Here is a 115,343-nt window from a genome sequence, read left to right as displayed (position 1 = left end):
GGACCCGTCCGGAGCTCCTGCTGGTCTTCGGCAGCTCGGTTTCAATGCTCGCCATTCTGGCGATCGTGGCATCTCTACTGGCCCGGGAACGCGAGGATGCAGCCGATACGGCGGCCCGTGCAGCGGCCAATATCGTGCAATTGATCGATGCAGACGTCCTGCATAACGCAGAACTGTACGACTCGTCCCTGCAAGGCATGATCAGCGCGTGGCAACGTCCTGACCTCAAGGACCTGTCACCTGAACTGCGACAACTTGTCCTGTTTGATCGCTCCACCGCAGCGTCATATAAGGGTGATCTGGTGTTGCTCGATAACAAGGGCGCAATACTGGCTGACTCACTGTCCGTCGTTCCCCGAAATGACAACTTTTCTGATCGCTCCTATTTCAAAGAGCACGCTGTGGATCCCTCGCTGAATCTCCACGTCAGTTCGCCGTACAAGACTCGCTGGGGCTACAAGGACTGGTGTATCAGTTTCAGCCGGCGCATGTCGGGCCCCAACGGTGAATTCGCCGGGATTGTGAGTGCGGCCATGCGCCTGGTGTATTTCAAGCACTTGTTCATGAGCCAGAACCTGGGCAGCGACAGCAGTATTAACCTGATCAATACCGCAGGCATCCTGATTGTCCGCTACCCCGATCTGGAGGGTGAAGACCTGATCGGCAAGGATTACAGCCACAGCCCCAACTTTCAGCGCATTATTCAAGAAGGCGACGGCAGTTTTGCCGCCATGTCGACGCAGTTGAACGCTCGTCGGCTGTATACGTTTTCCAGGGTCGGCAATCTGCCGCTGGTGGTCGTCATCGGCCAGTCCGAGGACGAAGTGTATGCTGTATGGCGGCGCAACGCTTGGCTGGTCGGCTCCGCCACCAGTGTGCTGTGTCTCGGCATCCTGTGGCTCACAGGGTTGCTGAGTCGCGAGTTGCGAAGACGTCACCGTGCCGAAGATGCGCTGGCCAGCCTCGCTGCGACGGACGGCTTGACCGGTCTCGACAATCGTCGTCAGCTCGACGAAGCCATGGAGACTGAATGGGCGCGGGCACAGCGCTCCGGCAAGCAGCTTTCCTTGCTGATGATCGACGTGGACCATTTCAAGGCATTCAATGAACGCCACGGCCATCAAGGCGGGGATGAGGCGTTGCGTCTGATCGCACAGACCATCTCGGATAACATTCGTCGACCGGGTGACCAGGTTGCGCGCTATGGAGGGGAGGAGTTCGTGGTTGTGCTGCCGGAAACAGAATTGCCGGGAGCCATGCTGATCGCGGAAAAAATCCGCAAGGCCGCAGAGTCACTCCCGCTGTTCATGAATGCCAAGCATCCCATCACCGTGAGCATCGGGGTCGCTTCGGATATCGTTCGCCAGGGCGACAAACTGGAGGCATTTTTCGGAGTGGCCGACAAGGCGCTGTATCAGGCCAAGGACAATGGGCGTAACCGGGTCGAGTACCGCAGTGCGGTTGCCAGAAAAGTGATCGATGAGGTTTGACGTGCCATCTTCGGGCATAAAAAAACGCCAGGCTGGCTGGCGTTTTTTCGGTTAGCGCTGACGCATCGGCTTACGCCGCAGCGCGGGCCGCGTCACGCAATGCTTTTACTTCGCGGTGGTTCTTCAGAACACCTTGGTACTGATCGTTGACCAAGGCAACCACGGTTGCATCAGCGCCTTTCTCATTCAGCTTCTCGATTGCCTTGCTGTAGGCCTTCTTGGCGACGTCTTCACCACGCTCTGCTTCCTCCAGCACAGCCAGATCATCATTGCTGGTGAACGCAGTTTTCAGCTTGACCCATGCCTGATGAATGTCAGCCGATACGCTGGAGGAATCTTCCGGCTTGCCGCCCAGTCGCTGTACATGCGCCTGCAGGTCAGTGACTGCCTTGCCAACTTCAATGGCACGACGTGCGAAGAATTCTTTTACGCTTGGAGTCTTCGCGTTCTTGGCGCTGGTTTCGAAGCCTTCTTTGCCGTCGATGCTGGTTTCGACCAAGTCATTCAGAATAGAGATCGTTTCTTTGTTGATATCAGTCATTTGATAATTTCCTAATGGCAGGTTGATACGAAAGTGTTCCATATCTAGGTAATTGCAGACACCGTGCCAGTTATTGAAATGAAAATAATGCTTTAAAATCAAATATTTACGAAATTTTCACAATTACCCGATCGTGACTTCTGCATGATCTGTCGATTGGCCTGCATGCAGAATGCACGTATCGTCGGCGCAAACGAGAACACAGGTATCGGCGATGAATCCGGACACACTCAAGCTGTTGGTCACACAGGAAATGCCGTTCGGCAAATACAAGGGTCGGCTGATCGCTGATCTACCAGGGCATTACCTTAACTGGTTCGCACGTGAAGGCTTCCCCAAAGGTGAATTGGGAAGTTTGTTGGCACTGATGCAGGAAATCGATCACAACGGCCTGAGTGGACTGTTGGACCCGTTGCGCACACGTCCGCGTCAGGCATTCAAGGACAAGGGGTAGAACACACGCGGGCAAACAAAACTTGCACGGTCCTGAAAGGAAAAAAACGGTGCCCCGGACCAGGGGGCACCGCAAAGCCATACAACCAACAACAACTTCTTTACCTGAGCCGTCCACCTGGACTGACTCTGAAATGCCTGTCGATCAGTCGAACAGGGCCAGGGCTTGGGCAGTGGCCTCCTGAATACGGCCCCAATCGCCATTCCTGACCCAGGCGTTATCGATCATCCAGGTCCCGCCAACGCACATGACGTTGGGCAGGGCCATGTAGTTCTTGAGGTTCTGTTCGTTAACGCCGCCAGTCGGGCAAAAACGCACTTCATTGAAAGGGCCGCCCAAGGCCTTGATCGCTGCGACACCACCACTGATCTCTGCCGGGAAAAGCTTGAAACGGCGATAGCCCATGGCATAACCGATCATGATTTCCGAGGCACTGCTGACGCCTGGCAGCAGGGGCAGCGGGCTGTCGACTGCGGCCTGCAGCAAGTCTTGCGTACTGCCCGGGGTAACGATGAACTGCGAACCGGCCGCTTCGGCGTCTGCCAGCATCTTGCGGTCCAGAATGGTTCCGGCGCCTACACACAACTCGGGACGCTGTTCACGCAGGGTGCGGATCGCGCTCAGGCCGAACGCCGAGCGCAAGGTAACTTCCAGTGCTGTCATGCCGCCAGCGGCCAGGGCATCGGCCAGGGGCAGCACATCCTGATCACGGGCAATGGTAATGACCGGCAGAATCTTCGCCTTGGCGCAAAGTTCGTCGATCCGGGCAATCTTGTTCGCCATGCTGATGAGCGGCTGATTATTTTCGTTCTGTGTCATGGCGACGGTTCCTTTGCTTATGGGCACCAGTAGATCTCGAGTGACGGGTTGAGAAAGGCACGCACCGGCATTTCGGCGAGGTCATCGCCCGCCAGCGCCGTGCGCAGGGTGTCGAGTTTGGCCTGACCGGACACCGACAGGATCGGCGAACGCGCCGACGCCAGCAGACGGCGGGTCAGGGTCAGACGCTGATGCGGTACGCTCGGTGCCAGCATCGGCAGGCAGCGGCGCTCGCCTTGCAGATCAAGGGCTTCTTGCAGATTCGGACTGTCGGGAAACAGCGAGGCGGTATGCCCGTCATCGCCCATGCCCAGAACAAGCACATCAATGGGCGGCAGCTCGGCCAGTGCCTGATCGGCAGCCAGCGCTGCCTCCTCGACACTGCTCGCTACGCTGTATAACCCAAGAAACCTGGCCTTCGCCGCAGGGCCCTGCAGCAGGTGACGCTGCAACAGCCCCGCATTGCTGTCGGCATGCTCGGTCGGAACGAAACGCTCATCGGCCAGACTGATGACCACTTTCGACCAGTCCAGCGGCTTTACCGCCAGACTCTGAAAAAAAGCCACCGGACTGCGGCCACCGGACACCACCAGGGTCGCTGCGCCGTTTTCACCGATTGCCTGTTGCAGACGCTCGGCTACATTGGTAGCCAGTGCATCGGCCAGTTGCTGAGGCGTGTCGAAATCACGCGCTACCAGCCCTGCCGGTAGCTGAAGGTCACATATCGCCATACCAGGATCTCCCGTCGCGAGTAATCAGAGCAATGGAGCTCATTGGCCCCCAGGTTCCGGCCGGATAAGGCTTGGGCGCATCGCCCGCTTTTTTCCAGCCAGCGATCAACTGATCGCACCATTGCCAGGCGTACTCGATTTCATCTTTGCGGACAAACAGGTTCTGATTGCCACGCATGACTTCCAGCAACAACCGCTCATAAGCGTCGGGGACACGAGCGCTGCGGTAGGTGTCGGAAAAGTTCAGTTGCAAAGGTCCGCTGCGCAACTGCATGCCTTTGTCCAGGCCCTGATCCTTGGTCATCACCTGCAAGGAAATGCCTTCGTCCGGCTGCAGGCGGATGATCAGGCGGTTGCTGATCTGCAAACGCTGTTCAGGCGCGAAGATGTAGTGCGGCGGCTCTTTGAAATGGATCACGATTTGCGACAGCTTCTGCGGCATACGCTTGCCGGTACGCAGGTAAAACGGCGTGCCCGACCAGCGCCAGTTGCGGATGTCGGCACGCAATGCGACGAAGGTCTCGGTATCGCTCTGGGTATTGGAGTTTTCCTCCTCCAGATAACCCGGCACTGCCTTGCCTTCGCTGTAGCCGGAGGTGTACTGGCCACGCACCACCTGGGTTGCCAGACGCTCGGGGGTGAACGGCGCCAGGGCCTTGAGCACCTTGACCTTCTCGTCACGAATGCTGTCGGCCGACAGGTCGCTTGGCGGGTCCATGGCAATCAGGCAAAGCAGTTGCAGCAAATGGTTCTGGATCATGTCGCGCAACTGGCCGGCCTGATCGAAATAGCCCCAACGGCCCTCGATGCCGACCTTCTCGGCCACCGTGATCTCTACGTGCGAAATATGGTTCTGGTTCCACTGGGTCTCGAACAGGCTGTTGGCGAAACGCAGGGCAATGAGGTTCTGAACCGTGTCTTTGCCCAGATAGTGGTCAATGCGATACACGCGGTTTTCCGGGAAAAACTGCGCCACGGCGTCATTGACCCGGCGCGAAGAGGCCAGGTCGTGGCCAATGGGTTTCTCCAGGACGGCGCGCGTACGCTCGGCCAGATTGACCGACGCAAGGTGCTCGCAGATCGCACCGTAGACCGAAGCGGGTGTGGCGAAATAGGCGATCAGGGTTTCGGCATTGCCGACGCGCTCGGCCAGTGCGAGGTAATCCTCAGCCTTAAGGAAATCGACATGCAGATAGCTGAGGCGGGCCAGAAACCGGCCCAGATTTTCAGGCTCGAGTTCTTTCTCGGGAATGAAGCGACGCATGGATTTTTCGATATACGCCAGATGCGACTGTTCGTCGCCTGGTTCACGCGCCAGGGCAAGAATTTTTGTGTCTTCATGCAGCAGTCCAGCGCGATCAAGCTGATAAAGAGCCGGGAACAGCTTGCGTACCGCCAGGTCTCCCAAGGCACCAAACAGGGCAAATGTGCACGGTTCAACCGTAATCAAGGGCATAATGTTGGTTCTTTTATCAAGTTAGGCTACAAATACCTTTTTTAAAGGCGTTACTCAAGGCCATATGTAGTAATAACCACAACATTCTGCCTGAAAGCATATTCCAGTGGTGATCAACACAGGCCCTCAGTACGATAGGCCACCTTTGCTACAGGCTAAAGGGCTAATAAAAGCCCAAGACAAAACCGTTGGTAAATCAGCCCCGACAAGGACTTTGAATGGACCGCGTAAGAAACCTCCTGGAGCAAATCCAGGGCCGGCTCGACGAGCTGAACAAGGCCGAGCGCAAAGTGGCCGAGGTCATCCTGCTCAACCCGCAGATGGCAACGCGGCTGAGCATTGCAGCGCTTGCCCAGGCCGCCAAGGTCAGCGAACCGACGGTCAATCGCTTTTGCCGTTCGTTCAGCGTCAGCGGCTATCCGGAATTGAAACTGCAGCTGGCCCAAAGCCTGGCCAGCGGCGCAGCCTATGTCAGCCGTGCGGTCGAAGCCGACGACAATCCCGAGGCATACACTCAGAAGATTTTCGGCAGCGCCATCGCGTCACTGGACAGCGCCTGTCAGCAGCTGGACCCTGCGCTGATCAGCAAATCTGTAGACATGCTGATCCAGGCGCGGCAGATCCACTTTTTCGGACTGGGTGCTTCAGCACCGGTGGCCCTTGATGCACAGCACAAATTCTTCCGCTTCAATCTGGCGGTCACGGCGCATGCCGATGTGCTGATGCAGCGGATGATTGCGTCGGTGGCGCACACCGGTGAGCTGTTCGTAATCATTTCCTACACTGGCCGCACCCGCGAACTGGTGGAAGTGGCCCGTATTGCGCGGGCCAACGGTGCCTCGGTGCTGGGCCTGACGGCAGCGGGCTCGCCATTGGCTCAGGCCAGTACTGTGAGCCTGAACATTCCATTGCCCGAAGACACCGATATCTATATGCCGATGACCTCAAGGATCATCCAGCTCACGGTTCTCGATGTTTTGGCCACTGGCATGACGCTGCGCCGCGGCGTCGACTTCCAGCCGCATTTGCGCAAGATCAAGGAAAGCCTGAACGATAGCCGTTATCCGATCGAGGATCAGGGCTGACAGCTCTCACGCTCTTCGCTATGCATAGGTGTGGCTATCGTTCCAAAGCTCCGCGTCGGAATGCAGTTCGTGACGCGCTGCGTCACACGGCGGTTCTGTGGTGTCAGGTAGATTGGGGTTCGACTCGGGTCGGCTTTTCGCCCCTCGGCGAGTTACTTTGATGGGGCCAAAGTAACCAAACCCCCTGGCTCCGTTTCCGGCCCGACTGCGTCGGGTTCCTTCGCCCTGTCACTGATCCGCGGGTCGCCGCAACGGGCCATCCATGGCCCGGTGCGGCTAGCTTGGCGTCCTGCCAGGCTAGCCCCGGATCAGCGCCAGCACTCAGCCGTCACTTACGTCGCACTCTGCGTCGTTTGTACCACCGAGGTTGAAAAGCATTGCGTTGACTATCGTCCCCACGCTCCCGCGTGGGGACGCAGTTCGTGACGCTTTGCGTCACACATCGGTTCTGTGGTGTCAGGGGGATCCGTGCAGAGCGCGAAGGAAGACGATGCAACTCACCCTGCCAGACTCGCCTGCAGTTTGAGCTGCACCTGTTCTCCGGGCCGCAGACTGAAGGTGTCGCCAGAGCCTGAAGCGGCTTCTACTCGGACAAAGCCTGTGGTTTCGCTTCCGCATACGCCCAATAGCGGCCTGCTGCCGGGGTGCCAGACGGCGGTGTTGGCGCTGTCGCCGGTGTCGATGTTCAGCCTGCGCTGCCAGATCGGGTCCTGGAGCTGCACGGCACCTGCGTGTTCGAATACGCGCTGGCAGGCGCCTGCCACGCGCAGTTCGCCTTGTTGCTGACAGGTTTGCCGACTCAGTTCGTCGTAACCCTGTGCGCCATCGAGCCCCTCCAGGGCAACTTCGGACACGTCACCGATCCGCCAGTAGACGTGCAGCGCATGACTGAAATGACAGGGCTCGCTGTCCTCGTGGCATGTGCTCAGACGTAACGCCATGCCCTGCCCCAACTCGGCATGCAGATCAACCTGCCAGTCCCACAGCTGCAAGCGCCAGTGCAGGTTGACACCCTCCTCACTCTCGCTGCTGTCGATCAGTTTCCAGTCCAGCAAGCGCCCCCAGCCGTGTGCCGGCCAGCCGCTCTCACCGGGATGCCGGCCATACCAAGGCCAGCAAACCGGCACACCACCACGGATCGCCCCCACCTGCGGCCACTGCGCAGCGCACCAGAGCCAGGGCTTCTGGCCGTGCGGCTGGAAATGCAGCAACTGCGCGCCTTGGCGACTGAAGACTGCCTGGCACTGTGGATGATCGATGACCAGTACATCGCGCAGCTGGTGGCGCTCCCACTCGAAAGTCGGCCTGGCACGTCGGGACCGGAAGAAACGTTGCAGAGGGTGTTCAGGCAGTTGCGCGTCGTGAGAGGTCATCGCCAATCGCGTCCCTGAAAAATAAAAGGATCAAGCCATAAAAAAACGGGCAGCCAAGCTGCCCGCAAAGCACACACGACCCTTGATCGCGTTACGCGTCAATCGATACTCAGAACTTCGACTGGATTTTGATGCCCGCTACAATCGCATCATCCACCTGGTCTACGCCGCCAGGATGCTTGATGTATTGCAGGTTGGGACGCACGGTCAGCCAATTGGTAACGTGGAAGCCGTAGTAGATTTCCGAGTTGTACTCAGTGCTCTGGACCGGCAGGTAGCCAGGGTTGTCGTAGTCGTTGATACCGCTGATCTGGTTGGCCAGGCGCACACGATCCTGCACGTCATCGTTGACGTGGATTCGGGCGATACCAACGCCGATGTCATCTTTCGGACGCGAGTCGAACGGACCTTTGTACGTCAGACCGATCTGCTGGTAGTTGTCGACGAAGTTGGTTGCCTTGTCATGTACGGTGGCGTTGGCAAAGATGTTCAGACCGCGTGACGCATCACCGTTGTGAGTTGTCAGCTGTTGCTGAGCCACAACCCACCAGCCATGCTTGCTGTCATGCGACTTGAAGGCTGCGCCGGTAGCTGCCTGCGGCTGGCCGTTGACGTCTTCGTAGACATCATCTGCGTTGGGCGTGCTTTTGTAGAAGCCGACACGGTATTCACCGGGCAACGAATTGATGGTCGGAGTCCAGACCAGCTCGACCGGCAGGATCATGCCTTTGGTGCCGCTGCCGCTGAGCTTGAAACCATTGCCGGTTTCGAGGTTGGACGGGTTCTGCTCGTACACGCCGACCTGTGCATACACTTCCGGCGTAATGTTGTACTTCACGCGCAAGGCCCACTGGCTGATTGGCCAGTTGTACCAGGTGTTCACGTAGTTACCGACCTGCGAGCCGCAGAACGACAGGTTCTGGAAGTCGCACGGGAAGCTGTTGAAGTCTTCGCCCGGTCCGAAACGACCGGCCTTGACGTCCAGTGCGCCGTCAAAATACTTCTGCTTGACCCACATCTGGGTCAGACGCCAGGTCTGGCCACGACCCCAGACTTCCTGAGAGGAACTGAGGGTACCGGCGCGAGGATCGCCGATCCGGTCATTGGAGATGTTGCGCCCGCTACGCTCGGTGATCGCCAGCTTGAACTCCGCGTCCTGCCAACCGAGAACTTTCTGCAAATCGACTTTCATGCCCAGCGCGAACTGGTCGCTGTAGCGGCCGGTCTTGTCGTCGTTGTAGCCGCCCTTCAGGTTGCTGGCCATCTCGGAAACGTATTCCAGCGAGAAGTCATAACCTTTGTCGAGCAGTTCAGTGCGTTTGCCGCCCCAGTCACCTGTCATCCAGGGCGAGTCGGCGGCGAATGGCTCGGCAGCGTGAACACTGCTCGCCAGACCCATCGCACCCAACGCCGACAGCTTGCATACAAACTGGAGCCGGGAAAGCGATTTACCTTTGTTGATCTTCTTCATCCCATCAATCCTCGTTTTATTGTTATTAGCTTTGGTAGACGTCTTGCTTCATTCACTGCTTCGTGTTCGCCGGTCGGTCGTGGCAGTGTGGCAGTCAACGACCCTGGGGCAATGCCTGGTGCTGAATCAATTTATCACTTGTGGCTCAACTGGGAGAGTTTGTTTACCTGCAGCCATCGACGGCGCTCCCAGAACCCCAAGACGCTCGCCGCTCTGAGCATCGAAAATCAGCACTCTGGACGGGTCGAATTGCAGGGTCAGGCTTTCGCCAACCTGAGGTGCAACATCCGGAGCAAGGCGACAGCAGACCTTACTCTGATTGAGCGTGACGAACACCAGCGTATCCGGCCCGGTTGGCTCGGTTACCTGGACCTCGGCACGGATGGTCGGCAGGCCGCTCGATTCAGCGCCTGCCAGCATAATCTGTTCTGGCCGGATACCAAGAATGATTTCTCGATCTTCCAAACCGACATCGGAAACACCGACCGGCAGCTCGCAACGCGCCTGACCACTGTCGAGCAGAGCAATCAACTGGCCATCCTTGCGTTGCAGACGCATCGGGATGAAGTTCATCGGCGGCGAACCGATGAAACTGGCCACGAACAAGTTGGCAGGATCGGTGTAGATCTGCTTGGGTGTTCCGAACTGCTGAACGATGCCGTCCTTCATGACCGCCACCTTGTCACCGAGCGTCATGGCCTCGATCTGATCGTGAGTCACATAGACCGTGGTGGTTTTGAGACGCTGGTGCATCAACTTCATTTCGGTACGCATCTCGACCCGCAACTTGGCGTCGAGGTTGGACAGCGGCTCATCGAAGAGGTAAATCTTCGGCCGACGAGCCAGCGCACGCCCCATCGCAACGCGCTGCTGCTGACCGCCGGACATCTGGCCCGGCTTGCGATTGAGCAGGTGCTCGATCTGCAAAAGCTTGGCAACGCGCGCCACTTCTTCATCGATTTCGGCTTGCGGCATCTTGCGAATCTTTAGCCCGAAGGCGATGTTTTCACGCACGCTCATGGTCGGGTACAGGGCGTAGGACTGGAAGACCATCGCGATGTCGCGGTCCTTGGGGCTGGTACTGCTGACGTCCTGACCGTCGATCAGGATCTCCCCGCCGCTGATGCTTTCCAGACCCGCAATGCAGTTCATCAGGGTGGATTTACCGCAGCCGGACGGACCGACCAGGATCAGAAACTCGCCATCCTTGATCGACAGGTCGATGTTCTTGAGCGTGTCCGGCAGGTTGCTGCCGTAAGTCTTGTTGACGTTGCGTAATTCGAGAGTCGCCATGATTACCCCTTGACCGCGCCGGCCGTGAGCCCACGCAGGAAATACTTGCCAGCCAGTACATACACCAGCAGTGTCGGCAGACCGGCAATCATCGCCGCCGCCATGTCAACGTTGTATTCCTTGGCACCTGTGCTGGTATTGACCAGATTGTTCAGGGCCACAGTGATCGGCTGTGACTCGCCACTGGAGAACACAACGCCGAACAGGAAATCGTTCCAGATCTGGGTGAACTGCCAGATCAGGCAGACCATCACGATGGGCGTGGACATCGGCAGAATGATGCGCCCGAAGATGGTGAAGAAACCGGCACCGTCCAGCCGTGCTGCCTTGACCAGCGCATCGGGAATGCTGACGTAGTAATTACGGAAGAATAGCGTTGTAAACGCCAGCCCGTAGACCACATGGACAAATACCAGCCCGGTGGTCGTGTTGGCCAGGCCCATCTTGCCGAGCGTGAAAGAGGCTGGCAGCAGAACGGTCTGGAACGGCAGGAAGCAACCAAACAGCAACAGACCGAAGAACAGCTGCGAGCCTTTGAAGCGCCACATCGACAGCACATAGCCGTTGAGCGCGCCGATTGCAGTGGAAATGAGCACCGCCGGAACCGTGATCTTGATCGAGTTCCAGAAGTAGCCGTCAACGATGTCCCAGGCCTTGATCCAGCCAATTGCAGTGACCACGCTCGGCCAGCTCAGCAGGTTACCGGTGCCGATGTCTTCGGGGGTCTTGAAGCTGGTGAACAGCATCACCACCAACGGCACCAGATATAGCAGGCAGGCCAGCAACAACACGGCATAGATGACAATGCGACTGAAGCTGATACCCGGTTTTCCAACATGACTAGTCATGGCGTTTGGTCCTCAGCTCGGAATACAGGTACGGCACCAGAATCGCCAGAATCGCGCCGAGCATCAGAATTGCACTGGCCGAGCCCATGCCCATCTGGCCACGGCTGAAGGTAAAGGAATACATGAACATCGCGGGCAAGTCGGATGAGTAACCCGGGCCTCCGGCCGTCATTGCGGCCACCAGATCGAAACTCTTGATGGCGATGTGCGCCAGAATCATGACCGCACTGAAAAATACCGGACGCAGGCTCGGCAGCACTACACGCCAGTAGATCATCGGGAGACTTGCGCCATCCATTTGCGCTGCACGGATGATCGACTGATCGACTCCACGCAGCCCGGCCAGAAACAGCGCCATGACAAAACCGGAGGATTGCCACACGGCAGCGATGACTAGGCAGTAGACTACTCGATCCGGATCGACCAGCCAGTCCAGGCGGAAACCTTCCCAGCCCCAGTCACGCAGCATCTTGTCCAGGCCCAGACCAGGATTGAGCAGCCACTTCCACGCCGTACCGGTGACGATCATCGACAACGCCATCGGGTACAGGTAGATGGTGCGAATCATGCCTTCACGACGGATTCGCTGGTCCAGCAAGACGGCCAGCAGAACACCGATCACCAGGCTGATGGCAATGAACATGCCGCCAAACACGGCGAGGTTCTTGCTCGCCACCCACCAGCGGTCGTTGTCCATGAGGCGCGCATATTGCGCCAGACCGACCCATTTGTAGGACGGCAGAAACGTCGAGTTGGTGAACGACAGTGCGAAGGTCCAGAGGATGTAGCCATAGAAACCGACCAACACGATGAACATGCTGGGTGCCAGCACCAGTTTTGGTAGCCAGCGTTGCAGCGCATCCATTGGCGAGGCTTTGCTGTGCGCAGCGACAGAGCTCATCGGGAGTATCCCATCAGGTGTATCGAATTCAGGCCGCAGCCGCAGGCGAAATCAACCAGGGATTTCAACACTGCGGACGACGGTTAAAGGCAGTTCAGAACGAATTACTTGGCAGATTTGATCGCAGCGGCCAGCTTTTTGGCTGTTTCTGCCGGATCAGCTTTCGGATCATTGATGTAGTTGGTTACCACATCGAAGAACGCACCCTGGACTGCCAGCGTAGTTGCCATGTTGTGCGCCATGCTTGGCTGCAGACCACCGGTCTTCGAGTCAGCCAGGAAGTCCTTCGCAGCGGTTTGCGCACACGAGTCGAAACCGTATTTGCTCATGTCGGACAGCATGTCTTCACGAACCGGGATCGAGCCTTTGTTGATGCTGAAGACCTTCTGGAAATCTTCACCCATCGCGACCTTGGCAAGGTCCTGCTGCGCGGCAGTGGTGCCCTTGTCTTTCTGCTTGAACACCGCCAGCGAGTCGATGTTATAGGTGAACGCCTTGTCGGTGCCCGGGAAGGCTACGCACTGATAATCCTTGCCGGCGACCTTCTTGGCTGCTGTCCACTCGCTCTTGGCCCAGTCACCCATGATCTGCATGCCGGCCTTGCCGTTGATCACCTTGGCAGCTTCCAGATTCCAGTCCTGGCCCTTGCCGTCGGCGTCCATGTAGGTCGCGACCTTCTTGAGTTCAGTCAGCGACTTGACCATTTCAGGACCAGTCAGCGCGCTCTCGTCCAGATCGACCAGCGCTTTCTTGTAGCCATCAGCGCCCATGACCGACAGCACAACAGCTTCGAATACCGTGCTGTCCTGCCACGGCTGACCGCCGTGCGCCAGCGGGATGAAACCGGCTTTCTTCAGCTTGTCGCCCGCAGCGTAGAATTCTTCGAGGGTGGTCGGTGCCTTGTCGATACCGGCTTTCTTGAAGACTTCGGGATTGATCCACAGCCAGTTGACGCGGTGAATGTTCACCGGCACGGCAACGTAGTCGCCATCGTACTTGACGGTATCGGAGACTTTCTTGTCCAGCAGGGAGTCCCACTTTTCAGCCTTGGCGACGTCTTTCAACGCATCGCTATCCAGCAGACCGGTAGACGCCCACTCCTGAATATCGGGGCCTTTGATCTGCGCAACGCCCGGCGGGTTGCCGGAAACCGCGCGGCTCTTGAGCACGGTCATGGCTGTGGCACCACCGCCACCTGCGACGGCACCGTCCTTCCAGACAAAACCGTCTTTTTCGACCTGGGCTTTCAGAACATCGACCGCAGCCTTTTCGCCACCCGAGGTCCACCAGTGCACCACTTCAACAGTGCCTTTGGATTCAGCGGCGGTAGCGCTCAGAGGGAACAACGAAGCGAGAGAGATGACAACGGCGAGACGTGACATGGAATTCATCGATTTGACCTTTCTTGTTGTTATGCCTGAGCAAGTCTGGTGCTTGCGCTTCGTGGGAGTCTAACCAAGCCAGAGGCAGTGACAGTAACGAAGGGATGCGCAATTGTCACAAGATAGTGACAAATGAAATCACCGGGCAATCAAGAGCCTAAAGCCACTATCAGGCCAATCATTCCGTGGTCCTGGGCAGGTACAGCGTGACTCGCAACCCACCGTCACGCAGATTCTGCAGGCTGACCTCGCCGCCATGACTGTGAGCGATGTTGCGCGCAATACCCAGACCCAGACCGTAACCCTGCTGCTGGTTACCTGCCAGACGGAAATGCGGCTCGAATACGTGTTCCAGACGTTGCTCGGGTACACCAGGCCCTTCGTCATCCACATGCAGGACGAAAGCCGCAGCGTTGTCTTCGACTTTCAAGTGAGCCCGATGGCCGTATTTGAGCGCATTGTCGATCAGATTTCCGATGCAGCGCCTCAGCGCCAGCGGCTTGCCGGGATAGGCGGCCTGAGCCTCGCCCAACTGAGTGACGCGCCCGTCGCCTTCGGCGCTGAGCCAGGGCTCGACCAGGCAATCAAGCAAAACATTGAGGTCCACCGGCTCGATGTTTTCATGAATATCGGTGTCCTTGACGCATTGCAGCGCGCCTTTGACCAGCAACTCCAACTCGTCCAGGTCGCGGCTGAATTTACGCTGCACGTGCTCGTCTTCCAGCAGCTCGACACGCAGCCGCAGACGGGTAATGGGCGTGCGCAGGTCGTGGGAGATGGCACTGAACAACTGGCCGCGCTCGGTCAGGTAGCGGCTGATCCGCGTGCGCATGGCGTTGAACGCCCGGCTGACCTCGATGACCTCACTGCCGCCGCCCTCGACCACAGGCTCGACGTCCGCCCCCAGCGACATATCCCGCGCGGCCCGCGCCAGGCGCTTGAGCGGCCGGCTCTGCCAATGCACCAGCAAACCGATAAACAACAGCAGAAATGCGCTGGTCAGAACGATGAATGAGACCTGCTGGAGGGGCAGGTCCTGCTCCTCCAGCGAGGTATAGGGTTCAGGCAGCAGCGAGGCAATGTAGAACCACTCGCCGGGTGCCATTTCGATTTGCGTAACCAGCACCGGAGGGTTCACCGGCTCAAGTGTCAACGCGTAATGCGCCCACGAGCGCGGCAACTCATCGAGCTTCAGGCCGCTATTGAAAATCCGCAATTCGTCGGGCCGCGCAAACCACACGGTGATGTCCGGGCCATTGCCCAGCCGCTGGCGCAATACGTCGCCCACCACGTCCAGCACCGCCTGTTTGCGGGGCGTAGGCTGCATGATCTGCATGTCCAGCGGATGGTCGTTGAGCGAGACGACGAAGCGCGTGCCCCCCATGCTGCGTAATTGATCCAGCACCATAGGGCGATAGGCCAGCGGCAATGAGCGAAAGTAACTGACGCTGGCTGCCATCGAGTACGCCAGGCTGCGCGCACTGGTCACCAGCCCCTCTGTCTGAGTGGCTCGCAACTGTGACAGCCAGATCACGCTGGACAGCATCTGCGCCAGCAGGACCGCCAGTAACGTCAACAGCAGCATGCGCCCCAGCAACGAGCGCGGCAGTGGCAGGCCGGTTCTTTTCGGCACTGCCGCCGGGGAGTTAATAGCCGTTGCCCGCTTGCGAGTTGACGTTCGCGGCCAGCAGATAACCGCTGCCGCGAATGGTGCGGATCAGACGCGGCGACTTGCCGGTGTCGCGCAGACGCTGGCGCAGACGACTGACTGCCATGTCGACAATCCGCTCCAGCGGCATCAGCTCACGCCCGCGCGTGGCGTTGCCGATGGTGTCGCGGTCGAGAATCTGCTGGGGGTTGTCGAGAAACAGCTTGAGCAGTGCGAAGTCGGCACCGGACAGGATCACCTCTTCGCCGTCGTTGTGAAACAGCCGGTGACTGACCATGTCCAGCCGCCACTCATCGAACAGGATCACGTCGCCACCTAGACGCTCCTGACCGAACTGGGCCCGTCGCAACAGCGCCTTGATCCGGGCCTGAAGCTCACGCGGGCTGAAGGGCTTGCCCAGGTAATCGTCGGCACCCAGCTCCAGACCGATGACCCGGTCAGCCTCGTCCGAACTGGCAGTCAGCATGATGATGGGCACGTGCGGCTGACGTGGATGTTGGCGGATCCAGCGACACAGGCTGAAACCATCTTCATCGGGCAGCATGACATCAAGGATCAGCAAGTCGCTTGGCTCTTCATTGAACGCGCGCCGAAAATCCGCGCCATCACCCACCGTGCGGACCTGAAAACCGGCGCGGCTCAGGTAAGCGTCCAGCAATTCGCGAATCTCCTGATCGTCATCCACCAGCAGGATCGATTTACTGACTGAGCTCAAGTTGAAGCGTCCTTGTTGGCTGTGAAGCTTTGTTGTTATGGGAGGTTGCTCAGATCTGCGCAGCAAACGCTTGCTGCAGAGCGACACCTGCGCCTGTAAGGCCAGGGTACTCGGCAGTCACCAGCCAGACCGGCAGGTCCTTGAAATAGTCGCTCATGACGCCCTTCTCGGCCATGGCTCGCTTGAACCCGCTGTTCATGAAGAAATCGGTGAAACGCGGTACTACGCCACCCACCATATAGACCCCGCCCAGACCTCCTAGGGTAAGGACAGTATTGCCCACCACTCTGCCGAGAAACACGCAGAACTGCTCCAGCACGGCGGCAGCGACCGGATCGCCTGACAGCGCAGCCGACGTGATCGCGGCAGGCGACTTGAGCACCGGCTCGACATCGTCCAATGCGCAACTGACCTGATACAGCAACAGCAAGCCCGCGCCGCTGAGTACGACCTCAGCGCTGACATGTTCGTGCTCGGCCATCAAACGGGTCCACAACAGCGCCTCGCGCGCCGTACCGATTGGCAGGTCAACATGCCCGCCCTCGCCCGGCAACGCCATCCAGCGACTGCCTTCAAGCCTGATCAGCGTTCCGACGCCCAGCCCTGTACCCGGCCCCACGACCACGCTTGGGCGATCAGGTTTACCGACGCCATGGCAGACCGTCAGGTACTCATCTTCGCTGAGGCGGGTCATACCCAGCGCCATGGCAGTGAAGTCGTTGATCAGCAGCAGATGTTCGACCTTCAGGTCGGCACAGAACGCCGTGCGGCTCAACTGCCAATGGCTGTTGGTGAACTGGAAGAAATCACCGTCGACCGGCCCGGCTACGGCCAGGCATACATGGCTGATATCTCCGCGCTGCAGCTCAAGGTCCTGCAGATAGACTTCGATGGCCTTTTCGGGCCCGGCGTAGTCAATGGTCGGGAATACCCGGACAGAATGCAGCGTGTCGTCTTCCCAAATGGCAAAACGTGCATTGGTACCGCCTATATCACCGACCAGGGCCAACTTCACTTAAGCGTCTCCAGACTAGAGGTAAAGGCGCTGGCACCTTGCTCTGCGGAGCTGAAGGCCATGCGCATGAATCCAAACAGCTCGCGACCACAGCCGACAGTGTTGTCGATCTGGTTGATGGCCGGCTCTCTGGCGGCCAATTCTGACGCTTCGACCAGCACTTGTAACGTGCCTTTTACGCCATCCACGCGGATCACGTCACCATCGCGCACCAGCGCCAGCGGACCACCATCGAACGCTTCCGGGCAGACATGAATGGCCGCCGGGATCTTGCCCGACGCGCCCGACATGCGTCCATCGGTGACCAACGCAACCTTGAAACCACGGTCCTGCAAAACCCCCAGAAACGGCGTCATCTTGTGCAGTTCGGGCATGCCGTTGCAGCGCGGCCCCTGGAAACGCATCACGGCGACGAAATCGCACTCCAGCTCGCCGGCCTTGAACGCATCTGCCAGCTCTTTCTGATCCTGAAAGACCTTGGCTGGCGCTTCGACAATCTGATGCTCCGGCGCCACGGCGGAGACTTTCATCACACCGCGTCCCAGATTGCCTTCCATGACCCGCAACCCCCCTTCCGGCGAGAACGGACGGGCAACCGGCCGCAAGATGTTTTCATCCAGGCTTTCGAGCGGCCCTTCACGCCAGACCAGCTTGCCGTCTTCCAGGAAGGGTTCTTTGGTGTAACGGCTCAAACCATAACCTGCCACGGTGTTGACGTTTTCGTGCAGCAGACCGGCAGCGAGCAATTCACGGATCAGGAACGACATGCCGCCCGCAGCCTGGAAGTGGTTGATATCGGCTTTGCCGTTGGGGTAGACGTGGCTGAGGGTCGGCACCACTTCAGACAGGTCGGCCATGTCCTGCCAGGTCAACTGGATTCCGGCGGCCTGGGCAATGGCCGGCATGTGCAGCGTATGGTTGGTCGAGCCGCCAGTGGCGTGCAGCGCAACGATGGAGTTGACCAGCGAGCGCTCGTCGACGATTTCGCCAATCGGCATGAAACTGCCGCTCTGCATGGTCAGACGCGTCACCTGGCGAGCCGCTTCAGCGGTCAGCGCGTCGCGCAATGGCGTGTAGGGATTGACGAACGAGGCACCGGGAAGGTGCATACCCATGACTTCCATCAACAACTGATTGGTGTTGGCCGTCCCGTAGAAGGTGCAGGTTCCCGGGCCGTGATAGGACTTCATTTCCGAGTCGAGTAACTCTTCACGGGTGGCTTTGCCTTCCGCATAACGTTGCCGTACGTCGGCTTTTTCCTTGTTGGAGATCCCTGAAACCATCGGCCCGCCAGGCACGAAGATGGTAGGCAGATGACCGAAACGCAAAGCCCCCATCATCAGACCGGGTACGATCTTGTCGCAGATACCCAGCATCATCGCGGCGTCGAACATATTGTGTGACAAAGCAACTGCCGTGGACATGGCAATCACTTCGCGGCTGGCAATGGCCAGCTCCATGCCCGGTTCTCCCTGAGTCACCCCATCGCACATGGCAGGCACGCCGCCGGCAAACTGACCGACCGAACCAATGTCACGTAAAGCCTGTTTGATCTGGGCAGGAAAGTGCTCGTAGGGCTGATGCGCCGAGAGCATTTCGTTGTAGGACGAGACGATTGCCACGTTGGCGGCGTTCATCAGACGCAGGCTTTGCTTGTCTTCCGGTCCGCAGGCAGCGACGCCGTGAGCAAAGTTGGCACATTGAAGCTTGCCGCGCATCGGGCCATCGCTCGCTGCGCCGCGAATCAATTGAAGGTAGCGCTGACGGGTATCGCGACTGCGGGCGATGAGTCGCTCGGTTACTTCAAGGACGCGGGGATGCATGTGATGAACTCCAGGCTAACGTCTAAGGTCACCCGTAAAGACGGTTCCGGTTTTCGAGCAGTGACGGTCAGGGAGTAAAACCCTGATCTCGATCAACCGGGAGGGCCTTTCAGGCTTGTAGTTGTAGATAAAACAAAATATTGCCACTAAAAAGGCTTGTTTTCTATTTCTATGAGAATAATCTTGTAATTCCAACAACAAATTCAGAAGGACGGCTGTATGACTCTTCGTATCGCAATCAACGGTTTTGGCCGCATCGGCCGCAACGTCCTACGTGCACTGTATACCCAAGGCTACCGCCAGGACCTGCAGGTCGTCGCCATCAACGATCTTGGCGACAGCGAAATCAACGCACACCTGCTGCGCTTCGACACGGTACACGGCCCTTTCAGCGGCACGGTCGAGTGCGACAAGGAAAGCCTGACCGTCAATGGTGACCGTATTTCGGTCAGTGCCATTCGCAATCCGGCCGAGTTGCCGTGGAAGGCGCAGGATATCGATGTGGTGTTCGAGTGCACCGGTCTGTTCACCAGCCGCGACAAGGCGGCCGCTCACCTTACCGCCGGTGCGCGCAAGGTCATTATCTCCGCCCCTGCCAGCGGTGCCGATGCCACCATCGTCTATGGCGTCAATCACGACACGCTGCGCCAGTCGCATCAGATCATTTCCAGCGCATCCTGCACCACCAACTGCCTGGCACCGGTTGCCCAGGTGCTGCACCGCGAACTGGGTATCGAAAACGGCCTGATGACCACCATCCATGCCTACACCAACGACCAGACGCTGATCGACGTTTACCACAGCGACCCATACCGCGCCCGTTCGGCCACCCAATCGATGATCCCGAGCAAGACCGGTGCAGCCGAAGCAGTCGGCCTGGTGCTGCCGGAACTGGCGGGCAAACTCACCGGCATGGCCGTGCGCGTACCTGTCATCAACGTTTCGCTGGTCGACCTGACCGTGACCCTGAAGCGTGAAACCACCGCCGAAGAAGTCAATGCGCTGATGAAAGAAGCCAGCCAGCATTCCAAAGTGCTGGGCTACAACACCCTGCCGCTGGTTTCCCACGACTTCAACCACAACCCGCTGTCGTCGATCTTCGACGCCAATCACACCAAGGTCAGTGGCAAGTTGCTCAAGGTCCTGTCGTGGTACGACAACGAATGGGCGTTCTCCAACCGCATGCTCGACAATTGCCTGGCACTGCATAACGCACAGTAACGCAGTGCGTAGCTTCGCGAAAAACGAGTCAGCGTCGATGCAGGCTGAGCGAGAAAACGCACACAGATAAATATTTACAGATGCAGGCTTGACCCGACCCGAAGATGAGAAGCATTATCATTTGCTCACATCTCCGGTCGGGCCTCTCTGTGTCGCAGTCACGCTTCAACGATGTCTTTCTGGCCCAGCGCCCAGTCCTGTTACGTACCCTGCATCGCATGGTCGGCAATCAAAGTGCTGCCGAGGACCTGCTTCAGGAAACCTGGCTGCGTGTCAGTCGGGCATTGACCGAACATCCTGTCGATCATCTTGAACCCTTCGTCTTTCAGACCGCTCGCAATCTGGCGCTGGACCATTTGCGCGCACGGCGCATTCATGGCCGGACCATGCTTGAAGACGTTTCTCCCGCCCGACTGGAAAGCGTCGTGGCCCAGCTGGGCTCGCCTGAAAATGCTGCGCATGCCAAGCGTCTGCTTGAAAGCCTGAGCGTCAGCCTGGGCACGTTGAGCCCGCGCCAGCAGAAAATATTTACCCTCAATCGGCTGGAGGGCCGCAGTTATCTGGAAATTGCCGAGCAATTGCAGGTTTCTGCCAGCACCGTCCAGAAAGAGCTGAAACTGATCATGGCGATCTGCGTTGGGGTCCTTTCAAGACTTGACCCGCCCTGAACCCTGCCGCACGCTGCCAGACTCTCATTGATACAGTTTCAGGATTGCCGAGGAACACCGTGGCCCCGAAGACAGAACGCCCGCACGCGATTGCGCAGGACGTGTTGAGCAATGCTGCAATGGATCAGGCGCTGAGCTGGCTGATCGAACTGGAAGACGCGGACGATACCCGGCTGGCTCGTTTTCAGGAATGGCTGAATGCCGACCCCGAACACGCACTTGCCTTCGACAAGGCCAGCGCGCTCTGGAATTCACCGCAGGTCGAGCATGCCGCCGAACGCATCGCACTGCCCCGCAAGCCATCGGTCTGGCAACGTGTCCGCCCGCACTGGAAACCGCTGGCAACTGCAGCGGTGCTACTGTTGGGACTGTTCAGCTTCAGCAATCTGCCCCTGCGCCTGCAGGCCGACCACCTGACCGTCGTGGGCGAACGCCAGCGCCTGGAACTGGCAGACGGATCGAAGGTGCTGCTCAACACCGACTCGGCCTTCTCCAGCCAAATCAGTGACCAGCAGCGTTCCGCACGCCTATATCAGGGTGAGGCCTTCTTCGACGTAACGGCCAGATCGGGACGGCCACTGGAAATCGAAGCGGGACCGGTGCGCATGAGCGCCAACAGCACCGAATTTTCCGTACGTTACCTGAACGGTGTTGCGCAAGTGCGCGTGCAGCGCGGTGCCGTCGACGTGCGCGCCACGCGCGGCGACTCCAGCGTCAGTCTGGGCGCCGGAGAAAGCGTTCGCGTCGGCCCCACAGGTTTCGGGCACCGTGAAAAGCTCGACCCGACCCAGGACTTCGCCTGGGTACAAGGCCGACTGATCTTCGACAACTGCCCGCTCAGCGAGGTACTGGCTGAACTGCGCCGTTACTATCCCGGCTGGATCATTAGCACCAATGCGCAGCTGGATCGTATTGCGGTAACCGGCAACTACCGTCTGGACAGCCCGCTTGACGTAGTGCGCTCGCTGGCGCAGATCACCTCGGCAAGCCTTCACGAAATGCCCGCACTGGTGATTCTCAACTGAAGGAAAGTTTTTTTACTCGATAGCGACTGCCCGTTCGTTTAGTTATAGCCAATGCAACTGATTCTCATTTTGAAACAGTCTGTAAACACTATGACGAGCAATACCCCAGGGAGCGCTACCGATGTCATCCACGTTCACGCCTGCCGCCCGATCGCGCGCACGGCTCACGCTTTCTTTGCTGACCCTTGCGGTGCTGGGCGCCAGCCTGCAGACGCAGACCGCCAGCGCGGCCAGTGAAAGTACCCGGCCGGCGCACCCGTCAGGCACCTACCGATTCTCGATCGGCCAGCAACCGCTGGTGTCGGCCCTGAACGAGTTCAGCCGCGTGACCGGATGGCAGGTGGGCATGCCAGCGGAGCTGGCTCAAAACGTCATCTCTCCAGGTGCCCGCGGTAACCTGAGCGCCGCACAGGCGCTGGACAACATGCTGGCTGGCACTTCGCTGAGCTACCGCAATCCGGGCAACAACACGGTAGTCCTGGAAAAGCGCACCGCGGCTGCCGGTGTCATGGCGCTCGACCAGATAACCGTCAGCGCCACGCGTCAGGCTCAGGATGTCGTCACGGTGCCGAGCACCGTCAGCGTACATTCCCGTGCAGAACTGGACCGCAGCAACGTCAACACCCTTCGCGATCTGGTTCGCTACGAGCCAGGGGTTTCGGTGGGCGGCGCAGGACAACGGGCAGGCACGACCGGCTATAACATCCGCGGCATCGATGGCAACCGGATCCTGACTCAGGTCGACGGCGTCGAGGTTCCTGACAGCTTTTTCACCGGACCTTATGCGCAGACCCATCGCAACTACGTCGACCCGGAGATCGTCAAGCGCGTGGAAATCCTCCGCGGCCCCGCGTCTGCGCTGTACGGCAGCAGCGCGATTGGTGGCGTGGTCAGCTATTACACACTGGACCCGGACGACATCATCAAGCCGGACAAGGACGTCGGCGCACGCCTGAAAACCGGCTACAGCTCGGCAGACCAAAGCTGGCTCAATTCAGCCACCGTCGCAGGGCGACAGGGCGAGTTCGACGCCTTGCTGCACCTGAGCCAGCGCAATGGTCATGAAACCGAATCGCATGGCAGCACCGGTGGCAACGGCCTGAGTCGCACCGAAGCCAACCCTCAGGACGCACGCAGTACCAACATTCTGGCCAAACTGGGCTGGAACTACGGTGACGGTTCGCGCCTGGCTCTGGCCTACGAGAAGTACAAGGACGACCGCGACAGCAATCTGAAAAGCGCAGTCGGCGGCCCGTTCACCAACGGCAGCGGGTTGGGCATGTACCAGTCGCGCGAAGGTAACGACACTATCACCCGCGAGCGCTTCGGCATCGAAAACAGCTTCGCCCTCGACAGTCTGCTGGTCGACAACGTCAAGTGGAGCCTGAACTACCAGACCGCGAAGACCGATCAGAGCACTCGGGAACGTTATTTTCCGTTCTCCCGAGACGTCATTCGTGACCGCGACACGCAATATCAGGAAAAGCAATGGGTATTCGATGCCCAGCTGGACAAGGCATTCTCGCTTGCCAGCACGGACCATGTGCTGACCTACGGCACGACGGTCAAGCAGCAGAAAGTCACCGGACTGCGCAGCGGCAGCGGGACCTGTGCGCGCGTATTCGGCTCCTGCCGCGTGGTCGGCGTAGACAGCCCGAGCGACCGGCTGGCCGCAACGAGTGATTTCCCGGACCCGACCATCACCAGCTATGCGCTGTTCGCACAGGATCAGATCCGCTGGAACGACTGGACCTTCATGCCCGGTGTACGTTACGACCACACCCGGCTCGATCCGAAGTTCACCTCGCAATTTCTCAGATCGGTCAGCTTGACCGACCCGGCTCAGGCGAACGATGAAACCCGGACCTGGCATCGTCTGTCGCCCAAGTTCGGCGTGACCTATGCGCTCAGCGACGCCTACACCTGGTACGGCCAGTATGCCGAGGGCTTCCGCACACCGTCGGCCAAGTCGCTTTACGGGCGTTTCGAAAACCCGACGGCTGGCTACGTGGTCGAACCCAACCCGAACCTGGAGCCCGAGACCAGCAAAAGTTATGAAACCGGCCTGCGCGGCCGCTTCGAATCCGGCTCGTTCGACATCGCGGTGTTCTACAACAAATACCGTGATTTCATCAACGAGGACGCCATCACTCCCGGTTACAACGAGCTCACGTTCCAGTCCAACAACATCAAGCATGCCACGCTGAAAGGGGCCGAACTCAAGGGTCGCCTCGACCTCGACAGCCTCAGCGCACCGAACGGTCTCTACAGCCAGGCATCGATTGCCTATGTGCAGGGCCGCAACAACGATACGGGCGAGCCGATCAACAGTGTCAACCCACTGACCGGTGTTATCGGCATGGGTTATGAGCAGAACGACTACGGCGGTCTGCTGAGCTGGACGCTGGTCAAGCGCAAGAATCGCGTGGACGACAGCAACTTCCACACGCCGGACGGCACCTCCAGCCAATTCAAGACACCAGGGTTCGGCATTCTGGACCTGACCGGCTACTACAAGGTCAGCGACGATGTGACCTTGAATGCAGGCCTGTACAACCTGACCGACAAAAAATACTGGCTCTGGGACGATGTGCGCGGCTACGACGGCGTGGGAGAAGCAGGTGTAACCGCGCCCGCCAACCTGGATCGTCTGACTCAGCCGGGGCGCAACTTCAGCGTCAACCTGGTGTGGGATATCTGAGCCCGAAAGCAACTGAAAGCCCGTCGCCGAATGTGTCGGCGACAGGTTTTTTACGCGTTCGGGCCTAGCCATTCGTCTATTCAACAAGCCCCTTTTTCAGCAAGGAAGAATTCCATGACTCTTGATCAGAACCGACCGACCCCGCGTTCGCAACGCCTGAATCAGATCACTCACGCACCGCATGAAACGCTCGACAAGGCGGTCAAGGCTCACGCACCGTTTGAAACCCTCGCCAGCTACGCACGTTTCGTGGTTGCTCAATACCTTTTTCAGGCGGAGCTGCAAAGCCTGTACAACGAGCCTGCGCTCCAGGCAATCATCAGCGACCTGCCGGCACGCTGCCGGGCCGCACAGGCCAGAGCGGACCTTTCGGACCTGAACGTGGACATTCCCCCATCGGTGGCTGGCGCCGTGCAAGGTTCGAGTACCGCAGAGGCACTCGGCTGGCTATTCGTCTCCGAAGGTTCCAAGCTAGGTGCCGCGTTTCTGATCAAACGCGCCGAAGCCTTGAACCTGAACCACAGCTTTGGCGCACGCCATTTGGGCGAGCCTGCGGGAGGCCGTGCTGCGGGCTGGAAAGCCTTTGTCGGCGCGCTTGATGAGCTGACACTGACCGCAGAACAGGAGGCAGAACTGGATCGGGGTGCCATCGCTGCATTCGAGCGCTTCAGCGTCCTGCTGCAGTACGCCTACGCCGATGCCCCGGTTGCAGACATGGCACAGGCATGAAAAAGCGCCCGGTGCTGTTAAGCTGGCCGGGCTCCCCGAACCTGCCTGTAGAGACCATGACGTACAAACCACCCGGCTCAAGACTTTCACGCCTTTTATACGGCATTCTCGCGTATGTCGCCCTCGGCATAGGCATTGTTGCGATCTTCATCCCCGGCCTGCCGACCACCGAGTTCATTCTGCTCGCGGCCTGGGCTGCGACACGCAGCTCGCCGCGCCTGAATGCCTGGCTGGAAAACCACCGTGTATTCGGACCGATTCTGTACAACTGGCGTAACGGCAGGCTGGTCGCCCGCAAGGCCAAGATCAGCGCCACCATCAGTATGCTCGTCTGCGCTGTGGTGATGCTGAGCCTGATCGGCCACGCCTGGTGGCTGTATCTGGCCCTTACGGGCATGGCACTGGGCAATCTATGGATATGGTCGAGGCCGGAACCCGGCAGGGACAATCGCTGAGTCAACATGCACCGGGCTGAACTGCGCAGATGCGTGCAGTGTCTGACTGAACACACTCATCACTTGATGGAGCATCTCCATGTACGAGCCAGGCCATCTGCATCTCACTCACGTGGCGTTGCAGCCTACGGATATCAGCTACGACATTCACCTGCGCTATGAAGTGAACGAAGACCCGAAAGATGGCACTTGCGTGCACTTCACCATGAAGGGTGAAATCAACGGCAAGCCGTTCGAAGAGCAATTCCAGCTGACCCGTGATCTGGCTTTCAACTTTGCTCACGATGCAAGCCGCATTGCCATAAGGCACGGCCTGCCGAGCTCGGCCTCACTGCCCATCGCCCAGCACAAGGACTACGACCGAATGTTTGCGGACATTCGCGACAAACTCCACGTCAGGTCAGGCGAGCCGGTGAAGCCGGAGCATCTGGAATAGCGCTTCGGACTTGAGCTTCAGGCTGTCATGCCCACGCTCTGCGTCCTGTCTTGAACGCACGACGCGCCACAGGTATGTGACGCAAAGTGTCACCCAAGACGTTCCCACGCTGGAGCGTGCGTAACGAGAACTGCCTGGAAAAACACTACCGTGCCCAGGCTCACCGGCGGATTTCACCAAACCCGCCGTCACAAGGCATACTTGCCGCCCCATCACTCGCGAACCTTCAACGCCTCATGCGCATCCATGTCAGCTTCATCGACCGCGTCGGTATTACCCAGGAAGTGCTGGCGATTCTGGGTGGACGCAATCTGAATCTGGATGCGGTGGAGATGGTGCCGCCCAATGTGTACATCGATGCGCCCACCCTCAGCCACCAGATGCTCGAAGAGCTCAAGGATGCGTTGTTCCGGGTGCGCGGTGTGGAAGCGATCACCGTGGTGGACATCCTTCCGGGGCAGCGCCGCCATCTGCAACTGGACGCGCTGCTTGCAGCCATGACCGACCCGGTGCTGGCACTGGACAGCGCCGGGCATGTGCTGCTGGCCAATCCTGCGCTTATCACGCTGATCGGTCGCGAACCGGAAGGCGAATCGATTGGTGAGCTGTTCAGCGACCCAAGCCTGCACGTCGTATTACTGGAAAACGGATTTCGTCTGCCGCTGCGCGAGATTACGCTGAACGGTGAAGCACTGCTGCTGGATGCCACTCCGATCACCGAAGCGGGTGCGCTGATCACCCTTTATCTGCCCAGTCGTATCGGCGAACGCTTGTCGGCGTTACATCACGATCACGCCGAAGGCTTCGATGCCCTACTCGGCGACTCTGCCGCAATCCGCACGCTCAAGGCCAGAGCGCAGCGTGTGGCAGCACTGGACGCGCCGCTGCTGATTCAGGGCGAGACCGGCACTGGCAAAGAGCTGGTAGCACGGGCTTGCCACGCCAGCAGCGCCCGCCACGGCGAACCGTTCCTGGCGCTGAACTGCGCAGCGCTCCCGGAAAACCTCGCTGAAAGCGAACTGTTCGGTTACGCCCCCGGAGCCTTTACCGGCGCTCAGCGCGGTGGCAAGCCGGGGCTGATGGAGCTGGCCAACCAGGGCACCGTGTTTCTGGATGAAATCGGCGAAATGTCGCCCTATCTGCAAGCCAAACTGTTGCGGTTTCTAAACGATGGAAGCTTCCGCCGTGTCGGTGGGGATCGGGAAGTCAGGGTCAATGTGCGTATTCTCAGCGCCACCCATCGGGATCTGGAGAAAATGGTCAGTGAAGGGACGTTTCGTGAGGACCTTTTCTACCGTCTCAACGTCCTCAATCTGCAAGTTCCGCCGCTGCGTGAACGAGGCCAGGACATCCTGTTACTGGCCCGCTACTTCATGGAGCAGGCCTGCGCCCAGATTCAGCGGCCGGTCTGCCGGCTTGCACATGGCACCTACCCTGCCCTGCTGGGCAATCGCTGGCCGGGCAATGTACGGCAATTGCAGAACGTGATTTTCCGCGCCGCTGCCATCTGCGAACACACTCAAGTGGATATAGGCGATCTGGACATTGCAGGCACTGCGGTAGCGCGTCAGAACGACAGTTCGATAGACAGCCTTGAACATGCCGTCGAAGCTTTCGAACGGGATCTGCTCGAAAAGCTCTACGCAGACTACCCGTCTACCCGTCAGCTGGCCAACCGCCTGCATACTTCGCACACGGCCATTGCGCACCGCTTGCGAAAATATGGAATTCCCGGCACGCGCTAGTGGATTGACGTCAATCATCTAAATATATTCCGAAAGCTTCATTTAATATCCGATTGGCCGATAACGATCTGGTATGGTCCACAAACCTCTTATCATCCATTTGAGTGGATGTCCGTAAGTGTGATTACGGCCGTGATGGCAGAAAGGTCAGATAGTATCGGGAAGTCATATGCCAGCCCCGCCAGTAGACCGCCCGCTCATCGACGCTCAGTCTCGCGCTGAGAAAATCGTTGAATCTCGCCGTCAGAAAACCCTGCTCAAGACTGGCGCGCTGCAGGACGCCATTTTCAACAGCGCCTATTTCTCCAGCATCGCCACTGACGAACACGGCGTTATTCAGATATTCAATGTCGGTGCCGAACGCATGCTCGGTTACCACTCGGAGGATGTGGTCGACAAAATCACGCCGGCAGACATCTCCGACCCGGCTGAGCTCATCCTTCGCGCGGCAGCACTCAGCCATGAGTTGAACACGCCCATCACGCCAGGCTTTGAGGCATTGGTATTCAAGGCTTCGCGTGGCATCGAAGATATCTACGAACTGACCTACATCCGCAAGGACGGCAGCCGTCTTTCGGCCATGGTGTCAGTCACTTCGCTGCGTGACAGCGCCGAAACCATCATCGGTTATCTGCTGATCGGTACAGATAACACCGCGCGCAAACAGGAGGAGGAAGCTCAGGCCTTGCTGGACCAGCGGTTGCGGGACCAGCAGTTCTATACCCGTTCGCTGATCGAATCGAACATCGATGCGCTGATGATGACTGACCCGCAAGGCATCATTTCCGATGTCAACAAGCAGATGATGGCGCTGACCGGGCGTACCCGGGATGAATTGATCGGCGCGCCCTGCAAGAACTTCTTTACCGATCCGGCGAGTGCCGATGCCGCTATCAAGCGCGTGCTCAGCGAACACAAGGTCAGCGACTATGAACTCACCGTGCGCGCCTACGACGGCACCGAAACCGTCGTGTCCTACAACGCTGCGACTTTTCATGACCGTGACCGCAAACTCAAGGGCGTCTTCGCCGCCGCCCGCGACGTGACCGAGCGCAAACGTTTCGAGCGTACGCTGGAAGAAAAGAACATCGAGCTGGAGCACGCCAGCCATATGAAGTCCGAATTCCTTGCCACCATGTCTCACGAGCTGCGCACGCCGCTCAACGCCGTCATCGGTTTTTCCGAGGCACTCAAGGACGGCATGGTTGGTGACATGACCGATGCCCAGCGGCGCTACATAGGCGATATCTTCAACAGCGGCCAACATCTGCTGTCGCTGATAAACGACATTCTCGACCTGTCCAAGGTCGAAGCCGGAATGATGACGCTGGAGCTTGAACCGGTCGATCTTGACGAACTGTTGAGCAACAGCCTGCTGATCGTTCGCGAGCAGGCGGCTCTGCAACGCATTCAGCTGAAACTGGAAACAGAAGCCGACTTCGGCCGTCTTGAACTGGACCGGCGCAAGACCAAGCAGATTGTCTACAACCTGCTGGCCAACGCAGTGAAATTCAGCGAACCCGGCGGCTGGGTGACGCTGGCTGTTCGTATTGTGCCGTTTGCGCAGGCAGGCCTCATCGAGGGTGACTGGCCAGTATACGGGTTCCCCCTGCCGTCCAGTGACTACGAGCAGTTTCTGGAACTGAGCGTCAGCGACTCGGGAATCGGCATCGCCCAGAGCGATATGAACAAGCTGTTCAAAGCCTTCAGCCAGATAGACAGTGGTCTGGCACGCAAATTCGAGGGCACCGGGCTGGGTCTGGCGATGGTAAAGCAACTGACCGAACTGCATGGCGGCTGCGTTGCCGTTGCCAGCGTAAAGGACCTCGGTGCGCGTTTCGTGGCCTGGCTGCCCATTCGCCCGCTTGAATCCGGAGAGGCGCAATGGCCCAGATCCTGATCATCGAAGACAATGCGGCGAACATGCGCCTGACAGAACTGTTACTGACCAGTGCCGGTCACGGCGTGCTATCGGCAGTCGATGCCGAAACCGGCTTGAAACTGGCCCGCGAGCGTCAGCCGGACCTGATTCTGATGGACATCCATCTGCCGGAAATGGACGGCCTGGCCGCGACAGCGCTGCTGAAGAAAGACGCTGTTACAGCAGCGATTCCAGTGGTTGCACTGACGGCGATGGCGATGAAGGAAGACAAGGAAAAGATCCGCCTGGCGGGCTGCAACGCTTACATCATCAAGCCGTTGCGCTACAAGGAGCTATACCGGGTCATCGACACCCTGCTGGAAAAAAATCTGCCTCAACAGCCCATTACCTGAGCATTCGATATGACCCAGAGCGCCGCAACCATCCTGATTATCGATGACGATGTCCATGTCCGAGACCTGCTGGAAGTTCTGCTGCAGAATCAGGGTTATCGGACGCTGACTGCGGAATCAGGCGAACTAGCGCTGGCAATGGTCGAACAGCAGTCGCCCGACCTGATCCTGCTGGACATCATGATGCCGGGGATGGACGGTTACGAAGTCGCCAGCCGGCTCAAGGCTGGCAAGAGCACCGCCAACATACCGATTATCATGCTCTCGGCACTGGGTGATCAGAGCGCCCGGCTGTCGGGGCTGGAAGCCGGTGCCGAGGAATACCTAAGCAAACCTGTGGACAGCGCCGAACTGTGGCTGCGCGTGCGAAACCTGCTGCGCCTCAAGGCATTCGGCGATTACCTGAAAAGCCACAGCCTGATCCTCGAAGACCAGTTGCAGCAGCGCACAATCGACCTTGAGCGCTTTCGCACAGTGATGGACGCCTCCGAAGACGCGATTTTCCTCATCAACCGCAACACCATGAGCCTGATCGAATTCAACCGCCGGGCATGCCAGTTGCTGGGCTATACCGCCGAGGAGCTGTCGCACAAGACACCCGCCGAGCTGGGCGAAACGTCCATGGAGCAGCTTGAGGTCGTGTATGACCAGATCATTGCCGGCAAAGGCCCCAGCGAACCGCTCGAAACCCAGATTCGCGACAAGAGCGGGCGCGATGTCGAAGTCGAAATTCATCGCCAGGCCTATCGCACCGGCGAGGACTGGGTCATCGTCGGCATCGTGCGCGACATCACCCGGCGCAAGGAAAGCGATCAACGCCTGCTGACCATGGCCCACTACGATACGCTGACCGGTCTGCCCAATCGTGACCTGTTTTTTACCAGCCTGCAGATGGGCTTGACCCAGGCGGCCATCAGCCGCTGGAGGCTGGCGGCGCTGACGGTCAATCTGGACGGTTTCAAGAACATCAATGAAACCTGGGGGCATGTGCTGGGTGACGAGGTGCTTCTGGAAGTGAGCCACCGCCTGTCGGAGTGCCTTAACGCCAGCGACACCCTCGGCCGTGTGGATGGCGATCAATTTGCACTGATCCTGATGCTTCGTGATGGCCAGGCCGATACCCGTCAGACGCTGGACCGCATACGTAACGCATTGCGGTTGCCCTTTGAGATCGAGGGCCAGAGCATTGTCATGACCGCCAGCATTGGCGTTGCTCTCTATCCGGAGGATGGCGAAGACTCACGCGAGCTGATCAAACATGCCTATACCGCGATGAACAGCGCCAAAAAAATGGGCCCGGACACCTACCGGTTCTATACAGCGCAGATGAATGCCGACGTCTCGGCGCGCCTGGACCTTGAAGCGGCTTTACGCGACGCCGTACAAAAGCAGGCTTTCGAAATTGTCTACCAACCCAAGCTGAACCTGAACGATAACCGGGTATGCGGGCTTGAAGCGCTGCTGCGCTGGCCACGCCCTGGCCAGACTGGCGTTTCGCCCGCCGTATTCGTGCCTGTGCTGGAAAGCCTGGGTCTGATCGGTGAAGTCGGCAATTGGGTCGTCGACAGCGTCTGTGCCCAGATTGCGAAATGGCAACGTGCCGGACTGGGGTCGTTTCAGGTAGCAGTCAATATTTCCGGGCAACAGATTTCCAGCAGCAGCCTGGTGGCCGACATTCGTCAGGCACTCGAGAAACACAAGGTTGCGCCGGAATGGCTGGAGGTCGAACTGACGGAAAGCTCGTTGATGGAAAACACCTCCCACACCATCGCCACCCTGGGAACCCTGCGGACCAATGGCGTGAGCATTTCCATCGACGATTTCGGCACTGGCTATTCAAGTCTGGCGTACCTGCGCCGATTCCCTATCGACAAGCTTAAAATCGATATCGCATTCATTCGCGAGGTAACCAGCAACCCACAGGACGCGGCCATTGCCAGAGCCATCATCGAACTGGCTCACAGCCTCGACCTGCAGGTTATCGCTGAGGGGGTGGAAACACCCGAGCAACTGGCGTTCCTGCGCGAAAACCATTGCGATCAAATCCAGGGTTATCTGATCAGCAAGCCGCTGCCACTTGAAGAGCTCGAAGTATTTCTGCGCTCACCGGCACACCGCGTCGGGTAACACGGCATGATCGGCACAGGCGGTGCCGTTCATGCATTTTTGAAGGAGTTCGCTGCATGCGGTGTTTGCAAGCTGTACTTTTAGGGATGCTAAGTGTGGCGAGCCTGGTCCAGGCGCAAACGTCCAACGATGCCGGGCTGATCGAGGACACTGCGTCCGCCAGCGCAGCTGCCCCGGCCAGCGAAGCACGAGGCGTGCTGCGGGCGACCAATCAGGCGGTGCTTGCCAGCGAGTTGTCTGGCCGTATTACTGACCTGCCTTTCCAGGAAGGCGAGTCGTTCAACAAGGGCGATACCCTGGCGCGCTTCGACTGCTCGGCCTATCAGGCTCAGCTCAATGCCGCGCAGGCGGCCAGCCGTGGTGCCAGCGAAGAACTGGCGCACAACCGGCAACTGGCGGCGCTCAACTCGGTGGGCCGCTTCGAGGTGGCTCGCGCCGAAGCGAAGCTTTCCGAAACTCAGGCGCAGTCCGGCGTCTATCAGGTACAGATCAAACGCTGCAGCGTCAGTGCGTCCAGCAGTGAAAGCGTCGAGACCGGCACCCAGTCCCTCGAACCGTCGACCTCGCAGGACCGCAGCCGTCGCGTCGCTGACCTGACCATGGTGTGGAACGTGCTCGACTTCGGTGTCAGCTACATCAGCGCCAAGCAGCAAGGCGATCAGCGCCTGATCGTTCAGGAACGCCGCCGCAAGGTGATCAACACCATCGTTCAGGACGTACGTTCAGCCTATTGGCGCGCCGTCGCTGCCGAACGCATGCTCAAGCAGATCGACAGCCTGATGGTCCGCGTCGAAAAAGCCCAGGGCAACAGCCAGCAAATGAGCCAGCAGCGGGTGGGTGATCCGGTGCAGGCACTGGGTTATCAGCGCTCGCTGATCCAGGCAACGCGCCAGCTCGAAGAGCAGCGCAAGGCACTTTCACTGGCCAAGACTGAACTGGCCACCCTGATCAATCTGCCGCTGGGCACGGATCTGAAGCTGGCAACGCCGGACGATTACTCGATTCCGGAGCTCAAGGTCGATATGGCGCGTCTGGAAACCGAAGCGCTGGCCAGTCGTCCCGAACTGCGCGAACAGGATTACCAAACCCGCATCAGCTCGGCCGAAACCCGCAAGGCGATGCTGCGCATGCTGTCCGGCCTGGAGTTCTCGGCTGGTGGCCATTACGACAGCAACTCGTTTCTGGTCAACGACAAATGGGCCGATCTGGGCGTAAAAGTCACCTGGAACCTTTTCAACGTGCTGTCGGCACCTGCCGCCATTGACGTGGCCAAAGCCGGTGAAGAAGTCGCTACCGCGCGTCGTCAGGCGATGTCCATCGCCGTACTGGCCCAGCTCTACGTGGCAAATGCCAACTACAATGAAGCACTGCGCCAGTTCAAGACCAGTCAACAGCTGTCGAGCATCGACAGCCAGATCGTCGGCCAGCTGCGTAATCGTTATCAGGCAGCCGGTCTGGGCGAACTGGACCTGATTTAGGGCGAACTGAACACGCTGCAGGCTGATCTGCGTCGCGACCTGGCGTATGCCGATCTGCGCAATGCTTATGGGCAGATTTTTGCCAGTGCCGGCCTGGATCCGCTGCCGTCCGAGCTCTCGTCGACCAAGGTGCAGGCTATTGAAGTGGCGCTGGACGCGCGTGAATCCCAGTGGGAAGCGGGCAATATTTCAGTAGCGGCGACCGCGCCCAAGCCTTGATCCCGCCCCATGAATGAACACCCGGCCAGCGCCTGTGCGCTGGCCGAGTGCAGTAAGGCCATCCCACCGCAACGAAATCGTTCCATCGTAACGATTTCGCTCCAAGGCACTTAACCTCGCTTGAACCAAGGCCTTGATCAGGCAAGCATTTTCAAATGCCCACCGGGTGTATCGATTTCGCTACACACGTACTTGATCCGCGACCACGAAAACAATCTAAATCATTGTTTTAAATCAAAAAATAAAACATGGCCGCTAAATTGCTATGCCATAGCTCATATCACTCGCGCTCTGCGCGAGCCCTGTTCTCCAAGGAGTCTGTATGAGCGAGTTGCGATTCACTGTTGACCATGAATGGCTGCGTGCCGAAGCCGACGGCAGCGTTACGGTCGGCATAACGCCCTATGCACAAGAGTCGCTGGGCGATGTGGTCTTCGTGCAGCTCCCGGATATGCAGGCCTACACTCAACACGCTGAAGTGTCGGTGGTGGAGTCGGTGAAGGCCGCCAGCAGCATCAATATGCCGCTGGACGGTGAAGTCGTCGAGGTCAATTCCGCCCTCGACGCTACACCCGAGCTGGTCAATGAAGACGCTCTCGGTGCAGGCTGGTTCTTTCGTTTCATTCCACAGGATGCCGACGCCATCCACGGCCTGCTGGATCAGGACGCCTACGACCGCCTGATCAAAGCCAACGCCCAAGCCTGAGGAGCAAGCCATGACTGACCGTATCGAACTGACAACTGCCAACGAATTCATTGCCCGTCACATCGGTCCGCGCGCCGCCGACGAACAGGCCATGCTGCAAACATTGGGTTTCGACTCCATCGAAGCCTTGAGCGAAAGCGTCATCCCGGAAAGCATCAAGGGCACCAGCGTTCTGAGCCTGCCCGCCGGGCAGAGCGAAGCCGACGCACTGGCGTCCATCAAGGCCATCGCCAGCAAGAATCAACTGTTCAAAACCTACATTGGCCAGGGTTACTACAACACTCATACACCGGCACCCATCCTGCGCAACCTGCTGGAAAATCCGGCCTGGTACACCGCCTACACCCCCTATCAGCCAGAGATTTCACAAGGCCGTCTGGAGTCGTTGCTCAATTTCCAGACGCTGATCAGTGATCTCACCGGCCTGCCGATTGCCAACGCCTCTTTGCTGGACGAAGCGACCGCCGCCGCCGAAGCGATGACCTTCTGCAAACGGTTGAGCAAAAACAAGGGCAGCCAGCAATTTTTTGCCTCAAGCCATTGCCATCCGCAGACCCTCGACGTCTTGCGCACCCGCGCCGAGCCGCTGGGCATCACCGTGGTTGTAGCCGATGAAGCCGAGCTGGGCGATGTCAGCGATTACTTCGGCGCGTTGCTGCAATACCCGGCCAGCAATGGTGATGTGTTCGATTACCGCGATCTGGTCGAGCGCTTCCACGGCGCCAATGCGCTGGTGGCCGTCGCTGCCGACCTGCTGGCCCTGACGCTGCTGACCCCGCCAGGTGAGTTTAGCGCTGACGTTGCCATTGGCAGCGCACAACGCTTTGGCGTGCCACTGGGCTTCGGCGGCCCGCACGCGGCGTACTTCTCGACCCGCGATGCCTTCAAGCGCGACATGCCGGGCCGCCTGGTCGGCGTGTCGGTAGACCGTCACGGCAAGCAGGCCCTGCGCCTGGCCATGCAGACCCGCGAGCAGCATATTCGTCGCGAGAAAGCCACCAGCAACATTTGCACTGCACAAGTGCTGCTGGCCAACATTGCCAGCATGTACGCCGTCTACCACGGTCCACGTGGTCTGACCCAAATTGCCCAGCGCGTTCACCGGTTGACCGCAATTCTTGCCGAAGGCCTGAGCGAGCTGGGCCTGAAGGCCGAGCAGGCATTCTTCTTCGACAGCCTGACCCTGAACACCGGCAACAGGACCGATGCACTGCATGCTGCGGCGCGCGCAAGGCACATCAACCTGCGTGAAATCGACGGTCAGCACCTGGGGCTTTCACTGGACGAGACCACCTCGCAGTCGGCGGTCGAAACGCTGTGGGAAATCTTCGTCAGCGACGGCCAGAGCTTGCCGGACTTCGCCGCGCTGGCAGCCAGCGTTCAGTCGCGCCTGCCTGCTGCGCTGTTGCGCCAGACGGCAATTCTCAGCCACCCGGTGTTCAACCGCTATCATTCCGAAACAGAGCTGATGCGTTACCTGCGCAAGCTGGCCGACAAGGACCTGGCACTGGACCGCACCATGATTCCACTGGGCTCGTGCACCATGAAGCTCAACGCCGCCAGCGAAATGATCCCGGTGACCTGGGCCGAATTCGGCAACCTGCACCCCTTCGCCCCAGCCGAGCAAAGTGCCGGGTATCAGCAACTGACCGACGAGCTGGAGGCCATGCTCTGTGCGGCTACCGGATACGACGCGATCTCGCTGCAACCGAACGCAGGCTCTCAAGGTGAATATGCCGGTTTGCTGGCTATCCGCGCTTATCACCAGAGCCGTGGCGATGAGCATCGTGATATCTGCCTGATCCCTTCGTCGGCCCACGGCACCAACCCGGCCACTGCCAACATGGCCGGCATGCGTGTGGTGGTCACTGCCTGCGATGCGCGCGGCAACGTCGATATCGAAGACCTGCGGGCCAAGGCCGTTCAGCATCGCGATCAGCTTGCAGCCATCATGATCACCTACCCGTCGACCCACGGTGTATTCGAAGAAGGCATCCGCGAAATCTGCGGCATCGTTCATGACAATGGCGGTCAGGTGTACATCGACGGCGCAAACATGAACGCCATGGTCGGCCTGTGTGCACCGGGCAAGTTCGGCGGCGACGTCTCGCACCTCAACCTGCACAAGACCTTCTGCATCCCGCACGGCGGCGGCGGCCCGGGTGTCGGCCCGATTGGCGTCAAATCCCACCTCGCCCCGTTCATGCCGGGCCACGCACGCATGGAGCGCAAGGAGGGCGCGGTCTGCGCGGCACCGTTCGGCAGTGCCAGCATTCTGCCGATCACCTGGATGTATATCCGCATGATGGGCGGCGAAGGCCTGAAGCGCGCTTCGCAGCTGGCGATCCTCAACGCCAACTACATTTCGCGCCGCCTGGAAGAGCACTACCCGGTGCTGTACACCGGCACCAACGGTCTGGTTGCGCACGAATGCATCCTCGACCTGCGTCCGATCAAGGACAGTAGCGGCATCAGCGTCGATGATGTGGCAAAGCGCCTGATCGACTTCGGCTTTCATGCCCCGACCATGTCGTTCCCGGTGGCCGGGACGTTGATGATCGAGCCGACCGAGAGTGAGTCCAGAGAAGAACTGGACCGTTTCTGCGACGCCATGATCAAGATCCGTGAAGAAATCCGCGCAGTTGAAAACGGCACGCTGGACAAGGAAGACAATCCGCTGAAGAACGCGCCGCACACCGCTGCCGAAATCGTTGGCCAGTGGAGCCATCCTTACAGCCGCGAACAGGCGGTGTATCCGGTTGATTCGCTGATCGAGAACAAGTACTGGCCTCCGGTCGGACGTGTCGACAACGTTTTCGGCGACCGTAATCTGGTCTGCGCCTGCCCGTCCATCGAGAGCTATCAGGAAGCCTGATAGCCCGTGCTGCGGGACTGCCTGCATATACTCGGTTGCGAGTGCAGGCAGTACCGCTCTGCATGGCACGCTCAACAAGGAATTGAACATGTCTACAGAATCACTGCTGACCACTCCCCTGCACGCCCTTCACCGCGAACTTGGCGCGAAGATGGTGCCCTTCGCCGGTTACGACATGCCCGTGCAATACCCGGCGGGCGTAATGAAAGAACACTTGCACACCCGTGCGCAGGCCGGCTTGTTCGATGTCTCGCACATGGGCCAGATTCGCCTCACCGGCGCAGAAGCGGCCAGGGCGCTGGAGACGCTGGTACCGGTGGATATCCTTGATTTGCCGGTGGGCATGCAGCGTTATGCAATGTTCACCAGCGAGACCGGCGGCATTCTCGATGACCTGATGGTCGCCAATCTCGGCAATGACCAACTGATGCTGGTGGTCAATGCGGCCTGCAAGGACCAGGACCTCGCCCACCTGTGCAAGCATCTGGCCGGGCACTGCAAGATCGAGCCGCTGTTTGAAGAGCGCGCTCTGCTCGCACTACAGGGGCCGGCCGCTGTTACGGTGCTGGCACGCCTTGCCCCGGAAGTAGCCAAGATGACGTTCATGCAGTTCGCCAGCGTCAAGCTGCTGGGCGTTCAGTGCTACGTCAGTCGCTCGGGCTATACCGGCGAAGACGGCTATGAAATTTCAGTGCCGGCCGACCAGGCTGAAGCCCTTGCGCGCCGCCTGCTGGAAGAGCCGGAAGTTGCCCCGATCGGCTTGGGCGCACGTGACTCGCTGCGACTGGAAGCGGGCCTTTGCCTGTACGGTCATGACATGGACACGCAGACCTCGCCGGTCGAGGCCAGTCTGCTGTGGGCCATTTCCAGAGTACGCCGCGCCGACGGTGCGCGTGCAGGCGGCTTCCCGGGAGCCGAGCAGATCTTCGCCCAGCAACAGAAGGGTGTAGAAAAAAAACGTGTCGGCCTGCTTCCCCAAGAGCGAACGCCAGTGCGCGAAGGCACAGAAATTGTCGATGAACAGGGCACTGTAATAGGCACTGTCTGCAGTGGCGGTTTTGGCCCCACACTGGCCGGCCCGCTTGCCATGGGTTACTTGCACAATAATTACACCGCGCTGGAGACACTCGTCTGGGCAGTGGTACGTGGCAAAAGAGTACCTATGCGTGTTGCAAAAATGCCTTTCGTTGCGCAACGTTACTTCCGCGGTTAAACAACGGCGTCAAAAAAACAGCAACACTTCTGTGGTGTGGGAACGCTGTTCCACGTCAATGTTTCGGCAGTGTTTCAACCGAGTGAACAGTCTTTTCCATATGCAAAAAATGCACCTATAAAGTGCAAAATGTTATGAAGGATCAAGCACCGTGCACTGCGTGCAAACACGCAGTGCATAAGGCTCAACCCCCCGGAAACAGGGTGCAAGACAGGGGGGTTGTATTTGTAACTAGAGTTGGCGTAGAGTTTCCGGACTGTGTTTGCAAGGGTCGCCGAATCTGGACCTGGGCAGTAGCTCTAGGTTTGCTACAACCCGTTCTACGTTTCTTACTTCCTGCAACCAGCCCCAGTGCTCTTTCGCGTGAAAGAGGCTGTCACCAATTCAAGTCAAGCGTCAAGGAAATAAGAAAATGGCTGAACGTCAGAGCGGTACCGTCAAGTGGTTCAACGACGAAAAAGGGTTTGGTTTTATCACTCCTGAGAGCGGGCCGGATCTGTTCGTACACTTCCGCGCCATCCAGGGTAACGGCTTCAAGAGCCTGAAAGAAGGCCAGAAAGTTACCTTCGTTGCAGTGCAGGGCCAGAAAGGCATGCAGGCTGACGAAGTTCAAGCCGAAGCCTGATCACACACTCGCGTACGTGCAAAAAAGCCTCTGGCAGCGATGCCAGAGGCTTTTTTTGCACGCACTGAAACCTGAACGGCGGTTGCCGCCCATGAAAAAGCCGACTCAAAGTCGGCTTTTTCAGGATCACCATACGACGCTATCCGGCACGGCGCAACAGGAGTATCCCTGCCAGCGCGCATGCTGCGGCAGGCAGCAACACCGCCAGCAACGGCGGGAAGCCGAACAGCAAACTCGACGGACCGAGCAGGTCCTGGATGATGCGGAAGGTGAAACCGACCACCACGCCCGTGAACACACGCTGCCCCAGCGTGACTGAACGCAACGGACCGAAGATGAACGATATCGCCATCAGCACCAGAGCGACTGTCACAGCCGGTTGCAAGACCTTGGTCCAGAACGCCAGCCAGTAGCGTCCATTGCTCAAGCCCTGATCGGCCAGATAATGCGCGTAGTTCCAGAGACCGCTGATCGAGAGCGACTCCGGCGGCATGATGACCGTGCTCAGCAGTTGCGGGCTCAACGCCACATCCCAACGCTCGACCGGCGTATTGATGACTTCGGTGCGGCCTTCATTAAAGTGCGTGGTGCTGACGTCCTTCAACTCCCAGTAATCGGTCTTGAAGTTGGCCTCTTTGGCGAAGCTGGACGTCAGCATGTGGCGTTGATCGTCGAAACGATAGCGTGTCACGCCAAGCATCAGACCATTGGGCTGGACGGTGTTGATGTGGATGAATTCATCACCTTGACGGTGCCACAGACCGTGCCTGGCGCTCTGCGCATCACCGGACCCCTGAGCCAGCGAGCGCGCGGCCTGAGCCTGGTTCTCGGCGTAGGGAGCAACGTACTCGCCGACCAGCACGCCGGCGATCATCAGCAGCAGCATAGGCTTCATGACTGCCCAGACGATGCGCCCGATGGATACCCCCGCAGCGCGCATGATGGTCAGTTCACTGCTGCTGGCCAGCGTACCCAGACCAATCAGGCAGCCGATCAGGGCCGCCATCGGCAAGGTGTCGTAAACGCGGCGCGGCGCAGTCATCATCACGTAGCTGAGCGCATCTGCCAGCGTGTAGGTATCGCTGATATCACCCATCTCGTCGATGAACGCGAACAGCGAAACCAGGCCAAGAATGATCCCCAGGACCGCGAGAATTGCCAGAAGAACGCTTTTACCGATGTATCGATCAAGCTTGACCACGAGTCACCTCCGTGACGCTGCGACGACTCGCCATCTTCAGACGCAGAGGCTCCCAATAGAACAACACAAGACCGATGGCCAGGTAGATGGCGTGCACCCACCACATGCCCAGACTGAGCGGCAGCTTGCCCTTCTCCAGCGAACTGCGCACCGAGATCAGAATGGCCAGATAAGACATGTACAGAAGGATCGCCGGCAATAGCTTCAGATAACGGCCCTGACGCGGATTGACGCGCGACAGCGGAATGGCCATCAACGTCACGATGAACACTGACAAAGGCAGCGAAATACGCCACTGCAATTCAGCCACGGAACGCGGCGCGTTACTGCCGAACAGCTCGCTGGTGGGGATGGCTTCACGGTCAGTGATTTCTTCGCTGATTTCCGGTTTGGGCAGCATCGCGCCGTAGGTGTCGTACTTGATCACGCGATAATCGGCTGCACCCGGATTGCCATCGTAGCGATAGCCGTTTTCGAGTATCAGGAAGCGACTGCCATTGGGCCTGACCTCCTGATGGCCCTTCTCCGCCACCAGCACGGTGATGCCGTTGTCCTTGCTCTTGTCGCTGGACATGCGTTTTTCGGAGATGAACACACCAGCCAGTTGCGAGCGGTCTTCCGACAGTTCCTTGGTGTAGGTGATACGGGTCCCGTCACGCAGCGCCTGAAAACGGCCGGGTACCAGCGTGTCGAACTCGGTCATGGCATCCTGCTGATTGATCAGCAGCGAAAACTGGGTAGCGCCCTGGGGAGCCAGACTGAAGCTCAGCCAGGCAACCAGCAGTCCGACCAGCGTGGCAGGCCCCATGGTAATGGCAAGTAACCGCTGCTGACTCATGCCGGTGGCGGCCAGCACGGTCATTTCACTTTCCAGATACAGGCGTCCGTAAGCCATCAGGATGCCGAGGAACAGGCCCAGCGGCAGGATGACCTGCAGGAAACCCGGCAGGCGGAACCCCATGATCATGAACAGCACGCCTGGATCGAGCGCACCGGACGCGGCCTGCGCAAGGTATTTGATGAAGCGTCCGCTCATGATGAACACCAGCAGCACGGCGCTGACCGCGCTCAAGGTAAGCAGCACTTCTCGGGACAGATAACGGAAGACAATCAAACCAGACACTCCAGAGTTGTCAGGCTCAGGCAGCCAAACAGGGAAAAATTGTGAGCCACGGCAACCACAGATTCACGCCGGCAAATGGCGTGGGCATCAAAAAATATGCGGCATTATCCTGTGATTGTGTGTTTCTGTCACTGCGCGCCGGGGATAGTTCGCACATACACGCAAAGCAGGCGGCTTTGCGGGGTTGTCAGCAGTCGTGCAGCGGGGTCAAACTGCAAGGCTTATCGCGGGTATCGTCCTGGAAAACACTCAGGCCATGCCGCGTACATCATTTATATTGCGACTCTCATCGTCTATTCGGGGACCCCACATGGAATTGGTTGTTAAAAGCGTAAGCCCAGAAACCTTGAAAACCGCAACGCTGGTGGTCACCGTCGGCGAAAGCCGCGTACTGGCGGGAGCTGCTCAGGCTGTCGATGTCCTCAGCGGCGGAGCCATCTCGCTGATCCTGAAACGCGGCGACCTGGCGGGCAAGGTCGGTCAGAGTCTGCTGTTGCACAACCTGCCCAACATCAAGGCCGAGCGCGTGCTGCTGATCGGCATCGGCAAGGAAGGCGAACTGTCGGACCGTCAATTGAAAAAAGTCGTCGGCGCGGCGCTGTCATGCCTCAAGGGCCTGGGCGGCACCGACGCAGCAATTGCTATCGATGACCTGTCGGTTAAGAACCGCGATACGTACGGCATGGCTCGCCTGCTGGTCGAGGCTCTGGCGGACGGCGAATACGTCTTCGACCGCTTCAAGACTCAGAAAGCCGACGTTCGCGCCCTGAAAAAAATCACCCTGCTGACCGACAAAGTCCGCACAGCCGACGTCGAGCGCGCGTCCACTCACGCTCGGGCCATCGCTACCGGCATGGCATTGACCCGCGACCTGGGCAATCTGCCACCGAACATCTGCCACCCGACCTACCTGGGCGAAGAAGCCAAGGCCCTGGGCAAGGCGCACAAGAATCTGAAAGTGGAAATCCACGACGAGAAGAAGCTGGCCGAACTGGGCATGGGCTCTTTCCTCGCAGTCGCTCAGGGCAGCGCCCAGCCTCCTCGCCTGATCGTCATGAACTATCAAGGTGCCAAAAAAGGCGACCAGCCTTTTGTGCTGGTCGGTAAAGGCATCACGTTCGACACCGGCGGCATCAGCATCAAGCCTGCTTCGGGCATGGACGAGATGAAATTCGACATGTGCGGTGCTGCCAGCGTCTTCGGCACCCTGCGCGCCGTACTGGAATTGAAGTTGCCGATCAATCTGGTGTGTATTCTGGCCTGCGCCGAGAACATGCCGAGCGGCACCGCGACACGTCCCGGCGACATCGTCACCACCATGAGTGGGCAAACGGTCGAAATCCTCAACACCGACGCCGAAGGCCGTCTGGTGCTGTGCGACGCACTGACCTACGCCGAACGCTTCAAGCCAAAGGCGGTCATCGACATCGCGACCCTGACCGGCGCATGCGTGGTTGCGCTGGGCGGCCACACTTCCGGCCTGCTGGGCAACAACGACGCACTGATCAACCAGTTGCTCGACGCGGGCAAACAGGCGGATGACCGTGCCTGGCAGCTGCCGCTGTTCGATGAGTACCAGGAGCAGCTCGACAGCCCGTTCGCCGACATCGCCAACATCGGTGGCCCGAAAGGCGGCACCATCACGGCGGCCTGCTTCCTGTCGCGCTTCACCAAGGCCTATGACTGGGCTCATCTGGACATTGCCGGCACTGCATGGCTGAGCGGCGGCAAGGAAAAAGGCGCCACTGGACGCCCGGTTCCACTGCTGACCCAATACCTGCTCGATCGCGCCGGCGTATAAGAACAAGCCCTGGCGTATCGGCTTTGCGGTCGATACGCCACAGGCTCTGGAACCCACATGACTCAAGTCGATTTTTACATCCTGCCCAGCGCAGACCCTGCGGCTCGCCTGGATTTCGCCTGCAAGCTCACGGAAAAGGCCTGGCGTCTGGGTCACAAGGTCTATCTGCATTGCAGCGATGCAGCACAGCGTGAAGACCTCGATGCCCGGCTCTGGCGTTTCAGGGGCGAAGTGTTTCTGCCCCACGGCGAAGCCGAGAGCGATACCGATGCCCCGGTGGTGCTAGGGCTGGGTGACGACTCGGGGGCTCACGACGACCTGCTGGTCAACCTCGACCTGAGCATTCCGACCTTCTTCAAACGTTTCGCCCGTGTGGCGGAAGTCGTTGTCGAGGACCCGGCCATACGCCTTGCCGCACGCGAGAGTTTCCGTTCCTACCGTGAACAGGGCTATCCTCCGCAAGATCACCGACTGCAGCGTCTTTGAGGACACGATGGATACTTCAAAAAAAGCTGAATCCGCGCATTTGCTCAACGATCTGGAATCGATCCGCCAACTGCTCGGCGATGACCCCGCACATTCCCCGCTGCCTAACGACCCGGCCCGTCCGGAAGGACAGATCCCTCTGTTGTTCGATGTGGTCGGCACTCGCCCCGACAGCGTGCATCAGCCGGACTTCGACGAAGACGATATCCCGACGCTGACACCTGATATCCATGCAGCCCCCGCCCCGCAGGTGCAGCAGGCGGCCGAGTCTCAAGCGCTACCCAACCCCGAGACATTGCTGCACCTGGACAGCGAACTGCGCGCCGCCGCGCAATTGATCATGCAGGACGTGATTGCCGACTTCGCCCCGCATATCGAAAACGAAATCAAACGTCGGCTGGAGGCAAGGCTGGAGCGGCTATTGGCGCAGCAGCAGAAGTGAGGTTTCTGGCCGGGGACCTGCTTCCTGGTTAAATGGATACTTTGTCGGCGAGTATCCAGTGGCGAGCGTATCAGGGCAGCCAACGCCCCTTGGCCCACTTGCCGCCTGCTGACAGATCTGCCAGTTGTGGCCCGGCACTTATGGCTTGTCGCTGGCCGCAAGGGCTATACTTGCCGGTTTCCGAATCAATGCCACAGGTTCCCGCCGCGCATGGACAAGACTTACCAGCCGCACGCCATCGAAACTTCCTGGTACCAGACCTGGGAGTCCGAGAACTACTTCGCTCCGCAAGGCGTGGGTGACTCGTACACCATCATGATCCCGCCGCCGAACGTCACCGGCAGCCTGCACATGGGCCACGGCTTCAATAACGCGATCATGGACGCCCTGATCCGTTTCCGCCGCATGCAGGGTCGCAACACGCTGTGGCAACCAGGCACCGACCACGCCGGTATCGCTACGCAGATGCTGGTGGAGCGTCGACTTGAAGCGCAAGGCGTCAGCCGTCACGAGCTGGGTCGCGAAAAGTTTCTGGACAAGATCTGGGAATGGAAAGCCGAGTCAGGCGGCAACATCAGCCGTCAGATCCGCCGTCTGGGTTCATCCGTCGACTGGAGCCGCGAGCGCTTTACCATGGACGACGGCCTGTCCGACGCAGTCAAGGAAGCCTTCGTGCGCCTGCATGAAGACGGCCTTATTTACCGTGGCAAGCGCCTGGTCAACTGGGACACCAAGCTGCACACCGCCATTTCCGACCTCGAAGTGGAGAACCACGACGAGAAAGGCCATCTTTGGAACCTGCGTTATCCACTGGCCGACGGCGCGAAAACCGCCGAAGGTCTGGATTACCTGATCGTTGCCACCACGCGTCCGGAAACCATGCTCGGTGACGCCGCCGTGGCGGTGAACCCGCAGGACGAACGCTATCAGGCACTGATCGGCAAATTCGTCGAACTGCCGCTGGTAGGCCGTCGCATCCCGATCATCGCTGACGACTATTGCGACCCCGAATTCGGCACCGGCTGCGTGAAAATCACCCCGGCGCACGACTTCAACGACTATGAAGTCGGCAAGCGTCATAACCTGCCGCTGCTGAACATTTTCGACAAGAACGCCACCGTGCTTTCGAGCGCTCAGGTTTTCAACCTTGACGGCACGCTGAACGAAACCGTTGACGGCAGCCTGCCGGCAGACTACGCCGGTCTGGACCGTTTCGAAGCGCGCAAGCAGATCGTTGCAGCGTTCGATGCAGCCGGCCTGCTGGTCAGCGTCGACGATCACGCCCTGAAGGTGCCGAAAGGCGACCGGTCCGGCACGATCATCGAACCATGGCTGACCGATCAGTGGTACGTCTCTACCAAGCCATTGGCCGAACCTGCTATCGCTGCGGTCGAAGATGGCCGTATCGCCTTCGTGCCCAAACAATACGAAAACATGTACTTCTCATGGATGCGCGACATTCAGGACTGGTGCATCAGCCGTCAGCTCTGGTGGGGCCACCGCATTCCGGCCTGGTACGATGAGTCCGGCAAGGTGTATGTCGGTCGCGACGAAGCCGAAGTACGGGCCAAGAACAATCTGGGCCCGGAAATCGCGCTGCAGCAGGACAACGACGTACTCGACACCTGGTTCAGCTCGGGCCTGTGGACCTTCTCCACACTCGGCTGGCCGGAAAAGACCAAGGCACTGGAGACCTTCCACTCCACCGACGTGCTGGTCACCGGTTTCGACATCATTTTCTTCTGGGTCGCCCGGATGATCATGCTCACCCTGCATCTGGTGAAGAACGAGGACGGCACGCCGCAAGTCCCGTTCAAGACTGTCTATGTGCACGGCCTGGTGCGTGATGGCCAGGGCCAGAAAATGTCCAAGTCCAAGGGCAACGTCCTTGATCCGCTGGATATCGTCGACGGTATCGACCTCGAGACGCTGGTGCAGAAACGCACCAGCGGCCTGATGCAACCGCAACTGGCGAAAAAGATCGAGAAGCAGACCCGTCAGGAATTCGCCGACGGCATCGCCAGCTACGGCACCGATGCCCTGCGTTTTACTTTTTGCTCACTGGCGTCCACCGGTCGCGACATCAAGTTCGACATGGGCCGCGTCGAAGGCTACCGCAACTTCTGCAACAAGATCTGGAACGCCGCGCGCTACGTGCTGGACAAAGGTGAAGACTGCGGTCAGAACGGCGAAGCTGTCGAACTGTCGCTGGCCGATCGCTGGATCATCTCGCAACTGCAACGTACCGAAGCCGAAGTGACCCGCCAGCTGGATCAGTTCCGCTTCGACCTCGCCGCTCAGGCGTTGTACGAATTTATCTGGAACCAGTATTGCGACTGGTATCTGGAGCTGTCCAAGCCTGTGCTGTGGGACGAGACCGCACCGGTCGAACGTCAACGCGGCACACGCCGCACGCTGGTTCGCGTACTGGAAGTCGCACTGCGCCTCGCGCACCCGTTCATGCCGTTCATCACTGAAGAAATCTGGCAGCGTCTCGCGCCGCTGGCAGGTGTCGAAGGCAAGACCATCATGCTGCAACCCTGGCCGGTGGCCAATGAAGCACGCATCGATCAGGCCGCCGAAGACGACATCGAGTGGCTCAAAGGCCTGATGCTGGCGGTGCGTAACATCCGCGGCGAAATGAACATCGGTCCCGGCAAGCCGCTGCAACTGTTCCTCAAGAACGCCAGTGCCGAGGATCAACGCCGCCTGAGCGAAAACGATTACCTGCTCAAGAAGCTCGCCAAGCTCGAATCCATGACCGTATTGACCGAGGGTGCAGAAGCACCGCTGTCGGCCACTGCGCTGGTGGGCGACATGGAGGTCCTGGTGCCGATGGCCGGGCTTATCGACAAGGCAGCCGAACTGGCGCGTCTGGACAAGGAAATCCAGCGTCTGCAAGGTGAAGTGCAACGCGTCGGCGGCAAGCTGTCCAACGCAGCCTTCGTCGACAAGGCACCGCCTGAAGTCATCGCCAAGGAACGCGCCAAGCTGACCGAGGCCGAACAGGCACTGGGCAAGCTGGCAGAGCAGCACGCACGCATCGCCAGCCTCTAAGGTGGCCGCAAAGCCAGCCCGAACATGGGCTGGCTTTTTGTTATCTGAACATTCGCACCCGACACTACGGCTGAACATCGACCCCATGACCGATACCCGCAAACCACCACGCAAAAAGCCTCAGCGGCCAGCCAGACCGGTTGTGCCGCGTGAAAAGGCCACCTTGCACCCGCGCAATCGTCATCAGGGCCATTACGATTTTCCGAAGCTGATCAAATCCAGTCCCGAACTGGCAGCGTTCGTGATCCTCAATCCGTACGGCAAGGAAAGCATCGACTTCGCCGATCCGCAGGCAGTGCGCGTGTTCAATCGCGCTCTGCTCAAGGCGTTTTATGGCATTGCCCACTGGGACATCCCGGCCGATTACCTGTGCCCGCCCATACCGGGGCGTGCGGACTATCTACACTTCCTCGCCGACTTGCTGGCAGAGGACAACGAGGGCGTGATTCCGCGGGGGCCGTCTACCAAGGCACTGGATATTGGCACCGGTGCCAACTGCATTTATCCCCTGCTGGGGCACAGCGACTATGGCTGGCAATTCGTCGGCTCGGACATCGACAGCACGGCCATTGCCGCGGCGACCACCATTGTCAAAGCCAACGGCCTGCAAAAGGCCATCAGCGTGCGCCGGCAGGGCAATCGCAAGCAGATCCTGCTTGGGCTGCTCGACAGTGACGAACGCTTCCACGTGAGCCTCTGCAACCCGCCCTTCCATGCTTCGCTTGATGAGGCCCAGCGTGGCAGCCAGCGCAAATGGCGCGCGCTGGGCAAGGCTGATCCCAAGCGTAAGCTTCCGGTACTCAACTTCGGCGGGCAGTCTCAGGAGTTGTGGTGCGAAGGTGGCGAGATCGGCTTCGTGACCCAGTTGATCCAGGAAAGCGCAAGATTGCCGGATCAGGTGGGGTGGTTCAGTACCCTTGTGTCCAAGGCATCCAACCTGCCGCCAATTCAGAGCGCCCTGAAAAAAGCCGGCGCGCTTGAAGTAAAGGTAGTGGAAATGGGTCAGGGCCAGAAGCAAAGCCGTTTTGTGGCCTGGACGTTTCTCGACAAGGCACAGCGCGCGCAGCGTTGACTGAAACGCTCCGCGTGATGAACGCTAGACATCCACAACACCAGGCGCCCACAAAAAAGCCGTGCCCGGTTAACCGGTGCACGGCTTTTTACAGCAAGCGGGTGCTTACTTGTTGATCGAGTCGGTCAGCACTTTGGCTGGTACGAACTTGATAACTTTCTTGGCAGCGATTTCGATGGCAGCGCCAGTCGAAGGGTTGCGGCCAGTGCGAGCCGGACGCTCTGCAACTTTCAGTTTACCGATACCTGGCAAAGTGATTTCCACGCCGTTTTCCAGTTGGTCGGCAACAATTTGGCCCAATTGCTCAAGAGCATTACGCGCAGTAGTTTTTGGCGCGTCGATAGCTTCAGCGATATCGGCGATCAATTGGTCTTTAGTAAGAGCCATGGTGGTGTTCCTTCCCTATCAAATTCATGTGGATTGCAGAGTGCAACGTCGGCCCGTGGCCAGGCAATGAACCTGGCCACCCGCTAGCAGCCACGATTAATCGCGAAAGTGTAGATACTGAAACCGGGTAATGGTTCGACCTACGTGTGCGCTAACTGCATGCCTGACGCGCTAAGTGCGCAAGACCGCGCAAAACTAGCACAGAGCCGGGCAAATATCCGCCTCTACCTATCCTTTTGGTCAGGTTTTAATGCTAATTGAGCAAAAAACATCCAGCAAACACTCACTGCTGGCGAAAACCAGCCTGCTCAGGGCCAACAGGCGCATGCGTGCGTTACACTTGCCGTCTTGCAACGAGCTGCACGCTCTTCACCTTTTTCAGCCGAGAAGCCCATGCCGATCCGTCATTGCATCGTCCACCTGATCGATAAGAAACCCGACGGTACGCCCGCTGTTCTCCACGCACGCGACTCCGAACTCGCTGAGTCCCAGGCCATCGAGAACATGCTGGCCGACCTCAACGAGAGCTACAACGCCAAACAAGGCAAGGCATGGGGCCTGTTCCATCCCGAATCCGGCGCGCACCCTTTCAGCGGCTGGCTGAAAGAGTACCTGGACGGCGGCAATGATTTCACCGCCTTCTCGCGCACCTCGGTCGAACAATTGCAGAAGCTGATGGAGGAATCCAATCTTTCCGTCGGCGGCCATGTTCTTTTCGCCCACTATCAGCAAGGCATGACCGATTACCTGGCCATCGCCCTGCTGCACCACAGCGAGGGCGTGGCGGTGAATGCCGAACTGGACGTGACCCCTTCGCGCCACCTGGACCTGGGCCAGTTGCACCTTGCCGCGCGGATCAACCTGTCGGAGTGGCAGAACAACAAGCAGTCAAAACAATACATCTCGTTCATCAAGGGCAAGAACGGCAAGAAGGTGTCCGAGTACTTCCGCGACTTCATCGGCTGCCAGGAAGGCGTGGATGGCCCCGGCGAAACCCGCACCCTGCTCAAGGCCTTCAGCGACTTCGTTGAAAGCGAAGACCTGCCGGAAGAATCGGCCCGCGAGAAGACCAAAACCCTGGTCGATTACGCCAGCAGCCAGAGCAAAATGGGCGAGCCGATGGGACTGGAAGAACTGTCCGAACTGATCGACGAGGAGCGGCCACGGGCGTTCTACGATCATATCCGCAACAAGGACTATGGCCTGTCACCCGAGATCCCGGCCGATAAGCGCACCCTCAACCAGTTCCGCCGCTTCACCGGCCGCGCCGAGGGGTTGTCGATCAGTTTTGAGGCCCATTTGCTGGGCGACAAAATTGAATACGACGAAACCGCAGGCACCCTGATTATCAAAGGGCTGCCGACGCAACTGACCGACCAGTTGAAGCGACGGTAACCGACATGCTGCTGCGCACCCTCAAAAAATTTGCCCTGATCATGCTGGTGGTGGTGATTTACCAGAACTGGGGCAGGATCGAGAATTTCGTCAACCCCCCTCCAGCAGACGTTGCGCAGCGCTACAGCCAGGCAAAAGTGGTGATGTACGCCACCGACTGGTGCGGCTACTGCAAGCAGACCCGACGTTTTCTGGACAGCAAGGGGATTGCGTATCAGGAGTTCGACATCGAGAAGTCGGAACAAGGCCGCAAGGCGTATGAGGCGCTGGGCGGGAGAGGCATTCCGCTGATCGACGTCAACGGCACACTGATCCGGGGATTTGACCCGGATCAGATACTGGCGGCGTTGAAGTAGCCCAAGCTGCGCGCTGGCATGGTAGTAAAGCCGCGCTCCGCGTCCTCTTTGCAACGCAGGGCATCGTTGAACCTCAGCGCTTCTCGATTCGATAACCCATTCTCGGGAAGTGTACGTGCAAGACACCCGCACGCTCGTCCTCACGGCGCAGGATCAGTTCTTCGCGGCCGGTAAATACCAACTCGCCCTCAACCGCTTCGACGCCGTAGTCGACCGCAGAAACCGCAACCTTGTCGCCGGCCTTGAAGCCGTTTGGATCGACGAAGGTTTCATCTGGCAGCGGTGCAGGCGCGGCATTTCTGGCGATGTCGATAGCGTCGGCCGAACTCAGGTCGTTGGATGTACCATGACCGAAACCCAGGACACGCCCCAGCCAGGCACTGACACTCGGATAATCATCGACAAATGGCGCAGTGACCGGCGTCTGCTTGAGAAACCACAGAGTGTGTGCAACCGAAAAATCGGCAATCGAAGGCACACCAAATAGAAATTCACCACCGTGGGACAGTTGCAGTTCCAGACGTGACATTAGCGTGGGCCACTGGTGCTTGACCTGCTCGACAGGCGGACGTGACGCCGTGCCGCCGTTAAACAGCATAGAGCGGTCAGCCACAAACGCCTTGGCGGCCTCTGGCGGCACTTTGGCAAAGCGTACGGCCAGGGATTCAGGCTGAAACACCAGACTTACGGCATGCAGAAAGAGCACCGAGTCCGCCCATGCGGCCAGACCTGCAACCGCAAATTCCTGACCTTGCGGATAAAACGCCGGCGCAGGCTTTTCCCGCTCAAGGCGGCGGGCCATCAGCGCCGTGTCACAGTAGATATCTGCGCCGATCTGCAACACCGGTGTCTTGCGATAGCCACCGGTCAGCGCGGTCAGGTCGGGTTTGGGCATGATCGACGGGACAGTTACCGAGCGCCATGTGAGCCCTTTGAAGCCCAGCATCAGACGGGCTTTTTCGGCAAACAGCGATGTGGGGTAGTGATGAAGGATCAACTCGGACATGTTCAGCCTCTGTGCGCTCGGGGAGCCCACAGCTTAACCTGCGGCACCCTGCCCGCCCACAGACTCAAACTGATGTCACAACATCACGCTCATGGATCAACGATCCGGCATAACTGGCTGCCAGCGCCTCTTTGGCGCTTTTTCTGAGTTTCTTGATCAGCCGCTCGTGACGCAACGCCTCGCCCTTGCTGGACCATTGCTCGACATAAACCAGCGCCATCGCCGGGCTTGAACTGAAAAAGCGCGCGCCCTTGCCGCTCTGGTGCGCAGCAAATCGCCGCTGCGGATCATCACTGATGCCGCAGTACAGCGCGCCGTTGGCAGCGCGCACCAGATAGACGAACCAGGGTTTACCGAGCGCCGGTCCGGCAATCGACGCACTCGCGGTACTGGCGACCTCAGGCACGGCGGCTCTCTGAAAAGGCTTTCAGGCCCTTGAGCGCCTGAGCCCTGACGGCGTTGCGCACCAAAGGCGTCCAGCCAAGCAACAGGCCCTTCAACCCCAGAGCCTGACGCGACCAGCGCCACATATCGAAATGATCGTGATGCTCGCAGATCTTGCCATCACGAAACACGAATCGGGCCTGAATATCGTTCACTACCGTGCTTGCGGTCTGACTGAACAGATACGTCGCCACCCAGTGCGCACTGCCCGTCCGGTCATCGGCTCGTACCTGATCGAAGACCACCGAGAAATCTTTCGCCCGGGAAGTCAGCATGCGCCACATGTCGCCTGCCTGAGCGCCGCGCAATTGGCCAAAGGCAGGGTCGCTGAACAGCACGTCATCGGTATAGCAAGCACTCATCGCCTCGGCATCCAGCTGCGCAAACGCCTCATAAAAGCGGGTGATCAGTGCGCTGTTGGCCTGACTTTGTTCTTCGTAGTTCATGCGTGCACATCCCTTGGCGAATTATCCGTGCACGATAAGCGGCGCCGCGGAAAATGGCGAGAGGTTGATGGCGCATCAGCCATCACTTTTGCCTGTCCGGAAAACGATCTCGCGCCGCACTGAACGCCTCCGAATTTTCAATGACCCATGTCCACAGCGGAATCATTTGCACCAGCAGCCCCATCCCCAGATCGGTCAACGAATATTCCACCCTGAGCGGCTTCTCGCGGTAGTCGTGGCGGGTGATCAGCCCATCCTGCTCAAGCTGGCGCAAGGTATGAGTGAGCATGCGCTGGGTCACACCGTGCAGCTTTCGGCGCAATTGCGCATGGCGCAAAGGGCTGCTGACGCCAAGGGCATGTACCACGCCCAATGACCAACGATTACCGGCGTGACCGAGGATGTCCCGCTTGAGACCATCCTCATCATCGCTGAGCGCAGCACACGCCGCTTCGGAGCGTCTTACCACTTCCTGAGCGTCCAGCCCGCCTGGTATCACCAATGTACCTACTTTTTGTATGTCGACAGGCATGCCAGCATCTCCCCCGTCTGAATTGAAACGCTATCCGAAGGGGGTCACCATGCAAGCCGATAACGCAAACGTCAAACAACGCATTCTGGTCATAGGTGCAGGAGAGCTTGGGCTCGCCGTGTTGCGAGGGCTGGTTGAGAAAGCCGGAGGACACGGCCTCGGCATTGCCGTGCTGCTACGCCAGAGCAGCCTGAATACGCAAGAGCCTGCCAAGCGTGCGGAAATCGAAGAGATTCGCGCGCTGGACGTTGCCATCGAAACGGCCGATCTGGCCGATGCCACCGCGGACCAACTTGCCACCGTCATGGCGCGCTACGACATGGTAATCAGCTGTGCGGGATTCGCCGCCGTCCGGGGTACTCAACGCAAACTGACCGATGCGGCGCTCAAGGCTGGCATAAAACGCTACCTGCCCTGGCAGTTCGGCGTTGAATACGACCTTATCGGCCGCGGCAGCCCTCAGGATTTGTTCGACGAGCAACTCGATGTGCGAGAAAAGCTGCGCGCCCAGCAGCACACCGAATGGGTGATCGTTTCGACCGGTATGTTTACAAGCTTCCTGTTCGAACCGGCGTTCGGTGTCGTCGATCTGCAAGGCGGACGGATCAATGCGCTGGGCAGCCTCGATACCGCCGTGACGGTCACCACTGCAGAAGACATTGGCAGGCTGACCGCTGCCATCGTGATGCACGAGCCGCGCATCGTGAATCAAGTGCTGTACACCGCTGGCGACACATTGACGTACGCCGGGCTGGCCGATCTCGTGGAGCGTGTCACAGGACGTGATATCGAGCGGCACGTATGGAGTGTTGCGCGGTTGCAGGGCGAGCTTACGGAAATGCCGGATGACAATTTGCGCAAATACCGGGCAGTCTTTGCCATGGGCCGAGGTGTGGCATGGGACGTCGCCAATACCTACAACGCGCAGGCAGGGCTGAGCATCACCAGTGCCGAACAATGGGCGCTGGCCAATCTGGCTCAGTCCTGAAGCCACTCAAGCCCGCTGCAAATAATCAAAAATCATCGAAAATCAAACCTTCTCGCTACTGACCTGCACCTGCAGCGCACGACCGGCCCCCATGCCGGCGATCATGGCACCCAGCCCCAGCACCGCAAAGATCCAGCCAATCGCGGTCCAGCTGCCCGTCATGTCATGGACCACGCCCACCGCAAATGGCCCGATCGAAGCGATGGTGTAGCCAAAGCCTTGTGCCATGCTCGACAGGTTGGCAGCCACATGGGAGTCGCGCGAGCGAAGAACGATCAATGCCAGCGCCAGACTGAACGTGCCGCCCTGCCCGATGCCCAGCAGGACTGCCCAGCCCCATAGACCGCCGAGAGGTGCGTAAAGGCAACCGAACAGACCGGTCAGCGTAAGCGACATGACCAGCATGATCGCCAGGCGCTGATCCTTGCCGCGCGTGGCCAGATAGGGCACCGCCAGGGCGCTGATGACTTGCGCGATGATCGAGCCGGACAGCAGCAGACCGGCCTGGGTCGGCGTCAGGCCACGACCGATGAGGATCGACGGCAACCAGCCGAAGACGATATAGGACAGCGATGATTGCAAGCCCATGTACAACGTGACCTGCCAGGCCAGCGGGTCACGCAACAGGCCGCTGACTCGATACATATCACGATGTGAGCCGTGCATTTCACGCGCCTGCGGGAACCAGAAAAGCGCAGCAATCACCGCCGGGATCAGCCAGAAACCCAGGCCGATCTGCCAGCTGTCACCGAAGTACTGGCTCAACGGCACCGTCGAACCGGCGGCGATTGCTGCCCCCAGGCACAGCGCCATAGTGTAGACACCGGTCATGGCCCCGGCCTTGTGGGGGAAATCACGCTTGACGATACCGGGCAATAATACGCCGATGATACCGATGCTCGCGCCCGCCAGCAGACTGCCGGTGAAAAGGCCGACTTCGCCAAACAGGCTACGCGCTCCCAGGCCGGCCGCCAGCGTCAGAAGAACGACCAGCACCACGCGCTCACTGCCGAAACGCCGGGCGAGAATCGGTGCCAATGGCGCGAACAGTCCCAGGCACAACACCGGCAAGGTGGTCAGCAGACCGGCTTCGGCAGCCGACATCCCGAGGCTTTCGGACACCTCATTGAGCAGCGGCGCAACACTGGACAATGCAGGGCGCAGGTTGAGGGCGACCAGCACCAGGCCCAGCAACAACAGCCAGGGGCGTTTCAGAACGGGATGGGGTTGATCAGCAATCGGTTGAGGGCTGGGTTGAGCCTTGGCAGTCATCGGTTTCTCGGTAATCAGGTATGTCGACCCTTTTCAGGGGGGCGGTATCCTGTTGGAGAATGATCGCGAATACAAGGTTCAGCCAAAATTGCATACAACAAGGGTGGCGAATTCAGGCAATAAAAAACCGGGCGCAGAGCCCGGTTTCTTGTGCAACCGCGACTGACTCAGTGAATGATCTGGCTGAGGAACAGCTTGGTACGGTCGCTTTGCGGGTTGTCGAAAAAGTCGTTCGGCGCGGCCTGTTCGACGATTTCACCCTTGTCCATGAAGATCACCCGGTTCGCCACGGTACGGGCGAAGCCCATCTCGTGAGTCACACACAGCATGGTCATGCCTTCTTCAGCCAGGCCGACCATGGTGTCGAGTACTTCCTTGACCATTTCCGGGTCGAGGGCCGACGTCGGCTCATCGAACAGCATGATTTTCGGCTTCATGCACAAGGCGCGGGCAATCGCTACACGCTGTTGCTGACCACCGGAAAGCTGACCCGGAAACTTGTGGGCCTGCTCCGGGATACGCACACGCTCCAGATAATGCATGGCGATTTCTTCGGCCTTCTTCTTCGGCATGTTGCGCACCCACATCGGTGCCAGCGTGCAGTTCTGCAGAATGGTCAGGTGCGGGAACAGGTTGAAGTGCTGAAACACCATACCCACTTCGCGGCGGATGGTCTCGATCTGCTTGAGGTCCGAGGTCAGTTCGGTGCCATCGACGATGATACGACCCTGCTGATGCTCTTCCAGACGGTTGAGACAGCGAATGGTGGTCGATTTTCCCGAGCCCGACGGGCCGCACAGCACGATACGTTCGCCCTGACGCACATTCAGGTTGATGTCCTTGAGTACATGGAACTGGCCGTACCACTTGTGTACGCCCTCCATGCGGATCATGCCTTCAGCGCCCAGAGGCTTATTGATAACTTCACTCATCACAAAACTCCTAACGCTTGTGGCCTGTGTCCAGCTTACGTTCCAAATGCATGGAATAGCGGGACATACCGAAACAGAAGATCCAGAACACCAGGGCCGCGAAGACATAGCCTTCAGTGGCCATACCCAGCCATGCCGGGTCGGCGGTAGCTTGCTTGACGCTGTTGAGCAGGTCGAACAGGCCGATAATGATTACCAGGCTGGTGTCTTTGAACAATGCAATGAAGGTGTTGACGATGCCGGGAATGACCATCTTCAGAGCCTGCGGCAGGATCACCAGCCCCATGCTGCGCCAATAGCCGAGGCCCATCGCCGAGGCTGCCTCGTACTGGCCCTTGGGAATGGCCTGCATGCCGCCGCGCACCACTTCAGCGATGTACGCGGACTGGAACAGGATGACACCGATCAACGCACGCAGCAGCTTGTCGAAGTTCATGCCCTCTGGCATGAACAGCGGCAACATGACTGAAGACATGAACAGCACGGTGATCAGCGGCACACCGCGCCAGAACTCGATGAACGTCACGCACACCACACGCACAGCCGGCATGTTGGAGCGACGACCGAGCGCCAGCAGAATACCCAGCGGCAAGGCACCGACGATACCCACAGTGGCAATTACCAGGGTCAGCATCAGACCGCCCCACTGACTGGTCGGGACATTGGTCAGGCCAAAAGCACCGCCGTGCAGCAGGTAGAACGCAACAACCGGGTAGATCACCAGGAAAGCAATACCGTAGACGGCCTTGCGCGGAAACTTCGAGATGAACAGCGGTGCAGCGCCGACGATTGCCAGGATGGCGGTCAGGTCGACTCTCCAGCGCAGTTCATTGGGGAAGTAGCCATACATGAACTGACCGAAACGCTGCTCGATGAACACCCAGCAGGCGCCCGCCTTGGTGCAGTCTTCCTTGGTGGTGCCGATCCAGTTGGCGTCCAGCAGAGCCCAACTGATGATGGGCGGAACGACCAGGTAGATCAGGTAGAGCGAGAACAGGGTCAGCAGGGTATTGATCCAGCTGGAGAACAGGTTCTGCCGCATCCACGCCATCGGTCCGAACACTTTGCCCGGTGGTGGCATATCAGGTTTGAAAGTATGAGTTGTCATGCGCGTTTCCTCACCGCTCGATCAGCGCAATGCGCTTGTTGTACCAGTTCATCAGCAGGGAAATGCTGATACTGATCGCCAGGTACACGCTCATGGTGATGGCAATGACTTCAATGGCCTGTCCGGTCTGATTGAGCACCGTACCGGCGAACAGGGACACCATTTCCGGATAGCCGATGGCGGCTGCCAGCGAAGAGTTCTTCGCCAGGTTCAGGAACTGACTGGTCAACGGGGGAATGATCACTCGCAGAGCCTGCGGGATGATGACCTTGCGCAGCGTTGGCCCGGGACGCAGGCCCAGCGAGCGGGCTGCTTCGGTCTGACCATGGCTCACCGACTTGATACCCGAACGCACGATTTCGGCGATGAACGCCGCCGTGTAGATCGTCAGTGCCAGTGTCAGGGAGATCAGTTCAGGGATCAGCACCCAGCCACCGGTGAAGTTGAAGCCTTTCAGTTGCGGCAGCTCCCAATGTACCGGGCTGCCGAAAATCAGCATGCTCAGGCCCGGAATCGCCAGCAACAACGCCAGGCCGACCCAGAACTTGTGGAACGGCTGACCCGTGGCTTCAAAGCGCTTGTTGGCCCAGCGCACCATCATGACAATCGCGATGACGGCAACCACGATGCTGACTAGAAATGCCCAGACACCTTCGGCAGGCAGGGCTCTGGGCATATTGAGCCCGCGGCTGCTGACAAAGAACATGTCCAGATAACCATGCGCCTGACGCGGACCGGGCAGCGTGAGGAATACGGCGGTGTACCAGAAAAGGATCTGCAACAGCGGCGGAATGTTGCGGAAGACTTCGACATACACAGTGGCCAGCTTGCTGATCATCCAGTTCGGAGACAGCCGCGCGACACCGATGACAAAGCCCAGCAAGGTCGCCAGGACAATACCGATAACCGAAACCAGCAAGGTATTCAGCAGGCCGATCACAAATACGCGGGCATAGCTGTCCGCTTCGCTGTAGTCGATCAGGTGCTGGGCGATACCGAAACCGGCACTGTTCTCAAGAAAACCGAAACCCGAGGTAATACCACGGTGTTGCAGGTTGGTCTGGGTGTTGTCGAAGATGAACCAGCCCAACGCGATCACCGCTGCAACAGTGATGATCTGAAATAACCACGCGCGCACTTTCGGATCGCTCAGAGAGAGCTTTTGCTTGGGTGCGACGATTTGCTTTTCCATGAAATGCCCCAGGAAAAATCCAACAGAACAACGCCCGACAGGCTGGGAAGCCTGTCGGGCGCCGGGTCAATCAACGAATAGGTGGAGCGTACTGGATGCCGCCGGCATTCCACAGAGCGTTTTGGCCACGCTTGATTTTCAGCGGGGTGCCCTCGCCCAGGTTGCGTTCGAACACTTCGCCGTAGTTACCGACTTGCTTGACGATCTGCACGACCCAGTCCTTCGGCAGCTTCAGATCCTTGCCGTAAGTGCCGTCGGCACCCAGCATACGGGCTACGTCAGGGTTCTTGGTCGACTTGGCTTCAGCTTCGACGTTCTTGGAAGTGATTTTGGCTTCCTCGGCGTTGAGCATGGCGAACAGGGTCCAGCGAACGATGGAGAACCACTCTTCGTCGCCTTTGCGGACGACAGGGCCCAGAGGCTCTTTGGAAATCACTTCAGGCAGAACAACGTAATCGTCCGGCTTGGCCAGCTTGCTGCGCTGTGCGTAGAGCTGCGACTGGTCGGAAGTCAGTACGTCGCAACGACCGCCTTCCAGCGACTTGGCGCTTTCGTCGGAGGTATCGAAAGTGATCGGCGTGTATTTCAGGCCGTTGGAACGGAAGTAGTCGGAGACGTTCAGCTCGGTGGTGGTACCGGCCTGGATGCAGATGGTTGCACCGTCCAGTTCCTTGGCGCTTTTAACGCCCAGCTTGTTGTTCACCAGAAAGCCGATACCGTCGTAATAGGTCACGCCGGTGAATACCAGGCCCATGCCCGCATCACGGGAGCTGGTCCACGTGGTGTTACGCGACAGGATGTCGATCTCGCCGGATTGCAGTGCAGTGAAGCGCTCCTTGGCGTTCAACTGGCTGAACTTGACCTTGGTGGCGTCGCCGAATACGGCGGCCGCTACAGCGCGGCAGACATCAGCGTCGATACCGGTGATCTTGCCGGTGGAGTCTGGAACGGAAAACCCTGGCAGGCCATCGCTGACGCCGCACTGAACAAAGCCTTTCTTCTGAATAGCGTCAAGGGTGGCACCGGCGTTGGCAGCCCCGGTTACACCAAATGCGGCCAAGGCGGTGACGACAGCCAGGGTGGATTTCAACATCTTCATTCAAAAACCTCCAGTTTGCTCTTTGTTGTGTAGGTGTCTCAGTCGCGTCGCACCTTTGTGAGGCGCTAATAACCCGTGCTGGCTTATTTTTGGGTCATGCAACGCTGGGCCTGAATTACGAATCGTCTGCAGGATCATCCCGTCATTCGTCTTCATCATTCAGAATCGGCCCCGTGGACTGAAACCCTATGATTTTCCCGGACCAGAGCGGTACAGGTTGAATCGTGCCGCGAATCCTGACGCATGGACTCCCGAGCTGCTTTTCGATCGCTATAAGTAATAGCCTTATAGTGTTACCGAACGATGTGAGCGCCTCGACTCCAGTCCTGCTGTAGCAAAGCCCGTACCAGCATGCTGGCTATGTCGAATTAGCGACAGGTCAAGACAAAAACTTGTAATCTTGCGACATCTTCTTTCATTTTTAATCTACCCGCGCACCTTATTAAAGCGCTCGAAATGAGCCAGCGCACACAAATGGAGCAGACATGAGTGAACCTTTGATCATCCAACCTTCCGGCACGGCAGATGCGTGCGTTATCTGGCTGCACGGACTGGGTGCCGACCGTTATGATTTTCTCCCGGTCGCCGAAGCGCTGCAGGAGTCGCTGCCGACCACTCGCTTCGTCCTGCCTCAGGCGCCGACACGTGCCGTGACGGTCAATGGCGGTTATGAAATGCCAAGCTGGTATGACATCAAAGCCATGAGTTCCGAAGCGCGCGCCATTGATCACGATCAGATGGAAGCCTCGGCGCAGAAGGTGCTGGACCTGATCGAGCAACAGCGCGACAGCGGCATCGACCCGGCACGAATATTCATCGCAGGTTTTTCCCAGGGCGGTGCGGTGGTATTACACGCCGGCTATCGACGCTGGCAGGGTCCGCTGGGCGGTGTGCTCGCGCTGTCGACTTATGCACCCACATTCAGCAATGAAATGACGCTGTCCGCCAGTCAGCAACGTATTCCAGCCTACTGCCTGCATGGCCAGCACGACGAGGTGGTCCACAATGCCATGGGCCGGACGGTTTATGAGCACCTCAAGACCCAGGGTGTAACCGCTCAATGGCAAGAGTACCCAATGGGGCATCAAGTGTTACCGCAGGAAATCCAGGACATTGGTGTCTGGCTGTCCGACAGGCTGCGCTGAGGCACGCCGGGGCCTCTGCAACAGACCGCTTTTGTAGCTCGCCTCGGATGGCACTACGCCGAGCACGGTTCTTGCTTTACACTGCTCGGCGTACATTCCTTAACCAATTGATGAGATGACCGTGCTCAAAGCACTTAAAAAGATGTTCGGTAAAAGCGAGGCTGAGCAGCGCGCGCCTGGTCCGACAACCTCTATTCCCGCCTCTCCCGCTGCCACAGCCGACACATCGGGTCATGCTGCCCAGACTCAGGCTCTGGACACGACCATCGCGCCCTCCAAAGCCAGAGCGCCGCGCACCGACAAGCCCAGGGCCGAGCGTCCGCGTCGTGAGCGCGTGGTAAAACCGCCTGCGCCAGCCTGGAAACTCGAAGATTTCGTCGTCGAGCCGCAGGAAGGCAAGACCCGCTTCCACGATTTCAACCTGGCACCTGAACTGATGCACGCCATTCAGGACCTCGGTTTCCCGTATTGCACGCCGATCCAGGCGGGCGTGCTGGGTTTCACCCTCAAGGGCAAGGACGCCATCGGGCGCGCCCAGACCGGCACGGGCAAGACCGCCGCGTTTCTGATCTCGATCATTGAGCAGTTGACCCAGACGCCGCCACCAGCCGAACGCTACATGGGTGAGCCCCGTGCACTGATCATCGCACCGACTCGCGAACTGGTCGTACAAATCGCCAAGGACGCTGCCGACCTGACCAAGTACACCAACCTGAACGTCATGACGTTCGTCGGCGGCATGGACTTCGACAAGCAACTCAAACAACTTGAAGCACGGCACTGCGACATTCTTGTGGCTACACCTGGCCGACTGCTGGACTTCAACCAGCGCGGCGAAGTGCATCTGGACATGGTCGAAGTCATGGTCCTCGACGAAGCCGACCGCATGCTGGACATGGGTTTCATCCCGCAGGTCCGTCAGATCATTCGCCAGACCCCGCACAAAGGTGAACGCCAGACCCTGCTGTTTTCCGCGACCTTCACCGACGACGTGATGAACCTCGCCAAACAGTGGACGACGGAGCCATCCATCGTCGAGATAGAGTCGCTGAATGTCGCCAGCGACAATGTCGAACAGCATATCTATGCCGTTGCCGGTGCCGACAAGTACAAGTTGCTCTATAACCTGGTGACCGACAACGGCTGGGAACGGGTGATGGTCTTTGCCAACCGCAAGGACGAAGTCCGACGGATCGAAGAGCGCCTGGTACGCGACGGCGTCAATGCGGCGCAACTGTCGGGCGATGTACCTCAGCACAAGCGCATCAAGACCCTTGAAGGCTTCCGCGAAGGCAAGATCCGCGTACTGGTCGCCACCGATGTAGCCGGTCGGGGAATCCATATTGACGGCATCAGCCACGTGATCAACTTCACCCTGCCCGAGGTGCCGGACGATTACGTGCACCGCATCGGCCGTACCGGTCGTGCAGGGGCCGATGGCGTCTCGATCAGCTTTGCCGGCGAAGATGACTCTTATCAGTTGCCGGCCATCGAAGAAAAACTGGGTCGCAAGATCAGTTGTGAAACACCGCCGACCCATCTGCTCAGGGCCGTGGTGCGAAGCAACGCCTGACGGTCACTTCCAGCGATCGGCCGCTTGCTGGTCGCTGTGACGCCCTTCTACCCAGCGCGGGCCGTCGGCCGTATTTTCACGCTTCCAGAACGGCGCGCGTGTTTTGAGATAGTCCATGACAAAATCGCAGGCTTCGAACGCTGCCTGCCGATGAGCACTGGCAACGCCTACGAACACGATCGGCTCGCCCGGCTCCAGCGCACCCACCCGGTGCAGCACATCGAGGCGCAGCAAGGGCCAGCGCTGTTCGGCTTCTGCAACGATTTTTGCCAATGCTTTTTCAGTCATGCCCGAATAATGCTCCAGAAACATGCCTGACACTTCACGCCCTTCATTGAAGTCGCGAACATAGCCGACAAAACTGACCACCGCGCCGATGCCGAGGTTGGCCGCGTGCAACGCGTTGACTTCGTGGCCGGGGTCAAAGGCTGCGGCCTGTATGCGAACAGTCATCGTCAACCTCCGGTCACGGGCGGAAAGAACGCGACTTCATCGCCATCGGACAATGGCTCGGTCGGCTTGCACAGCTCCTGGTTACGAGCGCACATCAGGTTCTGCTCGGCAAGCACCTGCCAGGCCTCGCCACGCTGCAGCAGCGTCTGGCGCAGTGCGTCCAGTGTGGCGAATTCACCTTCGACGTGCTCACTGTCCAGGCCCAGGGTTTCACGGTAACGGGCAAAATACTGAACCTGAATCTTCATGACGGGACCTGTGCCTGATCAGCAATGAAGTGACCGCTCTTGCCGCCCAGCTTCTCAAGCAACCGAACCGACTCGATGGCCATGCCACGGTCAACGGCCTTGCACATGTCGTAAATCGTCAGTGCCGCAATACTGGCTGCGGTCAGGGCTTCCATTTCCACACCCGTCTGCCCGGCCAGCTTGCAGCTTGCCGTGATCCGAACGGCATCATCGCCCTCGGCGGCGAGGTGAACCTTGATGCTGGTGAGCATCAACGGATGGCAAAGCGGAATCAGATCGCTGGTCTTCTTCGCTGCCTGGATACCGGCAATACGTGCTACGGCAAACACGTCACCCTTGGGATGACCACCGCTGACAATCATTTGCAGCGTTGTCGGCAGCATGCGTACGAAAGCTTCGGCCACCGCCTCACGGGATGTCACGGCTTTATCCGTGACATCGACCATATTGGCACGCCCCTGAGAATCGAGATGAGTGAGCACAACGTTACTCCTTGGCAGAAGCAAGAAGTGTAGAGGGTGTGGCTGCTACACGCTACAAGCTGCAGGCAAGGAACCCATTCACGCATGGGCTCCCCGCTTGCGGCTTATTTACAAATGACTCTCCGCGTATTCGGCCAGGATTGAGCGTGGCACGCCCTGAAGGGTGATGTGTACGCCGTTCGGAAAGTCCTTGAAACGCTCCGTCAGGTACGTCAGCCCGGAACTGGTGGCCGACAGGTAAGGGGTATCGATCTGCGCCAGGTTGCCCAGGCAGACCACTTTGGAACCGGCGCCAGCACGGGTGATGATGGTTTTCATCTGGTGCGGGGTGAGGTTCTGGCATTCATCGATCAGGATCAGACTTTGCTGGAAGCTGCGACCCCGGATGTAGTTGAGGGATTTGAACTGCAACGGCACTTTGCTGAGGATGTAGTCGACACTGCCATGAGTGTTTTCATCATCCATATGCAGCGCTTCGAGGTTATCGGTGATAGCGCCGAGCCAGGGCTCCATTTTCTCCGCCTCGGTGCCGGGCAGGAAGCCGATTTCCTGATCCAGGCCCTGAACGCTGCGGGTCGCGATAATGCGGCGGTAACGCTTGGTGACCATGGTCTGCTCGATGGCAGCCGCCAACGCCAGAATGGTTTTACCCGAGCCAGCAGCACCGGACAGGTTGACCAGGTGAATGTCCGGGTCGAGCAGTGCGAACAATGCCAACCCCTGATAGATGTCCCGCGGTTTCAGACCCCAGGCCTCCTGATGCAGCAATGGCTCCTGATGCATGTCCAGAATCAGCAATTCGTCGTTCTTGACGCCCTTGATCCAGCCTACGAAACCCTGTTCATCGACAATGAACTCATTGATGTGAACGGCCGGCAGCATTTCATTGAGCTGCACGCGGTGCCAGGTGCGGCCACGCTCCTGGCGCGTGTCGACCTTGTTGACCCGGTCCCAGAACGAACCGGTCATGTCGTGGTAGCCACGCGACAGCAGCGACACGTCGTCTACCAGTTGGTCGGTACTGTAATCCTCGGCCGCAATACCGCAGGCGCGCGCCTTGAGCCGCATGTTGATGTCTTTGGTCACCAGCACGACGCTCAAGTCCTTGTTGCGCGCATGCAGGTCGATCAATTGGTTGATGATGATGTTGTCGTTGAGGTGCTCGGGCAGCAGACTGTTGGGCTCCTCGCGTTTGCTCATCAAAATCGACAGGTAGCCCTTGAATACGCCTGTACCGCGGTCGATGGGCACGCCCTTCTCGACCTCTTCCGGCGAAGCTTCGCCCAGCGTCTTGTCGATCAGGCGGATGGCCTGACGGCACTCGGCAGCAACCGAATGTTTACCGGCCTTGAGTTTGTCCAGTTCCTCCAGAACCGTCATGGGGATGGCAACGTGGTGTTCTTCGAAATTCAGCAGTGCGTTTGGATCATGGATCAATACGTTGGTATCGAGCACGTAAAGGATTGGCTGGTTGGTGGAAGGGGTGCGTCCGTGGTCATCCATACTCGCTCACCTTTGTAGAAGCCGGGCGACGCAGAACCACGACAGTACTGCGCCACGAAAAGGCCGCCGGATTCTTCCCTTCAGGCAGGGTAGAAATGTCGCTCAAGGTGGGTCTTGGAAGACGCCACCTGTGTTGCAGGTTTCGGCGGTCTGTATTCGTAATACAGCAAAAGGGATGACAGAAAAAAGCTCTTTGACAGTTTTTTGAACTTTATTTCACAGCCTGACGAATAGAGCTTGGCGGACGTTCACAGCACGTTTAAAGTCGGAAGTCCGCCCACGCCGAATCTGCCCTCATTCCCCCTCGGGTGCAGCCTCCTCGCTGCCCTCCAGCCCTTGCTCCACGGGGGCTTCAGAGATATTTCGGCAATCGTCCCAGATCAGCTCGCTTTGCGCGGTATTGGCCAGCAGCAACGGTAGCGCAGACTGCGCCTTGTTGGCCACGTCATGGAAAACCACAGTGCCCTTGCGCCAGAGCAGCATGAGGGTCAATACGCGGTCACCCACCTGCTCTGCCGAAAGCCGTCCGGTGCCGTCCTCTGCGTCGATATTCCACAATGACACGCGTAAATGCTCGGCGCGAAAGAAGTCTCCGCTGTCGGCACGCCGATGACCGTAAGGCGGACGGAACAGCGGCACGAAGTTATCCGGAAGCACGCGTTGAACCAGTGCGGCGCTGCGCTGCACTGAATCCTGCCAGTCCAGCCACTGACTGTGCGAACGGTACTCCCAGCCCTGGATGCCTACACACTGCTGGCGATACAACGCCTGCAGACCTGCGCTCGACGTGCTGTCGAGACGCTCCTGAAGGCTTTTGCCCAGGACAAAGAAGGTGGCAGTCATTTTCTGCTGACGCATGAAATCGGCCAGCCAGTCGGTTCCGCCATCGGCCGGGCTCGGGCCGCTTTCGAAATTGAGCATGAAAGTACGGTCCGGCATTTCGTCGCCGCTCATTTCATCGGAGTTGTACCGTTCGATCTCGCTGCTGGTCTGTGGAAACAACGCAGCCATGAACAGCAGTTCGTTCAAATAACGCTGATGGAAAGCGGCGCCGGGTCTGGCCCAGTTGGCGTAGAACGAATCGTTCGACACCTGAAACTCTTCGGCACGCTGGCGCAACTGGTCCATGTCCTCCACCAGCACACAGAAGTTGGCATCCTGTTCGCAGCTCTTCTGTGCGTTCTGATAATTTTCCAGCAGACGCAGCCACAGGCGATGGCGGACGACGTTCAGCGACGGCACATTGACGAAGCGCAAGCCGAGGCGCTGCTTGAGCCCCTCCTCGTCCAGCTTCTCGCTGAGGTACAGTTCGTGAGCAAACGCGAGGATTTCCGCCCGCGACGCGACGTCGAACAACCCCGGCGTTTCGAGGCGCTCAGGCCACACACTGCGGTCAATGGCGGCAATGACCGGCGCTGCTGCCTGCGCCTGAAGCCAGAACAGACCTGCACACACTGCTAAAACAATACGCAAACCCGACGCCCTCTCGATCAACCATTAACATCATGACCAGCGCGCCACTATAGCTGATATGAGCCTGGCTTCTTATGTCGGCACGCATACAAAGCCGCTTGTCACGCCAACGCGACAAGTTGAGCAGGCCCTATCGCCCCCATAGCTGGAGTCGCAGGCCATCAGCCCCTAGAATCCCCGGACGATCTAAGGAGACGACTTCATGCTGATGGTGATTTCCCCGGCAAAAACCCTCGATTTCGAGACCCCGCCCACTACCGGACGCTTCACTCAGCCGCAGTATCTGGATCACTCTCAGGAGTTGATCACCCAACTGCGTGAACTGACGCCGGCCCAGATCAGTGAACTGATGCATCTGTCCGACAAGCTGGCCGGGCTGAACGCGGCACGCTTCGGCAGCTGGAACCCGGCCTTCACGCTCGACAACGCCAAGCAGGCCCTGCTGGCTTTCAAAGGAGATGTCTACACAGGCCTGGAAGCGGACACTCTCGACGACGCGCAGCTGGACTATGCGCAAGGGCACTTGCGCATGCTTTCAGGTCTGTACGGTCTGCTGCGCCCGCTGGACCTGATGCAGCCCTACAGGCTGGAGATGGGTACTCGACTGGCCAATGCTCGCGGCAAGGACCTTTATGCCTTCTGGGGCACGCGAATCAGCGAGTGGTTGAATGAAGCGCTGGCCGATCAGGGCGACGACCTGCTGCTCAATCTGGCCTCCACAGAGTACTTTTCTGCAGTCAAACGCTCGGCGCTCAAGGCCCGAATCATCGACACCGAGTTCAAGGACTTCAAGAACGGCCACTATAAGATCATCAGCTTCTATGCCAAGAAGGCGCGCGGCATGATGAGCCGCTTCGTTATAGAAGAGCGCATCAACAGTCCCGAAGCCTTACAGGCGTTCGATGCACAGGGCTATCGTTACAACCGTGAACAATCGACACCCGACAAGTTGGTGTTCCTGCGCAATGTTGCAGAAGACTAGTCATTGTAACCGTCGTGTAACGCACCGCTGTTACACGACCTGTCCTACGATCCGACACCGATTGCCAGCATTATGACGTCAGATAAACGTCATGTTTTAGACTGTGCACTGACGTCCAATTTTTTTGTGAAAAAAATCCAACTTTTTTAAGTAGTGGCATTTTAACTTTTTTCAGTAGTAGCCTTTTAGTATCTCCCTGCCTGAACCCCTTGCAAGTCAAGGCTTTTAAGAAAAAAGCCATCATCTCGATACCGTCCTTATGACAAACCGGATACACCAAAATACGCAAATCAGGACGAGCGGCCCGGAACTAAATGCGAATTCGTACGCTCCTACATCCCGTAACAATTCTGGACTGACGTGTAAGAGATCACTTACAGGTCGTCTGGACTAACGGGACGTTACCGACAGGGAAGCCAGGTCCACACGACACTGGCGTCAGGTACCAGAATTAAACTCACATCACTAGTTGATGTTGTAGACAGGCGAAGCGCCGACCCGGTGTGACGCGCAGGATTCGACAAGGACGGCCATGGCTCTAGCCAGAGGCTTTCCGACCGAGGTCCGCCGTCGATCGTCAAACAGGAGTGGTTTACTGCATCCAAGGAGAGCAGGGCCCTGACCGAACGGACAGGTTACTTGCCGCTTGCACTTAGTGTCATTTGAGTTCGCCTCACTTGTTTTGGGCACTCACTCATTAAATATGCCTGCGTTAGTTCTACGGCGTTGTTAGCCGTACAGGATGGCGCGTGACATCTGCTGGCCAAAATTTAATATCCAGCCAATTTATGGCGTGAAAAATCGAGGAGAATACGATGCGTATCAGCATATTTGGTTTGGGTTATGTCGGTGCAGTCTGTGCCGGTTGCCTGTCTGCCCGCGGTCACGATGTAGTTGGTGTGGATATTTCCAGCACCAAGATCGATCTGATCAACAACGGCAAATCACCTATCGTTGAACCGGGTCTGGAAGAGCTGCTGCAGAAAGGTATCAGTACCGGAAAACTGCGCGGCACTACTGACTTCGCCGAAGCCATTCGCGCCACCGACCTGTCGATGATCTGCGTCGGTACGCCGAGCAAGAAGAACGGCGATCTGGAACTCGATTACATTGAATCGGTGTGCCGTGAAATCGGCTACGTCCTGCGTGACAAAGCCACCCGCCACACGATCGTTGTTCGCAGTACCGTACTGCCGGGCACCGTTGCCAATGTGGTCATCCCGATTCTGGAAGACTGCTCCGGCAAGAAAGCCGGTGTCGATTTCGGTGTTGCCGTCAACCCGGAGTTCCTGCGCGAAAGTACCGCGATCAAGGACTACGACCTGCCGCCAATGACCGTCATCGGCGAGTTCGACAAAGCCTCGGGCGATGTACTGCAATCGCTGTACGAAGAACTCGACGCTCCGATCATCCGCAAGGACATCGCCGTTGCCGAAATGATCAAGTACACCTGCAACGTGTGGCACGCCACCAAGGTTACTTTTGCCAACGAAATCGGCAACATCGCCAAGGCCGTCGGCGTCGATGGTCGTGAAGTGATGGACGTGGTCTGCCAGGACAAGGCGTTGAACCTGTCCCAGTACTACATGCGCCCAGGCTTCGCATTCGGCGGCTCCTGCCTGCCGAAAGACGTTCGCGCCCTCACCTACCGCGCCAGCAGCCTGGATGTCGAAGCACCTCTGCTCAACTCGCTGATGCGCAGTAACACCTCGCAGGTGCAGAACGCATTCGACATGGTCGCCAGCTACGACACCCGTAAAGTTGCACTGCTGGGCCTGAGCTTCAAGGCCGGTACTGACGACCTGCGTGAAAGCCCGCTGGTAGAGCTGGCTGAAATGCTGATCGGTAAAGGCTTCGACCTGAGCATCTTCGACAGCAACGTTGAATATGCACGCGTTCACGGTGCCAACAAGGACTACATCGAATCCAAGATTCCGCACGTTTCGTCGCTGCTGAATTCGGACTTCGACAAAGTCATCAATGACTCCGACGTCATCATCCTTGGCAACCGCGATGAGCGTTTCCGCGCCCTCGCCAACAAGACACCTGAAGGCAAGCGCGTTATTGACCTGGTGGGCTTCATGACTAACGCCACCAGCGAAGACGGTCGCGCCGAAGGTATCTGCTGGTAAATCAGCCGCAAGCCACAAGCGCCAGGCTCCAGGCCACAGGCTCAAGCAATGTGCTTGCAGCCTGGGGCTTGAGGCTCGCAACTGACTTAGGGATACGATTATGCAGAGGCTCAAGCACGGCCTGTTACAGGCCGCAGGTTGGCTGTTCTATTTAAGTTTACTCATGGGCCTTGCTGCGGCATTGCCCACCAGTATCTTCGACTCACAGTCGAAGAACTTTATATTCCTGATTGGCGCTGTCGGTATCTGGCGCTACTCGATGGGCATCACGCACTTCGTGCGCGGGATGATTTTCCTGTACATCGTCTACCCGCACTTGCGCCGCAAGGTTCGCAAGCTGGGCAGCGCAGCAGACCCGTCTCATGTGTTTCTGATGGTTACCAGTTTTCGTATCGACGCGTTGACCACCGCACAGGTGTACAACTCGGTCATCCGCGAAGCCATCGACTGCGGCCTGCCGACGACTATCGTCTGCTCGCTGGTGGAAATGTCCGATGAGCTGCTGGTCAAGAGCATGTGGGCCAAATTCAATCCGCCGGAACGCGTCAAGCTGGACTTCGTACGCATTCCAGGCACTGGCAAACGCGATGGCCTGGCCTACGGTTTCCGTGCCATCTCGCGCCACTTACCCGACAGCCGTGCAGTAGTTGCGGTAATCGACGGCGATACGGTGCTCAACGAAGGCGTGGTCGCCAAGACCGTGCCGTGGTTCCAGCTGTTCGACAATGTCGGCGGCCTGACCACCAACGAGTTCTGTGAAGTCCGTGGCGGCTACATCATGAGCGAATGGCACAAGCTGCGTTTCGCTCAGCGTCACATCAACATGTGCTCGATGGCCTTGTCCAAACGCGTGTTGACCATGACCGGTCGCATGTCGGTGTTCCGCGCAACCGTGGTAACCGACCCCGAGTTCATTGCCGACGTGGAAAGCGACTCGCTCAATCACTGGCGTCTGGGCACCTTCCGGTTCTTGACCGGTGACGACAAGTCCAGTTGGTTCAGCCTGATGCGTCTGGGTTACGACACGTTCTACGTGCCGGATGCTGCGATCAACACCGTGGAGCACCCGCCCGAGAAAAGCTTCCTGAAAGCCAGCCGCAAGCTGATGTATCGCTGGTACGGCAACAATTTGCGTCAGAACTCGCGTGCCTTGGGTCTGGGCGTGCGTCGCCTGGGTATTTTCACCAGCATCGTACTGTTCGACCAGCGTGTGTCGATGTGGACATCCATCCTCGGCCTGACCGTCGCCCTGATCGCCAGTTTCAAATACGGTGGCGCGTTCCTGCTGATGTATCTGCTGTGGATCGGCATGACCCGCCTGATCCTCACCCTGCTGCTGTCCCTGTCGGGGCACAGGATCGGGCCTGCCTACCCGATAATTCTCTATTACAACCAGATCGTCGGCGCGCTGATGAAGATCTACGTCTTCTTCCGCCTGGACCGCCAGTCCTGGACACGCCAGGACACCAAACTGAGCCGCGACATGGCCAGCTTTCAGGGCTGGTTCAACACGTGGTCGTCCCGAACCATGACTTTCTCGGCTGGCACCATCTTCGTCGCCGTGCTGTTGACGATGGTTTGACCGGGCCAACGGATTAATCGCTTAAGTAGGAAAATTAGCCATGAATACAGCCGTGAATGCGAACGTCGTACATGAATCCGAAGCCCAGCGCCAACACGCGAGGATCAAGATCCCTGCCAAGCTGCGTCTGCTGAATGATCAGCCCAACGCACCGTTGGTACGTGTCGAAGACCTGTCGGCCGGTGGTCTGAGCTTCGTTGCTCCGAGCGGGCAAAAATTCAGCGAAGGTCAGATCGTCAAAGGACGCCTGCAATTCATCATCGACAACCTCGGCCTGGCCATGGACGTCGACCTGCAGGTGCGCTCGATAGACAACTCCAGCCACCGTATCGGCTGCCAGTTCCAGAACCTGGAACCTCAGGACATTGCCACCCTGCGCCACCTGATCACCTCGCACCTGTCCGGCGAAGTCGTCACCCTGGGTGAAGTGCTGGCAACACTGCAGCGCGACAACTTCACCAAGGCACGTAAGGTCAAGGGCAAGGACAGCGGCATGAGCGCCATGGGTCGCCTGCGCGCCGTGACCTTCAGCCTGGGTATCTTCATTGTCGGTCTGGCCGCCTTCGGCTTCATTTTCAAGACGATCTACGGCCTGTACTTCGTCAGCCATGCATCGGCCGGCCTGGTCACCATCCCAAGCATGGACGTGACCATGCCGCGTGAAGGCACCGTGCAAAGCCTGGTCGCCCAGAACGGCGAAGCTGCCAAAGGCGCGCCACTGGCGTCCTTCAACACCAGCATGCTGGAAATGCTCAAGGGCAGCCTGACCGGCGAAGACCTGCAGCCAGCCAAGATCGAAGAGCTGTATGGCAAGCAAATGAGCGGCACCATGACCAGCCCGTGCGATTGCGTTGTGGCTCGCCAACTGGTTGCCGACGGCCAGTTCGCATCCAAGGGTCAAGTGATCTTCCAGCTTGTGCCACGCAACGCGCCGGCCACGGTTGAAGCACGCTTCACCTATCGCCAGTTCAACGATGTCAAGCCAGGCACCCGTGTCAGCTTCCAGATTGCCGGTGAAGACCAACTGCGCACCGGTCAGATCGTCAGCAGCACCAATCTGAGCGACGCCGATCTGTCTACCGACATCCGCGTGCAGATCAAGCCTGACGAAAGCCTGAGCAGCTCGCTTGCCGGCCGCCCTGTCGAAGTCGTCAGCGATCGCGGCCCGTCCGTGAACTGGCTGCTCGATAAAGCAATGGCTGCGGGTCTGTAACCATGAACAGCCCACTACGACGCCTGTCGACCCCCACGCTATTGAGCCTCGCCATCGCGCTCGGCCTGAGCGGCTGTGCCGGCCTGCCTGATCAACGCCTTGCCAATGAAGCCTTGAAAAACGGCGACACTGCACTGGCGGAGCAGAACTATCGGCAGCTGGCGGACCTGGGCTATAGCGACGCGCAAGTCGGCCTGGCTGATATTCAGGTCACGACCCGTGACCCGGCGCTGCTCAAGCAGGCCGAGGCTACCTACCGCGCTGCAGCAGAGACGTCGCCTCGGGCGCAGTCGCGCCTGGGTCGCCTGCTGGCTGTCAAGCCCGACGCTACCGAAGCCGAGCACCGCGAAGCCGAAGGCCTGCTGAAAAAGGCTTTCGCCAACGGCGAATCCGGCACGTTGATCCCGCTGGCCATGCTTTATCTGCAATACCCGCACACATTCCCGGAAGTGAATGCGCAGCAGAAGATCAGCGAGTGGCGCACAGCCGGTTACCCGGAGGCCGGCCTGGCTCAGGTGCTGCTGTACCGCACTCAAGGCACTTATGCTCAACACCTCGATGAAGTCGAGAGCATCTGCAAGCAGGCGCTGTCGGTTACGGACATCTGCTACGTCGAACTGGCCACCGTCTATCAGACGCGCGGCCAGGCCGAGCAACAGACGGCACTGATCGACAAACTCAAGAGCGAATACGCTGCCGGCCGTGTCGGTGCGCAGCGAGTGGACAGTGTTGCGCGTGTGCTGGGTGACTCCACGATCGGTACGCCGGACGAGAAGACCGCTCAGCAATTGCTGGAAAGCGTTGCGCCGGGCTACCCGATTTCCTGGGTGACGCTGGCCAAACTGCTTTACGACTTCCCCGAACTGGGCGACGTCAACAAAATGATGGAATACCTGAACAACGGACGCGCGGCCGATCAGCCTCGTGCCGAGCTGCTGCTTGGACGCCTTTATTACGAAGGCAAATGGGTAACACCCGATGCCGTCAAGGCCGAGGAGCACCTGAAGAAGGCCACCGCAACGGAAATCTCTGCCCATTACTACCTGGGGCAGATCTACCGTCGCGGCTATCTGGGCCAGGTTTACCCGCAAAAAGCCGTGGATGAGCTGCTGACCGCCGCCCGTGGTGGTCAGAACAGCGCCGACTTCGCCCTCGCGCAACTGTTCTCGCAGGGCAAGGGCACCATGCCCGATCCAGTCAACGCCTGGGTTTTCGCCCAGCTGGCGCTGACCAGTGAAACCCCGCAAGCCACCGAGCTTGCCCAGGCACTCAACGCACAACTGCCGCCTGAAAAACTCGCCTCTGCCAAAGACCTGTTGGCACGCGAGCAAAAAGTCCGGGGCGCCGCCGCTACTCAGAACGCGATGGCATTACAGGCCCTGCAAGAAGAAAAAGACGGTGAGGAAGCACTATGAAGTTGAATCCCCTGATGGCCGCCGGCATGGGCCTTGGCTTCACCCTGTTGTGGGCTTGCCCGACGCTGGCAGCGCTGACCGAACAACAGAATTTCGGTATCGAAATCAAAGCCACGGCGCAGGCCGAGGATGATCGCGACCTGGGCACCCGTTCGGGCGGTGACGTCAACGGTGTGGGCCTGGATCTGCGCCCTTGGGTATATGGCGAGCGCGGCGACTGGAGCGGTTACGCAATGGGTCAGGTAGTGACCGCTACCGACATCATTCAGACCGACCCGCTGGAGCAGAGCAACAGCGATGGCAGCGGAACGCAGACCTCGCGTGGCACGGCCAGCGAGCGTGAAACCGACAAGACCTACGCTGCACTGCGGGAATTCTGGATCGGCTACAGCGGTTTCACGCCCTACCCCGGCGAGATCCTCAAAGTCGGCCGTCAGCGTCTGCGCAATGATGACGGCCAGTGGCACGATACCAACATCGAAGCCATCAACTGGTCGTTCGATACCACATTGCTGCGCGCTGAACTGGGCGCTGCCCAGCGTTTCAGCGAATACCGTACCGACCTGACCGAACTGGCACCGGACGACGAAGATCGCAAGCATCTGTTCGGTTCGGTCAGCTACCAGTGGACTCCGGGCCATTGGGCCGGTATCCGTGCCCATCACAGTGCAGACGACGGCAAGCTCAAGTCTCAGGGTCAGGTGCTCGATGATCTGGACAAGACGTCCAACGGCGACCTGACCTGGGTGGGCCTGCAGGCTGACAGCGATGCGTACAACTATCGCAGCAACGTCAATCAGCTCAACTACTGGGGCAGCCTGACCTGGCTGGACGGAACGCGCGACGAGATCGGCGTGACTTCCGCCGCCAACGACCAGTTCATTGCGGGTCAGAAGAACAGCCGCGACATGAATGGCTGGGCCACCGACCTGGGCCTGCGCCTGCGCCTTGACCCGCAGTGGCAAGTCGGTGCCGCCTACTCGCGCGCCAGCAAGGATTACGTCCAGAACGGTCTGGAAAGTAACCGCTCTAACTGGACCGGCACCCGCTCACGCATCCATCGCTTCGGTGAAGCCTTCCAGGGTGAAATGGCCAATGTGGAAACCGGCTCGCTGTTCGCTTCCTGGCAGATGAACGAGGAATACGACGCGTCGCTGATCTACCACAAGTTCCGCCGCGTGGACGGCAACACCGGTATCGGCGGTTCGGGCATCAACGCGGTAAACGATAACCAGGACGGTACGTTCAGCTCGCTGCCACTGGAAGACGGAAGCAAGGACCTGGGTCAGGAAATGGACCTGGTCGTGACCAAGTATTTCAAGCAAGGCCTGCTGCCCGCCTCGCTCAGCCAGTCGTTCGATGAACCTTCGGCACTGGTGCGCCTGCGCGCAGGTGTCTTCAAGCCCGGCGACGCCTATCAGAACAACGTGGACAGCTATATGCACCGCGCCGTTGTCGACGTCATCTGGCGCTTCTGATGCGAACCGCCAAAGGAGTGCCAGAGATGAACAGTCATACAAGCAATGGGCGTAGCCGAAGCTGGCCGCATGCCCTGCTCGAAAGCGCACTGCTGACCAGCGCTCTGCTGATGGCCAGCGGTGTGGCGCTGGCTAACGCCCCTGTCGTCACCGATGCACAGAAGGCGGTGGTCAAAGAGCTGCATGAAGCCAAGACCTACACCATCACCAGCCCGCCGACCGAGCCGCTGGAAATGGCCAAGCCGGTGTTGCCCGACCTGAGCGGCTACACCGCTGAGGCGGCGCTGAAAAAGATCGTGCGCAACAAACCGGGCAAGGTCACTGTCTCGCGGATGATGGAAGAAACCGGCCTCAAGGAATTCATCGGCGGTGACAACAAGATGGCCGAATGGGTTAACCGTCAAAAGGGTATCCCGCAAGCCATCATGATTTCCGACGGCTACGTAAACCTGCAGGACCTGGCCAAAAAGGTGCCCAAGCAGTTTCTCAGCGAAGTCTCGCCGGGCGTCTATGTTGCGCGCCTGCCGATCCTGATCAAGGAAACCGGCATCTTCGAGATCGACAGCAAGACCAAGGAATTGCGTCTGTCTCAGGAAAAGGGTTCATTCATCGTCAGCGAAGGCAACATGCTGATCACCCACACTCAGGTCAACGCCTGGAGTGAAACCCGCAACAGCCTGGCGACCTATCGCAAGCCTGACGAGTTTCGCCCCTTCCTGCTGACCTGGGGCGGCTCGCAAACCTGGATCGCCAACACCAAAATGGCGAGCATGGGCTACGACCAGAGCAAGTCCTACGGCATCAGTATTTCCCAGTACACACCCAACACCGCCAAGATTCTCAAGCGCGCCGAGCCGACCGGCTGGATCATCGACTCCGAATTCTCGGACATGTGGTACGGCTTTTACTGCTACGAGACGCGCGACTTCGTGGTCAAGGGCAATACCTATCGTGACAACATCGTTTACGGCATTGACCCGCATGACCGCTCACACGGTCTGATCATCGCCGAAAACGACGTTTACGGGACCAAGAAAAAACACGGGATCATTATTTCCCGGGAAGTGGACAACAGCTTCATCTTCCGCAACAAGAGCCATAACAACAAATTGTCCGGCGTGGTTCTGGACCGTAACAGCGTCGGCAATATCGTCGCCTACAACGAGATCTATCAGAACCACACTGACGGCATCACCCTGTACGAAAGCGGCAATAACCTGCTGTGGGGCAATCGCGTAATAGCCAACCGCCGTCACGGCATCCGCGTGCGTAACAGCGTGAATATCAAGCTGTACGAAAACGTCGCCATGGGCAACGGCCTGATGGGCGTCTACGGCCACATCAAAGACTTGAGCGACACCGACCGCGACATCGAGCTCGACCCGTTCGACGCTCAGGTGTCGCTGATCATGGTCGGCGGTGAACTGTCCAGCAATGGCTCGGGCCCGCTGTCCATCGATTCGCCACTGAGCGTCGAGCTGTATCGCGTCTCGATGCTGATGCCGACCAAAGAGGTTGGTATCAGCCTCAACGGCATCCTCGGTGAGCGCCAGGACGAGATCCTCGACCTGCTGGTACGCCAGAAAAAAGCCGTATTGATCGACCCCGTCGAAAGCCAGACCGAGCTGCGGGAATGAGGAAGGGTATTGTTATGCACGCACATCTGATCAAGCTGTTGAGCCTGTCCAGCCTCACCGCCGCCCTGATGGCCGCCGCAGGTGTCGCTCGGGCAGACGACTCACAAGCGCCGACGTTCAAGGCCGAACCTTGCTGCACGCTGTGCCCGGCCGCGCATGATGCGAAAAACTACACCACACGCTATCAGCAGAACTTCACCACACTGGTTCAGGCCCAGGGCGACTGGCTGTTCCGGACTCAGGAAGACTTGCGCACCGAGTTCGACACCACACCTGCCGGCTATCGCCGCATGAAAGAACTGCACGATGCGTTCAAGAGCAAAGGCGTCGAGCTGGTCGTGGTCTATCAGCCAACCCGTGGTCTGGTGGATCGCAACAAGCTGTTTCCGGCCGAGCGCGACAAGTTCGACTATGACAAGGCGCTGAAAAACTACCAGGCCATGCTCGGCCGCTTCAGCAAGATGGGTTACTGGGTGCCGGATCTGTCGCCGTTGACCAATGAGCAACAGGCGCATGATTTCTACTTCCGCGGCGACCAGCACTGGACACCTTATGGCGCTCAGCGCACCGCGAAGATCGTGGCCGAAACCGTGAAGAAAGTTCCGGGTTACAGCGACATCCCCAAGCGTGAATTCGAAAGCCATATTTCCGGTCGGATGGGCAAAACGGGCACTTTGCACAATATGGCGGGTCAATTGTGCGGCACCAGTTACGCGATCCAGTACATGGACCAGTTCACCACCGAGCCCAAGGGTGAGGCGGGCGATGGCGACCTGTTCGGCGACTCCGGTAACCCGGAGATCACGCTGGTGGGCACCAGTCACAGCGGCAAGAACTACAACTTTGCCGGCTTCCTTCAGGAATACATGGGTGCCGACGTATTGAACGTGGCGTTCCCTGGCGGTGGCCTTGAAGGCTCCATGCTGCAGTATCTGGGCAGCGAAGACTTCCAGAAGCGTCCGCCGAAAATTCTCATCTGGGAGTTCTCACCGCTGTATCGCCTGGATCAGGAAACCATCTATCGCCAGATGATGGCGCTGCTGGACAACGGTTGCGAAGGCAAGCCTGCGGTCATGAGCGCCAGTACCACCCTCAAGCCGGGCACCAACGAAGTGTTGGTCAATGGCAAGAATGGCATCAAGGACATCCGCAACGGCAGCAACCAGATCGATATCAAGTTTGACGACACCTCGGTGAAAACCCTTCAGGCCAGACTCTGGTACATGAACGGCCGTCACGAGGACCTGAAAATCGAAAAACCGGAAACGTCCGATACCGACGGACGCTTTGCGTTCGAACTGCGCGAAGACGAGGACTGGGCTAACCAGCAACTGCTGGCGCTGGAAATCCAGGGACCGGAAGCAGGCACGGCACCACAGAAAGTCGAAGCCAAAGTATGCAAACGCAACGTGTTCCCGAGCGCTGCGACACACACCGCTCAAGCCGGACTATGAGGTGACTTATGCAGACTCCTAAACTGATACGCCCTACCCTGCTGTCGATGGCGATCCTGTCGTCGATGGCTTGGGCTACGGGTGCGTCCGCCGCACTGGTTCCACCCAAGGGCTACGACGCCCCGATCGAAAAGATGAAGACTGGCGATCACAATTTCACCTGTGAAGCCATTCCAAAACCTTATACCGACAAACTGGTATTCCGCAGCAAGTACGAAGGCTCGGACAAGGCGCGGGCGACCCTGAACGCCGTCTCCGAAGAAGCGTTTCGCGACGCAACCAAGGACATCACCACCCTTGAGCGTGGCGTCAGCAAGGTCGTGATGCAGTACATGCGCGACGGTCGTCCGGAACAGCTCGATTGCGCGCTGAACATGATGACCACATGGGCCAAGGCCGATGCGCTGGAATCGCGCGAGTTCAATCACACCGGCAAATCCATGCGCAAATGGGCATTGGGCAGCATGTCCTCCGCCTACCTGCGCTTGAAATTCTCCGAGTCGCACCCGCTGGCCAATCGTCAGCAGGACGCACAGATCATTGAAGCCTGGTTCAGCAAGCTGGCCGATCAGGTAGTCAGCGACTGGAGCAATCTGCCGCTGGAAAAAATCAACAACCACTCCTACTGGGCCGCATGGTCGGTGATGGCAACCGCCGTCGCCACCAATCGTCAGGATCTGTTCGACTGGGCGGTGAAGGAATTCAAGGTCGCGGCCAATCAGGTGGACAAGGACGGCTTCCTGCCCAACGAAATGAAGCGCCGCCAGCGTGCATTGTCGTATCACAACTATGCCTTGCCGCCGCTCGCGATGATTGCCAGCTTCGCTCAGGCCAACGGCGTGGACCTGCGTCCGGAAAACAACGGTGCATTGAAGCGTCTCGGTGACCGGGTTCTGGCAGGTGTCAAAGACCCTTCGATATTCGCTGAACACAACGGCGAGAAGCAGGACATGACGGACCTCAAGAAAGATCCGAAATTCGCCTGGCTCGAACCGTACTGCTCGCTCTACACCTGCAGCCCGGATGTGCTGGAAGAGAAACACGAAAAGCAGCCGTTCAAGACTTTCCGTCTGGGCGGCGACCTGACCAAGGTCTACGACCCGACGCATGAGAAAGGCGACAAGGGCGACAGCGACGGCTCCTGATTCACCGTCGTTATCTGTAGGAGCGGACTTGTCCGCGAAGACATCTGCCCAAGCGATGCATCCATAAAGACGGATCTCGCCTGGCCAGCTTCGCCGACAAGCTGTGAAGCGATTTACCCCCTGTTTCAACGGGGGGTTTGGGGGGGCTTTGAGCCCTTGACTGTTGGACAAACGGAGAGATAAGGATGGTTTTCTCATCCAACGTGTTCCTGTTCCTGTTCTTGCCGATCTTCCTCGGCTTGTACTACCTGAGCGGGCAACGCTATCGCAATCTGCTGCTGCTGATTGCCAGCTATATCTTCTACGCCTGGTGGCGTGTGGACTTCCTGGCACTGTTCATCGGCGTGACCGTGTGGAACTACTGGATCGGTCTCAAAGTGGGCGCAGCAGGTGTGCGAACCAAACCGGCACAACGCTGGCTGCTCCTCGGCGTGATCGTCGACCTGTGCATTCTGGGTTACTTCAAATACGCCAACTTCGGTGTGGAAAGCATCAACGCAGCCATGACCTCGATGGGGCTGGAGCCGTTTATCCTGACCCACGTGCTGTTGCCGATCGGTATCTCGTTCTATGTCTTCGAGTCCATCAGCTACATCATCGACGTCTACCGCGGCGACACGCCGGCTACGCGCAACCTGATCGACTTCGCTGCATTCGTCGCGATCTTCCCGCACCTCATCGCCGGGCCTGTGCTGCGCTTCCGTGATCTGGCCGATCAGTTCAACAACCGTACGCACACGCTGGATAAGTTCTCCGAAGGCGCCACGCGATTCATGCAGGGCTTCATCAAGAAAGTGTTCATCGCCGATACCCTGGCCGTGGTCGCAGACCACTGCTTTGCCCTGCAAAACCCGACAACCGGCGACGCTTGGCTGGGTGCACTGGCCTACACCGCACAACTGTATTTCGACTTCTCCGGTTACAGCGACATGGCCATCGGCCTGGGTCTGATGATGGGTTTCCGTTTCATGGAAAACTTCAAGCAGCCCTACATCAGCCAGTCGATTACCGAGTTCTGGCGTCGCTGGCACATCAGCCTGTCCACCTGGCTGCGTGACTACCTGTACATCACCTTGGGCGGCAACCGTGGTGGCAAGTTCGCGACTTACCGCAACCTGTTCCTGACCATGCTGCTGGGCGGCCTGTGGCACGGTGCCAACGTCACTTACATCATCTGGGGTGCCTGGCACGGCATGTGGCTGGCGATCGAGAAAGCGGTCGGCATCAATACCAAGCCTTATAGCTTCAATCCGATTCGCTGGGCACTGACCTTCCTTCTTGTGGTCATAGGCTGGGTGATCTTCCGCGCTGAAAACCTTCACGTCGCCGGACGTATGTACAGCGCCATGTTCAGCTTCGGCGAATGGCAATTGTCCGAACTCAACCGCGCCAGCCTGACCGGTTTGCAAGTAGCAACACTGGTAGTGGCCTACGCAACCCTGGCGTTCTTCGGTCTGCGTGACTTCTATCAGAACCGTGAAGCCGACAGCAGCAAAAGTGCCAAGGCTGACGGTCCTGCGACGGCCCAACCGGGCACCATCAAGGCCGTTCCTGGTGACGCACCCGGCAGTCTGCACCTGCCTGGCTACACCGTAGGCAGCGAAGCACGCGTGCAAGCCGCCTATTGGGAAGCCGACTGGCCACGTTACGCCATGCGCGCATTGATCCTGCTGCTGTTCGTAGCCTCGATTCTAAAACTCTCGGCGCAAAGCTTTTCGCCGTTCCTTTACTTCCAGTTCTGAGGAGCCTGACATGACCCGTTCATTACGAATCCTCTATATCGCCATCTTCCTGGCCATACTGCTGGTTCTGGGCATCTGGTCGCTGCGCAGTTTCAGCACATTCTCGACCTCGGCCGAGACCACCGTGCTCAATGGCAAGTGGACCAAGGCAGCGGAAACTCATTACGACGACGAGTTCCCGATCAAGCGTCTGGGCACCAACCTCTGGGCGGCGCTGGACTTCAAACTGTTCAACGAAGGTCGTCCAGGCGTCGTGCTCGGCAAGGACCAGTGGCTGTACACCGACGAAGAGTTCGATGCGGTTGCCAATGGCGAACAGAACGAAGCCGACAACCTGGCCTTGATTCAGGGTGTCCGCGACGCGCTGGAAAAACGGGGCACCAAGCTGGTACTGGCGATTGTTCCGGCAAAAACCCGTCTGTATCCGGAACACATTGGCGACACCAAGCCAGCCAGCCTGCACGCTGACCTGTATCAGCAGTTCCACGCTCAGGTCGCCAAGGCCGGGATCTTCGCGCCGGACCTGCTGACGCCTCTGCAAGCTGCGAAGCAGAAGGGCCAGGTTTTCCTGCGCACCGACACTCACTGGACGCCGATGGGTGCCGAAGTGGCCGCGCAGCAACTGAGCGTAGCCATTGCCCAGAAGACGCCGCTGGAAGGCGAACCTGAGCAGTTCGTCACGCAAGCCAAGGGCACCGAAGCTTACAAAGGCGACCTGACCACCTTCCTGCCGCTCGACCCGCTGTTCAGCAATCTGCTGCCCAAGCCGGACGAACTGCAGAAACGCAGCACCGATCCGGTGGAAGGCGAAGCAGCAGGCGGTGACGCCCTGTTCGCAGACAGCGACATTCCGGTGGGCCTGGTCGGCACCAGCTACAGCGCCAACCCGAACTGGAACTTCGTGGGTGCTCTGAAAGAAGCCCTGCGCAGCGATGTCGTCAACTACGCGGAAGACGGGCATGGCCCGATCCTGCCGATGCTCAAGTACCTGCAGACCGACGCCTTCAAGAATACCCCGCCGCAAGTGGTCATCTGGGAGTTTCCGGAGCGCTACCTGCCGGCACACAACGATCTTGGCGAGTTCGATCCGAAGTGGATCGCCGAGCTGAAGAAATCGCGTGACACCCAAGAAAACGTGGCGCTCAACGCCAAATAATCCGAGTCGCCCAACCGGGCGCAAAACTGAGAGGACTGACTCATGACCTTTAACACTACTGCCAAGCTGTCGACCAAAAACCGCCTGTTCAAAACCTGCGCACTCGCCGCAGGTCTGGGCCTGATGTCCCTGCAAGCGTTCGCCGGTGACTCCGCCCTGTATGGTCCGACCGCCCCCAAAGGCTCGACCTTCGTGCGTGTCTACAACGCCAGCAATGCTGAAATCAGTGCAAGTGTCGGCAACACCAACCTCAACGAAGTGGCACCACTGGGCAGCACCGCGTTCAGCTTCATGCCGCAGGGCGACTACACCGCCAAACTGGGCAGCCAGAGCCTGCCGGTAAAACTGGCCGGCGATCATTACTACACCATCGTCAACAACGCCAGCGGCAAGCCGCAGCTTGTTGAGGAGCCGCCGTTCAAGAACAAGCAAAAATCCTTGGTTCGCGTTCAGAACCTCAGCGACAAGTCTCTGACTCTGAAAACCGCAGACGGCAAGACCGAAGTGGTCAATACCGTCGCGGCCAAAGGCACCGGCGAGCGTGAAATCAATCCGGTAAAAGTCAGCCTGGCGCTGTACGACGGCGACAAGAAAGTCACCGATGTGAAACCTGTGGCGCTGGAGCGTGGCGAAGCCGCCGTGCTCTACATCACCGGCAGCGGCAGCAGCCTCTCGCCAGTGTGGGTCAAGCCACCGGTTGCAACCCGCTAAACGGATTATGCCGGTCGGTTCAGGGCAGTTGCCATGAACCGACCGACGCGGAACAAGAACAAGACAGAAACGACAGACACCTCGTACGGCCCTAATTGAATGCTTTTGGAGAAACAAAATGATTCCAGTTATCTTGTCAGGCGGTAGTGGTTCACGACTCTGGCCGCTTTCGCGTAAACAATTCCCTAAACAGTTCCTGGCACTGACCGGCGAGCACACCCTGTTCCAGCAAACCCTGGAGCGTCTGGTGTTCGAGGGCATGCAGGAGCCTATCGTGGTCTGCAACAAGGACCACCGTTTCATCGTCAATGAGCAACTGGCGGCGCTGAACCTGGAAACCCAGGCGATCCTCATGGAACCGTTCGGCCGCAACACGGCACCCGCCGTTGCGCTGACCGCCATGAAGCTGGTCAATGAAGGCAACGACGGCCTGATGCTGGTCCTGCCTGCCGACCACGTCATCGAAGACCAGAAAGCCCTGCAACGCGCACTGGCACTGGCGACCGTAGCCGCAGAACGCGGCGAAATGGTGCTGTTCGGCGTACCGGCCAACAAGCCTGAAACCGGCTACGGCTACATCAAGTCCACCGCCGATGCCCTGCTGCCGGAAGGCGTCAGCCGCGTTTCGCAGTTCGTCGAAAAACCTGACGAAAAACGCGCCAAAGAGTTCGTTGAAGCCGGTGGCTACTACTGGAACAGCGGCATGTTCCTGTTCCGTGCCAGCCGCTTCCTCGAAGAGCTGAAAAAGCACGATCCGGACATCTACGACACCTGCCTGCTGACCCTCGAGCGCAGCGTACAGGATGGCGATGCGGTTGAGATCGACGCCTCCACCTTCGCCTGCTGCCCGGACAACTCCATTGACTACGCGGTCATGGAAAAAACCCAGCGCGCCTGCGTCGTTCCGCTGTCGGCTGGCTGGAGCGATGTCGGTTGCTGGTCCTCGCTGTGGGAAGTCAACGCCAAGGACGCCAACGGTAACGTCACCAAGGGCGACGTGGTCATTCAGGACAGCCGCAACTGCATGATCCACGGCAACGGCAAACTGGTGTCGGTGATCGGTCTGGACAACATCGTGGTCGTCGAAACCAAGGACGCGATGATGATTGCCCACAAGGACAAGGTCCAGGGCGTTAAGCAGATGGTCGCCACCCTGAACGAACAGGGCCGCACCGAGACCCAGAACCACCTCGAAGTGTACCGTCCGTGGGGCTCCTACGATTCGGTAGACATGGGCGGTCGCTTCCAGGTCAAGCGTATCTCCGTCAAGCCGGGCGCATGCCTGTCCTTGCAGATGCACCACCACCGCGCCGAACACTGGATCGTGGTATCCGGCACTGCGCAGGTCACCTGTGACGAGAACGTGTTCCTGCTCACTGAGAACCAGTCCACCTACATCCCGATCGCCTCGGTCCATCGCCTGCGTAACCCAGGCAAGATCCCGTTGGAAATCATCGAAGTGCAATCGGGCAGCTACCTGGGCGAAGACGACATCGAGCGTTTCGAAGATATCTACGGTCGTTCGAATGCGCTGGAAGCGGGTGTGAAGACGCAGACGATTGCGCGCTAACAGACGCTTTTAGCTGCCAGCGAGACAGCCCCCGGCAATTCTTTGCGTATTTTTATACGCACAGGATCGTTGGGGGCTTTTTGTATCGCCGTACTGCTCATTGTTGCGCTGGAATAGCATGTGCTCATATTCCGCCTGCTCATATGCACTGATCGGCAGGCTATCGCCAAGAGTGGCTGCTTCCCATTTTCACGAAGCGCGAGAGTGGCATTCGCTTCTCAGTTTCTGCATGATGACGTTCCGGATTTTTTAATTTTTCACCCTTAACATGGTGATTGATCATTGTTGAAAACAGCTTTTTTAACCCACGCCCTTCCCTGAGCAACACGTCCGTGAACACTCTGGGCCCCGTCACGGCTGAAACAATTCTCATCCTGTCGTTTACATCGGCGGTGCTACTGAGCACTTTTCCAAGGCCCGTCTCTCGATAGACGCTGTACCGGCTGACGACCTCCTTTTCCAAACTGCTGAGCACCGGATTTTTAGCAGGTGAAGCGAACGAGCTGTTGTTAAGCACGAATTCACTCCTGTTCCAAGGCGTATCCGTGGGATACAACGTGAAGACCCGGTTGTGTTTGGTTATGAAATCGGAATCCCTGATACCGCGAGTGAACGAGTCGTCGGTGTCTGAATAAATACCGCCATAATGGTTGATCAGGCTGTATCGCAGCACGTCACTGGCTGCCGAGTAGTGTCGAGGATCATCCCCATACAAATCCTTATAAATCTCGTATGACGGGGTTTTCTGAAACTTCTTGAAAAATTCTTCTTCCCTGAGATTTGAAATATGAACGTTCCTTCGCCCGCGCAGCGCCGAAACTATTTCCGTTTCATCACCCTTTCGCAGGTCCATATGCAGATGCAGCGTCATTTGATAGTCGGGGTTCAGCACAGAAGTGTTTTCAATCCCTTTAAGGTGTTTCATCAATGGTTCGGGAGCGCCCAACCAGATGTAGTGAATATGCTTGGGGATTTCAGCGACTCCTCCCCCAGCGTCAATGAACGTGAGCGGGTTGTTCCTCAACATACCGTATAGATTAAGTCCGTCCTCGATACCGGCAGGGTCCGGATTGATCCACCGCTGTAACCACGGCGCGTAATACCGCAGCCCGTAATAATAAAGCCCTGTCGCATCACGCTCCTTACCCGAGTAACGCACGGTCTTATAACTCGCCTCGATGATATTGCGACCTGTCCACCATGATGTTCCGCCAAACGGGTAGTAACTTTCCTGACTGATCAGTCGCCCCTGCGCGTCCAGTTCAAGCGGGCCGGACCCCAGATGATCACTCAGGGTGTAGCGGATCTGGTCATTTTTAATTGCATCGGGCTTGCCGGTCTGCCAGTGCAGCACTCGTGCACTGTTGCGTCCGCCTTGAGCAACCACGACGTGCAGGGCTTCATCGGTGGCGCTATCAGTGCGTATTTCAAGTCCTGGCAGATAGCGCACGTCGGCGATGTGGGTGACGGCTTTGGCCTGGGTGGTGCGCACCTTGCGCAGGCGCTGGCCGCTGGCGTCGTAACTGTATCGTTCACTGTCGTCATTGCCGGATTCACGAATCACTGGCCGCACTTGCTGCAACTGATTGCGGCGATCCCAACTCAGGTCCTGCCCGGCTTGCAGGGCGAGTAAATTGCCATTGGCGTCGAAGGCAGCAGCGATTTCTGCTTCTTCAGGCTTATGGTTATTGATCACCGGCAGACTACGGTTGCTGTAACGCGCAGTCACCAGTGTTCGCGAATGGGACTGCGCGCCTGAATGGGTAAGCTGTTGCAGGTTGCCACCTGCGTCGTAGCGGTAGGTCTGCGTGTAGTTGGCCAGCTGCGTGGGATCCGCAGGGCTCTGGAAACCGGGAAGCACGGGGCCGTGATTGACAACTGATGATTCCCTGCCCGTGGCTTCGATCAGTTGGTAAAGCGTGTCGTATTGATAGGTCGAAACAGGGTCGATACGCTGATTGCCGCTATAGACCGTTGGCTGAGCGCGATCCTCGATACGAATTACGTTACCGACCGGGTCGTAGTCGTACAGCAAGTCTTGCAACATCGGCCCATTGGCCCGCCTGGCATTCAGCTCCAGCAGACGACCGTCTTCAGTGGCATAAAGCGCAGTGCTGATCACCCCATTGCCAGCCGTTTCCGACACCACCCGCCCCTGCGCGTCGTACTGAATGGCACTGACCAGAACCTGTTCGGCCTGACCGTTGAGCTGTAAACGACTGTCTTTCAACTGACCTGCAATGGTGTAATCCAACGACTGAACATTGCCCTGCGCATCGGTCTGCCGGGTGGTCTCGTTCAGCGGGTTATAGCGCCAGTGGGTGGTCGCACCGTCGCCGGGCTCCAGCAAGGCATCGCGCCCGGTCAGCGACTCGGGCCAGTCAGGCTCATCGACTGCGTGCAGAAACCGTCGTGTTTGACGGATCACACTTCCCGAAAGACCGTACGCGTCGTCAAGCAGCGTACCTGCCGGATCGTCATGACGAATCAACTGACCGCACTGGTTATACGCGGTCGCATCAGGGCCGCCATAAAGCAGGCGCTCAACGCAGTGTTCATCTTCAAAAACCTCCGTGGGCCTGAGCAACGCATCGTACTGAGTACGTCGCACAATGCCCCGGCCATCCCAGGCCTCCAGCACCTGTCCGGCCTCCCCCGCCAGCAACACCCGCCAGCCCGCATCCACACTGTCGCTGGCCAGAACCCGACCGCTGAGCGAATGAATGACGCTGAGATTGGCAGGTGCCCGATCAGCCCACAGGCGCGGATCCCAATGGCTGACAGGTCGCCCCGCCATGTCGAACGACGCATGGCTACCAAGGATTTGCGGTTCGATATCGCTACTCGCGCGGCATAGCGCAATTGACACCACAGGCAACCCGCGCGGATCCACCAACTGTAATGCCGGCGTGTGCTGATGAAGGGCAATCGAACGTTCAACCATGACTGGCACCTGCATAAGTCCGATGACGCGGGAAGCTTCCGCGCTGTCCCACACTCTAGATAAGTGGGGCCGTAGCGCCTACTGACACTTATGACAGAGGAACAACGAGAGCAGACTGCAGCGCGCCTTGCACCGGTGCCTTGCTCATTGGTCAACGCCTGCCCAATGTCTGTAGTATCTCCTACACTGTCCCACGCTGGAGACCCGCATGTTTATCGGCATCCTGTTAATCCTGACCTGGCTTATCCTCCTGCTCCGCTACCCGGCGAAGGCCTTGCCCGTCTCGCTGGCTGCGGCTGTCGGGCTCGGGGCAGTGGCGGCCATCGTCATCTGGCAGGACAGCCGCGAAACGCGCCAGCTTGAGCATCTGGATATTCGCCTGAGTTACGATCCGCAAGGCTGCCCGGCAGATCGTCCGTTGCAGGTCAGCATCACCAACACCAATCCAGTCACCCTGCAGGAGCTGCGTTGGCGGATAGCAGCCTATGCGCCCGGTGATTCGGTGAATCTGACCGACAACACCTACGCGTCCGCACGCTATCGCGGTCCCGGTGAGCTTCAGGCCAAAGGCACGTGGCAGGATTGCGTGCCGGTGCCCGCACTGCGCAACGGGTATCGCCCACAAACCCTGGAATTTCGCGCAGAACATCTGCAAGGCAGTTTCTCGGACTGATCACAAGGATCTCCCCCATGCCCATCGCTTTGATTACAGGCTGCTCCAGTGGCATCGGCCGTGCTCTGGCCGACGCGTTCAAGGCCACGGGCTATGAAGTCTGGGCCACTGCGCGCAAGGCAGACGATGTTGCGGCACTCAGTGCTGCCGGCTTCATTGCCGTGCAACTGGATGTCAACGACAGCCTGGCAGTGGAGCAACTGGCCGCCGGTCTGGAGCACAGCGGCCTGGATGTGTTGATCAACAACGCCGGCTATGGCGCGATGGGTCCTTTGCTTGACGGTGGCGTGGATGCCTTGCAACGGCAGTTCGAAACCAATGTGTTTTCAGTCGTCGGGGTTACCCGGGCGCTGTTTCCGGCACTGCGTCGCAACAAGGGCCTGGTAGTGAATATCGGCAGTGTTTCAGGTGTGCTGGTCACGCCGTTTGCTGGCGCATACTGCGCGTCCAAGGCTGCGGTACATGCACTGAGTGACGCGCTGCGTCTGGAGCTGGCACCGTTTGGCGTACAGGTGATGGAAGTCCAGCCCGGTGCCATTGCATCGAGTTTCGCGAAAAACGCCAGCCAGCAAGCCGAACAGTTGATCAGCGAGCAATCGCCGTGGTGGCCGATCCGCGAGGGTATTCGTGCACGCGCCAGGGCTTCTCTGGACAACCCGACCCCAGCGACCGAATTCGCTCGCGACCTGCTCAAAGCCGCGCAGCAAGCCCATCCGCCGCGCCTGCTGCGGCTGGGGAACGGCTCGCGCCTCCTGCCGCTGATAGCGTGGTTACTGCCCAAGGCTTTACTGGAGAATGTCTTGAGAAAACGCTTCGGATTGAATGCCGACTTGTGACACAAAGCGTCACAAACGCTGATCAGCCGTCTACCGGCCTGACGATCACCGTGCAGGTCATGCCCGCTGCCAGCAATACGCCCTCAGGTACAGCGTCCAGATGGATACGCACCGGCACGCGCTGGGCCAGGCGGACCCAGTTGAAGGTCGGGTTGACGTCGGCGATCAGCTCGCGGCTTTGCGGGTTGTCGCGATCGTAGATGCCCCGCGCGATACTTTCGACACGCCCCGTGAGGACTTCGCCGCTCATCAGTTGCAGGTCTGCCGGGTCACCCACCTTGAGGTGCGGCAGCTTGGTTTCCTCGAAAAAGCCATAGACCCAGAACGAGTTCATATCGACCACCGCCATCTTCGCTTCGCCAATGCGCGCGTAGTCGCCGCGATGCACGTTCAGGTTGGTAACGTAACCGTCCACCGCCGCCAGCACCCGTGTACGGGCCAGGTTCAGTTCGGCGGCTTCCAGCTGCGCCTGCGCCAGTTGATAATCGGCCAGCGCCGAGGTGGCGACGTTGCCGGCATCTTCACGATTTTCTGCCGAGATGACCAGCTCATCCATATCAGCGCGACGCTTGGCGTTGAGCTTGCGCATCTCCCAGGTCGCCTTGCGTGAAGCCAGCAATGCCTGCGCCTGCCTGACTGCAATCCGGTAGTGTTCCGGATCGATCTGCATCAGCAAGTCGCCACGTTTTACCCACTGGTTGTCGCGCACCGGAACATCCACCACGGTGCCGGACACATCGGCGGCCACATTGATGATATCGGCGCGTACCCGGCCATCACGGGTCCACGGGGTATCCATGTAATCCACCCACAGCGTACGACCGACCCAGAGCGCAATGGCCAGCACCAGCAAGGTCGCAAACAGGCTGTAAAACTTTTTCATGCAGGGATTTCTCGATCGGGCATCACTGATAAAGGGGCAGCGCCAGAGCGCCGAAGATGCAGATAAACAGACTCAGGCGCAGCAAGGCCGGGTGCCAGAAATGCCGATACAGGTCGAATCCGGCCAGCAGACGATCCAGCGCCCACGCCACACCTGCCGCCAGCAGAAACAGCAGGGTCAGGGTCGGCAGGTAAAGGCCGTGAAACGCTATCTCACGCGGCATGGGCCATTCCTGAAGCGGTGTGATCGCCATAGACAGCAAACGGCGACTGCGGGTCGAGCAGCGAGGTGCGGATGAAGTGCAGATAGCTTTTCACCCGACGCAACACCGACGTGTCGAAATGCGCAGCGAAAGGCTCATCGGCCTCCTGCACACGCTTGATGGCCTGGTCGACTGCCGCCAGGCCGCGTTGCAGATTGACCGCATCGGGCTGAATGAACAGACGCACCAGCGCGCGTCCCATGACACGCAACGCAATGCGCCAGGGCTGGTAGTCGGCGTAGGCGGGATGAATCGGCAGGGTCGACTGTTCACGGCGCAACTCGATAATCGCGTGACCGATTTCCAGCACTACGAACATCCAGCGCAACAACTCGCGCTGCACCAAGGGCCTGCTGATCGCCAGACCGTACGCCTGATGCATCAGATCGCGGGTCTGGCTCTCGAAGCTTGACCCCAGGCGCTTGAGCGGTGCACCCATCGCAAACACCACTTGGTTGCGCAGGGCTTGCTCCAGACGTTGCCACATCCAGCGGCTGTTGGGGGGCAGGATGATCGCCCCGGCTGCGGCACAGATGAGCATGCCGATAACCATCGCGAGGTAATCATTGATGAAGGTGTAAGGGTTGTAGACCGTCAGGTTGCCCGGCACCGAGCCCAGGCTGAAAAAAATCAGCAGCCCCAGGCCGCATCCCGTCCACTGCGGACGGGAACCCAGAAATGCGCCGAGCACAAATACCGGGGCCAATAGCAGACACAACAGCACAAAGCCGTCGATGTGCGGAAACAGAAAGAAGGTTTCGACAAAGCCCAGTAGTGCACCGAGCAACGTCCCCCCGGCCATCTGCAGCGACATGCGCCTGGGGTTGTTGGTGGTCGATGACAAAGCAACGGTAGCCGCCGAGGCCAGCACCATGCTTGCGCCGCTGGGCCACGCCGTCAACACCCAATACGCACTCATCAGGCCGACCACGCAGGTCGCACGGACACCGGACGCCAGCGCCGTCATCCAGTGCGTACGCGGCACGAATGAGGCTTGCCACTGCTCACGCACATGAGTGTGATCAGCCAGCGATGCATGGGTCAGCGCGTAATCATGCAGTTCGCTGAGCAGCCGGTACAGCAGCTCGAACGCCGTATGAAAGTCGAGCCGTTCGGCTTCGCTCGGCAGGTCTCGCTCAAGCTCGGCGCGCAGGCTTCTGACCCGTTCGGGCAACTGCGCCCGGCAGGACTCAAGACGTGTGACCAGCAGCGCGGCATCGCTGTTGGTCAATGCACGGTTCGCGAACCCGTCAAGCAGGTCTGCGAGGCTTTCAAGGCCGGGGCCGACGTGCGTCAACACGGTATCGGCATGTCCCATACGCAGCCGCTCCAGCAACTGATGCAACGCATTGAAGCGCGTAGTGACGGCCATGAATTCGCTGTTCAAGCGATTGAGCCGGCCATTGCGTCGGCGCATGTGCGGGTCTTCGAATACCGTGACGCTGCGCAGCCCTTCCAGACCAATGGCCTCGGCCACGAAACGCACGTTCCCGGTTTCAAAGGCCGCGCGTGAGATGCCCCCGCGCAACCCCTCGGCCATAAAGCGGGCGAACACACCAAAGCGCTGGTACAGGGCGTTGCGCATGGCGGCGCTGGAACTCTGCGGCAGGATCGCTGCACTGACCGCAGTGGAACAGAGAATGCCCAGGGTAATTTCCAGCACCCGCCACACTGCGGACATGAACGACGCTTCGGGATGAGCCAGAGCGGGCAGCCCGACCATCGCAGCCGTGTACCCTGCCAGCACGAAGCCGTAAGCGCGAAAATTGCGATAACGTGCCGCACCGGCAGAGCAGATACCGACCCAGAGCGCCAGGCAGCCGAGAAACAGTACCGGATTCTGCGCAAACAAGGCCATCAACAGCACCATCATCGACGACCCGGCCAGCGTCCCCAGCAGCCGATAAAAACTCTTGGCGAACACGTGCCCGCTTTGCGGCTGCATGACGATGAACACAGTGATCATCGCCGTGTGCGGCTGTGGCAGCTCCAGGCGCAGAGCCAGCCAGTAGGTCAGGAATGCAGCAATCAATACCTTGCCCAGGTAAACCCACGTCACCCCGTCGCTGCGCGCCCAACTGTGTAGCTCGCGACGCCAGGGCAAGTCACTGATGCGGCGCACAGAGGCGATCATTGAGCGCACGCTCGATCGGCCGCGGCACCCGCGCAATGACGATTGTCACCACCCAACGCCACCACCAGCCCGGCGTAGGCGTTCAAGCGCGCCGCCTCGACCTGTTGCTGGATCTGCTGCTGGCGAAACAGTTGCGTGCGTGCGTTGAGCACGTTCAGGTAATCGGTCAGACCGCGTTGCCAGGCGATCAGCGCAATGTCGTAGGTCTTTTGCGCCGATGCGACCGACTCGGCGGCGAATGCCTGTTGCTTGTCCATCGAGGCACGGCGAATCAACTGATCGGAAATACTTTTCAGCGCCATCACCAGCGTCTGGTTGTAATGCGCCACCGCCTGGTCATAAGCGGCCGATGCCTGCCCCAGCTCGGCGCGCAAGCGCCCGCCATCGAAGATCGGCAGGCTGATCGCCGGCCCCGCCTTGTAACTCAGTTTGCTGCCGGTCAAAAACTCCAGCAGGCCGCCGCCGGTGGCCATGTAGCTCAGGCTGCCGACCAGGTCGATATTGGGATAAAAGCCCGCGTGCGCGACGTCGATGCCGCGTGCCTGCGCCGCCACCTGCCAGCGAGCAGCCACCACATCAGGCCGCTGGCCCAGCAGCTCGGCGGGTAATGCCGACGGCAATTTAAGCTCGGTACGCAGCGACAGCGCGGGCCGTTGCAACGCAGCGCCCTCACCCGGGCCCTTGCCTGCCAGTGCTGCCAACTGGTTGCGACTCAGGGCGATGGCTTCTTGCAACGCATCGATCTGTCGATGGGCTTCAGGCAATGGCGTTTCGGCCTGACTGACGTCGAAATGCGTGCCGATCCCGCCCTTGAGGCGACGCCGGGCCAGGTCCAGCATTTGCTGTTGCTGAGCCAGAGCGGCCTCGGCGATGTCCAGCCGGGCGTAGTTCAGGGCGAACTGGATGTAGGCGCGGACCACGTTTTCCTGCAATTCGAGTTGCGCCTGACGCTGCTCGGCAGCACGTGCATGGGCCACATCGAGTGCCTGCTCGGTGGCATTGCGCTCACGTCCCCACAGATCCAGCGCGTAGCTCAAACCCAGCGATGCATTGTTGTCCCAGGTGCGAGTATCGGCCAAGGCTCCCGGACCATAGAACTGATCGTTTGGCCAGGCATGACGCGTCAGGCTGGTATCGCTTTGCACCTGCACAGCCTCGGAGGACTCGGCGACCTGCGCCACCGCCTTTGCCTGGCGCACACGAGCCGCGGCGAGCGCCAGGCCCGGGCTGCCTGATGTCGCAATATCGATCCAACGATCCAGTTGCGCATCGCCGTAGACACGCCACCACTGCGCCATGGGCCAGTGCGCATCGAGGGCAGCGCGCTGGATCGCCTCGTCGGTGGCCAGGCTGTCGGCGCGCAATACACTGCCGTGCGGTTTGATTCCGTGGGTTTCGATACAGCCGCTGAGAACCAGCGTAAAAGCCAGAATACCGAGGGGCTTGAGCCCTCTGATGATGCGACGCTGCACAACTGCGAGTTCCCGAACGAAGGTGATGCACCTTGAATGGCGGCGATTCTAGGCGGCGCTCGACGCGGCGATAAGCGGGGAGATATGTGAATCTTTGTTACTGAAACGGTGATAATCCTTTGGTCTGGATACATGCAACCGTTACTTCGTGTCACAATTTGCCATCTACCTAGAGAAGTACCCATGGACACCCTGCAAAACATGCGTGCCTTCAGCTGCGTGGCGCAAGCGGGCAGTTTTACCGCCGCCGCAGCCGTGCTCGACACCACCACCGCCAATGTCTCGCGCGCTGTTTCCAACCTTGAGGCGCACCTGCAGACGCGTCTGCTCAACCGCACCACCCGGCGCATTGCGCTTACCGAAGCAGGCAAGCGTTACTTGTTGCGCTGTGAGCAGATTCTGGCCTCGGTCGAAGAGGCCGAGGCCGAAGCCAGCGACGCCCATGCCCGCCCTGCCGGTCAGCTCAAGGTGCATTCCATGCCCGGCGTCGGCCAGCATTACGTGATCGACGCCATTGCCCGTTATCGACGCAACCACCCTGACGTCGCGTTCGATCTGACCATGACTCACCGCGTGCCGGACTTACTGGAAGAAGGCTATGACGTGTCGATCGTGCTGGCCAGCGAACTGGCAGACTCCGGTTTTGTGTCCCAGCGCCTGGGCATCACCTACAGCATCGTGTGTGCATCACCCGAATACGTCAAAACGTTCGGCATGGCGCACAAGCCTGCAGACCTGTTGAATCATGCGTGCCTGCGCCTGGTCAGCCCGGTGTTCCCGCTGGACAAATGGCTATTCGACGGCCCTGAAGGCCAGGAGATGGTCACCATCAACAGCTCGCCGCTGCTGGTCAACTCTGCGGATGCCATGAAAACCGCCATCTCCAGCGGCATGGGGATCGGCATACTGCCGATCTACTCGGCAATCGAAGGTCTGCGTAACGGCACGCTGGTGCGAGTGTTGTCTGATTACCGCTCGCAGGAACTCAACCTGTACGCCATCTACCCGTCCCGCCAGTACCTGGATGCCAAGATCAGAACCTGGGTCGAATACCTGCGCGGTTCTCTGCCGGAAATTCTCGCGGCCGACGAAGCCGATCTGCACGTGCAGGCACTCAAGTCCTCGTTCTGACATCGTACAACTGCAAAAAGCGGCTGCCAAAGAGCGGAGAGGAATGTTAGCGTGCTACTCATTCAACCGCTCAAGAGTGACTGCCCAATGAAAAAAACTGTACTCGCCTTCAGCCGTGTTTCTCCTGAAATGGCCGAGCGTCTGGCGCAAGACTTCAACGTGATCGTGCCCAATCCCAAGCAGGGAGACATCAACGCCCAGTTTGACGAAGCCTTGCCTGAATCCCACGGGCTGATCGGCGCAGGCCGCAGGCTGGGTCGTGAGCAACTGCAAAACGCCAGCAAGCTGGAGGTGGTTTCCAGTATCTCGGTGGGTTACGACAACTACGATGTCGACTACCTGAGCGAGCGCGGCATTCTGCTCACCAACACGCCGGACGTACTGACCGAAAGCACCGCAGACCTGGGTTTCTCGTTGATCATGAGCAGCGCCCGCCGCGTCGCCGAACTGGACGCCTATACCAAGGCCGGACAGTGGACACGCAGCATCGAGCCTCCGCATTTCGGCACCGACGTGCATGGCAAGACACTGGGTATCGTCGGCATGGGCAACATCGGCGCAGCCATCGCCCGCCGCGGTCGCCTGGGCTTCAATATGCCGATTCTGTATAGCGGCAACAGCCGCAAAAGCGAACTCGAACAGGAACTGGGCGCACAGTTTCGCAGCCTGGACCAATTGCTGGCCGAGGCGGATTTCGTCTGTCTGGTGGTGCCGCTGAGTGAAAAGACCAAACACCTGATCGGCCGCCGCGAACTGAGCCTGATGAAGCCCGGCGCAATCCTGATCAACATCGCCCGCGGCCCGATTGTCGACGAGCCTGCGTTGATCGAGGCTTTGCAGAACGGCACCATTCGCGGTGCCGGTCTGGACGTTTATGAAAAAGAGCCGCTGAAAGAATCCCCACTGTTCCAGCTCAAGAACGCTGTCACGCTGCCACACATCGGTTCGGCCACCACTGAAACCCGTCAGGCCATGGCCGACCGCGCCTGCGGCAATCTGCGCAGTGCATTGCTGGGTGAACGACCGCAGGATCTGGTCAATCCGCAGGTGTGGAAAGGCTGATTGAAAGCGGCGCGCGGCCAACGGAGGCAGCGCGCTGCTGCGCTCCCTTACTTCACAGCGTGCACGGATGGAGAAGTGGGCACCTGTAGTTGAGTTGCCGGAATGAGCACGTACAACTGGTTGGCAGTGTTGTCATAAGCCGCCTGACCAAAGAAAGTGCTGTCTTTCGAGGCGGTCACGAAGGTACGCGACTCCAGGCTCTGCAGACGCGCAAACCCGGGAGTCAGGTAGTCATCGCGAAGGGACCAGCGATCGCTGTTGTTCTTGACCTGGCACGCAGTCAGCTTCAAGCCGTCGCGCAGACAGCGGGTGTCATCCAGGCTGACGATATTGATGTAAGGGCCTGGGAGCTCACCGGGCTCATTCAGTGGATTGATCCGCCAAAGCTGGCTTGAGTCGTTTTTACACGGCCGAGCGATGATATCCTCTCCACTGCGCGTCAGGCACCCTCCCGCACCGACGGAGAGAATAGCGTGCAAGGGAGCAAGGTCTTGCGAACCGATGATGTCAAAGCTCTGCTCAGGCCCATTCGAGTAGTCCTGAAGTGCAATCTTGCCTTCTGGTCCGATGGTCATAAAACCTTTTGATCGAACGCTATACAACAGTATTGAACCCGGGTGAGCAGGGTCCGGACGCTCGCTCCATTGAGCGAAAGGTAGATATTTGATGCAGATATTCATCTGAAGATTGCTATTCAGGCAATCATCATAGCGCGGTCCCGTCAGTGCAAAATGTATCTCCGAGGCTGCCGGAGCCGGAGGCATTGACCATTGCTGGTTGACGTCACCAGCGTTGCAGGTCTGCTGAGTCAGGGTATTGTTCGATGTGCGGGACACACACAAGCCGTTTAATCGGGAACGCAAAAACCGAGGGTTTATGAATGTCGCTCCTGCTTCGGCGCCCACGACTACCGACGACGTGAGGAGCGGATCATTATCAAGCCTTCTCTTATCGATAATCACGCCACCTCGCGAAAGTTCGACAAGTACTGGTTTACGTTGTGCAGAGATGTTGATCGTCGCAGAGATAACATTCTCAGCAGCAATGCTGCCGGAGTAGATGGCCCAGCCGTCTGCCGATCCATCGGCGTAATGAACATTCAATACATAGTTATTCGGTGAGCCCGACAGGTTCATGGCATCCGGCGCTTCGGTGCTACTCGGCGGACCGGCAACAGGGAGCACTCCAGCGAAATCCTTTACAGCAGCAGCGGAATAACTGGCCGTCGCCGCAAATACATTTCCGTAGTTGGAAATAATCGGCGGATATATCTGGGTGATTTTTTCTGCGTCGTGCTGCGCATCTGCCAGTGTCACCACTAGCGTCTGCACAGGAACGCCCTTCAGAAGAGGTTTATCTCCAGGCTGCAACAGTTTGAGCAGCGTGCCCCTGTCGTGAACAACCTGATCAATACCTGAGTCGATGACTTGCGCCGGGGCCATAACTGCTGGCGCGTCCGGGGTCTGAACAGTCTGTGGACGGGGCCGATGGTCGTCAAACAGGCCGGCATACTGCAAGCCTTCCGGGAAGCTGCCAAACCGCTGCTGTATCTGCAACATCTGCTGATGGGTAAAAGGAACAATGGCCTCGCGCCATTCGGCGGCGATCAGAGGACTTTCATTGCGCAGCGTTTCAAATTCATCAACCCGCGGAGCCGACGCCGTTGCGGCAGGTTTACCTGGCCACACAGGCCCGCCCAGAGCCCCCATTACATGGCCGAAGTAGTGATAACCGAGGTAGTCCACCTCCAGGCCATATCCGGCGGGGTCTGGGTGATAGTTGGGTAAAAATTTCAGATCATATGAACGGTACGCCCACTGTTCATAGCGCGGTGGTGTGTTATGTGAGAGGCCCAGCGCATGACCCGTCTCGTGCCAGAAACCCAAAGGCCTCCAAGGGTAGTTACAACTGTCGCCAGCGCAGCTTGCCTGAACGCCAGAAGGAAATGCCTCTATGTCATCAGGCACATCCAGCAATTGCCCCGAAATCGCCACAAACTGACCGGGCCGTTTGTCGCCAAGGTTTGAAGCCGCTCTCCAGTAATCACCCATTCCGACTTTCGCAGGGAGCGTCTTGTCGCCGAACTCGGCCCACTCATGGTAGTTGCGGTCCGAGGTGGAGTAACGATGAGGTTTGCCATCAGGACCACGAGCAACGATATAAGGCCAGTAGCCTTGCCCCGTGCCCAGAACCAATTGCCTGACCGGCAACTGCGAGAACATTTCACGGGCGGCAACGTTGGCCAGAACAGGATTATTTTCGGTGTCGAACTGATCCAGCACAGTCTTGCAGGTGCTCTGTTCCTTGAAAAGACAGCCCTTGATGTTCATCAGAACCAGCCCATCGCTTTCACTTTTAAGGAATACAGTTTTGCTCGGGTTCAACCTGCCCACCAAGTAGGGTTTGTTATCGACCATAAAACTGAACTCTGTTTCCGACGTGATCAACCCATAAGGAATCGTTGCTGAAAAAGACCTCGTTCCAAGGGTCGGATAGCTCCCGACGATGGCGTTACCCGAAAACGTGTCGCGCTCATCGTAAACCGCGTTTCGCGGGAACAATTGCGGCGAAGTCATGGGGATTGTATGGGTGAAATTCTGGTGCCTCAGCAACACACTCACCGCGCTGTAGTTCAATACCGAGAAAAGTGTAAACGTCACCAGAAGATCACGTCCCGGAACCAATAGCGGATCAAACACGTTTCGCTGCGCGCTGATGACATGTGTTTGTGCAAAATCGACTTGTCCCGATATCGGGGCCAGGTCGAGATCGTTGCGCAAGGGTAACAGCGCGGTTGCCTCCTGATTTTCCGGTTTACCAGCCTCCTGCGCCAGCAGCGACGAGCAGACCAGAGAGCAAACGAGTGAAAATGCCAGCGAACTGACACGCAAGAAAAGCCTGTCCATGAATGAGTCCTTTCAGGAATGAGAGCACCTCGAAAAGCTGCCCTCAGTCCTTGTGCCCATCCATGGCCACGAACCGCTGATGACGGCAGATACCGGTCCATAGTCGGACGAGTATTGCCGTCGCTCAACTAGCAAAAGTGCTGGGTATGACTCCTGAATCATCGTCTGTCAGGACACTCCTCCGGCGGCAATTCGCGTGGCAATCGCAGGTTTGGCACGCGACTTTCTGAACACCAGTACGTTGCCCCCCATCACCAGCACAAGCCCCACCAAGGCAGCCAGGGTCCACTGATAACCTTCAAACCATGTGGAGATGTTCAGCGCCACAATCGGAAACAACACCGTGCAATAAGCCGCGCGTTCCGGGCCCATGCGTCCGACCAGGGTCAGATAAGCGGTGAAGGCGATCACCGAACCGGGTACTACCAGATACAGCAATGAACCGACATAACGGGTGTTCCACTCAAACACGAACGGCGTGCCGCTAAGCAGGCAGTAGATGCCAAGAATGCTCGCGCCGTAGAACATGCCCCAGGCATTGGTGGTCAGCGGGCGCAGGCCGGCTTTCTGTTGCAGACTCGACAGCATGTTGCCCGCCGAGAAGCACAGTGTGCCGAGCAGTGCCAAACCCAGTCCGATCAAGGTCTCACGGCTGGCGCTGTGCCCGGACAGCTCGGGCCAAAACAGGCACGCCAGCCCCAGCAGACCCATCGCACCACCGGCAAGGACATTACCGGCGATTTTCTGGCGAAAGAACACCCGCGCATTCAGCGCATTCCACAGCGTCGAAGTCGAGAACACCACGGCGATCAAGCCGCTGGGTATCCATTGACTGGCGGTGTAAAAGCACATGAAGTTGACGCAGAACAGACAGACGCCCTGCGCCAGGCAGATCAACTGGCCGCGACGATTGACCGGTTGCAGCCGCTTGCTCAGCAGTAGAAACGCGAACAGCACCAGTGCGGCCAATGCGAAGCGATACACGATGGAGACTGGAATCGCGACATCGCCGAGTTGAAGTTTCAGGGCGATCCAGGTCGTGCCCCAGATCAGCACAGTCAGCAGGTAAAGCGAGAGGTTCATGGTGCAGGCTCCTTGGTGAGCCATCAGTCTGCTGCGCATCGGTCTGCGCCCGCTTGCACAATCTTGCGCATTTGATTGACGGGGTACTGGCAACCACGCTTGCCGGGAGTAGGATACGAAGCCTAGAGGAATCGTCATGCCCGCCATTGAATCCATCCAGGTCTTTCAGGCCCTGAACAGTTCACCTAATGCCAACCTTGAGCAGAGTGCGCCGCTGGGCGACGGGCTGGTGGCGGCGCTGTGGAACAATCGTCATGACTCGCAGGAGTATCACGCTCCCACCCACCATACCTTGTCGTGTTACATCGCAGACGGCACCGGCACGTTCAGGCGCGGCCAGCCCGACCAGAAAGGCTCACCGGGCAAACTGTGCGTGCTGCCCGCCGGGCATGAATCGGCCTGGGTGGTGAACGGCGAAATCCGTCTGGCGCATTTGTATTTCAGCCCGGAGCACTTCGCCCTGGGCTGCGTGACCCTGCTGGATCGCGAACCCCGCGAAATGCAGCTGCGTGACAACACCTTTCTTGAAGACGAAGCACAAGCCCTGCGCTTCCAGCAACTGATCCGCCTGAACTGGGCAGAACCCGGCGAACGTCTGCTGACCAGCAGCATGGCTCACGAGATGGTCAGCCATGCGCTGCTCAGCCAGGTGGGGCTGCGCGAAGGGCTGCGTTTGAAAGGCGGCCTGGCCCCGCACCTGCGCCGGCAAATGGTGGACTTCATCGAAATGCACCTGGCCGACCCGCTGAGCCTTGGTCAACTGGCAAACATGTGTGCGCTGTCGGAATACCACTTCGCCCGCATGTTCCGCGAAAGCTTCGGTTTGCCGCCGCACCAGTATGTGTTGGCGCGACGTATCGAACAGGCTCGCCAATTGCTGCGCAGCACCAGCAAACCATTGGGCGAGATTGCGCTGGCTTGCGGTTTTGCCAGCGCCAGTCATTTCAGCAACCGTTTTCGTCAGGCCATGGGGGCCACGCCAGGCGAATACCGGTTGGCGCTAGGTCAGTAGACGACTCATGGCGGCCAGAGGGCTCAGCAGCGCACCGCATCCTGCCAGCGCAAGCACCCAGCGCGGCCGGAACGGCAGCAGTGCAACCAGCAGCACGGCACTGCTCATCAATACAGCGAACCAATTCACCGTGCCCATCATCCAGCCATCGGCTTGAATCGCCGCCCATGACGACAATGACAGCGCGCCCCAGCCGACCAGCTTGAGCGCCCGCCGCCGATGTCCGGTCAACGGCCCTTTGAGCAACTCGCCGTAATGACGCGTCATGGACAGGCACAGGCACGTGAACCCCACATAACAAAGCAAGGCAGCCAACAGCATCAATGGCTCTCCTGAGGTGTGGCCTGCAAAGCAGCGCTGGCGGCTCTACCCGCACGTGCCGCCTTGAATTTCAGCGATGCCCAGCCCAGGAAGACTCCAGTGACCAGCGCGGTCAGGTCAAAGGCGGCCATTGCCCAGTTGCCTGACGTCAGCGCCCCCAGTAGATAGCCACCGCACGTCAGCAGGTCGAGCAGTGGCAGACCTGCAAACAGCAGCGCGCCCAGCCGCAATTGTTCGCGCCACGCGCTGCGCCCTTTACGCACAAGGGCGTGCACCGCTGACAAGGCCCACAACGTGAAGAACACGCTGACTTCCCAATCGGCACGCCCGCTGAGACCCGACGGCAGCAAACGATTGGCCCAGAAGAAGCTCGCCACGGCGATCATCAACCCTGACATGCTGGCGATATTGAGCACTTCCACCAGACGCAATTCCAGTGGCAGCACACCGGTTTTTGCGTGTTTGAGCTGGCGTTTACCCAGCCACATCACCAGCCCCGTGCCGATCATCGCGGTTCCGGCGACACCAAAAATGAAATACAGCCAGCGCAGCAGCGGTTCGGCGAAATGGCCCACATGCAGGCCGTACATCCCGCTCGCAATCAGCAGGGCAACCGGACGCTCGGCTGCTTCGTTCAGCAACGCACCGCTGGCACCGCTGAATGTCAGCGCCCCGCCCCGATCCGGTACGATGCTGCCCTTGTCATCACGCGTCAGCAATACCGACGCGGTGCTGTCGCCCGGGTTGTTGACGATCACCCGACCAACCTGACCGCTGTCCCACTTTGCGTTCGCGGCGTTGACCAGCGGTGCAAGTGCCACCAGCGGCGCAGGTTTGCCTTCTGGCTTGACCAGTTCCGGGGACGGATAGGCTTCGCGGTAGAACGCCTGAACAGTGTCGTACTGGCTAAGGATGCTCGCGGGCATCACCATCGACATGAAAATCACCAGGCTGCTGTAGGTGATCATCAGGTGAAACGGCAACACCAGCACGCCCAACGCGTTATGCCCGTCGAGCCAGGAGCGCTGGCCCTTGCGCGGACGAAACGTGAAGAACTCCTTGAAAACCTTCTTGTGAATGATGATCCCGGTGATCAAGGCGACGAACATTGCCATCGCCGCACTGGTTGCCAGCCAGCGGCCCCATGGATAGGGCATCTGCAACTGGTAGTGAAACCGGTAGAAGAAATCGCCGCCGCGTGTGTCGCGCGCCTGTACCTCGCTGCCGGTGTGCGGATCGAGCAGTTTGCGTACGAAGTTATTGCGCTGCCCCTGCTTGCCTTCGGGCAGCCAGCCGACCGTCAGACCCGGCGTGCGCGCGTCGGGCAGGCTGATGAACCAGCGCGTGGCCCCGGCCGCGTGGTTTTGCAGGTAATGCTGCGCCTGTTGCACGCTGGCCCCGGCGTCAAGGGCGCGAACCGGAATCTCCGGCTGCATCCATTGGGTGATCTCATCCTTGAAATAGGAAAGTGTGCCGGTCAGAAAAATCGCGAACAGTAACCAGCCGAACAGTAAACCGACCCACGTGTGCAACCAGGCCATCGACTGACGAAAACCTTCCTTCATAGCAGCCACCGACCGCAGGCACAGGCGGCTCCGAGCAGCGCGCAGGGCGCCAGCACTCCGACCCAGGCCTGTAGGACCGTGCGGCAGGCAAAACACCAAAGCACTGCGACCAGATAGACGAGGAACGACAGCATCATCCCCGCCACAACCGATTCGGCACGGGGGATCGGCAGCCACTGCGCAACGCAGATGCTGACCACCGAGGCCAGCAGATAGCCAGCAAACACGGCAGCCAGCGCCCGTGAGGTGACGGCAAGCCGATAACCGGTTGCAAGCCTCTTGCTTCTGGCTTTTGCCGTGCGTTTTTCCGGCAGCGGGCGGCTTGCAGGGGTGACATCCATCAGAGGGTCTTCATTGATCCATGAAACATGAGAGCCGGATCACGCGCCCACCGGATGAGGTCGTGATGAATGCCAGCGCATGAGCCATTCGTCCCCGATCGGACAAATGAACCGCAATATTAATGATAAATATTCTCATACGCAAAAGAGTCTGCCAGAATCCACGCCATCAATGAGTCCCCGTGGATCGTTCCCCGTGCTGCCCATCGCCCACTCCGCTCTCAATCACACTGTCGAAAGCCTGTACAGGGCGCACAACACCTGGCTGACGACCTGGTTGCGACGCAGGCTTGGCTGTCCGCACAGTGCAGCAGATCTGGCCCAGGACACCTTCATCAAGGTGCTTGGCGCGCGCGACACGCCGCAGATCATCGAGCCCCGCGCCTTTCTGACCACGATTGCCAAGCGCGTGCTATGCAATCACTACCGACGTCAGGATCTGGAGCACGCTTACTATCAGGCGCTGGCTGAACTGCCAGAGTGCGTGGCACCTTCGGAAGAAGAACGGGTGATCATTCTCGAAACCCTGGTGGAACTGGATCAACTGCTGGACGGCCTGCCAGCGCACGTCAAGCGGGCGTTCCTGATGGCGCAGGTCGACGGCTTCAGTCACGGCCGGATTGCGGCCGAGCTGGGCATCTCCATCGCAACCGTCAAACGCCACCTGAACAAGGCTGCACTGCGCTGCTATTTCGCCTTATGAACCCTGACAGCGAATCCCTGAACAAATCCGACATCTCGCCTGGCGTTGCGCAGCAGGCGGTCGGCTGGCTGCTGGAAATGCAGGAAGGTGCGCTGAATGCCCGTCGTCAACAAGCCTGGCAGCTCTGGCTCAATGGCAACGCCGAACACCAGCGGGCATGGGCGCACATGCAGCGCGTCAACCAGCGCCTCAGCGGGCTGAATTCGCCGCTGGCGCATGCCGCACTCAACGCGCCGAAATCCGCCAATCGTCGGCATGCTCTGAAACTGCTGTTGTTACTGGGCGCAGGTTCGGCAGCAGGCTGGAGCCTGCGCGAGCAGATCGCGCTGCAACCCTTGCTGGCCGACTACAACAGCGGCGTGGGCGAGCAACGCAAGGTGGCGTTGAGCGATGGCAGTCAGGTGCAGTTGAATACCGCCAGTGCGGTCGATGTGCGTTTCGATGCACAGCAACGCGTGATCCGGCTGCTGCAGGGCGAAATCCTCGTGAGCGCCTCAGCGGACAACCGTCCGCTGAGGCTGTCGAGCGCCGAAGGCACGGTCAGGGCATCGACAGGCACCAGCCGTTTCAACCTGCGCCAGCTGGAGGGACGCACACAACTGGCGGTGTTTGCCGGTTCCCTGGAAATATCCCCGATCAGCAGGAGCGGCCAGGGTTTGATGCTGCGGGCCAGTCAACAAGTGACGTTTGGCCCTGATGCCTGGGACAACGTGCGCCCGCTGGACGCAGGCAGTGGCGCATGGGCGGACGGGATGCTGGTGGCGTCGCGCATGAGGCTGGCGGATTTTCTCGCAGAACTGGGTCGCTATCGCCGTGGACGTCTGCACTGCGATGCGAAAATCGCCGACCTGCTGATTTCCGGCAGCTATCCGCTGGCCGACAGCGAGCGCATCCTCGACATGCTGGAACTTGCCCTCCCTGTGCGCGTGCAGCGTTTTACCCGGTATTGGGTAAATGTGCAGGCGCGCGTTTGATCGTGATTGCTTGTTCCCACTTTCCAGCGCTCATGGTGACGTACACGTTCTGGAAAGCCCGGAATACGGGGCTGATCCTACGCCGATTATTGCGTGGGCATGCAGTTCGTGAAGCTCTGCGTCATACGGCGGCTCTGTGGCCTCAGGTGGATTTTCGCCTCTTCTGACTATCGTGCCGACGCTCCGCGTGGGCATGCAGTTCGTGACGCTCCGCGTCACACGGCGGTTCTGTGGTGTCAGGTGGATTTTCGCCTCCTCTGACTATCGTGCCGACGCTCCGCGTGGGCATGCAGTTCGTGACGCTCCGCGTCACACGGCGGTCTGTGGTGTCAGGGGGATTTTCTCCTCCTCTGACTATCGTGCCGACGCTCCGCGTCGGCATGCAGTTCGTGACGCTCTGCGTCACATGGCGGTTCTGTGGTGTCAGGGGGATTGGGGTTCGACTCGAATCGGTTTTTCGCCCCTCGGCGAGTTACTTTGATGGGGCCAAAGTAACCAAACCCCTCGGCTCCGTTTCCGGCCCGACTTCGTCGGGTTCCTTCGCCCTGTCACTGATCCGCGGGTCGGCGCAACGGGCCATCCATGGCCCGGTGCGGCTAGCCTGGGGTCCTGCCAGGCTACCCCCGGATCAGCGTCAGGACTCAGCCGTCACTTACGTCGCACTCTGCGTCGTCTGTGCCATCGCGGTTGAAAAGCGTTTTAAAGCAGTTGGGCTGAAGGCACGGATGACTATCGTGCCTACGCTCCGCGTCGGCATGCAGTTCGTGACGCTCTGCGTCACACGGCGGTTCTGTGGTGTCAGGGGGATTTACACTGGCCGGCTAAAATTTTTCAAGAAACGTGAGCCGTTTTCCACTCCTCGCGTGACAGACAGGGAAAGCATCTCTCAACCTTCCGGCCAAAGGACTTCTGCATGTCAGCCCGCCCTACCCAACTTTCACCGCTGGTGCGCACGTTGCGCCACGTCATTTTCGGTGCCAGCCTCTCGGTCGGCAGCTTGTCGATGGCGCAGGCAGCCGATGTGGCACCCAAGGCGTATCACATCGCGCCGAGCGAGCTTGAAGCTGCGCTGAGCCAGTTCGGTCGAGAGTCCGGCGTGCTGATTTCCTACGGTTCGCAGATCACCAGTGGCCTCAAAAGCCGTGGCCTGGAAGGTCAGTACACGCCCGAGCAGGGCCTCAATGCGTTGCTCGAAGGCACCGGCCTGCAGGCTTTGGCCGATGGCAATAACGGGTTTACCCTGCAACCGGCCAATGCCGCTGGTGCGCCCATCGAGCTGGGTGTGTCCACCGTAGTCGGCGACTGGCTGGGCGCTGCACAGCAGACCAACGTTTTCGAGCATCCCGGCGCACGTGACGTGATTCGTCGCGAGGAGTTCGAGCGTGTCGGCGCGACATCGGCGCGTGAAGTGCTCAACCGCATCCCTGGCGTCAATGCCCCGGACAATAACGGCACCGGCAGCCACGACATGGCGCTGAACTTCGGTATTCGTGGCCTCAATCCACGTCTGGCTTCGCGCTCTACCGTACTGATGGACGGCATTCCGGTGCCCTTCGCGCCTTACGGCCAGCCTCAACTGTCCTTCGCACCGATCAGCATGGGCAACATGGACGCGGTCGATGTGGTACGCGGCGGTGGCGCAGTGCGTTACGGCCCGCAGAACGTGGGCGGCATCGTCAACTTCGTGACCCGCGCGATCCCCGATGCCCCCACGCTCAAGGGCGGCATCCAGACTGAAACCAGCCCGTCGTCCAGCCACGATGGTTTCAAGACCACGGGCAATCTGCTGGCGGGCGGCACGGCGGACAATGGTCTGGGTGGTGCGATTCTGTATTCCGGCGTGCGTGGCGGCGACTGGCGTGAGCACAGCGACACCGAAATCGACGACCTGATCCTCAAGGGCAAGTACCAGATCGACGAGGCCAACAGCCTCAATGCCATGGCGCAATACTACGATGGCGAGGCACAGATGCCCGGTGGCCTGAGCGTCAGGGATTACGATGCCGATCCGTATCAGTCGACGCGTCTCAAGGACAAGTTCTGGGGCCGCCGCACGATGTTCAACTTCGGCTACCGCTACGAACAGGACGCGCGCGTGTTCACCGCCAACACGTTCTTCACCAAGACCCTGCGCAGCGGCTATCTGGACCAGGGCAGTTTCGTTTCCCTGTCGCCCCGCGAATACTGGGTGCGTGGTCTGGAAACGCGCTTCTCGCAGGGCTTCGCCCTGGGCGAGACCTGGCATGAGGTGGGCGTCGGCTACCGCTATGTCAACGAGGCCGGCCACGAACTGCGCTACCGCGAACCGGTAACTGGCAATCTGCCGACCACCGCCAGCCGCAACGACCGCGACACACGTGGCGCTACCGAAGCCCATGCGTTCTACATCGACGACCGAATCGATATCGGCAAGTGGACCATCACGCCGGGTATTCGCTACGAGATGATCGACACCGCGCAGAACAACAACCTGACCAACGCTCGTTATCAAGGCGACTACAGCACCGCACTGCCGGCATTGAACGTGCTTTATCACCTGAGCGACACCTGGAACCTGTATGCCAACACGGAAGGCTCGTTCGGCAGCGTGCAGTACAGCCAGATGCCTAACCGCGTCACCGGCGATGAGGTCAAACCGGAAAAGGCCCGTACCTGGGAACTGGGCACCCGCTACGACAACGGCAACCTGCGAGCCGAGATAGGTGCGTTCCTGATCAATTTCGATAACCAGTACGACAGTAACCAGACCAACGATACCGTTATCGCGCGCGGCGAAACACGCCATCAAGGCATCGAGACCAGCGTCAACTATGCGCTGGAAGGCCTGAGCCCGATGCTGGCCGGTTACGACGTCTACGCGACCTATGCGTTCGTTGATGCAACGATCCGTGAAGACGGCCCGAACAAGGGCAACCGTGTGCCGTTCTCGTCAAAACATAAAGGGACGATGGGCGTCAGTTACACCGAGGGGCCGTGGAAGCTCAATGTCGACAGTTCGTTCCAGAGCGATCAGTTTGCCGACAACGCCAACACAGCGACCGAGAGCGCCGATGGCAGCACCGGCAAGATCCCCGGGTACATGCTGTTCAGCACCCGCGCCAACTACGATTTCGGCCCGCAGCTGTCAGACCTCAACGTAGCGGTCGGAATGAAAAACATCTTCAATCGCCAGTACTACACGCGCTCGTTCGACGACAACAACCGCGGCAAGTACGTCGGCGAACCGCGCACGGTGTATGTGCAGACGTCGGTTGCGTTCTAGTTTCGGACGCCAGGGCGCGAGAGCAGTGTTCTCCCGGACACCTCTCGTCCCTCACGTTCCGCGTGGGAATGCCGTTCTGGACGTTCTGCGTCCGCTCCTGATTCGCAACCTTGCGCCAGGGTTGCGATTTTTTGCTGCGAAATATTTCTTACACATTGGGGTTGAATTGTCAGGCCATTGCCGCCAACACTGTGAATGAGCGCAAACGAAATCGATTCCGACAGGAATCATGCAGTCCAGCCTCGCACGAGCAAGCCCTAATAAGGATTAACTATGCAAATCCAGGTCAATAGCGATAATCACATCGAAAGCAGTATCCGACTGGAGGAGTGGGTTCGTACCACCGTTGAAAGCACGCTCGAACACTACGATGAAAACCTGACCCGCGTGGAAGTCCACATCCGCGACGAAAACGGCGACAAGCCTGGCCCGCACGACATCAAGTGCCAGATGGAGGCTCGCCCCAAAGGACACCAACCCATTTCTGTTTCCCACAAGGCCGATACGGTAGATCAGGCTGTGGATGGCGCTGCTGTAAAACTCGATCACGCCCTCGAGCATCTGTTTGGCAAACTACGCGGCAAACGAGGCGCCGCACCGACCATCCTCGAACAGGATGAAGATCCGGTCAGCCCGGACGCGTTGCTCGAAGAAGAATTTCTGGAGAAAGAGCAGGAGAAAGAAGCCGCTCGTCTGACCTGATGCTTCACTGACACGTTTTGCAAGAAAAGGGCGAACCGGCAACGGTTCGCCCTTTTTGTTTGCGATGGGAAAGCAAACGCGGCGTTGAACACAACTCACAGCCTCGTGAAACCGTTCGACGCGGATGAACACTTTGCCGCCAGCGTGCCCAACGCACTGATCATGCCCTGATCGGTGTGCACCACAAAAGGTCGTTGCACAGCTTTGGCAACCCTGCCACACCCGTTGCCTCGCAGCCACCTCGACCTCGGGTGCCGTCCATCGAATTTAACATTCGGTGCCGAGCAGCCAGAGCGCTGAATCTGACAGCCATCAGCGAGCAAAAAATCATGCCGCCCCCCCTCAGTCAGCCATCCATACCGACCAAGCGCTCAGCACTCGTCCAGCCGCTGGCAGCACGACGCTCAACGCCAGAACCTGAACAGCAGGCAAGTACGGTTTCGACCCCGCCGTTACGAATCTCTGGCGTCAACAACTGGTTGCAAAAGTGTCAGACAATCACTCGAAAAAGCCATGCGAAAACTGCATTCGCGAGAGAATCAGGTCATGTACGGGAGGTGCACACCGCGCGTTTTCGAGAGCATTTTTTTAATCGGATTGACCGGTTCGTCTGGCTGCAAAGCAAGCCATGAAGCGGCTGCGAAGTGCTCCCGCCTCGCGGCCTCTCAAACATCGTCCACGCAATATGGCCCGAACCATGCAGTGCCCTGTAGTACGCGCCAGGCAGCGGCCATCAGGACGGCCAATGGCTGACGCGAACTGAACGTTGTGAATGCGTCAAAGCGTCTCAAACAAACCCTGTCATCAACGCGCAAGACGACAGCAACACCGTCAGCAGCAAGCGCAGGAGTAACGCAACCGCTGATCAGTCGTCGAGAACCAAAAGGACTATTACCCGGTCAACTTATGCAGACCATTTAGCAGGTGAATGATATGGACAATCCTTTTCAGATGATCACGGATACTTTTCACCCCGACTATCGGGTGAATCTGAGCATTCAAGGACTGGACGGCAGCATCATGCTGACTTTGTCCAACGAATGTGGAGTCGTTGCCAAGCGCCTGATCAGCGCTGCCCAACGCAATGACCCACAACGCCTGCGCAAGCTGATAGAAAGCGTGCAATTCGGCATCGCCATCGAACGTGGCGACAGCGCGATCAAGATCCTTGCGGCCATGACCGACGGCGCGACGCTGAAAAAGACACCTGTCCCGGCCAATGGTCTGTGGCCGCAGAGTCACGCAACGGTGAATGCCGGGGTTTGATTCACACCTGCCCTTCCCCTCTGTGCAGTCCCGGTGTCGGCGCTGCATAGAGCAAGCACCTGTTGCCGCCGTTCAATACGCTCCAGTCTGCTTGCACGGACTTTTCCCCCAGTAAAACCGGCCTTTAGCTATGATTCCCCCTCCCGCCTCTTCAGCAAAAGTACAGATACATCCTGCTACAACAATCCTTGCGCAGAAACATTCGAGCGACTGGGCACCGCGTTCAGCGCCACTGCACCTGCGGATGATTCCGAGGAGGCAACATGTTCTTACGGTATGGGGTATTGATCGCATCACTTGCGATAGCGTCAGGCTGTGTTGAGGAGCGGGTAGTGCATGAACGACCGCACGTACATCATGAGTACGTTGAAGAAGTCATCGCGCCGCAACCACCCCCTGAACGGGTGATAGAAGTAGAACCGGCACCTCGTCCCGGCTATATATGGGCTCGCGGTTACTGGCACTGGAACGGACAGCGTTTCGTGCCGGTGCATGGCCACTGGGAGGCTGAACGACCAGGCTATCACTACATGCATCCGCACTGGGAAAGCGCGGGTGACGGCTGGCATTGGCATGCCGGGGTCTGGCTTGACTGATTGCTTTCTTCCATTACAACGTAATGGCGGCATCCTTCACGGGTGCCGCCATTGTTTCGATCAGATCTCGCCCTTTTCTTCCGTCACAGCGCCTTTGATGGTGCTGGACGAGTCGGGAATCTTCGCCGACGGGTATTTGTACGACGCGTAACGCACCACCAGAATCGCAAACGCCAGCAACAGAATGCCGCCACACAGGTAGATGATGCCGATGTCCGGCGGGTTGTGATGGGACACGTCGGAAATCAGCAGGCGAGTCAGTGCAGTGATCGCGACATAGATCAGAAAGCGCACGGGCATGTGGTTGGTCTTGAAATAAATCCCGGTCATCGCCCCCAGTTCCAGGTAAATGAACAGCAGCAGGATGTCATCGACCGTGACGTTGCCCTTCTCGACCATGCCCAGGAACGCAACCACGGATGCCCAGGCGGTGATCGCGCCGATCGCGAACAACGCCAGAAAGTGGAAGCTTTCGACGCAGAGATTGCCCAGCGACTCGGCCTGTGCATGCACACGGTGTCTTATCTTTACTGCCCATTTGTTTCCCATGACGCGCTACCTCTGAACCTTCGTTTATGCCGACCGGATGATGCCGGGTACTCGTGACGCCTGTGTGGCCTGCTTTTTAAAGCAGGAACAGGGCCATAGGCTATGGTTGAGAGCGCGACGGGTTGTCGCAAGGCACATTTGCAGCGCAAAAAGATGCCTGAACGCCACTATTCAGGCAGGGGTTGATTGGCACATGGCTTTTACTGTATAAAAACACAGTAATCACGAAGTCGCCTTCGCCGATGCGCTGGCGACGGGTCTTCATGCGGTGCCCGCTACACCTGACCGGCACGCTGGTCATGCACGACCGATGCTTTGCACACCCGCTGGTCAGAGCGTGAAGCGCTGAACGTCCGGGTCTAGCCCTTTCAACACTGGATAACACGACGAGGCCAAAATGGCTGTTGAAACCCTTTACCGCAGTACCCGCGATCTGGAGACTACTTTCGTGGACCGTAAACTCGCCGATGCGCACGATCAAATGCTCGAGCTGGCCGAGCTTCTCACCGACGTCCTGATCAAGAACGTACCGGGCATTTCGGAAAAGCATGCAGAGGATGCGAGTATCTACATGGCGAAGAATCGCGCCGTTTTTGCCGCCGCGTTCAAAAATAACGCCAGTGCGCTGAGCGAGCTGTCGGAGCCCGTCGAGTCGCAAGGCTAATTCTGCGCGGCACTGCGACCCTCCTCATTCCGAGGAGGTCGCTCATCCCTCTCTTCTAACAACTGGGCAACTGCCCTTAATGCTGCTACAACTCACTACTGCAGGCAGCCGTAACTTTCGTGGCACCCAAGCTAAATATTAACTTCCCGTCTACCTGCCAACGCCTCAAACTCGCCACACCCATAAAGTTCAACACCGCCATTATATCAACGCCAATTTTGTGAACCCCTTCGCTTCTCCTGTCATTAATCAGGCGTCAGTAATCTGCTGTAATGACGCACGCCTCAGCCCGACTATTTTTGTTGGAACTTTTTGCCATCATGGCGACTTCTGGAACACTAGCGGCCTTTGAAAACAGCTCAAAAGACTTTATCATACAGCGACAAAATCCCCGTATTCATTGGTCAAAACGGTATTTTTAAACATTTTAACCCTGTACTGACCGCTCTGAAAAAACAAAGTTCCTGCCAATTGTTACTTTGAAAAATACTTAACAAAAAGTTTTGCTTTATTATTTTGTTCTGCTAATAATCCCGATAATTCCGGGTATCAAGGCATATTGCTACATCACACTGAAGTGAACATCGAGCCATAAACTCCGATCTTCCCCGCCCGAGAAACTCATCAACTCGCAAGCTGGCCAAGCTGTTCTCAGCCTGGTTCTGCTGCTGTGCGGCGCGCAAAAAGCGCGGGAGGAAATAATGGCTGGTCAGCAACCCAGAATGAAGGTCCTTTCCATATTCGGCACTCGTCCAGAAGCCATCAAGATGGCTCCGCTGGTCAGAGCACTGGCCGCAGAGCCGGGTATCGATTCAAGAATCTGCATCACCGGGCAGCATCAGAGCATGCTGCAACAGGTGCTGGACATGTTCGAACTCAAGGCCGATTACAGCCTCGACGTGATGCGCCCCGATCAGACGCTGAATTCTCTGACGGCAGCGCTTTACGCTGCTATCGATCCGATTCTGGACGAGATGAAACCAGACAAAGTGCTGGTTCACGGCGACACCACCTCAGCCATGGTCGCGGCAATGTCGGCATTTCACCGCCGAATTCCCATCGGTCATGTCGAGGCCGGATTGCGCACTGGCGACATCCGTCAGCCATGGCCTGAAGAGATGAACCGCCGCTGCATCGATCTGATTTCCGATCATCTGTTCGCACCGACCGCCGAGTCGCGTCGCAACGTGCTGGGCGAGCGCCTGCAGGGCATCTCGTTCGTGACCGGCAACACCGTGATCGACGCCTTGCACCTGACGGCTCAGCGCATCGACAGCAACCGCCAGTTACGCCACGCACTGGATCGCCAGTTCTCGTTTCTGGTGCCTGAGCGCAGGGTCCTGGTGGTCACTGGACATCGTCGCGAGAACTTCGGCGATGGCTTCCTGAACATCTGCAAGGCGCTGGGCGAACTCGCGCTGCGCGACGACATACAAATAGTCTATCCCGTGCACCTGAACCCCAATGTACTGGGGCCGGTGACCGAGCACCTGGGCAATTTGCCGAATGTGCACCTGATCAAACCACTGGACTACCTGTCGTTTGTGCGTCTGATGCAACGCGCCCACGTCATCCTTACTGACTCCGGGGGCGTGCAGGAAGAAGCGCCGTCGCTGGGCAAGCCAGTGTTGGTCATGCGTGACGTTACCGAGCGTCCGGAAGCCGTCGCCGCTGGCACTGTGCGTCTGGTGGGCACCGAGCCGGACGCCATCATTCGCGGCGTGAACGCGCTGTTCGACGATGATGCCCTATGGCAGAGAGCGTCCCATGCAGCCAACCCTTATGGCGACGGCAAGGCCAGCACACGCATCGTCGACGCCCTGATGGGCCGTCCGGTGGATGAATTTGTCGCCGAGCTGCCGCGTTATCGCTCCGACCCGGTGGATGTCCAGCTCGACACGCTGATCCAGCCTCAGCACCACCATACCCAGATGCGCTCGATGGCAAGTTAGCAAAAAACAAACGCGCAGGTAGCGCAAAAGAACACTAAACACATCCGCAGGAAGCAGTCCGCAAACGATACGGGCACCCGGTTCAGACCGGGTGCCCGAAAAACGTTGTAGCAGACCGGCAGCCTGTATCAAGACCCAATGGCCTTGAGCCTTTACCGAGATCTGCACGATGAAATCTTCCGTTGCCGTAAACATGGGCGCGCTGAATATCCTTGCCTGCGGGATGAGCCTGCTGGCCCTGATGCCTGCGTTCGCCCTGGCTGCCGACAGCCCGTTGACCCAGGCTATCAACCGAATCACCGCTGACAGTCGTCAGGAACGAGTGATCGAGCTGAGAGAACTGGGCATTGATCGCCCGATCATTCTCAATGCCACCGATGCACGTCGCGAGCTGTACCTCCCGGTGCCCGCTAATGTGCCGCTGACGGATGCAACGCTGAATTTTGACGCCAGCTATCTGAACGGCGAAGCAGGCCGCAACACGCTGCTGCTGTCGCTGGATGGTTATCCGGTGCGCGCACTGGGCCTCAACGAAGAACAGGGTAATGCCAGTGCAACCCTGGGCGTAGACAAGGCGGCCCGGGAAAGCGGCTCGGTGCGATTGGGCATTGCCTGGTCCTCTGTGATCTCGAAAGTGCTCTGCGAAGACGAGCGCGCCATCGGCAACGTATTACGCATCGATCCGCACACGCGTCTGACTTATAGCTACGACGCCAGTCAGTTGCAGGATGTGGGCGCGGCATGGAATGCGCTGCCCGGCAAGCCTGGACTGATGGTCGCACCCGGCACATTGTCGAGCGCCAGCTACGACGCCGCCTGGCGTATGGGTGTAGCGCTGGAGCGCATCGGTAAACAGGCGCGCATCCTGCCGTTTCCAGCGGTTCAGGACAGTGTCGACCTGGGCAACCTTAAGGTTCCGGCAGAACTCAAGCAGATTCCGGCGTTCGCCAGTCTCGACGGCAAGGGCCAGTACACGCTGCGCGATCCGGCGGAAATCGGTGCCTTGCTGATGCTTGGCCAGAGCCCGGCATTGCAGGCCGACCTGGCGATCAGC

97 protein-coding genes and 1 pseudogene (2 of these 98 running past the window's edge) are annotated in these 115,343 nt (G+C 58.8%); 56 read left to right on the top strand and 42 right to left on the bottom strand.

The window, feature by feature from the left end:
• Positions 1-1,490, top strand: partial view of a sensor domain-containing diguanylate cyclase gene (locus MME58_RS05585; RefSeq protein ID WP_054988040.1) — the 3' portion only. The gene continues 40 nt to the left of window position 1, outside the view; only the last 1,490 of its 1,530 coding nucleotides appear in the window; its start codon lies beyond the left edge, outside the window; it ends in the stop codon at positions 1,488-1,490.
• Between the two features lie 70 nt (positions 1,491-1,560).
• Here the strand turns inward: MME58_RS05585 and MME58_RS05580 are convergent, their stop codons facing one another.
• Positions 1,561-2,031 (bottom strand): PA2169 family four-helix-bundle protein, encoded by a 471-nt coding sequence (locus MME58_RS05580; protein WP_054988041.1) that lies wholly within the window; start codon positions 2,029-2,031, stop codon positions 1,561-1,563.
• A 214-nt stretch (positions 2,032-2,245) separates the two neighbouring features.
• Here MME58_RS05580 and MME58_RS05575 point away from each other — a divergent pair, with 214 nt between their 5' ends.
• Positions 2,246-2,485: a DUF3820 family protein gene (locus MME58_RS05575; protein ID WP_054988042.1), complete on the top strand. Its 240-nt coding sequence runs from the start codon at positions 2,246-2,248 to the stop codon at positions 2,483-2,485.
• A gap of 144 nt (positions 2,486-2,629) precedes the next feature.
• On the opposite strand, the gene MME58_RS05570 is transcribed toward MME58_RS05575, so the two are convergent.
• Genes MME58_RS05570 through zwf form a run of 3 tightly spaced genes read right to left on the bottom strand, consistent with a single transcriptional unit; the run spans position 2,630 to position 5,491 of the window.
• A complete protein-coding gene (locus tag MME58_RS05570) occupies positions 2,630-3,304 on the bottom strand; it encodes a bifunctional 4-hydroxy-2-oxoglutarate aldolase/2-dehydro-3-deoxy-phosphogluconate aldolase (RefSeq protein WP_054988043.1) in 675 nt (224 codons plus the stop codon).
• Between the two features lie 17 nt (positions 3,305-3,321).
• Positions 3,322-4,035, bottom strand: a complete 714-nt coding sequence (pgl, locus tag MME58_RS05565) for a 6-phosphogluconolactonase (protein WP_055005244.1) — start codon at positions 4,033-4,035, stop codon at positions 3,322-3,324.
• Complete coding sequence (gene zwf / locus MME58_RS05560) at positions 4,022-5,491, bottom strand: glucose-6-phosphate dehydrogenase (protein WP_055005243.1); 1,470 nt, start codon at positions 5,489-5,491, stop codon at positions 4,022-4,024. Before zwf ends, pgl begins: the two co-directional genes overlap by 14 nt.
• Positions 5,492-5,709: 218 nt before the next feature.
• Here zwf and MME58_RS05555 point away from each other — a divergent pair, with 218 nt between their 5' ends.
• The gene (locus MME58_RS05555; RefSeq protein ID WP_002552324.1) at positions 5,710-6,576 is read left to right on the top strand and encodes a MurR/RpiR family transcriptional regulator; all 867 of its coding nucleotides are present in this window, start codon (positions 5,710-5,712) and stop codon (positions 6,574-6,576) included.
• A 497-nt stretch (positions 6,577-7,073) separates the two neighbouring features.
• Here the strand turns inward: MME58_RS05555 and MME58_RS05550 are convergent, their stop codons facing one another.
• The 10 genes from MME58_RS05550 to edd all read right to left on the bottom strand — a co-directional run bounded on the left by MME58_RS05550 (position 7,074) and on the right by edd (position 19,066).
• The gene (locus tag MME58_RS05550) at positions 7,074-7,949 is read right to left on the bottom strand and encodes a D-hexose-6-phosphate mutarotase (protein ID WP_054985564.1); all 876 of its coding nucleotides are present in this window, start codon (positions 7,947-7,949) and stop codon (positions 7,074-7,076) included.
• A 109-nt stretch (positions 7,950-8,058) separates the two neighbouring features.
• Entirely contained in the window at positions 8,059-9,420 is a 1,362-nt protein-coding gene (locus MME58_RS05545) for a carbohydrate porin (RefSeq protein WP_054985563.1), read from the bottom strand.
• Positions 9,421-9,546: 126 nt separating this feature from the next.
• Complete coding sequence (locus MME58_RS05540) at positions 9,547-10,713, bottom strand: ABC transporter ATP-binding protein (RefSeq protein WP_054985562.1); 1,167 nt, start codon at positions 10,711-10,713, stop codon at positions 9,547-9,549.
• Positions 10,714-10,715: 2 nt separating this feature from the next.
• Complete coding sequence (locus MME58_RS05535) at positions 10,716-11,561, bottom strand: carbohydrate ABC transporter permease (protein WP_055005242.1); 846 nt, start codon at positions 11,559-11,561, stop codon at positions 10,716-10,718.
• Complete coding sequence (locus MME58_RS05530) at positions 11,554-12,462, bottom strand: carbohydrate ABC transporter permease (protein WP_054985560.1); 909 nt, start codon at positions 12,460-12,462, stop codon at positions 11,554-11,556. The genes MME58_RS05535 and MME58_RS05530 overlap by 8 nt, the downstream gene beginning before the upstream one ends.
• 104 nt (positions 12,463-12,566) lie before the next feature.
• Positions 12,567-13,853, bottom strand: a complete 1,287-nt coding sequence (locus MME58_RS05525; protein ID WP_054985559.1) for an ABC transporter substrate-binding protein — start codon at positions 13,851-13,853, stop codon at positions 12,567-12,569.
• A 169-nt stretch (positions 13,854-14,022) separates the two neighbouring features.
• Positions 14,023-15,429, bottom strand: a complete 1,407-nt coding sequence (locus MME58_RS05520) for an ATP-binding protein (RefSeq protein ID WP_055005340.1) — start codon at positions 15,427-15,429, stop codon at positions 14,023-14,025.
• 61 nt (positions 15,430-15,490) lie between these two features.
• Complete coding sequence (locus MME58_RS05515) at positions 15,491-16,228, bottom strand: response regulator (RefSeq protein ID WP_055005241.1); 738 nt, start codon at positions 16,226-16,228, stop codon at positions 15,491-15,493.
• 49 nt (positions 16,229-16,277) lie between these two features.
• Complete coding sequence (locus tag MME58_RS05510) at positions 16,278-17,243, bottom strand: glucokinase (RefSeq protein WP_055005240.1); 966 nt, start codon at positions 17,241-17,243, stop codon at positions 16,278-16,280.
• A complete protein-coding gene (gene edd / locus MME58_RS05505) occupies positions 17,240-19,066 on the bottom strand; it encodes a phosphogluconate dehydratase (RefSeq protein WP_054985555.1) in 1,827 nt (608 codons plus the stop codon). The genes MME58_RS05510 and edd overlap by 4 nt, the downstream gene beginning before the upstream one ends.
• A 219-nt stretch (positions 19,067-19,285) precedes the next feature.
• On the opposite strand from edd, the gene gap reads away from it, so the two are divergent.
• The 16 genes and pseudogenes from gap to MME58_RS05420 all read left to right on the top strand — a co-directional run bounded on the left by gap (position 19,286) and on the right by MME58_RS05420 (position 39,563).
• Complete coding sequence (gene gap / locus MME58_RS05500; protein WP_054985554.1) at positions 19,286-20,287, top strand: type I glyceraldehyde-3-phosphate dehydrogenase; 1,002 nt, start codon at positions 19,286-19,288, stop codon at positions 20,285-20,287.
• A gap of 149 nt (positions 20,288-20,436) precedes the next feature.
• Complete coding sequence (locus tag MME58_RS05495) at positions 20,437-20,955, top strand: RNA polymerase sigma factor (protein WP_055005239.1); 519 nt, start codon at positions 20,437-20,439, stop codon at positions 20,953-20,955.
• A 59-nt stretch (positions 20,956-21,014) separates the two neighbouring features.
• Positions 21,015-21,980 (top strand): FecR family protein, encoded by a 966-nt coding sequence (locus tag MME58_RS05490; RefSeq protein ID WP_055005238.1) that lies wholly within the window; start codon positions 21,015-21,017, stop codon positions 21,978-21,980.
• A gap of 121 nt (positions 21,981-22,101) precedes the next feature.
• Entirely contained in the window at positions 22,102-24,681 is a 2,580-nt protein-coding gene (locus MME58_RS05485) for a TonB-dependent receptor (protein ID WP_055005237.1), read from the top strand.
• 114 nt (positions 24,682-24,795) lie between these two features.
• On the top strand, positions 24,796-25,410 hold the full coding sequence (locus MME58_RS05480; protein WP_054985550.1) for a biliverdin-producing heme oxygenase: 615 nt from the start codon (positions 24,796-24,798) through the stop codon (positions 25,408-25,410).
• The gene (locus MME58_RS05475) at positions 25,407-25,865 is read left to right on the top strand and encodes a YbaN family protein (protein WP_054985549.1); all 459 of its coding nucleotides are present in this window, start codon (positions 25,407-25,409) and stop codon (positions 25,863-25,865) included. Before MME58_RS05480 ends, MME58_RS05475 begins: the two co-directional genes overlap by 4 nt.
• A gap of 79 nt (positions 25,866-25,944) precedes the next feature.
• Positions 25,945-26,301, top strand: coding sequence for a DUF5064 family protein (locus tag MME58_RS05470; RefSeq protein WP_054985548.1), 357 nt, complete (start codon positions 25,945-25,947; stop codon positions 26,299-26,301).
• A 236-nt stretch (positions 26,302-26,537) separates the two neighbouring features.
• The gene (locus MME58_RS05465; RefSeq protein ID WP_054985547.1) at positions 26,538-28,046 is read left to right on the top strand and encodes a sigma-54-dependent transcriptional regulator; all 1,509 of its coding nucleotides are present in this window, start codon (positions 26,538-26,540) and stop codon (positions 28,044-28,046) included.
• Positions 28,047-28,215: 169 nt separating this feature from the next.
• Complete coding sequence (locus tag MME58_RS05460; RefSeq protein ID WP_055005236.1) at positions 28,216-29,946, top strand: PAS domain-containing sensor histidine kinase; 1,731 nt, start codon at positions 28,216-28,218, stop codon at positions 29,944-29,946.
• Positions 29,931-30,320, top strand: coding sequence for a response regulator (locus tag MME58_RS05455; RefSeq protein WP_054985545.1), 390 nt, complete (start codon positions 29,931-29,933; stop codon positions 30,318-30,320). The genes MME58_RS05460 and MME58_RS05455 overlap by 16 nt, the downstream gene beginning before the upstream one ends.
• A gap of 9 nt (positions 30,321-30,329) precedes the next feature.
• Entirely contained in the window at positions 30,330-32,447 is a 2,118-nt protein-coding gene (locus tag MME58_RS05450) for a putative bifunctional diguanylate cyclase/phosphodiesterase (protein ID WP_055005235.1), read from the top strand.
• Positions 32,448-32,941: 494 nt separating this feature from the next.
• Positions 32,942-34,144: pseudogene (locus MME58_RS05440) on the top strand (TolC family protein); the annotation flags it as partial.
• A gap of 322 nt (positions 34,145-34,466) precedes the next feature.
• Positions 34,467-34,850: a glycine cleavage system protein GcvH gene (gcvH, locus tag MME58_RS05435; RefSeq protein ID WP_054985543.1), complete on the top strand. Its 384-nt coding sequence runs from the start codon at positions 34,467-34,469 to the stop codon at positions 34,848-34,850.
• A 10-nt stretch (positions 34,851-34,860) separates the two neighbouring features.
• Positions 34,861-37,725, top strand: a complete 2,865-nt coding sequence (gene gcvP / locus MME58_RS05430; protein WP_055005234.1) for an aminomethyl-transferring glycine dehydrogenase — start codon at positions 34,861-34,863, stop codon at positions 37,723-37,725.
• 88 nt (positions 37,726-37,813) lie between these two features.
• Positions 37,814-38,938, top strand: coding sequence for a glycine cleavage system aminomethyltransferase GcvT (gene gcvT / locus MME58_RS05425; protein ID WP_055005233.1), 1,125 nt, complete (start codon positions 37,814-37,816; stop codon positions 38,936-38,938).
• A gap of 412 nt (positions 38,939-39,350) precedes the next feature.
• The gene (locus MME58_RS05420; protein WP_027902257.1) at positions 39,351-39,563 is read left to right on the top strand and encodes a cold-shock protein; all 213 of its coding nucleotides are present in this window, start codon (positions 39,351-39,353) and stop codon (positions 39,561-39,563) included.
• A gap of 139 nt (positions 39,564-39,702) precedes the next feature.
• On the opposite strand, the gene lptG is transcribed toward MME58_RS05420, so the two are convergent.
• Together lptG and lptF are read right to left on the bottom strand one after the other, a co-directional pair.
• Entirely contained in the window at positions 39,703-40,764 is a 1,062-nt protein-coding gene (lptG, locus tag MME58_RS05415; RefSeq protein WP_054984360.1) for an LPS export ABC transporter permease LptG, read from the bottom strand.
• Positions 40,751-41,878, bottom strand: a complete 1,128-nt coding sequence (lptF, locus tag MME58_RS05410) for an LPS export ABC transporter permease LptF (protein WP_054984361.1) — start codon at positions 41,876-41,878, stop codon at positions 40,751-40,753. Before lptF ends, lptG begins: the two co-directional genes overlap by 14 nt.
• 319 nt (positions 41,879-42,197) lie before the next feature.
• Here lptF and MME58_RS05405 point away from each other — a divergent pair, with 319 nt between their 5' ends.
• The 5 genes from MME58_RS05405 to rlmF all read left to right on the top strand — a co-directional run bounded on the left by MME58_RS05405 (position 42,198) and on the right by rlmF (position 48,745).
• Positions 42,198-43,688: a leucyl aminopeptidase gene (locus tag MME58_RS05405; protein WP_055005232.1), complete on the top strand. Its 1,491-nt coding sequence runs from the start codon at positions 42,198-42,200 to the stop codon at positions 43,686-43,688.
• A gap of 57 nt (positions 43,689-43,745) precedes the next feature.
• The gene (locus MME58_RS05400; RefSeq protein WP_055005231.1) at positions 43,746-44,174 is read left to right on the top strand and encodes a DNA polymerase III subunit chi; all 429 of its coding nucleotides are present in this window, start codon (positions 43,746-43,748) and stop codon (positions 44,172-44,174) included.
• A 7-nt stretch (positions 44,175-44,181) separates the two neighbouring features.
• Positions 44,182-44,616: a hypothetical protein gene (locus MME58_RS05395; protein ID WP_054984364.1), complete on the top strand. Its 435-nt coding sequence runs from the start codon at positions 44,182-44,184 to the stop codon at positions 44,614-44,616.
• Positions 44,617-44,826: 210 nt separating this feature from the next.
• Positions 44,827-47,673, top strand: a complete 2,847-nt coding sequence (locus MME58_RS05390; RefSeq protein ID WP_055005230.1) for a valine--tRNA ligase — start codon at positions 44,827-44,829, stop codon at positions 47,671-47,673.
• Positions 47,674-47,758: 85 nt separating this feature from the next.
• The gene (gene rlmF, locus MME58_RS05385; protein WP_055005229.1) at positions 47,759-48,745 is read left to right on the top strand and encodes a 23S rRNA (adenine(1618)-N(6))-methyltransferase RlmF; all 987 of its coding nucleotides are present in this window, start codon (positions 47,759-47,761) and stop codon (positions 48,743-48,745) included.
• Positions 48,746-48,850: 105 nt separating this feature from the next.
• Here the strand turns inward: rlmF and MME58_RS05380 are convergent, their stop codons facing one another.
• Positions 48,851-49,132: an HU family DNA-binding protein gene (locus tag MME58_RS05380; RefSeq protein ID WP_002552279.1), complete on the bottom strand. Its 282-nt coding sequence runs from the start codon at positions 49,130-49,132 to the stop codon at positions 48,851-48,853.
• Between the two features lie 393 nt (positions 49,133-49,525).
• Between MME58_RS05380 and yejK the strand changes: the two genes are divergently transcribed.
• Together yejK and MME58_RS05370 are read left to right on the top strand one after the other, a co-directional pair.
• Positions 49,526-50,527 carry a nucleoid-associated protein YejK gene (gene yejK, locus MME58_RS05375; protein ID WP_055005228.1) on the top strand — a complete coding sequence of 334 codons (1,002 nt, stop codon included), beginning with the start codon at positions 49,526-49,528 and terminating at the stop codon, positions 50,525-50,527.
• A 5-nt stretch (positions 50,528-50,532) separates the two neighbouring features.
• The gene (locus tag MME58_RS05370; RefSeq protein ID WP_055005227.1) at positions 50,533-50,883 is read left to right on the top strand and encodes a glutaredoxin family protein; all 351 of its coding nucleotides are present in this window, start codon (positions 50,533-50,535) and stop codon (positions 50,881-50,883) included.
• Between the two features lie 73 nt (positions 50,884-50,956).
• Here the strand turns inward: MME58_RS05370 and MME58_RS05365 are convergent, their stop codons facing one another.
• The 4 genes from MME58_RS05365 to MME58_RS05350 form a co-directional block, all read right to left on the bottom strand.
• Positions 50,957-51,889 carry a glutathione S-transferase family protein gene (locus tag MME58_RS05365; RefSeq protein ID WP_055005226.1) on the bottom strand — a complete coding sequence of 311 codons (933 nt, stop codon included), beginning with the start codon at positions 51,887-51,889 and terminating at the stop codon, positions 50,957-50,959.
• A gap of 64 nt (positions 51,890-51,953) precedes the next feature.
• The gene (locus MME58_RS05360) at positions 51,954-52,295 is read right to left on the bottom strand and encodes a GIY-YIG nuclease family protein (protein ID WP_055005225.1); all 342 of its coding nucleotides are present in this window, start codon (positions 52,293-52,295) and stop codon (positions 51,954-51,956) included.
• The gene (locus tag MME58_RS05355) at positions 52,288-52,779 is read right to left on the bottom strand and encodes a nuclear transport factor 2 family protein (RefSeq protein ID WP_054984371.1); all 492 of its coding nucleotides are present in this window, start codon (positions 52,777-52,779) and stop codon (positions 52,288-52,290) included. The genes MME58_RS05360 and MME58_RS05355 overlap by 8 nt, the downstream gene beginning before the upstream one ends.
• A gap of 82 nt (positions 52,780-52,861) precedes the next feature.
• Positions 52,862-53,311, bottom strand: coding sequence for a winged helix-turn-helix transcriptional regulator (locus tag MME58_RS05350; RefSeq protein WP_054984372.1), 450 nt, complete (start codon positions 53,309-53,311; stop codon positions 52,862-52,864).
• A gap of 49 nt (positions 53,312-53,360) precedes the next feature.
• On the opposite strand from MME58_RS05350, the gene MME58_RS05345 reads away from it, so the two are divergent.
• The gene (locus MME58_RS05345; RefSeq protein WP_055005224.1) at positions 53,361-54,299 is read left to right on the top strand and encodes an aromatic alcohol reductase; all 939 of its coding nucleotides are present in this window, start codon (positions 53,361-53,363) and stop codon (positions 54,297-54,299) included.
• 42 nt (positions 54,300-54,341) lie between these two features.
• On the opposite strand, the gene MME58_RS05340 is transcribed toward MME58_RS05345, so the two are convergent.
• The 5 genes from MME58_RS05340 to MME58_RS05320 all read right to left on the bottom strand — a co-directional run bounded on the left by MME58_RS05340 (position 54,342) and on the right by MME58_RS05320 (position 59,902).
• Complete coding sequence (locus MME58_RS05340) at positions 54,342-55,571, bottom strand: CynX/NimT family MFS transporter (protein WP_055005223.1); 1,230 nt, start codon at positions 55,569-55,571, stop codon at positions 54,342-54,344.
• Between the two features lie 167 nt (positions 55,572-55,738).
• Entirely contained in the window at positions 55,739-56,503 is a 765-nt protein-coding gene (locus tag MME58_RS05335; protein ID WP_003365366.1) for an amino acid ABC transporter ATP-binding protein, read from the bottom strand.
• 10 nt (positions 56,504-56,513) lie between these two features.
• Positions 56,514-57,611, bottom strand: a complete 1,098-nt coding sequence (locus MME58_RS05330; protein WP_054984375.1) for an amino acid ABC transporter permease — start codon at positions 57,609-57,611, stop codon at positions 56,514-56,516.
• 10 nt (positions 57,612-57,621) lie between these two features.
• Positions 57,622-58,803, bottom strand: coding sequence for an amino acid ABC transporter permease (locus tag MME58_RS05325; RefSeq protein ID WP_054984376.1), 1,182 nt, complete (start codon positions 58,801-58,803; stop codon positions 57,622-57,624).
• Positions 58,804-58,873: 70 nt separating this feature from the next.
• Complete coding sequence (locus MME58_RS05320) at positions 58,874-59,902, bottom strand: amino acid ABC transporter substrate-binding protein (protein ID WP_054984377.1); 1,029 nt, start codon at positions 59,900-59,902, stop codon at positions 58,874-58,876.
• A 485-nt stretch (positions 59,903-60,387) separates the two neighbouring features.
• On the opposite strand from MME58_RS05320, the gene MME58_RS05315 reads away from it, so the two are divergent.
• Positions 60,388-61,047, top strand: a complete 660-nt coding sequence (locus MME58_RS05315; RefSeq protein WP_055005222.1) for an alpha/beta hydrolase — start codon at positions 60,388-60,390, stop codon at positions 61,045-61,047.
• Between the two features lie 115 nt (positions 61,048-61,162).
• A complete protein-coding gene (gene rhlB, locus MME58_RS05310) occupies positions 61,163-62,620 on the top strand; it encodes an ATP-dependent RNA helicase RhlB (RefSeq protein WP_055005221.1) in 1,458 nt (485 codons plus the stop codon).
• A 3-nt stretch (positions 62,621-62,623) separates the two neighbouring features.
• Here the strand turns inward: rhlB and moaE are convergent, their stop codons facing one another.
• From moaE to MME58_RS05285, 5 genes are all read right to left on the bottom strand, one after another.
• Positions 62,624-63,073: a molybdopterin synthase catalytic subunit MoaE gene (moaE, locus tag MME58_RS05305; RefSeq protein ID WP_054984380.1), complete on the bottom strand. Its 450-nt coding sequence runs from the start codon at positions 63,071-63,073 to the stop codon at positions 62,624-62,626.
• Positions 63,074-63,075: 2 nt separating this feature from the next.
• Positions 63,076-63,321, bottom strand: coding sequence for a molybdopterin converting factor subunit 1 (gene moaD, locus MME58_RS05300; protein ID WP_054984381.1), 246 nt, complete (start codon positions 63,319-63,321; stop codon positions 63,076-63,078).
• Positions 63,318-63,803 (bottom strand): cyclic pyranopterin monophosphate synthase MoaC, encoded by a 486-nt coding sequence (moaC, locus tag MME58_RS05295; RefSeq protein WP_054984382.1) that lies wholly within the window; start codon positions 63,801-63,803, stop codon positions 63,318-63,320. Before moaC ends, moaD begins: the two co-directional genes overlap by 4 nt.
• Positions 63,804-63,911: 108 nt before the next feature.
• A complete protein-coding gene (locus MME58_RS05290) occupies positions 63,912-65,306 on the bottom strand; it encodes a PhoH family protein (protein ID WP_054984383.1) in 1,395 nt (464 codons plus the stop codon).
• 294 nt (positions 65,307-65,600) lie between these two features.
• The gene (locus MME58_RS05285) at positions 65,601-66,779 is read right to left on the bottom strand and encodes a polysaccharide deacetylase family protein (protein WP_055005339.1); all 1,179 of its coding nucleotides are present in this window, start codon (positions 66,777-66,779) and stop codon (positions 65,601-65,603) included.
• 202 nt (positions 66,780-66,981) lie between these two features.
• On the opposite strand from MME58_RS05285, the gene yaaA reads away from it, so the two are divergent.
• The 13 genes from yaaA (at position 66,982) to MME58_RS05220 (ending at position 84,996) form a co-directional block, all read left to right on the top strand.
• A complete protein-coding gene (gene yaaA / locus MME58_RS05280; protein ID WP_055005220.1) occupies positions 66,982-67,761 on the top strand; it encodes a peroxide stress protein YaaA in 780 nt (259 codons plus the stop codon).
• A gap of 815 nt (positions 67,762-68,576) precedes the next feature.
• Entirely contained in the window at positions 68,577-69,893 is a 1,317-nt protein-coding gene (locus tag MME58_RS05275) for a nucleotide sugar dehydrogenase (RefSeq protein ID WP_054984385.1), read from the top strand.
• 100 nt (positions 69,894-69,993) lie between these two features.
• A complete protein-coding gene (gene alg8 / locus MME58_RS05270) occupies positions 69,994-71,475 on the top strand; it encodes a mannuronan synthase (protein ID WP_002552255.1) in 1,482 nt (493 codons plus the stop codon).
• Positions 71,476-71,515: 40 nt separating this feature from the next.
• Entirely contained in the window at positions 71,516-72,688 is a 1,173-nt protein-coding gene (locus MME58_RS05265; RefSeq protein ID WP_054984387.1) for an alginate biosynthesis protein Alg44, read from the top strand.
• Between the two features lie 2 nt (positions 72,689-72,690).
• Complete coding sequence (algK, locus tag MME58_RS05260; RefSeq protein ID WP_055005219.1) at positions 72,691-74,103, top strand: alginate biosynthesis TPR repeat lipoprotein AlgK; 1,413 nt, start codon at positions 72,691-72,693, stop codon at positions 74,101-74,103.
• A complete protein-coding gene (locus tag MME58_RS05255) occupies positions 74,100-75,581 on the top strand; it encodes an alginate export family protein (protein ID WP_055005218.1) in 1,482 nt (493 codons plus the stop codon). The genes algK and MME58_RS05255 overlap by 4 nt, the downstream gene beginning before the upstream one ends.
• Positions 75,582-75,607: 26 nt before the next feature.
• On the top strand, positions 75,608-77,218 hold the full coding sequence (gene algG / locus MME58_RS05250) for a mannuronan 5-epimerase AlgG (protein WP_054984390.1): 1,611 nt from the start codon (positions 75,608-75,610) through the stop codon (positions 77,216-77,218).
• Between the two features lie 14 nt (positions 77,219-77,232).
• Entirely contained in the window at positions 77,233-78,672 is a 1,440-nt protein-coding gene (locus tag MME58_RS05245) for an alginate O-acetyltransferase AlgX-related protein (RefSeq protein ID WP_054984391.1), read from the top strand.
• 8 nt (positions 78,673-78,680) lie between these two features.
• Positions 78,681-79,817, top strand: a complete 1,137-nt coding sequence (locus tag MME58_RS05240; protein ID WP_054984392.1) for a mannuronate-specific alginate lyase — start codon at positions 78,681-78,683, stop codon at positions 79,815-79,817.
• 185 nt (positions 79,818-80,002) lie between these two features.
• Positions 80,003-81,559: an MBOAT family O-acyltransferase gene (locus MME58_RS05235; RefSeq protein WP_054984393.1), complete on the top strand. Its 1,557-nt coding sequence runs from the start codon at positions 80,003-80,005 to the stop codon at positions 81,557-81,559.
• Between the two features lie 10 nt (positions 81,560-81,569).
• Entirely contained in the window at positions 81,570-82,715 is a 1,146-nt protein-coding gene (locus MME58_RS05230; RefSeq protein ID WP_054984394.1) for an alginate O-acetyltransferase, read from the top strand.
• Positions 82,716-82,757: 42 nt separating this feature from the next.
• A complete protein-coding gene (locus MME58_RS05225) occupies positions 82,758-83,426 on the top strand; it encodes an alginate O-acetyltransferase AlgF (RefSeq protein WP_054984395.1) in 669 nt (222 codons plus the stop codon).
• Between the two features lie 118 nt (positions 83,427-83,544).
• Positions 83,545-84,996, top strand: coding sequence for a mannose-1-phosphate guanylyltransferase/mannose-6-phosphate isomerase (locus MME58_RS05220; protein ID WP_054984396.1), 1,452 nt, complete (start codon positions 83,545-83,547; stop codon positions 84,994-84,996).
• A 160-nt stretch (positions 84,997-85,156) separates the two neighbouring features.
• On the opposite strand, the gene MME58_RS05215 is transcribed toward MME58_RS05220, so the two are convergent.
• Entirely contained in the window at positions 85,157-87,940 is a 2,784-nt protein-coding gene (locus MME58_RS05215; protein ID WP_055005217.1) for an RHS repeat-associated core domain-containing protein, read from the bottom strand.
• 208 nt (positions 87,941-88,148) lie between these two features.
• Here MME58_RS05215 and MME58_RS05210 point away from each other — a divergent pair, with 208 nt between their 5' ends.
• Complete coding sequence (locus MME58_RS05210) at positions 88,149-88,613, top strand: hypothetical protein (protein ID WP_055005216.1); 465 nt, start codon at positions 88,149-88,151, stop codon at positions 88,611-88,613.
• Positions 88,614-88,630: 17 nt separating this feature from the next.
• Positions 88,631-89,449 (top strand): SDR family oxidoreductase, encoded by an 819-nt coding sequence (locus MME58_RS05205; RefSeq protein ID WP_055005215.1) that lies wholly within the window; start codon positions 88,631-88,633, stop codon positions 89,447-89,449.
• Positions 89,450-89,471: 22 nt separating this feature from the next.
• Here the strand turns inward: MME58_RS05205 and MME58_RS05200 are convergent, their stop codons facing one another.
• Genes MME58_RS05200 through MME58_RS05185 form a run of 4 tightly spaced genes read right to left on the bottom strand, consistent with a single transcriptional unit; the run spans position 89,472 to position 94,200 of the window.
• Positions 89,472-90,332, bottom strand: a complete 861-nt coding sequence (locus MME58_RS05200) for an efflux RND transporter periplasmic adaptor subunit (RefSeq protein WP_055005214.1) — start codon at positions 90,330-90,332, stop codon at positions 89,472-89,474.
• A gap of 22 nt (positions 90,333-90,354) precedes the next feature.
• A complete protein-coding gene (locus MME58_RS05195; RefSeq protein ID WP_054984400.1) occupies positions 90,355-90,555 on the bottom strand; it encodes a DUF1656 domain-containing protein in 201 nt (66 codons plus the stop codon).
• Positions 90,545-92,728: an FUSC family protein gene (locus MME58_RS05190; RefSeq protein WP_055005213.1), complete on the bottom strand. Its 2,184-nt coding sequence runs from the start codon at positions 92,726-92,728 to the stop codon at positions 90,545-90,547. The genes MME58_RS05195 and MME58_RS05190 overlap by 11 nt, the downstream gene beginning before the upstream one ends.
• On the bottom strand, positions 92,725-94,200 hold the full coding sequence (locus MME58_RS05185; RefSeq protein WP_055005212.1) for an efflux transporter outer membrane subunit: 1,476 nt from the start codon (positions 94,198-94,200) through the stop codon (positions 92,725-92,727). The genes MME58_RS05190 and MME58_RS05185 overlap by 4 nt, the downstream gene beginning before the upstream one ends.
• A gap of 183 nt (positions 94,201-94,383) precedes the next feature.
• On the opposite strand from MME58_RS05185, the gene MME58_RS05180 reads away from it, so the two are divergent.
• Together MME58_RS05180 and MME58_RS05175 are read left to right on the top strand one after the other, a co-directional pair.
• The gene (locus MME58_RS05180; protein ID WP_002552240.1) at positions 94,384-95,331 is read left to right on the top strand and encodes a LysR family transcriptional regulator; all 948 of its coding nucleotides are present in this window, start codon (positions 94,384-94,386) and stop codon (positions 95,329-95,331) included.
• An 87-nt stretch (positions 95,332-95,418) separates the two neighbouring features.
• Positions 95,419-96,393 carry a 2-hydroxyacid dehydrogenase gene (locus tag MME58_RS05175; RefSeq protein WP_054984403.1) on the top strand — a complete coding sequence of 325 codons (975 nt, stop codon included), beginning with the start codon at positions 95,419-95,421 and terminating at the stop codon, positions 96,391-96,393.
• A 47-nt stretch (positions 96,394-96,440) separates the two neighbouring features.
• Here the strand turns inward: MME58_RS05175 and MME58_RS05170 are convergent, their stop codons facing one another.
• Positions 96,441-99,299, bottom strand: a complete 2,859-nt coding sequence (locus MME58_RS05170) for a TagA domain-containing protein (protein ID WP_055005211.1) — start codon at positions 99,297-99,299, stop codon at positions 96,441-96,443.
• Between the two features lie 168 nt (positions 99,300-99,467).
• Complete coding sequence (locus MME58_RS05165; protein ID WP_055005210.1) at positions 99,468-100,382, bottom strand: DMT family transporter; 915 nt, start codon at positions 100,380-100,382, stop codon at positions 99,468-99,470.
• A gap of 136 nt (positions 100,383-100,518) precedes the next feature.
• Here MME58_RS05165 and MME58_RS05160 point away from each other — a divergent pair, with 136 nt between their 5' ends.
• A complete protein-coding gene (locus tag MME58_RS05160) occupies positions 100,519-101,394 on the top strand; it encodes an AraC family transcriptional regulator (protein ID WP_055005209.1) in 876 nt (291 codons plus the stop codon).
• On the opposite strand, the gene MME58_RS05155 is transcribed toward MME58_RS05160, so the two are convergent.
• From MME58_RS05155 to MME58_RS05145, 3 genes are read right to left on the bottom strand one after another with little or no spacing between them, the layout of a single operon-like run.
• Positions 101,383-101,715 carry a DUF3325 domain-containing protein gene (locus tag MME58_RS05155; RefSeq protein ID WP_055005208.1) on the bottom strand — a complete coding sequence of 111 codons (333 nt, stop codon included), beginning with the start codon at positions 101,713-101,715 and terminating at the stop codon, positions 101,383-101,385. The two genes, MME58_RS05160 and MME58_RS05155, sit on opposite strands and share 12 nt — an antisense overlap.
• A complete protein-coding gene (locus tag MME58_RS05150) occupies positions 101,715-103,256 on the bottom strand; it encodes a PepSY-associated TM helix domain-containing protein (protein WP_055005338.1) in 1,542 nt (513 codons plus the stop codon). Before MME58_RS05150 ends, MME58_RS05155 begins: the two co-directional genes overlap by 1 nt.
• 20 nt (positions 103,257-103,276) lie before the next feature.
• Entirely contained in the window at positions 103,277-103,621 is a 345-nt protein-coding gene (locus tag MME58_RS05145; protein ID WP_055005207.1) for a DUF3649 domain-containing protein, read from the bottom strand.
• A 199-nt stretch (positions 103,622-103,820) separates the two neighbouring features.
• On the opposite strand from MME58_RS05145, the gene MME58_RS05140 reads away from it, so the two are divergent.
• From MME58_RS05140 to MME58_RS05115, 6 genes are all read left to right on the top strand, one after another.
• The gene (locus MME58_RS05140; protein ID WP_055005337.1) at positions 103,821-104,324 is read left to right on the top strand and encodes a sigma-70 family RNA polymerase sigma factor; all 504 of its coding nucleotides are present in this window, start codon (positions 103,821-103,823) and stop codon (positions 104,322-104,324) included.
• A complete protein-coding gene (locus MME58_RS05135) occupies positions 104,321-105,298 on the top strand; it encodes a FecR domain-containing protein (RefSeq protein ID WP_055005206.1) in 978 nt (325 codons plus the stop codon). Before MME58_RS05140 ends, MME58_RS05135 begins: the two co-directional genes overlap by 4 nt.
• A gap of 913 nt (positions 105,299-106,211) precedes the next feature.
• The gene (fecA, locus tag MME58_RS05130) at positions 106,212-108,560 is read left to right on the top strand and encodes a TonB-dependent Fe(3+) dicitrate receptor FecA (protein WP_055007271.1); all 2,349 of its coding nucleotides are present in this window, start codon (positions 106,212-106,214) and stop codon (positions 108,558-108,560) included.
• Between the two features lie 273 nt (positions 108,561-108,833).
• Positions 108,834-109,262: an HPF/RaiA family ribosome-associated protein gene (locus MME58_RS05125; RefSeq protein ID WP_054984411.1), complete on the top strand. Its 429-nt coding sequence runs from the start codon at positions 108,834-108,836 to the stop codon at positions 109,260-109,262.
• Between the two features lie 933 nt (positions 109,263-110,195).
• Positions 110,196-110,528: a DUF3509 domain-containing protein gene (locus tag MME58_RS05120; RefSeq protein ID WP_054984412.1), complete on the top strand. Its 333-nt coding sequence runs from the start codon at positions 110,196-110,198 to the stop codon at positions 110,526-110,528.
• Positions 110,529-110,791: 263 nt separating this feature from the next.
• Complete coding sequence (locus MME58_RS05115; protein WP_061447416.1) at positions 110,792-111,124, top strand: YXWGXW repeat-containing protein; 333 nt, start codon at positions 110,792-110,794, stop codon at positions 111,122-111,124.
• Positions 111,125-111,184: 60 nt separating this feature from the next.
• Here MME58_RS05115 and MME58_RS05110 read toward each other — a convergent pair whose 3' ends face one another.
• Entirely contained in the window at positions 111,185-111,673 is a 489-nt protein-coding gene (locus tag MME58_RS05110) for a phosphate-starvation-inducible protein PsiE (protein WP_054984413.1), read from the bottom strand.
• A gap of 397 nt (positions 111,674-112,070) precedes the next feature.
• On the opposite strand from MME58_RS05110, the gene MME58_RS05105 reads away from it, so the two are divergent.
• From MME58_RS05105 to MME58_RS05095, 3 genes are all read left to right on the top strand, one after another.
• Positions 112,071-112,337: a YebG family protein gene (locus MME58_RS05105; protein ID WP_054984414.1), complete on the top strand. Its 267-nt coding sequence runs from the start codon at positions 112,071-112,073 to the stop codon at positions 112,335-112,337.
• Between the two features lie 701 nt (positions 112,338-113,038).
• Positions 113,039-114,289 (top strand): non-hydrolyzing UDP-N-acetylglucosamine 2-epimerase, encoded by a 1,251-nt coding sequence (wecB, locus tag MME58_RS05100; protein ID WP_054984415.1) that lies wholly within the window; start codon positions 113,039-113,041, stop codon positions 114,287-114,289.
• A 169-nt stretch (positions 114,290-114,458) separates the two neighbouring features.
• Positions 114,459-115,343, top strand: partial view of a cellulose biosynthesis cyclic di-GMP-binding regulatory protein BcsB gene (locus tag MME58_RS05095; RefSeq protein WP_054984416.1) — the 5' end (the start) only. It continues 1,329 nt past the right edge of the window; only the first 885 of its 2,214 coding nucleotides appear in the window; the start codon lies at positions 114,459-114,461; its stop codon lies off the right edge, out of view.

The organism is Pseudomonas syringae pv. tagetis (genome assembly GCF_022557255.1).
Taxonomy (GTDB): domain Bacteria; phylum Pseudomonadota; class Gammaproteobacteria; order Pseudomonadales; family Pseudomonadaceae; genus Aquipseudomonas; species Aquipseudomonas caricapapayae.
Note: the sequence above shows the minus strand (reverse complement) of the source record. Positions and strands in the feature narration are given on the sequence as shown.

Coding starts and splice junctions, on each gene's coding strand:
- MME58_RS05580 (WP_054988041.1), bottom strand. CDS start 2,031: ATGACTGATATCAACAAAGAAACGATCTCTATTCTGAATGACTTGGTC.
- MME58_RS05575 (WP_054988042.1), top strand. CDS start 2,246: ATGAATCCGGACACACTCAAGCTGTTGGTCACACAGGAAATGCCGTTC.
- MME58_RS05570 (WP_054988043.1), bottom strand. CDS start 3,304: ATGACACAGAACGAAAATAATCAGCCGCTCATCAGCATGGCGAACAAG.
- pgl (WP_055005244.1), bottom strand. CDS start 4,035: ATGGCGATATGTGACCTTCAGCTACCGGCAGGGCTGGTAGCGCGTGAT.
- zwf (WP_055005243.1), bottom strand. CDS start 5,491: ATGCCCTTGATTACGGTTGAACCGTGCACATTTGCCCTGTTTGGTGCC.
- MME58_RS05555 (WP_002552324.1), top strand. CDS start 5,710: ATGGACCGCGTAAGAAACCTCCTGGAGCAAATCCAGGGCCGGCTCGAC.
- MME58_RS05550 (WP_054985564.1), bottom strand. CDS start 7,949: ATGACCTCTCACGACGCGCAACTGCCTGAACACCCTCTGCAACGTTTC.
- MME58_RS05545 (WP_054985563.1), bottom strand. CDS start 9,420: ATGAAGAAGATCAACAAAGGTAAATCGCTTTCCCGGCTCCAGTTTGTA.
- MME58_RS05540 (WP_054985562.1), bottom strand. CDS start 10,713: ATGGCGACTCTCGAATTACGCAACGTCAACAAGACTTACGGCAGCAAC.
- MME58_RS05535 (WP_055005242.1), bottom strand. CDS start 11,561: ATGACTAGTCATGTTGGAAAACCGGGTATCAGCTTCAGTCGCATTGTC.
- MME58_RS05530 (WP_054985560.1), bottom strand. CDS start 12,462: ATGAGCTCTGTCGCTGCGCACAGCAAAGCCTCGCCAATGGATGCGCTG.
- MME58_RS05525 (WP_054985559.1), bottom strand. CDS start 13,853: ATGAATTCCATGTCACGTCTCGCCGTTGTCATCTCTCTCGCTTCGTTG.
- MME58_RS05520 (WP_055005340.1), bottom strand. CDS start 15,429: ATGCTGCTGTTGACGTTACTGGCGGTCCTGCTGGCGCAGATGCTGTCC.
- edd (WP_054985555.1), bottom strand. CDS start 19,066: ATGCATCCCCGCGTCCTTGAAGTAACCGAGCGACTCATCGCCCGCAGT.
- gap (WP_054985554.1), top strand. CDS start 19,286: ATGACTCTTCGTATCGCAATCAACGGTTTTGGCCGCATCGGCCGCAAC.
- MME58_RS05485 (WP_055005237.1), top strand. CDS start 22,102: ATGTCATCCACGTTCACGCCTGCCGCCCGATCGCGCGCACGGCTCACG.
- MME58_RS05480 (WP_054985550.1), top strand. CDS start 24,796: ATGACTCTTGATCAGAACCGACCGACCCCGCGTTCGCAACGCCTGAAT.
- MME58_RS05475 (WP_054985549.1), top strand. CDS start 25,407: ATGAAAAAGCGCCCGGTGCTGTTAAGCTGGCCGGGCTCCCCGAACCTG.
- MME58_RS05470 (WP_054985548.1), top strand. CDS start 25,945: ATGTACGAGCCAGGCCATCTGCATCTCACTCACGTGGCGTTGCAGCCT.
- MME58_RS05465 (WP_054985547.1), top strand. CDS start 26,538: ATGCGCATCCATGTCAGCTTCATCGACCGCGTCGGTATTACCCAGGAA.
- MME58_RS05460 (WP_055005236.1), top strand. CDS start 28,216: ATGCCAGCCCCGCCAGTAGACCGCCCGCTCATCGACGCTCAGTCTCGC.
- MME58_RS05455 (WP_054985545.1), top strand. CDS start 29,931: ATGGCCCAGATCCTGATCATCGAAGACAATGCGGCGAACATGCGCCTG.
- MME58_RS05450 (WP_055005235.1), top strand. CDS start 30,330: ATGACCCAGAGCGCCGCAACCATCCTGATTATCGATGACGATGTCCAT.
- gcvH (WP_054985543.1), top strand. CDS start 34,467: ATGAGCGAGTTGCGATTCACTGTTGACCATGAATGGCTGCGTGCCGAA.
- gcvP (WP_055005234.1), top strand. CDS start 34,861: ATGACTGACCGTATCGAACTGACAACTGCCAACGAATTCATTGCCCGT.
- gcvT (WP_055005233.1), top strand. CDS start 37,814: ATGTCTACAGAATCACTGCTGACCACTCCCCTGCACGCCCTTCACCGC.
- MME58_RS05420 (WP_027902257.1), top strand. CDS start 39,351: ATGGCTGAACGTCAGAGCGGTACCGTCAAGTGGTTCAACGACGAAAAA.
- MME58_RS05405 (WP_055005232.1), top strand. CDS start 42,198: ATGGAATTGGTTGTTAAAAGCGTAAGCCCAGAAACCTTGAAAACCGCA.
- MME58_RS05400 (WP_055005231.1), top strand. CDS start 43,746: ATGACTCAAGTCGATTTTTACATCCTGCCCAGCGCAGACCCTGCGGCT.
- MME58_RS05395 (WP_054984364.1), top strand. CDS start 44,182: ATGGATACTTCAAAAAAAGCTGAATCCGCGCATTTGCTCAACGATCTG.
- MME58_RS05390 (WP_055005230.1), top strand. CDS start 44,827: ATGGACAAGACTTACCAGCCGCACGCCATCGAAACTTCCTGGTACCAG.
- rlmF (WP_055005229.1), top strand. CDS start 47,759: ATGACCGATACCCGCAAACCACCACGCAAAAAGCCTCAGCGGCCAGCC.
- MME58_RS05380 (WP_002552279.1), bottom strand. CDS start 49,132: ATGGCTCTTACTAAAGACCAATTGATCGCCGATATCGCTGAAGCTATC.
- yejK (WP_055005228.1), top strand. CDS start 49,526: ATGCCGATCCGTCATTGCATCGTCCACCTGATCGATAAGAAACCCGAC.
- MME58_RS05370 (WP_055005227.1), top strand. CDS start 50,533: ATGCTGCTGCGCACCCTCAAAAAATTTGCCCTGATCATGCTGGTGGTG.
- MME58_RS05365 (WP_055005226.1), bottom strand. CDS start 51,889: ATGTCCGAGTTGATCCTTCATCACTACCCCACATCGCTGTTTGCCGAA.
- MME58_RS05355 (WP_054984371.1), bottom strand. CDS start 52,779: ATGAACTACGAAGAACAAAGTCAGGCCAACAGCGCACTGATCACCCGC.
- MME58_RS05350 (WP_054984372.1), bottom strand. CDS start 53,311: ATGCCTGTCGACATACAAAAAGTAGGTACATTGGTGATACCAGGCGGG.
- MME58_RS05345 (WP_055005224.1), top strand. CDS start 53,361: ATGCAAGCCGATAACGCAAACGTCAAACAACGCATTCTGGTCATAGGT.
- MME58_RS05340 (WP_055005223.1), bottom strand. CDS start 55,571: ATGACTGCCAAGGCTCAACCCAGCCCTCAACCGATTGCTGATCAACCC.
- MME58_RS05335 (WP_003365366.1), bottom strand. CDS start 56,503: ATGAGTGAAGTTATCAATAAGCCTCTGGGCGCTGAAGGCATGATCCGC.
- MME58_RS05330 (WP_054984375.1), bottom strand. CDS start 57,611: ATGACAACTCATACTTTCAAACCTGATATGCCACCACCGGGCAAAGTG.
- MME58_RS05325 (WP_054984376.1), bottom strand. CDS start 58,803: ATGGAAAAGCAAATCGTCGCACCCAAGCAAAAGCTCTCTCTGAGCGAT.
- MME58_RS05320 (WP_054984377.1), bottom strand. CDS start 59,902: ATGAAGATGTTGAAATCCACCCTGGCTGTCGTCACCGCCTTGGCCGCA.
- MME58_RS05315 (WP_055005222.1), top strand. CDS start 60,388: ATGAGTGAACCTTTGATCATCCAACCTTCCGGCACGGCAGATGCGTGC.
- rhlB (WP_055005221.1), top strand. CDS start 61,163: ATGACCGTGCTCAAAGCACTTAAAAAGATGTTCGGTAAAAGCGAGGCT.
- moaE (WP_054984380.1), bottom strand. CDS start 63,073: ATGACTGTTCGCATACAGGCCGCAGCCTTTGACCCCGGCCACGAAGTC.
- moaD (WP_054984381.1), bottom strand. CDS start 63,321: ATGAAGATTCAGGTTCAGTATTTTGCCCGTTACCGTGAAACCCTGGGC.
- MME58_RS05290 (WP_054984383.1), bottom strand. CDS start 65,306: ATGGATGACCACGGACGCACCCCTTCCACCAACCAGCCAATCCTTTAC.
- yaaA (WP_055005220.1), top strand. CDS start 66,982: ATGCTGATGGTGATTTCCCCGGCAAAAACCCTCGATTTCGAGACCCCG.
- MME58_RS05275 (WP_054984385.1), top strand. CDS start 68,577: ATGCGTATCAGCATATTTGGTTTGGGTTATGTCGGTGCAGTCTGTGCC.
- alg8 (WP_002552255.1), top strand. CDS start 69,994: ATGCAGAGGCTCAAGCACGGCCTGTTACAGGCCGCAGGTTGGCTGTTC.
- MME58_RS05265 (WP_054984387.1), top strand. CDS start 71,516: ATGAATACAGCCGTGAATGCGAACGTCGTACATGAATCCGAAGCCCAG.
- algK (WP_055005219.1), top strand. CDS start 72,691: ATGAACAGCCCACTACGACGCCTGTCGACCCCCACGCTATTGAGCCTC.
- MME58_RS05255 (WP_055005218.1), top strand. CDS start 74,100: ATGAAGTTGAATCCCCTGATGGCCGCCGGCATGGGCCTTGGCTTCACC.
- algG (WP_054984390.1), top strand. CDS start 75,608: ATGAACAGTCATACAAGCAATGGGCGTAGCCGAAGCTGGCCGCATGCC.
- MME58_RS05245 (WP_054984391.1), top strand. CDS start 77,233: ATGCACGCACATCTGATCAAGCTGTTGAGCCTGTCCAGCCTCACCGCC.
- MME58_RS05240 (WP_054984392.1), top strand. CDS start 78,681: ATGCAGACTCCTAAACTGATACGCCCTACCCTGCTGTCGATGGCGATC.
- MME58_RS05235 (WP_054984393.1), top strand. CDS start 80,003: ATGGTTTTCTCATCCAACGTGTTCCTGTTCCTGTTCTTGCCGATCTTC.
- MME58_RS05230 (WP_054984394.1), top strand. CDS start 81,570: ATGACCCGTTCATTACGAATCCTCTATATCGCCATCTTCCTGGCCATA.
- MME58_RS05225 (WP_054984395.1), top strand. CDS start 82,758: ATGACCTTTAACACTACTGCCAAGCTGTCGACCAAAAACCGCCTGTTC.
- MME58_RS05220 (WP_054984396.1), top strand. CDS start 83,545: ATGATTCCAGTTATCTTGTCAGGCGGTAGTGGTTCACGACTCTGGCCG.
- MME58_RS05215 (WP_055005217.1), bottom strand. CDS start 87,940: ATGGTTGAACGTTCGATTGCCCTTCATCAGCACACGCCGGCATTACAG.
- MME58_RS05210 (WP_055005216.1), top strand. CDS start 88,149: ATGTTTATCGGCATCCTGTTAATCCTGACCTGGCTTATCCTCCTGCTC.
- MME58_RS05205 (WP_055005215.1), top strand. CDS start 88,631: ATGCCCATCGCTTTGATTACAGGCTGCTCCAGTGGCATCGGCCGTGCT.
- MME58_RS05200 (WP_055005214.1), bottom strand. CDS start 90,332: ATGAAAAAGTTTTACAGCCTGTTTGCGACCTTGCTGGTGCTGGCCATT.
- MME58_RS05195 (WP_054984400.1), bottom strand. CDS start 90,555: ATGCCGCGTGAGATAGCGTTTCACGGCCTTTACCTGCCGACCCTGACC.
- MME58_RS05190 (WP_055005213.1), bottom strand. CDS start 92,728: ATGATCGCCTCTGTGCGCCGCATCAGTGACTTGCCCTGGCGTCGCGAG.
- MME58_RS05180 (WP_002552240.1), top strand. CDS start 94,384: ATGGACACCCTGCAAAACATGCGTGCCTTCAGCTGCGTGGCGCAAGCG.
- MME58_RS05175 (WP_054984403.1), top strand. CDS start 95,419: ATGAAAAAAACTGTACTCGCCTTCAGCCGTGTTTCTCCTGAAATGGCC.
- MME58_RS05170 (WP_055005211.1), bottom strand. CDS start 99,299: ATGGACAGGCTTTTCTTGCGTGTCAGTTCGCTGGCATTTTCACTCGTT.
- MME58_RS05165 (WP_055005210.1), bottom strand. CDS start 100,382: ATGAACCTCTCGCTTTACCTGCTGACTGTGCTGATCTGGGGCACGACC.
- MME58_RS05160 (WP_055005209.1), top strand. CDS start 100,519: ATGCCCGCCATTGAATCCATCCAGGTCTTTCAGGCCCTGAACAGTTCA.
- MME58_RS05155 (WP_055005208.1), bottom strand. CDS start 101,715: ATGCTGTTGGCTGCCTTGCTTTGTTATGTGGGGTTCACGTGCCTGTGC.
- MME58_RS05150 (WP_055005338.1), bottom strand. CDS start 103,256: ATGGCCTGGTTGCACACGTGGGTCGGTTTACTGTTCGGCTGGTTACTG.
- MME58_RS05145 (WP_055005207.1), bottom strand. CDS start 103,621: ATGGATGTCACCCCTGCAAGCCGCCCGCTGCCGGAAAAACGCACGGCA.
- MME58_RS05135 (WP_055005206.1), top strand. CDS start 104,321: ATGAACCCTGACAGCGAATCCCTGAACAAATCCGACATCTCGCCTGGC.
- fecA (WP_055007271.1), top strand. CDS start 106,212: ATGTCAGCCCGCCCTACCCAACTTTCACCGCTGGTGCGCACGTTGCGC.
- MME58_RS05125 (WP_054984411.1), top strand. CDS start 108,834: ATGCAAATCCAGGTCAATAGCGATAATCACATCGAAAGCAGTATCCGA.
- MME58_RS05120 (WP_054984412.1), top strand. CDS start 110,196: ATGGACAATCCTTTTCAGATGATCACGGATACTTTTCACCCCGACTAT.
- MME58_RS05115 (WP_061447416.1), top strand. CDS start 110,792: ATGTTCTTACGGTATGGGGTATTGATCGCATCACTTGCGATAGCGTCA.
- MME58_RS05110 (WP_054984413.1), bottom strand. CDS start 111,673: ATGGGAAACAAATGGGCAGTAAAGATAAGACACCGTGTGCATGCACAG.
- MME58_RS05105 (WP_054984414.1), top strand. CDS start 112,071: ATGGCTGTTGAAACCCTTTACCGCAGTACCCGCGATCTGGAGACTACT.
- wecB (WP_054984415.1), top strand. CDS start 113,039: ATGGCTGGTCAGCAACCCAGAATGAAGGTCCTTTCCATATTCGGCACT.